Source organism: Micromonospora sp. NPDC085948 (assembly GCF_040686315.1).
In the GTDB taxonomy this organism is placed as follows: Bacteria; Actinomycetota; Actinomycetes; order Mycobacteriales; family Micromonosporaceae; genus Micromonospora.
Genome location: NZ_JBFBJW010000012.1, coordinates 1 through 114217 on the forward strand (window position 1 = coordinate 1; position 114217 = coordinate 114217).

The following is a 114217-nucleotide window of genomic DNA, read 5'->3' on the forward strand; positions in this document are numbered from 1 at the left end:
GGAGAAGCAGCACCTGATGCGCCGCTACGACCCCTCGGTGCGCTACACCGACGTCACCGCCCCGATCTACGCCGAGTGCACCGAGCTGCACGCGTGACCACGCCCGGCCGGACGGCTGCGCGCCCCCCGGCGGTGTTCCCGGAAGACGTTGACCGACACCGATCGCCGCTCCTACTATCTGCACTGTGAATGCATATTCGGGCCGGCTTGCGGGCCGCGTCGCCATCGTCACCGGCGCCAGTCGCGGGATCGGCCTGGCCATCGCCGAACGCCTCGTCGCCGAGGGTGCCCGGGTCGGCGTCACCGCCCGACACCCCGAGGCGCTGGCCGAGGCGGTCACCGTCCTCGGTGGGCCGGAGTACGCCCTGGCGGTGCCGGGCCGCGCCGACGACCCCGCGCATCGAGCCGCTGCCGTGCGTCAGGTCGGCGCGACGTTCGGGCCGGTGGATCTCCTGGTCAACAACACGGGCATCAACCCGGTGCACGGTCCGCTGCTCGGGCTGGACCCGGCCGCCGCCCGCAAGATCCTCGACGTCAACCTGGTGGCCACGCTCGGCTGGGTGCAGGAGGTCTGCGCCGCGGGCATGACCGAGCGCGGCGGGTGCGTCGTCAACGTCTCGTCGATCGCCGGTCTCGCGCCGTCGCCGGGCATCGCCTTCTACGGCGTGAGCAAGGCCGCGCTCAACCACCTCACCGCCAGCCTCGCGGTGGAGCTGGGGCCGGCGGTCCGGGTCAACGCGGTCGCCCCCGGCGTGGTGAAGACCCGCTTCGCCGCCGCGCTCTACCGGGGGCGGGAGGAGGAGGTCGCGGCACACTACCCGCTCGGACGCCTCGGGCTGCCGCCGGACGTGGCGGGCGCGGTCGCCTTCCTGGCCTCCGACGACGCTGCCTGGATCACCGGGCAGACAGTCGTCTGTGACGGTGGCGTCTCGCTGACGGGCCGAGCCGGATGAGCAGGCCAGCGGTCGGCCCGGGGTCGCTGATCACCGCCTGTCTAGACTCGTCGGTGCGTCGGGAGGCGCCGTGGCGGTGAAGGGGCGGGGGCGGATGGACGGGGTCGAGGTCGCGAGCCGGGTCGACGGGCGTACCGCCCGGGCCGAGCGCACCCGCGCGGCCATCGTCGAGGCTCACCTCGCGCTCATCGGCGAGGGGGACCTGCGCCCGACCGGGGAACGCATCGCCGATCGGGCCGGCATCTCGCTGCGGACGCTCTGGACCAACTTCAAGGACATGGAGACGCTCTTCGAGGCCAGCGGCGCGGAGGTGCTCCGGCAGCAGGACGCCGCGCATCGGCCGATCTCTCCCGGGCTGCCGCTCGCGAAGCGGGTCGACGCGTACTGCCGGCAGCGGGCCCGGTTGCTCCAGCTCATCGCGCCGTCGGCGCGGGCCGCCCAGATGCGCGAGCCGGTCTCCGAGCAGCTGCACCGCAACCGCCTCAAGCACATCGAACGGGTCCGCGACGAGGTCGCCGAGCTCTTCGCCGTCGAGCTGGCCGCGGCCGGGCCGGGGCGGGAGCAGTTGCTCAACGCCCTGGTGGCGGCGAGCACGTGGCAGGCCTGGTCGATGCTGCGCTACGGGCTCGGGCTGGGCGTGGACTCGGCCCGCGCCGTGATGGCCCGGACGGTGGGCGCGCTGCTGGCCGAGGTCGCGGCCGACTGATTCCGGCTCGGCCCGATATCGCCTCCTCTTTCCATTCGGTTACCGATGAGTGACACTTCATGCATGGTTACTGCATCGAGAGTGCAACTAACCGTGCTGCGTGGCCGGGACGACGAATGCCGCGCCGTCCGGTGCCTGCTCGACGGCGTGACCAACGGTGGCGGTGCCCTGCTGCTGCACGGTGAACCGGGTTCAGGCCGCACCGCGCTGCTCGGCCACGCCCACTGCCACGCCGAGGGCGTCACCGTCCTCGCCGCGAGCGGACTGGCCGAGGAGGCCGCGCTGCCGTACGCGGGTCTGCAACGACTGCTCGACCCGGTGCTGCACCACGCCGCGGCCCTGCCAACGCCGCAGCGCGACCTGCTCCGGCGGGCACTGGGTGGGGACGGTTGCCCAGCCCATCGCCGGCTGGCCCTCTCGATGGCCGTGCTCGGGATCCTCGCCGACGGGGCACGGGACCGCCCGCTGCTCGTCACCATGGACGACGTGGATCGGGGCGACCCGCTGACCGGGCAGGTGCTGGCCGTCGTGGCCCGCCGGCTGCGGCACCTACCGATCGTCGTCCTGCTCACCGCGGACGTCGGGGTCACGATCGACGGGATACCGGCGCACCGCCTCCGGCCGCTCGACACGCGCAGCAGCGTCGCCGTCCTCACCGACCGGCTACCCGAGCGGCCCGCCGCGTCGGTGGTGACCGCCCTGGCCGCGATCGGCGGCGGCAACCCGCAGGCCCTGGTGGACCTCGCCGAGGTGCTCAGCCCGGCCCAGTGGCGGGGCGAGGAGCCGCTACCCGCCGCGCCGCCGGAGGACGGCGCGCTGGGCCGCGCGTACCGGGCGCGGCTGGACCGGTTGCCGCCGGACACAAGGCGGATGCTGCTGCTCGCCGCGCTCGACCAGGACGGTACGCCGGGCACGCTGATCCGGGCCGCCGGAGCCGCCGGCACCGAGGTCGAGGCCCTCGCCCCGGCGGAGGTCGCCGGCCTGGTCCGCGTCGAGCCGCAGGGCGTCACCTTCCCCCAACCGTTGGTTCGCACGATGATCGTGGCCAGCGCGCCGCTCGCCGAGCGCCGGGCCGCACACCGGCTGTTGGCCCGGGTGCTGAGCGACGACGGGCAGCGGCTGCGCCGGGCGATGCACCTGGCCGCCGCCACGGCAGGCGCCGATCCGGCCCTGGCCGCGGAGTTGGAGGAGGCGGCCTCGGGCGGCGCCGGTGGCTGGGCCGTTGCCGCGGAGGCGCTGCGCTGGGCCGCCGACCTCAGCGACAATCCGACCCAGACGGCCGTCCGGCTGCTGGGCGCCGCCCAGTACGCCTGGGCCGGCGGGCGACCCGAGGTGGCCCGGCTGCTGCTCGACCGCCTGCGTGCGGTCGCCCCGGACCCGACCCTGCGGGGCCGCGCCGACCTGCTGCGCGGCGAGTTGGAGCTGCGGTGCGGCACGGCGTCGGATGCCTCGGCCCGACTGCTGGACGCGGCCGGAGCGGTCGCCGACAGCGACCGGTTCCTGGCGATGTCCGGGCTGGTACGAGCCGGCGAGGCCGTCTGCTTCGCCGGCGACCAGTACCGGTACGCCGAGGTCGGTCGGCGGGCGCTGGCCCTACGGCGGCCGACCGACCCGCCGGCGATGGAGCTGATGGGCAGCCTGGTCACCGGGGTGGCGGCGACCCTGCGGGGCGACCACGAACGGGCCGGCCCGACGCTACGCCGCGCCGTCGTGCTGGGTGCCCGGTTGAACGGGTCGGCGATGACCCCCACCGCGCTCACCTGTGCGGCGGCGGCCGGCCTGGTGGTCGCCGTGGACGGCGCCGCGCACCGGCTCGCCGAGCGCGCGGTCGCGCTGGCCCGCGATCGGGGTGAGTTGTCCATGCTGCCGCGAGCGCTGGAGCTGCGGGCGATCGCCGAGTACTGGCAGGGCCGGCACGAGGCGGCTGCGGAGACCTCCCGCGACGGGCTGCGGGTCGCTCGCGCCACGGGTCAGGTCAACTGCGCCAACGTCCACCTGGGCATGCTCGCGGTGCTCGCCGCGATCCGGTCCGACCGCGACACCAGCCTGCGGCAGATCCGTGAGCTCGGCGAGTCGCCGACGCCGGGCAGCCGTCCACACGCGCTCGCCGGCTGGGCGCTGGCGGTGCTCGACCTCATCGACGGACGGCACGCCGAGGCCGCGGACCGGCTGGCGTCGCTGGCTCGGCTCGGCACCGGTCGAGGCCAGGTCCTGGTGCAGGTGATGGCGACGCCGTACCTGGTGGAGGCGGCGGCGCACCTCGCACACCGACCGGCGGCCGCGGCCGCGCTCACCGTGTTCGACAGATGGGCCAGCAGCACGGCGAGCCCGCTGCGCCGCGCCCTGTCCGCCCGGTGCCACGCGCTGCTCGCCCCCCGGGGCAGCCCCGAGGCGGAACGCAATTTCCAGGCGGCGCTACGGCTGCACCCGACGGAGGCCGGCACGTTCGAGCTGGCCCGCACCGAGCTGCTCTTCGGCCAGGAACTGCGGCGCAGCCGACGCCCACGTGACGCGCGTACGCACCTGCACCAGGCCCGGGAGACGTTCAACCTGCTCGGGGTGGCGTGCTGGGCCGAGCGGGCCACCTCGGAGCTGCGGGCCGCCGGGGAGTCGGTCGGGCCGCCGGACCTGCCGGCGGCGCGGCTGCTGACCGGCCAACAACTGCGGATCGCGGAGCTGGTCGCGGAGGGTGCCACCAACCGCGAGATCGCGGCCCAGATGTTCCTCTCGATCCGCACGGTCGACCATCACCTGCGCAACGTGTTCCACCGCCTCGGCATCCGCTCGCGGACCGAGTTGGCCCGCGCGTTCGCGGGCGAGCGGCACGCCGGGCTGGCCTCCGACCGGTGACCCGGGGTCCGCTCTGGACGGCATAAACTATCACCGCTAGTTTAAAGGCCATGGACCTCACCCTCTCCGCCGAGCAGGCCGCGGTCCGCCAGCTGGCCGCCGAGTTCGCCGACCGTGAGCTGGTGCCGCACGCCGCCGTCTGGGACCGGCGCGAGTCGGTCGACCCCGCCATCGTCGGCATGCTCGGCGACCTGGGCTTCCTGGGGCTGACCATCGACGAGGCCGACGGCGGTTCCGGCGGCGACCACCTCGCGTACTGCCTGGTCCTGGAGGAGCTGGGCCGGGGCGACTCGGCGGTGCGCGGCATCGTCTCGGTCTCCCTCGGCCTGGTTGCGAAGTCGATCGCCGGCCACGGCACGGCCGAGCAGCGGGCCGAGTGGCTGCCCCGGCTCTGCGCCGGCACCGCGCTTGGCTGTTTCGCGCTGACCGAGCCGGACAGCGGCTCGGACGCCGCCGCGCTGCGTACCCGCGCGGTCCGTGCCGGCACCGACTGGCTGCTCACCGGCACGAAGACGTTCATCACCAACGGCACCACCGCCGACGTCGCGCTGGTCTTCGCCCGCACCGGCGGCCCCGGGCACCGTGGCATCAGCGCGTTCCTGGTGCCCACCGACAGTCCGGGGCTGACCCGACGGGAGATCCACGGCAAGCTGGGACTGCGCGGCCAGGCCACCGGGGAGTTGAGCCTCGACGGGGTACGCGTGCCCGCCGCCGCCCGCCTCGGCGGCGAGGGCGCCGGGTTCCGGTTGGCCCTCGCGACCCTCGCCAAGGGCCGGATGTCGGTTGCCGCCGGGTGCGTCGGCATCGCCCAGGGCTGCCTCGACGCGGCGGTCGGCTACGCCGGGCAGCGCACCCAGTTCGGCAAGCCCATCGCGGGGCACCAGCTCGTCCAACAACTGCTCACCGCCATCGCCGTGGACACCGCCGCCGCCCGGCTGCTGGTGTGGCAGGTGGCCGACCTGATCGACCGGGACCAGCCGTTCGCCACCGAGGCGTCGATGGCCAAGCTCTTCGCCAGCGAGGCCGCCGTCCGCGCGGCCAACAACGCGGTCCAGGTCTTCGGCGGGTACGGCTACATCGACGAATACCCGGTCGGCAAGTACCTGCGTGACGCCCGGGTCGCCACCCTCTACGAGGGCACCAGCCAGATCCAGCAACTCCTCATCGGACGCGCGCTCACCGGCGTCAACGCCTTCTAGTCTCCGGGAGACCTGACATGCGAGTCTTCAGCTCGGTCGAGGAACTGGCCACCGCGGTCGGCGAGACCCTCGGACCCGGTCCGTGGGAGCGGATCGAGCAGAGCCGGGTCGACCTCTTCGCCGACGCCACCGACGACCACCAGTGGATCCACCTCGACCCGGTCCGGGCCGCTTCGGGCCCGTTCGGCGGGACCGTCGCCCACGGGTACCTGACGCTGTCGCTGCTGCCGGCGCTGGCCGGCCGGCTCTACCGGGTGGAGGGGGTGGCGATGGGGGTCAACTACGGGCTGAACCGGGTCCGCTTTCCCGCCCCGGTGCGGGTCGGCGCCGCCGTCCGGGCCGCTGTCACGTTCGCCGAGGTGTCGGCGGTGACCGGCGGCGTGCAGGTGGTCGCGACGGTCACCGTGGAGAGCGACAGCGGCGGCAAGCCCGTCTGCGTGGCCGAGACCGTCAGCCGGCTCTACCACGCGACGAGTTGATGATGGTCGACGGCTGCGCCCACCGCCTCAGCCAGGTGCGGAATTCCTCGTCCAGGCCATCGTTGCGGCGGCTCCGCCTTGCGGAGAAGTTCCGGAACTTGTGGACCTCCCGCCTTCGCCGCGCTGGCCCGCCCGTCGGCTCACCACCTCGCGCTCCCGCCAACTAGACGCCCACCAGGACAACCATCTGGTCGGCAGCTGAACGGCGTCCTGCGGGTCTCGTAAAACTTCCGGAAATTGTTGCTCGTCGATCAGCGACGCTGACATACTCCACATCCATCGGAGTCGATGACCACCACCACCCACCGGGGTGCCGCGTCAGTCACCCCAGCCCGGGTTCACCGGAAGGAAAGACATGACCGAGAGGTGCCACGGGGACACCCGCCCACGAGCGCGTACGGCTATCGTCCTCGCCGCCGCGGCTCTGCTCGCCGCGACAGGTGCAGCGTTCCTGCCGAGCACGGCGAGCGCCGGAACCACCCTGGGCGCGTCCGCCGCCGAGAAGGGTCGCTATTTTGGCACGGCGGTGGCCGCGAGCCGGTTGAGCGACAACGCGTACACCACGATCTTGAACCGTGAGTTCAACATGGTCACGGCCGAGAACGAGATGAAGATGAACGCCACCGAGCCGCAGCAGGGTCGGTTCAGCTACGGGGCGGCGGAGCAGATCGTCAACCACGCGCGAAGCCGCGGCATGAGCGTGCGGGGTCACACCCTCGCGTGGCACTCGCAGCAGCCCGGCTGGATGGAGAGCATGAGTGGCAGCGCGCTGCGGCAGGCGATGCTCAACCACGTGACGCAGGTGGCCACGCACTTCCGGGGTCAGGTGGTCGCGTGGGACGTGGTGAACGAGGCGTTCGCCGACGGCAGCTCCGGGGGCCGTCGCGACTCGAACCTGCAGCGCACCGGCAACGACTGGATCGAGGCGGCGTTCCGGGCGGCGGACGCGGCGGATCCGAACGCGAAGCTCTGTTACAACGACTACAACACCGACAACTGGACGCACGCCAAGACCCAGGGCGTCTACAACATGGTGCGCGACTTCAAGGCCCGTGGCGTGCCGATCGACTGCGTCGGCTTCCAGTCGCACTTCAACAACAACTCGCCGTACGTGAGCAACTACCGCACCACGTTGTCGAGCTTCGCGGCGTTGGGCGTGGACGTGCAGATCACCGAGCTGGACATCCAGGGCGCTCCGGCGAACACCTACCGCAGCGTGGTGGAGGACTGCATGGCCGTGCCCCGCTGCAACGGGATCACGGTCTGGGGCATCCGCGACAGCGACTCGTGGCTGGCCTCGCAGACGCCGCTGCTGTTCAACAGCAACGGCTCCAAGAAGGCCGCGTACGACGCCGTCCTCGCCGCGCTGAACAACGGCGCTGCGGTCCCGACGACGGCTCCGCCGACGAGCGCCCCGCCGACCTCCGCGCCGCCGACCTCCACTCCGCCCACCTCCGCGCCGCCGACCTCCGCGCCGCCCACCACGCCTCCGCCCGGTGGCGGTTGCACCGCGACGCTGCAGGACAGCACCCGGTGGGGCGACCGGTTCAACAGTCAGGTGACCGTCAGCGGGGCGAGCAACTGGAGCGTCGTGGTGGCCGTCACCCCGCCACAGAAGGTGTCCGCCACCTGGAACGGCAGCCCCACCTGGGACAGCAGCGGGAACGTCATGACGATGCGGTCGAACGGCAGCGGCAACGTCTTCGGCTTCACCACGATGGCCAACGGCAACTGGACACGTCCACAGGTGCTTTCCTGCACCGCCTCCTGAGCACCACCGCAGGCTGATGGGGCGGCGACGGATTCCGTCGCCGCCCCATTCTCCGAGACCAGATCGGGTCCACGGTTGGCCGACGTCAGCTCAGCGCCGCCGCTTTGCCCAGGAGCACCGAGCGCTCACGCTGGTTGGCGCACAGCCGGGCGGCCAGCTCCAGCTCGGCGCGCGCCTCCGGTCGCCGGCCGAGGCGGGTCAGTAGCTCACCGCGTACGGTCGGGACCAGATGCGAGCCGGGGAGCCGGTTCGCGGCGATCAGCTCGTCCACGATGGCCAGGGCTGGTTCTGGACCCGAGGCCATGGCGACGGCGACGGCCCGGTTGAGCTCGACCATCGGGGAGGGCGCGGCCCGGCCGAGTGCCTCGTAGAGCAGCACGATCCGGTCCCAGTCGGTCTCCTCGACCGAGAGTGCCGACGCGTGGCTGGCGGCGATCGCGGCCTGCAGGCCGTACGGGCCGCGGGCCGATGCCCGGGCCAGTGCGACCAGCCCGCGGCGGATCGCCGTACGGTCCCACAACCGGCGGTCCTGATCGGCGAGCAGCACCGGCGAACCGTCCGGCCCGGTCCGGGCCGGGAAGCGCGCGGCTGTCAGCTCGCACAGCGCGAGAAGGCCGTGCACCTCCGGTTCGTCCGGTTGCAGCGCCGCGAGCATGCGGGTCAGGCGGACCGCCTCGTACGCGACGTCGGGGCGCAACAGGTCGTCACCCGAGGTGGCCGTCGACCCTTCGGTGAAGATCACGTAGAGGACGCTGAGCACCCCACCCAGCCGATCCCGGCGCTCGCCGGCCGGGGGCAGCTCGAACGGCACCCCGGCCGCCGCGATCGTCTTCTTGGCCCGGGTGACGCGGGCCTGCACGGTCGGCACCGACACCAGGAGCGCACGGGCGATCTGCTCGCTGGTCAGGCCGCCGACCACGCGCAGGGTCAGTGCCACCCGGGCCGCCGGGGAGAGCACCGGGTGGCAGCTGACGAACATCAACGCCAGGACGTCGTCGTCGATCCGGTCGGGATCGACGTCCCCGTCGACCGCCGAGTTCACGGCCGGGCCGGCCGCCAGCAGGGCGTACCGGTCCTGGAGGGCGACCCGGCGACGGATCGCGTCGATCGCCCGCCGCCGGGCCGTGGCCATCAGCCAGCCGGCCGGGTTGGTAGGTGACGCGCGCGGCCACGACACCAGCGCCTCAGCCACCGCCTCCTGGGCGGCGTCCTCGGCCAGCCCGAAATCGCCGGTGAACCGGGTCAACGCGGCGACGATCCGGGCCGACTCGACCCGCCACACGGCCTCGACGTCGGCCGTACCCATCAGATCTGGCCGTTGCTCTCGCTGCCGTGCGGGACCTCGTCGGGCTCGGCCACCCGCCGAACCTCGATCTTGGACCCGCGGCCCGCCGGGAACCGTTTGGCCCACTCGACCGCCGGGAACCGCTTGGCCCACTCGACCGCCTCCTGTTGGGTGGCGACATCGAGCAGGAAGTAGCCGCCGAACAGTTCCCTGGTCTCGCCGTACGGCCCGTCGGTGACCACCGGGGCCTCGCCGCTGAAGTCGACCACGACGCCCCGGCCCGGATCGTCCAGCCCTTCGGCCGCGACGAGAACACCGGCCTCCATCATCTCCTCGATGAACCGGCCGGTCGCGGCCATCGCCTCGTCGATGTTGGCCATCATGGCCGCGTTCGTCTCGTCGGTGCCCCGCATGATGAGCATGTACTTCGACATCGCGTTCTCCTCGTCCGGCGGGGCCACCTCCCGGCCCGCGCACCTCCATGTCGAACGAGCGGCGCGCGGATCGACACGGCGCCTCGATGATCTCTTGCCGCGGGCGGTGCCGGGCCGTGCGGCCCGGCACCGCGACAGCATGGTCAGGCGAGGGTGCAGGCGGTGCCGTTGAGGGTGAACGCGGACGGCTTGCCCGCGTTCCCGGTGTGGGTGGCCTGGAACCCGATGTCGACCGAGGTGCCCGGCGCGATCGTCGCGTTGTAGGAGACGTTACGCGCGGTCACCGCCCCGCTCGACGGGGAGTAGCTGGCGTTCCAGCCACCGGTGATGGTCTGCCCGCCCGGCAACGTGAACGTCAACGCCCACCCGTTGACGGGGGCGCTGCTGGTGTTGGCCACCGAGACGGACGCGGTGAGCCCGTTGCCCCAGGCGTTGACCGTGTACGTGACGCGGCACGCGCCGGACGGGGGCGGGGTGGTCGGTGGCGGCGTGGTGGGCGGCGCCGTCGTGGGTGGCGCGGTGGTGGGCGGCGCGGTGGTCGGTGGCGCGGTGGTCGGTGGCGTGTCGCCGCCGATGCTGCCGGGCACCGACCGGAGCGCGTCGTACCAGGCCACGGCCATCTTGCGATAGCCGGTGGCGTTGGGGTGCACCCCGTCGGCCAGGTCGCTGAGCGTCAGGGCGCGGTACATGTCGACCAGGTGGACGCGCTTGCCGGCGGCGGCCCGGGCCTGCACGATCCCCGGGATCGCCGCGTTGTACCCCCGGACCACGTTGTCCGCGCCCGACTTCGGGATGATCGTCGCGACGAACACGTCCGCGTTCGGGGCGGTGTTGATGATCCGGTCGACGAGGGTGGCCAGCCGGCCCGGCGCGCCGGACGTGTCGCCGTACATGTCGTTGGTGCCGATGTGCAGCAGCACGGTCCGGGGGTTCGTGGCCCGTAACCAGTTGACGACGTTCGCGTCGATCTGGGCGATGGTCCACCCGGAGTGGCCCTGGTGGTCGTGGTCGCCGAGGCTGGCGGGACCGTTGAACTGGGAGCCGACGAAGTCGATCCGGTAACCACCGGCCGTGAACCGCTGCCAGAGTTCGATCCGGTATCCACCCGCGACGTTGAACCCGTCGGTGATCGAGTCGCCGAGGGGCATCACGCGGACGCCGCCGTTGGATTCCGCGTTCGCCGGGGCGGTCGCGATCGGTACGGCCGCGGCCACCGCCGCGACGGCGGCCAGGGCCGCCCACCACAGGCGGGCCCGTCCGGGCCTCGACGTCGGCGCGGTGGCGATGGGCGGCGGAGGGACGGGGTGGCCGAGCGTTGGACTGCTCATGGGACTTCCTCTGGTGGTGAGGGTGCGCGACGACAGCGGCCACCGGGAGGACGGTCGCCGCCAGGACGCGGTACGCGGGGGAGCGGGCTGCGGGGAACGACCAGGAACCCGGACTTCTGCACTGGTGGTCGTGGCGCTGATGCTTGTCATCGATGCTCGGGGGTGACGGATCGATGGACGGTGGCGGAGTGTTGCCCTGCACCTCGCCTGACGCACCTTAACGTGGCATCGCCGACACCGGCAAGAGATCGGTGTCCGACTATGATTCGTGGCCCGGGAGCCGTCCGGACGGGCCGGCCGGGTGCAGCATCGAGCCGAGCCACCGCAGCTGACGCCGGACGTGCACAGCCTCGCCGCCCTCGTGACCGTTGAACGGGTAGACGTGCATCTCGCGCGCGGGCGGAACCGGCGGCCGGGCCGCCGCCGCGTACTGGTTGTAGGCGGCGAAGCCGGTGCTCGGCGGGCAGACGGTGTCCCGCAGCCCGATCCCGAAGTGCGCCGGCGCCGTGGCCCGGCGGGCGAAGCTCACCCCGTCGACGTAGGACAGGGTGCGCCACACCGCGTCCTCGGCCTCCCGGTGCACGGCCAGGTAGCGGGCGATCTCGCCGTACGGCGCCGGTTCGCTGAGCTGGACGGCCCGCCGCATGTCGCAGAGGAACGGGGCGGTGGTCAGCACCGCGCCCAGATCGCCGACCAGGCCGGCGACTGCCAGGGCCAGGCCGCCGCCCTGGCTGTTGCCGACCGCGGCGACCCGGGCGCCGTCGACCCCCGGCAGGGCGCGGACCGCCTCGACCGCCCGGACCGCGTCGGTGATCAGACGCCGGTAGTGGTAGTCGCGCGGGTCGAGGATCCCCCAGGTGGCCGGCCAGGGGCCGCCGGGTGCGCCGTGCGGGTCGACGGTGTCCCCGGGAGCGTACTGGCCGGCCTGGCCCCGGTTGTCCATCAGCAGGTGGGCGTACCCGGCCGTGGGCCAGGTCAGTCGCTCGTGGGGCAGACCGCGACCACGGCCGTAGCCGGCGTACTCGACGACGGCGGGCAGTGGCTCGGACACCCCGGCCGGGCGGGTGTACCAGGCCCGGACCGGGTCGCCGCCGAAGCCCGCGAACGTGACGTCCCAGGAGTCCAGCAGCCGCAGGTCGGTGGGCTCTGGACGGACGTCGACGAGCACCGGTCGGGCGGACGCCTCGGTGCGGGTGTCGCGCCAGAAGTGGTCGAAGTCGTCGGGTTCGACGATGTCCGGGGCGTACCGCTGGAGGTCGTCGAGCAGGGCGGCGGCGTGGGGCACGGGTCCTCGCAGGGGCTCGGGTCAGTGCGGGCTGGCGGGGGGTGCGGTGCTCTCCCGGACGATCAACTCGGTCACCAGGTCGATCCGGCTGGTCGCCGGCTCGTTGCCCCTGGTCAGGTCGAGCAGCATCTGGGTGGCGATGCCCGCCATGTCGCGCAACGGCTGGTTGATCGTGGTGAGGGCCGGGTCGGTCCAGGTGGAGACCGGCAGGTTGTCGTACCCGATCACCGACAGGTCCTCGGGCACGCGCAGGCCGCACTGGCGGGCGGCCCGGAGCACCCCCATGGCCTGGGTGTCGGAGCCGGCGAAGATCGCCGTGGGTCGGGACGGCAGGCGGAGCAGTTCCAGCCCGTGGGCGTGCCCGGCTCCCGCGGAGAAGCTGCCGTAGCGGACCAGTTCGCGGTCGACCACGAGCCCGGCCTCCTCGTGGGCCGACTGGAAGCCGGCAGCGCGGGCTCGGCTGCAGAGCACATCGGGCGGCCCGGAGATGATGGCGATCCGCCGGTGTCCCAACTCCAGGAGGTGCCGGGCGGCCAGCAGGCCACCGTTCCAGTTGTTCGAGCCGACGGTGGGTACGGAGGCCGAGGTCGCGCTGTCGGTGTCGACGACGACGAACGGTATGCCCTGACGCCGCAGGTGCTGCTGTTGGGCCTCGGCCAGATGGGACAGGACGAACACCACGCCCAACGGGCGGTCGGCGAGGATCGCGTCCAGCCATCGCGCCGGGGGGCGGTGCGCGCCGTTGAGCTGAGCCACCGACAACCCGATGCCGGCCGCGGCGGTCACCGCCTCGACACCGCGCAGGATCTCCATGGCCCATCCGGTGTCGAACTCGTGGAACACGAGATCGATGCGCCCCCCGCTGGTCGAGGGTCGCCGGGTGCGCCGCTGGTACTGGTGGCGATCGAGGCTCGCCTCCACGCGCGCTCTGGTGCCCGGGGCGACATCGCCCCGTCCGTTGAGGACCTTGGAGACCGTGGCCACCGAAACGCCGACGTCGTGGGCGATTGTCGCGATGGTGGTGGAGGCGGGTGGATCGAGCGGGCGGTGCTCTGTCATCGCAGCCCCAGGCAGCATCCGAAATTTTCGGGAGACCTTAACACAATCGGCCCATCACGCCAGCCGATGCGACAGCGGCCCGGCCCGCTCTTGAACCGCCAAAGTCCAGTTGAGACCCTTGACACTCATCGATGGGGCACTTAGGTTGCCGAAAAGGTTGCGCAGGCTTCCGGAAAGTTTCGGATGGGTCGAACGTCCGCCACGGAACTGGTTCCACCAGGGCTCGGGGATGTGGCCGGAGCTAAGGGGTCATGGCATGAGAAGTCAGTTGCCCGTGCACAGCGACGCCGCGCCGTGGCGCGATCCGCGGCTGTCGCCGACCGAGCGGGCCGAGGCGCTCCTGCCGTTGATGACACTGGAAGAGAAGATCGCGCAACTCGTCGGCGTCTGGGTCGGCGCGGACGCCTCCGGCGAGGGCGTCGCCCCACACCAGTCCGACATGATCAGCGAACTTCCGCCGTGGAACAGCCTCATCGAGTACGGGTTGGGCCAGCTCACCCGGCCGTTCGGCACCGCGCCGGTCGACCCGGTCGTCGGCGCCCGGTCGCTCGCCGCCTCCCAGGCGCAGATCGTCGCCGCCAGCCGGTTCGGTATCCCGGCCCAGGTGCACGAGGAGTGCCTCACCGGGTTCGCGGCCTGGCGGGCCACCGTCTACCCGACCCCGCTGAGCTGGGGCGCGTCCTTCGACCCCGACCTGGTCGAGGCGATGGCCGACCGGATCGGGCGTTCCATGCGCGCCGCGGGCGTGCACCAGGGGCTCGCGCCGGTCCTCGACGTCACCCGCGACTACCGCTGGGGCCGCACCGAGGAGACGATCGGCGAAGACCCCTACCTGGTGGGGACGACAGGTGCCGCGTACGTGCGGGGCCTGGAGGGCGCCGGTGTCGTCGCCACCCTCAAGCACTTCGCCGGCTACTCCGCCTCCCGGGGCGGGCGCAACCACGCGCCGGTGTCGATGGGTCGTCGGGAGCTGACCGACGTGATCCTGCCGCCGTTCGAGATGGCCCTTCGGTTGGGCGGCGCCCGCTCGGTGATGAACTCCTACGCCGAGATCGACGGCCTGCCCGCCGCCGCCGACGAGGAACTGTTGACCCGCCTTCTCCGCGACGAGTGGGGTTTCACCGGCATCGTGGTCGCCGACTACTTCGCCGTCCGCTTCCTGGAGACCCTGCACCGAGTCGCCGCCGACGCCGCCGACGCCGCCCGGCTCGCCCTGCGGGCCGGGATCGACGTCGAGTTGCCCACCGTGGACGCCTTCGGCGCCCCACTGGTCGAGGCGGTACGCCGCGGCGACGTCGACGAAGCGCTGATCGACCGGGCGCTGCGGCGGGTGCTCATCCAGAAGATCGAGATCGGCCTGCTCGACGAGGACTGGCAGGTGCTCCCCGACGACGTGGCGAACCTGCGACTCGACGACGAGGCCAGCCAGGACGTGGCCGTCCGCCTGGCCCGGGAATCCGTCGTGCTGCTGCGCAACAGCGGTGTCCTCCCGCTGGCCGTCGGGAGCCGGGTCGCCCTGATCGGCCCGGTCGCCGACGACCCGATGGCCATGCTGGGCTGCTACTCGTTCCCCAACCACGTGGGCATCCACCACGGTGACCACGGGCTCGGCCTGGAGATCCCCTCGCTGCGCGACGAGCTGGCCCGACGCGTCCCCCTGCTCAGCCACGAGCCGGGCTGCGCCATCACCGGCGAGGACACCTCCGGCATTCCGGCCGCGGTCGCCGCGGCAGCCGCCGCCGACGTGTGCGTGCTCGCCGTCGGCGACCGGGCGGGAATGTTCGGCCGGGGCACCTCCGGCGAGGGCTGCGACGCCGTCGATCTGCGGCTGCCCGGCGTCCAGGGCGACCTCGTCCGGGCCGTCCTGGCCACCGGCACCCCGGTCGTCCTGGTGCTGATGACCGGTCGCCCCTACGCGCTCGGCCCGGAGGTCGACACCGCTGCGGCCGTGGTGCAGGCGTTCTTCCTCGGGCAACTCGGCGGGCAGGCGCTCGCCGAGGTGCTCACCGGCGCGGTGAACCCGTCCGGACGGTTGCCGGTCAGCGTCCCCCGCGACGCCGGTGGCCTGCCGGGCACCTACCTGGCGCCGCCGCTCGGTCGCCGCACCCAGGTCTCCTCGGTCGACCCCACCCCGGCGTACCCGTTCGGCCACGGGTTGAGCTACACCACCTTCGAGTGGACCGACGCCACAGTGGTTGGTGCGGCCGACGAGTCGCCGGACGCGCCGGCGGCCTGGCCGGTGGACGGCGAGGCGCGGGTGCGCGTCACCGTCACCAACACCGGCGACCGGGCCGGCACCGAGGTGGTGCAGCTCTACCTGCACGACCCGGTCGCGCAGACCACCCGCCCGGTGGTCCGGCTGGTCGGCTACACCCGACTGCCGCTGGAGCCCGGCGAGGCGGCGCACGTGACGTTCGGCGTACCCGCCGACCTGGCCTCGTTCTGCGGCCTGTCCGGCCGGCGGATCGTCGAGCCCGGCGACGTGGAGCTGCGCTTCGGCCGGTCGAGCGGCGACGTGGCGGCCACCCTGCCGCTGCGGCTGACCGGCGTCGAGCGCCAGGTCGGCCACCAGCGGGACCTGCTCACGTCGGTGCGGGTGGAGCCCCTCGTGGCCGTCCCGCATCCCGCCTAGGAGGGGCCGAGGATGACATCGACCTTACGGCCACCGCCGCCGGCGCCACCCCGGTCGCCGGCGGAGGCGGCCAGCCCCGCCCCGCGGGCGCCGCGCCGTCGCCGGAGCTGGCGCCAGGCGCTTCGCCGGGACTGGCAGCTCTACTCGTTGGCCATCCTGCCGCTGCTGTTCTTCCTGATCTTCCGGTACCTACCGATGCTCGGGAACATCATCGCGTTCCGTCGGTTCAAGCCGGGCGGCAGCATCTTCGGTGAGTACTGGGTCGGCCTGCGGTACTTCCGGATGTTCCTGAGCGACCCGACGTTCTGGGAGGTCTTCACCAACACGCTGGTGCTCGGGACGCTGACCCTGCTGTTCTGCTTCCCGCTGCCGATCGTGCTGGCGCTGATGCTCAACGAGGTGCGCGCCCGCCGGTTCAAGCGGTTCGTGCAGTCGGTGTCCTACCTGCCGCACTTCCTGTCGATCGTGATCGTGGCGGCGATGGTCATGCAACTGACCTCGGTCGGTGGCGCGGCCAACCAGCTCGTCGGCCTGTTCGGCGGGGAGCCGGTGGCCTTCCTGCAGAAACCGGAGTGGTTCCGCACCATCTACGTCTCGTCCGAGGTCTGGCAGACCGTCGGTTGGGGGACGATCCTCTACCTCGCCGCGCTCACCACGGTCGACGAGGACCTGTACGAGGCGGCCCGGATCGACGGCGCGAGCCGGTGGCGCCAGACCTGGCACGTGACGTTGCCGGGGATCCGGCCGACAATGATGACGCTGCTGATCCTCAACATCGGCAGCTTCCTGGCGGTCGGATTCGAGAAGATCCTGCTGCTCTACAACCCGCTGACGTACCCGACCGCGGACGTGGTCTCCACCTATCTGTTCCGCATGGGCTTCCAGTCCAGCAACTTCAGCTACGCCGCCGCCATCGGTCTCTTCGAGGCGGTGATCGGGCTGGTGCTGGTCCTGACGGCGAACCTCATCTCCCGGCGCACGGTGGGGACGAGCCTGTGGTGATCCTCGGTACGAAGAGCGACGCCCCGAAGACCCGGGGGCCGGTGGACAGCCGGGGCTACCGGATCTTCCGGATCGTCAACACGATCGTCCTGATCGGCGTCGTGGTCGTGACGCTGTTCCCGTTCCTCAACATCGTGGCCCGCTCGCTCAGCGAAGAGGCGTACATCATCACGGGGAAGGTGAGCATCATCCCGCGCGGGTTCGACCTGACCGCGTACAAGCTGTTGATGTCCGATGGGTTGTTCTGGACGAACTACCGCAACACGGTGGTGTACACGGTGGTCGCCACGCTCATCTCGATCGTGCTGACCACCTGTTACGCGTACGTGCTGTCGAAGCCGCAGCTCAAGGGGCGCGGCGTCCTGGTCGGCATCGCGCTGTTCACCATGTTCTTCTCCGGCGGCCTGATTCCCAACTACGTGCTGGTCACCAGCCTGGGAATGAAGAACACCATCTGGGCCGTGGTGGTCCCCAATGCCATCAGCGTGTTCAACCTGCTGGTCATGAAGGCGTTCTTCGAGAGCCTGCCGAGTGAGTTGGAGGAGGCGGCGGCCGTCGACGGGCTGAACACGTACGGCATCCTGCTGCGGATCGTGTTGCCGCTGTCGAAGGCGATCATCGCCACGATGGTGCTCTTCTACGCGGTGTCCTTCTGGAACTCGTGGTTCGCCGCGTTCCTCTACATGGACCAGCAGGACCTGCTGCCGGTCACCGTCTATCTGCGCAACCTCATCGCGGGCGCCACCAGCGCCGAGTCCGCCGCCGCCAACGCCGACAAGGTCCAGGCCGCGGCCACCCTTGAGGCCGTGACGATCGTGCTGACCACCCTGCCGATCCTGGCGGTCTACCCCTTCGTCCAACGGTACTTCGTCCGCGGCGTGATGCTCGGCGCGGTCAAGGGGTGACGCCGACGCCGCACCGTTCCACCTCGAATCCCCACCACCACCGAAAGGACGAGCCATGCTCCACAAGATGTGGCGCCGGGTGGCGATAGCCACCGCGGGTCTGCTCGCGCTCACCCTCAGCACCGCCTGTTCCGAGGACCCCGGCGAGTCGACGGACCTCTCGGAGAACAAGGTCGGGGCGATGGCCACCTACGGCGTCGGCGACCAGTTCAAGGCCACCGAGGCGCTCTCCTTCTCCACCCTCTACAACAACCACACGTTCTACCCGCTCAAGGAGGACTGGGCGTTCTGGTCGGAGCTGACCAAGCGGACCAACGTCAAGATCGAGCCGGTGGCCGTTCCGCTCAGCGACTACGAGCAGAAGCGCAGCCTGCTGATCGGCGCGGGGGACGCCCCGCTGATCATCCCGAAGACGTACCACCCGCAGGAGGACGCGTTCGTGTCGTCCGGGGCGATCCTCCCGGTGAGCGACTACCTGGATCTGATGCCCAACCTCAAGGACAAGATCGCCAAGTGGAACCTCAAGCCGGAGATCGACAACCTGCGACAGGCCGACGGTAAGTTCTACCTGCTGCCCGGCCTGCACGAGAAGCCCACGCAGGACTACACGGTGCTGGTGCGCACCGACATCATGCAGGAGCTCAACCTCCCCGTCCCGAAGACCTGGGACGACCTCTACACGGTGCTCAAGGCGATGAAGGTGAAGTACCCGAACGTCTACCCGTACTCCGACCTCTTCAGCAAGCCCAACCCGACCGGCGCCCTGCTGAACCTCCTCGGCTCGTCCCACGGCACCTACGCGGGCTGGGACTACCAGCACGCCACCTGGAACCCGGCGGAGAAGAAGTTCACCTACACCGGTTCGTCCGAGCAGTACAAGCAGATGGTCACGTTCCTGCACAAGCTCGTCGCCGAGGGTCTGCTCGACCCGGAGAGCTTCACCCAGACCGACGACCAGGCCCGCCAGAAGCTCGCCAACGGCAAGTCCTTCGTGGTCACCGGCAACGCGCAGACGCTTGTCAACAACCACCGCCCCGACCTGGCCAAGACCCTGCCGAACGCGAAGATGGCCAAGATCCCGCTGCCGATCGGCCCGGCCGGCGAGGTCAATCCGTTCCCCCGGCTGGAGAACGGCATCATGATCTCCTCGAAGGCGCGGGAGAGCAAGAACTTCGTGGCCATGATGCAGTTCATCGACTGGTTGTGGTATTCGGACGCGGGTTTGGAATTCGCCCGCTGGGGCGTCGAGGGCACCACCTTCACCAAGGACGCGTCGGGCAAGCGCACGCTCGTCCCTGACGTCAGTTTCCTGGGGCTCAACCCGAAGGCATCCAAGCACCTGCAGAAGGACTTCGGCTTCCAGAACGGCGTCTTCGCCTACGGCGGCGCGCCCGACCTGGTCCGTGGGTTCTTCTCCCCGGAGGAGCTGGAGTTCCAGAAGGTGATGGACGCCCGCAAGCCGAGGGAGGTCCCCCCGCCGCGCCCGTTCACCGACGAGGAACGCGAGCAGGTGTCGCTCTGGGAGACTCCGCTGAAGGACTTCGTCACCCAGAACACGCTCAAGTTCGCCCTCGGCCAACGGCCCCTCAGCGAGTGGGACGCCTACGTGGCCGAGCTGAAGGCCAAGAACTCCGAGCAGTACATCAACGTGGTCAACAAGGCGTACGAGCGGTTCCAGAAGGACAACGGCTGATCAGCGGGGAGTCCGGGCGGGCGGTCACCAGGCCCGATCGGACTCCCCGAACACCACCGGCCCGGGGCGCGTGTGACCCGCTCACCCTCGGGCCGGACGACCAGAGGACGGCAATGCGCAGTTGCGACCGGAGGGAGCAGCCGTGAGCGCCGCGCGTACCTGGCGACAGTTCGGCGACGGGCCGCTGTCCCGGATCACGTCCCGGGTCTACATCCTGCTCGTCGTCGAGCTGCTTTTCCTGCTCACCACCCTGCCCGGCCTGCTCCCGATGCTGCTGCTGGGCCGTGACCCCAGCAACCTGCCGCTGGCCGCCGTCCTGCTGGTGCCGGTCGGCCCGGCACTCTCGGCCGCCCTGTACGCCCTGCGCCACCAACGCAGCGACCTGACCGACCTACGACCCGCCGCCGTGTTCTGGCGCGGCTACCGGGCCAACCTGCCCGGCGTGCTGCGCGTCTGGGTGCCGACGCTGCTGTGGCTGACCGTGCTCGCCGTGAACCTCGCCTACCGGGGTGCGGTCGGGCTCCCCGGCTGGTGGACCGTGCCGCTGGTCCTGCTCGCGGTGGGTGTGACGCTCTGCGCGGCGAACGCCCTGGTGATCACCTCGCTGTTCGACTTCCGCACCCGGGACGTACTCCGACTGGCCGTGCACTTCCTGGTGCGTACCCCCGGTGTCACCGTCGGCAACGCGCTGCTGGTCGCCGCGGCGGCCGCGGTCACCGCGGTCTTCTCCGAGGCCGTGCTGGCGATGCTCGGTTCGGTCGCGGTCCTGGCGCTCCTGCGCGTCAGCGACCCGATGGTCCGGCTGACCCAGAACGAGTTCCTCCGATGAGCCCGCCCGGCACCGTGCCCTTCGGGGGCGACGACACCCGAACGTGGGGAAGCTGGCGTACGGTGTCGTCGTGCTGAGGGAGGATCGATGAACGCCGAAGAATGGGTGGACCTGGAGCAACTGATGTTCGTCGAGGAGCCGCTGGACACGGACGAGCCGCGCGTACACCCGGCCTGGCTGCCACCGGAGGCTTTCCGGACCCTCGGCGCGCGCCGCGTTCTCGTCCACGGGGACGGGTTGCTCGTCGACACCGTGCTCGACGAGGTGTCGCGGGCCTGCGCGCGCTACGGCGGGCGGGTGTGGCACAACCCCTCCTGGGACATCGACGTCGACCTGGTGTTCGCCCTGCGGGGCGCGGGCGAGTTGCCCGGCCCGGCGGTGGAGGCGGCACGTGTTGAGGTCGCCGACGGGACGCTCGGCAAGGAGGGGTTCCTGCTGACCCACGCCGGCCCGGTGACCGTGGTGCTGGCCGACGCGCCCGCCGGCCTGCTGTACGGGCTCTTCCACGTGGTCCGGCTCTGCGCGGCGGCCTTCGACCCGACCCGCCCGCCGGAGCGGCACCGGCCCGCGCTGCGCCGACGGATGCTGAACCACTGGGACAACGTGGCCGTGCACCCGGTGATGGGTCAGGTCGAACGGGGCTACGCGGGCGGCTCGATCTTCTGGCAGGACGGCCGGTCGCGCCGCGACCTGGCGCGCATCCGCGAGTACGGCCGACTCCTGGCCGCCAGCGGCGTCAACGCCATCTCGGTGAACAACGTCAACGTCGCCCGTACCGAGGCGCTGCTGCTGACCGACCGGCTCGGCGACGTGGCCGAGATCGCCGACGTGCTGCGTCCGTACGGCATCCGGGTGCACTTGTCGGTCACCTTCGCCGCGCCGATGGTCCTCGGTGGCCTGTCGACCGCCGACCCGCTGGACGAGAAGGTGCGGGGCTGGTGGGCGGAGACCACCCGCAACGTCTACGACCGCATTCCCGACTTCGGCGGCTACGTGGTGAAGGCCGACTCGGAGGGGCAACCCGGCCCGTTCACCTACGGACGCGACCACGCCGACGGGGCCAACCTGCTGGCGGACGCGCTCGCCCCGCACGGGGGAGTCGTGCACTGGCGGGCGTTCGTCTACAACCACCACCAGGACTGGCGGGACCGGTCGACCGACCGGGCGCGCGCCGCGTACGACCACTTCGCCCCACTCGACGGGCGGTTCCGCACCAACGTGATCCTCCAGGTGAAGTACGGTCCGGTGGACTTCCAGACCCGCGAGCCGATCTCCCCGGTGATCGCCGCGATGCCCGCCACCCGACTGGCGGTGGAGTTGCAGGTCACGCAGGAATACACCGGCCAGCAGCGACACATCTGCCACCTCGGTCCCTGGTGGAGTGAGGTGCTGCGCTTCGCCCTCTGGGGGCCGGGCGGACGCTCGGTGGCCGACGTGGTGGCGGGGGCGGCGGGCGCCGGCGGTGGCCTCGTCGCGGTCGCCAACACCGGCGACGACAGGTTCTGGACCGGGCACCCGTTGGCGCAGGCCAACCTGTACTCGTTCGGGCGGCTCGCCTGGAATCCGGAGCTGGACCCGACGGCGGTCCTCGACGAATGGATGACGCTGACCTTCCCGCCGTCCGCCACCGCCGACCCGGCCCTGGTGCGGCGGACGCTGCACGAGATCATGGACGACTCGTGGCGCACCTACGAGCGGTACACCGCCCCGTTGGGCGTTGGGTTCATGGTCAACCCCGATGGCCACTACGGCCCCGGCGTCGACGGGTACGAGTACTCGCGGTGGGGCACCTACCACTTCGCCGACCGCGACGGCGTCGGCGTGGACCGCAGCCGTGCGTCGGGCACCGGCTTCGCCGGCCAGTACCCGCCGTACTGGGCCGAGGTGTACGAGACTCCGGAGACCTGCCCCGACGAGCTGCTGCTCTTCTTCCACCATGTGCCGTACCGGCACGTCCTGCGGAGCGGATCAACTGTCATCCAGCACATCTACGACACGCACTTCGCCGGTGTCGAGGAGGTGGTGGCGATGCGCCGCAGGTGGCAGACGCTGAACGGGATGATCGACCCCGCCGTGTACGAGCGGGTGGCCGAACGCCTCGACGAGCAGGTGCGGTCCGCCACCGAGTGGCGTGACCAGATCAACACGTACTTCTTCCGCAAGTCCGGGGTGCCGGACGAGCGGGGGCGGCGTATCCACTGAACCGGCCGGGCGCCGGTGGCGCGGTCACCAGGGGTGGACCGTGCCGTCCTCCAGCCGGTTCACCGGCAGGTACGCCGGCGAGTATGGGTGACGGGCCGCCGCCTCCTCGTCGATGTCCACCCCGAGACCGGGCGTCTCGGCCGGGTGCAGGTAGCCGTCGGCGAAGTGGTAGCCGTGCGGGAACACCTCGTCGGTCTGCTCGGTGTGCCGCATGTATTCCTGGAGGCCGAAGTTGGGGATGGAGATGTCGAGCTGCAACGCGGCGGCCATGCAGACGGGGGAGAGGTCGGTGGCGCCGTGTGATCCGCTGCGGACGTGGTGCAACGCCGCGAGGTCGAAGATGCGACGCAGGTGGGTGATCCCACCGGCGTGCACCACGGTGGCCCGGATGTAGTCGATGAGCTGCTCCCGGATGAGCTGGGCCGCGTCGAAGATGCTGTTGAACACCTCCCCGACGGCGATCGGGGTGGTGGTGTGCTGCCGGATCAGGCGGAAGCCCTCCTGGAGGTCGGCGGGGACCGGGTCCTCCATCCAGGTCAGCGCGTAGGGCTCCAGGCTGCGGCCGAGCCGGGCCGCCTCGATCGGGGTGAGCCGGTGGTGCACGTCGTGCAGCAGCCGCAGCGTCGGGCCGAACTCGTCGCGTACCTGGGCGAAGACCTTCGGCACGTGCGCCAGGTAACGGGGGGTCGACCAGGTCGCCTCGCTGGGCAACGCCGCGTCCGCCGGCTCGTAGAAGAACTTGTCGGTGCTGACCCCGTACGTCTTGGGTAGGCCCGGCACCCCGCACTGCACCCGGACCGCCCGGTAGCCGAGGTCGACGTAGCGGGCGACCTCCACCAGCACGTCCTCGACGGTCTCGCCGTTGGCGTGGCCGTACACGGTGACGCCCTCGCGCGACCGTCCACCGAGCAGTTGGTAGACCGGCAGGCCGGCGACCTTGCCCTTGATGTCCCACAGCGCGGTGTCCACGGCGGCGATGGCGCTCATCGTGACCGGGCCGCGCCGCCAGTACGCCCCCTGGTACAGGTACTGCCAGGTGTCCTCGATGCGGGCCGGGTCCCGACCGATCAGCAGGGGCGCCACGTGGTCGCGCAGGTACGAGGCGACGGCCAACTCCCGGCCGTTGAGGGTGGCGTCCCCGACCCCGGTCACCCCCTCGTCGGTGACGATCTTGAGAGTGACGAAGTTGCGGCCCGGACAGGTCAGGATGACCCGGGCATCGACGATCCTCACTGAATCTCCTTCGTGCCCGCAGGCGTCGTCGGCGGACGCGCATCGAGGGGCGAGAGGGATGTGAAAGTCCGGCACGTTTCGAGAACCTCCCGATAATAGCCCGCGAGCCGCCACCGACGGTCGGACCCGCCCGTGCGAAGGGTTGCGCAGGTGAGCCCGGAATCCGTTGCGGCGAAAGGTTTCCGGAAGTCTTGACAATCGAGTGCGGTCGATCAAAGCTGACTTCGTCACGCGAGCCGCGGTCAGGGTCGGGCGAAGGGCAGTCCTCGACTTCAGTCCCCTTCCACGCGCCTATCTCCCGAGGGATCGCGATCGATGACACTCAAGACAAGGCTGCTCGGTGCCGCCATGGCGGCCCTGACGCTGGCCGTCGCCGCGCTGACCGTCGCCACCCCGGCGTCGGCGGCGACGTTGACCCAGGTGACCGGCTTCGGCACCAACCCCACAAACCTGCAGATGCACCTGTACGTCCCGGACCGGGTGGCCACCCGACCGGCGATCCTGCTGGCCCTGCACTACTGCACCGGGTCGGGTCCGGCATTCCACTCCGGCACCCAGTACGCGTCCCTCGCGGACCGCTACGGATTCATCGTGATCTACCCATCGGTGACCCGCAGCAGCAAGTGCTGGGACGTGGCGTCTCCGCAGGCCCTGCGCCGTGGCGGAGGCAGCGACCCGGTCGGGCTCATGTCGATGGTCGACCACGTGCGGCAGCGCTACGCCGCCGACCCGGCGCGGATCTTCGCCACCGGCACCTCGTCCGGAGCGATGATGACGAACGTCATGCTGGGTGACTACCCGGACGTGTTCGCGGCGGGCGCTTCCTTCGCCGGTGTGCCGTTCGGCTGCTTCGCCACCGGGGGCAGCTCCGAGTGGAACAGCGAGTGCGCCAACGGACAGCTCATCAGGACCCCGCAGCAGTGGGGGGACCTGGTCCGCGCGGCGTACCCGGGCTACACCGGTCCGCGACCACGCATGCAGATCTGGCACGGCACCAACGACGAGACGCTGCGCTACCCGAACTTCGGCGAGCAGGTCAAGCAGTGGACGAACGTGCACGGGCTGAGTCAGACCCCGACGTACACCGACTCGCCGCAGTCCGGCCACACCCGCACCCGGTACGGCAGCAGCGGCCCGATGGCACCGGTCGAGGCGATCAGCATGCAGGGTGTCACGCACAACCTGCCGGTCGACGCCGCGCAGGTCATCCGCTTCTTCGGGCTGGATGGCACCGCGCCGCCCACCACACCGCCCCCGACGACACCGCCGCCCACCACACCGCCCCCGACCACGCCACCGCCCACCACGCCACCGCCCACCACGCCGCCCCCGACCACGCCGCCCCCGAACGCGGGTGCCTGTCGGGTCGGCTACGCGGTCAACGCCTGGAACAACGGGCTCACCGCGAGCGTGACCATCACCAACACCGGCACGGCCGCCGTGAACGGGTGGGCACTGGCCTTCACGCTGCCCAGCGGGCAGGCCATCACCGGCGGCTGGAACGCGCAGTACTCGCCGACCAGCGGTGCGGTGACCGCCCGCAACGTCTCCTACAACGCCACCATCGCCCCGAACGCCTCGGTCGAGATCGGCTTCCAGGCCACGCACGGAGGCGGCACCGGCAAACCCTCGTCGTTCACCCTGAACGGCGCCGCCTGCTCGGTGTCCTGACTGTCCCTGCCACCCCACCACCACCACAGAAGGAGCCACACGATGAGAAACACGAGATGGAAGGCGGCATCGAGGGCCGTGGTCGCGCTGACCGGCGCGGGTGCCCTCGCCGTCGGCATGGCGCTGTTCGTGACGGCACCCGCCTCCGCCGGGACCACGCTCGGCGCGTCCGCCGCCGAGAAGGGTCGCTACTTCGGTACGGCGGTGGCGGCGTACAAGCTCTCGGAAAACGCGTACACCACGATCTTGAACCGTGAGTTCAACATGGTGACGCCCGAGAACGAGATGAAGATCGACGCCACCGAGCCGCAGCAGGGTCGGTTCAGTTACGCCTCGTCGGAGCAGATCGTCAACCACGCTCGCAGTCGCGGGATGCAGGTACGCGGTCATACCCTGGCGTGGCACGGCCAGCAGCCGGGGTGGATGCAGAGCATGGAGGGCACCGCGCTGCGCACCGCGATGCTCAACCACATCACGCAGGTGGCGACCCACTTCAAGGGGCAGATCTATTCCTGGGACGTGGTGAACGAGGCGTTCGCCGACGGTAACTCGGGTGGTCGCCGGGACTCGAACCTGCAGCGCACCGGCAACGACTGGATCGAGGCCGCGTTCCGGGCCGCCCGCGCCGCCGATCCGGGCGCGAAGCTCTGCTACAACGACTACAACACCGACAACTGGACCTGGGCCAAGACGCAGGGCGTCTACAACATGGTGCGGGACTTCAAGGCCCGTGGTGTGCCGATCGACTGCGTGGGTTTCCAGTCGCACTTCAACAACGACTCGCCGTACGCCAGCAACTACCGCACGACGCTGTCGAGCTTCGCGGCGCTGGGTGTGGACGTGCAGATCACCGAGCTGGACATCCAGGGGGCGTCGGCGGACACCTACCGCAGGGTCGTCGAGGACTGCCTGGCGGTGGCCCGCTGCAACGGGATCACGGTGTGGGGCATCCGCGACAGTGACTCGTGGCGAGCCTCGCAGACGCCGCTGCTGTTCAACAGCAACGGCTCCAAGAAGCCGGCGTACGACGCCGTCCTCGCCGCGCTGAACAACGGCACCACGCCGCCCACGACGGCCCCGCCCACAAGCGTCCCGCCGACCACGGCCCCGCCGACCACGGCCCCGCCGACCACTCCTCCGCCGGGGCAGGGTGGCTGCACCGCGACGGTGACGGTGAACCAGTGGACCGGCGGCTTCGTGGCGAACGTACGGGTGACAGCCGGCTCGTCGGCTCTCAACGGCTGGACCGTGACGATCACGTTGCCGTCCGGCGCGACGGTCACCAACTCCTGGAGTGCCAACTCCAGCGGTACCACCGGTACGACGAACTGGACGAACGTGTCCTACAACGGCCGGGTCGGCGCCGGGCAGTCCACCGAGTTCGGCTTCCAGGGCACCGGCACCGTAGGCAGCCCCAGCCCCACCTGCGCGGCCAGCTAGACGGATCACCGCCCCCCGGCCCTCACTGATCAAGAGGTTTGCGTCATCCTGCCTGGCGTGTCATGACGCAAACCTCTTGATCATCGGGCGATGTGGCGGGGAGGAAGGCACCGACATCGGTGCGGAGCAGGCCCACCGAGCTTGATCGATGTTTCCGGTCACGCCTGGGCGACGACGAGGAAGATCGGCACGACAACGAGGATCCGGTTCGCGCTGGCGCGCTCGGCCTGCTCGCCGAGCCAGATCTCCTCGTCGGTGATCCGCTTCACCACGTCGAGCGCGGTGTCGTCAGTGAACACGGCGGTGTGCACCTCGACGATCGGGTCGGTGAACCCGGCGTCGAGCAGCAGGTTGCGATACCTACGGGCAACGCGTGGCGACGGCAGCGAGTCCGCCTTCTCGTGGACCAGCCGACGGGTGGTCTCCGAGTCGTCCGAGTCGATGGCGATCAGGTCCCAGTCCTGCCCGAGCAGCACGGCTCGGCCGCCCGGCGCGAGCACCCGCCGGGCCTCGGCCACGGCTCGTGCCGGGTCGTCGAGCACGTGCAACACCTTGTCCGCCCGGTAGTAGGTGACCGATCCGGTCTCCAGCGGCAGCTCGGTGGCGTCGCCGACCTGGAACTCGCCGGCCGGCCAGCGCTTACGGGCCATGGCGATCATCTCGGGATCGAGGTCGACACCGAGCGCGTGGGCTCCGCGCTCGGCCAACTCGGCGACGGCGCGGCCGCTGCCACAGCCAACGTCGACGACGGTTCGGCCGGTGAGGTCGCCGAGTAACTCGTAGGAACGGGCTCGCAGTTCGACGGCCGCGGGCTTGCTCTCGATGGCATCGAGGACAGCTAGAAGACTGGACATGCCCGCCATGCTCGGACTTAATGTCGACGTGAAGTCAAGCATGATGACAATCGGGGACGTGGCCGACCACTTTGGCCTGCCAGCGCACGTACTGCGGCACTGGGAGTCGGTGGGCCTGCTCTGCCCCGCCCGGGTCACCGGCGGTCGTCGCCGCTACACCCGCGACGACCTGTTCCGGGTGGCCTCGATCCTGCGCGCGAAGCAGGCCGGCCTGTCGCTGCCGGACATCCGGGCGTTCCTCGCCGCGGGGGACCCCGCCGTTCGCAAGGGCGTGCTGCGCCGCAACCACGGCGTGCTGCGAGCCAGGATGGCGGCGCTGCAGTCGGCGCTCGATCTGTTGGAGGCCGGGCTGAACTGCTCACATGAGGACGTCACGACCTGCCCGAACTACCGCGGCCAGTTGGCGGAGCTGGTGGAGGTCGGGGGCAGCGGCTAGTCGCCGGAGTATCCCCAGAAGTAGATCTCCTCCGGCTTGCCCTGCTCGTCGTGCAGGACCGCGCAGCGGCCGAACCAGGCCTGCGAGGCCAGCCCTTTGATCGCGTCCAGGTGCTCGCGGGTGAGTCGCTCGGTGCCGGCCTCGCGCAGCGCCTCGGCGGCGCTCACCGGCTCGACCGTACCGAAGTCGGGCTTTTCGCGCTCGGCCAGGACCCGGTAGACGTCGAGGATGGAGTGGGTGCCCATTTCCTGCACCCACTCGTCGTTGAACAGCTCTTCCATCGTGGCGGGGCGATGGGGATAGTCGCTGGCCACGTTGGGGGTCTCACCCCGGGCCCACCAGTAGTCGCCCTCGGCGAAGACGGTGTCCCGCAGGGCGTCCAACGCCGCGTCCAGGTCTGGCTGGTACGCCACAAGGTAGCTCCATCCGGATGCGCCCACCGCTGCCTCTTTCCTCCAGCTCCCAACAGTGCCGGCACGGTAGCGGGCAGCACCGACATCGCGACCACGACGTGCGCGTGGCGTTTGTCGCGCCCAACCCGTACGGCCGCCTTGATCAGGTGTGATGTCAGGGCTGGTCCCGGACATAAGCCCGATAGGGGGTGCTGCGGACGTGGTGGAGGAACAGTTCACCGAGCTGTACAGGCGTCATCACGATCACGTGTGGCGGTATGTGGCTCGCCGGGTCATCGGGTCCGACGTCAGTGACGTGGTCGCCGAGGTGTTCCTGGTGGCGTGGCGTCGCCTGGCCGACGTGCCGCCCGCTTCGGTGCTGCCGTGGCTCTACGGCGTGGCCCGATTGGTGCTGGCCAACGAGGCGAGGGGGCGACAGCGGTGGCGGGAGTTGACGCTGCGGGTCGCGGCGGAGCCGGGCCGGTCGGTGGAGGACGACCACGCCGACGAGGTGATCAGCCAGCGTGACGTCGTGACCGCCTTCGCCCAGGTGTCCGACGCTGACCAGGAGATCCTGCGGCTGGTGGCCTGGGAGCGGCTGACCCCGACCGAGGCGGCGGTGGTGCTCGGGTGCTCGAGAGCGACGTTCGCGATGCGGTTGATGCGTGCCCGCCGTCGGCTTCGGGCGCGGTTGGATGTGACCGCTGACGGGGTGAGCCGACCATCGGCCGAGGCGCCGTCGATGAATGTGGGTGGGTGACATGAAGACCCTCGATGAAGTACGCCAGTTGCTGGGTGGCCTCGATCCGGCGCGCGACGTTCTTCCCGCCGACGAGCAGCGCCAGGCTGCGGACCTCGCTCGTATCCTCGCCACGGATCGTGCGCGGTCCACCGGTCGTCGTGTCCTCCCGCGACGCCGCTTCGTGCTGGCGGCCGGCGCGGCGGTGCTGGTGTTGGCAGCCGGGATCGTCACGCTTGAGGCGGTGCGGGAGCCGCAGCCGGTGTGGGCGGTCACCCCGGCGATGCTGACCTACGGCCCGGCGCCGACCACGGAACGGGCCGACGTTCGGCTGCGCCGCCTGGCCGGGGTGGCGGCCGCACAGCCGACGGCACCGAGGCCGGCGGGAACGGTGGAGCACCTGGAGTCGGCGAACTGGTTCCTCAACTCCTCGACCTCCGGTGGCCGGACGACGTCCGCCGTCGTACCGCAGCAGTGGCGGTCCTGGCGAACCGACGACGACGCCGGCCGGATGGTGAAGAAGGAGCTGCCGCCAGTCTTCCGCGCCGAGGCCGACCGGAAGGAGTGGCAGCGGCGGGGCGGTCGGGTCGACTTGTCCCGAGAGACGACCGACTACGCCGCTGGTGAATTCACGCCGGGCTGGCCGGGTGCGGTGCCGACGGACGTCGCGACGCTACGGACGTGGCTGGACGCCGGCAGCCCACCACCCGAGGCGCCGGTGCAGTATCTGGAGGATGTCGCTCAGTTGGCCGGTGTGCGGCTGCTGAATCCGGCGCAGCGGGCCACGACGCTGCGGCTGCTGGCCGACCTTCCGGGCATCACCGTGACCGGGACCGTCACCGACCGGGCCGGCCGCGCCGGTGAGGCGTTCTCGATCACGTCCAGCGCCCATGGGCTGCCCGCCCAGTACACGGTCATCATCGACCCCGACTCGGGTGTGCTGCTCGGCTACGAGGAGGTGTTGACCACCACGGCGGGCAGGTTGAACGTGACGATCCCCGCGGTGATCACCTACCGGTCGTATCTGGTCGCGGAGTACGTCCCGTTGCCAGGCTGAACGGCTCAGCCGTCGATGCGGGTGATGTTGCGGATCTTGTTGGACGCGTCCAGGGCGGCCACCTTGTACGCCTCGGCCAGTGTCGGATAGTTGAACACCGCGTCGATCAGGTAGTCGATCGTGCCACCGCAGCCCATCACCGCCTGCCCGATGTGGACGATCTCGGTGGCGGCGGTGCCGAACACGTGCACCCCGAGCAGCCGGCCGTCCTCGGGGGAGACGAGCAGCTTGAGCATGCCGTACGAGTCACCGACGATCTGACCTCGGGCCAGCTCCCGGTAACGTGCGATGCCGACCTCGAACGGAGTCGAGGTGTCGGTGAGCTGCGCCTCGGTCTGCCCGACGAAGCTGATCTCCGGGATGGTGTAGATGCCGATCGGTTGCAGGCCGTGCATCTCCCGGATCGGTTCGCCGCAGGCGTGCTGGGCCGCCAGTCGACCCTGCTCCATCGAGGTGGACGCGAGCGCGGGAAAACCGATCACGTCACCGACCGCGTAGATGTTGTCCACCGAGGTGCGGTAGTTGGCATCCACCTTGATCCGGCCGCGTCGGTCCGCCTCCAACCCGGCCGCCTCCAGGGCCAGGTCGTCGGTCTGACCCTGCCGACCGGCCGAGTACATGACCGTGTCCGCGACGATCTTCTTGCCGCTCTTGAGGATGCACAGCGCGGCGGTCTGGTGCTTCTCCACGGCGGCGACCTCCTCGCCGAAGCGGAACGCCACGGACAGGTCGCGCAGATGGTATTTGAGCGACTCGATCACCTCGTCGTCGCAGAAGTCGAGCATCCGTTCGCGGCGCTCCACCACCGTCACCTTGGTGCCGAGCGCGGCAAACATCGACGCGTACTCCATGCCGATCACGCCGGCGCCGACCACGACCATGCTGCGCGGGACGGCCTGCAGGTTGATGACGCCGTCGGAGTCCACGATCGTCCGGTCGTCGAAGTCGACGCTGTCCGGGCGGGCCGGGCGGGTGCCCGCCGCGATGATGATTTTGTCGAAGGTCACCCGCGACTCACGGCCGGAGCCGCCGTCGACCCAGATCGAGTGCGCGTCCGCGAAGCGGCCGGTGCCGGTGATCAGCGCGACCCGGTTGCGGGCCAGTTGATTGAGGATGACGTCGGTCTGCCGGGTGATCACGTGCTGGGTCCGGGCCGCCAGGTCGCTGACCGTGATCTCTTCCTTGACCCGGTAGTTGCTGCCGTAGAGGTCTCGCTGGCTGAGCCCGGTCAGGTAGAGGACGGCCTCGCGCAGCGTCTTGGAGGGGACCGTGCCGGTGTTGATGCACACCCCACCGATCATGTCGCGGCGGTCGACGATGCCGACCCGCCTGCCGAGCTTGGCGGCAGCGATCGCGGCCTTCTGACCGCTGGGTCCGGAGCCCAGCACCAACAGGTCGTAGTCATACACAACCGCTAGCGTCGCAAGATGTCGCGACTGGCGCCAGACCCCGGAGCCGAGCGTTATTCGTCTGCCACCACGCAGAGGCCGCCGTTGAGCGTGATCTCCTGCGGCAGTTGCGTGCCGGAGGCGACGAGCCCCAGCGACACCGTGCCGCCCGGTGGGATCACCGCGTTGCGACCGGTGTTGCCCACCCGCAGATAGCTGTTGTTGGGACGGTCGACGACCTTCGCGCCCCAGATGCCGTGGAGCTGCTGGCTGGCCCAGAACCGCCACGTCATCGTCCACCCGTTGATCGCCGTGGTGCCGGTGTTCTTCACGGCGAGGTGCGCCACGAAGCCGTCCGACCACTGCCGCACGTCGGACCGGACCGAGCAGCTCGGCGGCGGAGGCAGGGTGGTGACGGTGACCGGTGCCGACAGGGGGGACAGGAGTCCGACCTCGTCGCGGGCCTGCACCACGAAGGTGTACGTGGTGTTCGGCGTCAACCCGCCGATCTGGGTGCTGTTGACCGGCGGGTACTGGGACACGTCGCGGACGAAGGTGAGCGCGCCGCCAGCGCCGACCCGGAACACCTGGTACCGCTCGAGCGCGGCGTTCTCCACCGAGTGTGTCCAGCGGAGCCAGACCTGCGTGGCGGCCACGTCGTACGCCACCGGTTGACCCGGCGCGCCCGGCGGTTGGTCGTCCCCGGGTGACATGGTGAACCGCAGGGGCCCGGTCGACGGTGAGCTGTTGCCGGCCGCGTCCAGCGCCCTCACGAAGAAGGTGTAAGTGCGTGACGGCTGCAGGTCGGTGAGCCGAATGCTGTTGGTGTCGGTCGACCAGGTCCTGCCGTTGTCCTCGAACTGCGCGGAGACCGGGTAACTGACCACCCCCACGTTGTCGGTCGAGGCAGCCCAGGTCAGCTCGACCCAGGTGGTGTCGATGGCGGCGATGGTGATCGGGCCGGGGGCGGTGGGGGATTCGGTGTCGGCGGCGGCGTAGGCCGGGGTCGCGCCGGTGGCGACCAGGGCCGCCGTGAGCGCGCAGGCAGCCAGTGCGGCGGCCCTGGACCGGACGCCGCGCCACGCATGATCGCGCAAGATGATCGCCTCGCTTTCGGGTGACCGCAGCGGACCAGTCATCGACTGATGACGATGGTAGGCCAGTGGCGGTCGCGTCGCTGTCCCCGTCAGCCGACGAGGCGGCGTTCCCAGGCCCACGCGGCGATCTCCACCCGGTTGCGGGCCTTGAGCTTCATCTGCACGCTCGCCAGGTGGGTCTTGACCGTGCCGACGGCGATGAACAGCCCGGCGGCGATCTCGGCGTTGGTCAGGCCCCGGGCGACGAGCTTCACGACGTCGAGTTCCCGTGGTGAGAGCCCGGTGTCGCCGCGCGCCGGGGCGGGCGAGCTGAGGTGCTCCAGCAGCCGTACCGTGATGGAGGGGCTGATCAGCGCGTCGCCGGACACGGCCGCGCGGACCGCCTCCACCAGCAACGTCGGGCCGGAGTCCTTGAGCAGGAAACCGCAGGCGCCGTTGGAGAGCGCGGTGTGCACGTACTCGTCGAGGTCGAAGGTCGTCACCACGACCACCCGGATCGGGTCGGCGACGCCCGGCCCGGCGATCAGCCGCAACGCTTCGAGTCCGTCGAGGCGGGGCATCCGGATGTCCAGCAGCACCACGTCCGGGCGCAGCCGTCGGGCCAACTCCACCGCGACCACCCCGTCGGCGGCCTCGCCGACGACCTCCATGTCCGACTGCGCCCCGATGATCATGCCGAAGCCGGTCCGGACCATCGCCTGGTCGTCGGCGATCAGCACCCGGATCATCGTCCCACCGCCGCACGCAGCGGGAACGCCGCGTCGAGCACCCAGCCGCCGGCGACGCCGGGTCCGGCGGTGATCGTGCCGCCGAGGGCGCGTACCCGCTCGGTGAGGCCGACCAGGCCGAAGCCGTGGCCCCGGGCGGGCGCGGTCCGCCCGGCCGCGCCGTCGTCGGCGACCCGGACGAGCAACCAGTCCGGGGTACGACGCACGGCGACGTCCACGGATCGGGCGTCCGGGGCGTGCTGGCGGGTGTTGGTCAGCCCCTCCATCACCACCCGGTACGCCGAGGTCGAGACCTCCACCGGCAGCCCGTCCAGGTCACCGTCGACGTGCAGGCGTGCCGGGGCGCTCGCCGTGCCGTTGAAACCGGCCAGCAGCGGCGGCAACTCGGTCACGCCGGCCAGGGGGGCCAACGGCGCGTCCGGCGGGCTGTCCGGGTTGCGCAGGATCCCCACCATCCGGCGCATCGAGGCCATCGTCTCCGTGCCGGCCCGCTCGATCTGCTCCAACGCCACGATCACCCGACGAGGGTCCTGCTCGGCGACGAACCGGGCACCCTGCGCCTGCACCACGATGCCGGTCACGTGGTGGGCGATGAAGTCGTGCAGGTCACGGGCGAACTCCGCGCGCTGCTCGGCGCGCACCAGCGCGATCGCCCGGTCCCGGCCGGCAGCCATGATCCGCAGGTAGAGCCCCACCCCGGCGGCGCCGGCCGCGGCGAGCACCTGGAGCAGCCCGAAGATCACCAGCAGGTTCTCGGTGCCGGAGCGCAGCGGCAACGCGGCGACCGCCAGCCCGACGGCCACCGCCGCCCACGGGGCGAGCCGGGGCGCGCCCCAACGGGTGACCACGAAGACCACACCGATCAGCCCGGCCGACTCGGCGAGCCCCCAACTGCTGCTGAACAGGTAGATGTCGTTGGAGAAGAGCAGGACGGCCGCGGTCACGGCCAGTGAGACGAAGGCGAGCCCCAGCGCGGCCAGCGGCAGCAGCCGCGAACCCAGCCGGTGCACCGGCAGCCAGAGCGGCACCGTCGCCATCGCCAGCCCCATCCGCACCAGCAGGAGCAGGAGAGCGGCCAGGCTCTCCGGCGCCCCGAACCGGAGGTCGAAGAGGGCGAGCAGCCCCATGGCCAGCAGGCCGGCGGCCTGGGCCAGGCGTACCCACCAGTGTCGAAGATCCGGCGTGCTCATGGTGACCCAGCGTAGCCAGCGGACGGCGCGGGCAGATCGGCCGAAAGACAGACCCGGCGCCGGCGATACCCGGCCACGGGCCGATGTGCCCACCCGCCCACGGCGGCGAGGCTGTCCGGGCCACATCGCAGCCACCGGCTGTCCAGCCACATCGCAGCCACTGGAGGAACAATGACAACCCACGCCCCGCCGGAGACCAGCCACGCCGCGGTCGCCGCGGTCGACCTGGTGAAGGTGTACGGCAGCGGCGACACCGCCGTCCGTGCCCTGGACGGGGTCTCGGTCGGCTTCGGCCGGGCCGAGTTCACCGCCATCATGGGCTCGTCCGGGTCCGGCAAGTCGACGCTCATGCACTGCCTCGCCGGCCTCGACACGGCCACCTCCGGCCGCGTCCTGCTCGGCGGCACGGAGTTGACCGGCCAGTCGGACCGGACGCTGACCCGGGTCCGCCGGGAGCGGATCGGCTTCGTGTTCCAGTCCTTCAACCTGCTGCCGCAGCTCACCGCCGCACAAAACATCACCCTGCCGCTGGACCTCGCCGGCCGTCAGCCCGATGCCGAACTCCTCACGCACCTGGTGCGGATGCTGGGCCTCGGTGACCGGCTCAACCACCGCCCCAGCGAACTCTCCGGCGGCCAGCAGCAGCGGGTCGCGTTGGCCCGCGCCCTGGTGGCCCGACCCGAGGTGGTCTTCGCCGACGAGCCGACCGGCAACCTCGACTCCCGCTCCGGGGCGGAGGTGCTCACCATCCTGCGCGACTCGGTACGCGACCTCGGCCAGACCGTCGTCATGGTCACCCACGACCCGATCGCCGCCGCGTACGCCGACCGGGTGGTGCTGCTCGCCGACGGGCGGGTCGCCGGCGAGATCGACAAGCCGGACCAGGTGTCGGTCACCGACGCGCTGCGTGACCTGGCGGCCCGTCGATGAGGGCGACAGTGCTGCGTACCCAGACGAGCGCCGCGGCCCGGCGGCCCGGCCGGCTGATCCTGACCGGCCTGGCGATCCTGGTCGCCTCCTTCGTCGTCTTCGGCACCGTGCTGGTGCAGCAGATCACCGAGCGGACCGTGCGGGACAACCTCAGTGGCACCCCGGCCGTCACCGACCTGGTGATCGGCAGCGTCGACGTGCCGCCACCCACCGTGACGGACCTGCGGAAGATCCGGGCCGTTCCCGGGGTGGTCGAGGCGGTGCCCCGGGTGGCGACCGGGGTCTCCATCGGCGCGGGGTACCTCAACCTCCAGGCGGATCCGGGGAGCGGCCCGCTGAGCACGGTCCGGGTGATCGAGGGCAGTTATCCGGACCAGCCCGGCGAGATCGCGATCACCCCGCGTACCGCCGAACGGCTCGGGCTCTCGGTCGGCACCACCACCAGCGGTACCGGCGGCGAACTCACCACGCCCGCCCCGCTCACCGTGACCGGTGTGGTGGACGTCGCCGCCGACGCCGGCTACGACGCGTACGCCCCGGAGAGCGCCGTGATCGGCTGGGCGCGCCTGACGGCGGTGGAGCGCGTCGACGTCCGGGTCGGTGCCGGCGCCTCGACGGAGGACGTCCGGCAACGGGTGAGCGCGGCGGTCGCCGGCCAGCCGATCCGCTCCGGCGCCGAGGTGCGCGACGCCGAGGCCAACGCGGCGGCCGAACAGGTCGCGAAACTCTTCGTCCTGGTCGGCATGTTCGTCTCCATCGCGGTCGCCGCGGCGGCGCTGGTGGTCACCTCGACCTTCCGCATCGTCTTCGCCCAGCGGATGCGGCAGCTCGCGCTGCTGCGGGCCGTCGGCGCGAGTCGGGGCACCCTGGTCGGCGCGTTGACCGCCGAGGGCGCCCTGACCGGGTTGGTCGCCGGGGTCGTCGGGGTCGCCGGCGCCCTCACCCTCGGGTACGCGTTGCCGGCGATCCTGCGCGCCACCGGCCACTCGGTCTCCTCGCCGGGCCTGCCCCTGGCGGCGGCGGTCGCGGTGGTGATCGGCGCGGTCGTGATCACCGTGCTGGCCGTGCTGGCACCGGCGCTCTCGGCCGCCCGGGTCTCCCCGTTGGAGGCGCTGCGGACGGCGAGCACCACCGGCGGCCGGCGCGGCATCGGTGTGCTGCGTCTGGTCCTCGGGCTGCTCCTGACCGTCGGCGCGGTCCTGGCGGCGGTCGCCACGATCAGCCAGTTGCCGAAGCCGGAGCAGTCGGACTACGACCCGTCGATGCCACTGCTCCTGCTCGTCGCGTCCGGCGCGCTGGCGTTCTTCGCGCTGGTGGCCCTCGGCCCGCTGCTGGTGCGCCCGGTGCTGGCCGTGGTGGGTTGGCCGCTGCGCCAGCTCGGGCCGCTCGGGCGGATGTCGGTCGGCGGGATCGGCGGGGCGCCGCGCCGAGCCGCCGCGGTCTCCGTCGTGGTCGCGCTGGGCGTGACCCTGATCTCCGGGGTGGTCATCGGCGGCGCGTCGTTGCAGATCCTCGCCGACCGCGAGATGGCGCTGTCGGCGCCGACCGACTTCGAGGTCACCGGCAACGGTGGGACGTTGCCGCCGGACGTGGTGCGCCGGGCCGAGGCGGCGCGCGGCGCGCTGGCCCGGGTGGTGCCGTACCGGATGGTCGGTGACGCCACGCTGCTGCGCGGCGCCGACAAGCTCGGCGACGTCGACCCCGGTTACCCGACCAGCGACCTGGACGTGGCGGCGTTGCCGAGCACCGGCGCGCTGGACGTCGCCCAGGGCACCCTGGCCGATCGGGGTCCCGGCCGGATCGTGCTGAACAGCTGGGTCGCCCGGGACGCGGGTCTGCGGGCCGGCGACACCGTCACGCTCGCCGTCGCCACGGGTCGGGTCGAGGTGCGGGTGGTCGCGGTCCTGCCCGGCGACGGCCCGCTGCACGCGGGCATCCTCGCCGATCCGGCCGACCTGGACCGGATCGGTGTGCCGGCCGCGTACACCGGTCTGCTGGCCGACGCGGCCGGTGCCGGCGAGGACGGCCGCACCACCGGCGTGCGGGCGCTGCGGCAGGCGATCGGGGGCAGCGAAGGGGTGGGCCTCGCGGTGCTCGCCGACGAACGGGACCGCAACGACGCGTTGCTGCGCACCCTGGTCTGGATCGCGGTGGGCCTGGTCGGCCTGACCGTGCTGATCGCCGTCGTCGGCGTGGGCTCCACGACCGCGCTGTCGGTGGTGGAGCGGATCCGCGAGTCCGGGCTGCTCCGCGCGATCGGCCTGTCCCGGACCGGCCTGCGCACGATGCTGACCGTCGAGTCCGGCCTGTACGGGGTGATCGGCGCGACAATCGGCCTGCTGCTCGGCGTCCCGTACGCCTGGTTGACGGTCCAGACCCTCGGGATCGAGGCACCGCTCACCGCGCCGCTGCTACCGCTGGCCGGGCTGTTCGTGGTGCTCGTCGCGCTGACCGCGCTGGCCGGGGTGCTGCCGGCCCGCCGGGCGTCGCGGGTCAGCCCGGTGGTGGCGCTGGGGGCCGACAACTGAGCACCCCGTGGGCCGGCACCGGAACGTGGTGCCGGCCCACGGCGGCCCGCTCAGTTGGGGTTGTTGGCGTGGGTCAGCGTCTCCCAGGCGACGAAGAGGTTGTTGGTTCCGGCCGGACGTTGTTGCAGCGTGAGCGTCTGGGTGTTGGTCATGACGTTGCCCAGCCGGGTGCTCATCGCGTTGAAGCCGACCTCGGTGATCGGTCCCAGGCCTCGGGTGAGGCTGCCGCCGCAGAGCCAGGACGGAGGCGCCTCGCCGAGCTGGTAGCGGGAGTGGAAACCGAGCGCCTGGCGCAACCGCTCACCGACCTGTGGGTACAGGTCCCGTCCCTGGATCCGGGAGGTCTCCGCGACGTGCGAGATGGCGGAGATCCCGTAGCCGGTGTGGACGAAGTCGCGGCACGTCTCCTGCGCGAGGCCGGCGACGAAGGTGGACTGGCCCTGCCAGTAGCCGATGATCTCCGAGCTGGTGTCCAGGCCGCTGCCGGGTGTGGTGTACGGCAGTGCGCCGTCGCTGGGCAGGTAGACGAAGGCCCGGGTGCGGTTGAGGAAGCGGCTGACCGCCGCGTCGTAGGCGCTCCGATCGTCCAGGAAGACCGAGATGCCGACCGCCGCCTCCATCATGGTCAGTTCCCAGTTGCCGTTGCTGTTCGAGCCGTTGCGCACCACCGGCAGGTAGACGTTGCGCAGCATCGTGGCGAAGCGGTTGGCGTTGGGCCAGCTCGTGTACGTGTATTTGATGATCTCGGCGGCCCGGGGCCAGACCGAGGCCGCCCAGCCGGTTTGCAGCGGGGCATTGCTGCCGGTGTGCGCGGTGATCGTGGCCGACCACGCGTCCATGATCTGGATCGACTTCTGCGCGTACCGGGCGTCGCCGGTGACGTACCAGGCGAGCGCGTCGGTGTACGCGGCGATCGCGTCCTCCCGCTCCTCGGTGCAGCCGTTGTTGGGGTTGGAGTAGGAGCCGCACTCGACCACCGAGCGGGGTGCCGGGGTGCGCGACAGCGAGGCGTACCGGCTGCCCATCATCTGGCTGTAGGCCGACGCCCACGGCTGCGCGCCGGCCTGCACCCGACCGCGGACGAAGTCGAGCTGACCCCGGCTGACCAGCACGCCGGGGTGCGTGAAACCACCGGACGGGGGTGGTGTGGTGCCACCGCCGGTGGGCAGCGTCCAGGTCTGGTTGGCGGTGCCGGTGCAACTCCAGATCTGGAGCGGCGTGCCGTCGGCGGCGCTCTGGCCGGTCGCGTCGAGGCACTTGCCGGAGATGGGATTGACCACCTGCCCGGCGGTGGACGACCACTGCTGCGCCCCGGTGCCGTTGCAGTCGTAGATCTGCACCCGGGCGCCGTTGGCGGTGCTGGCGGCGGCGATGTCGAGGCACTTGCCCAGCGCCCGGATCGTGCCGTCGTCGCCGACCGTCCACTGTTGCGCCGTCGAGCCGGTGCAGGTGTAGAGCTGGACCGCCGTGTTGTTCGCTGGGTTCGCGGCGGCCACGTCGACGCACTTGCCGCCGTACCCGGTGATGGCGCCCGTCGCGGCCGCCATCGCGGGTGCGGCGCCGACCGTCAGGCCGGTCGGTACGGCGAGCAGGGCCGCGGCGAGCGCGGAGGTCAGTCTGATGCGGGGGCGGCGGGGCAGGCGCCCGGCCAATCGTCGCGCCATGTGGGGGTCCTTCCGGGGCGGCGAAACAACTGTAAAGTGTGTTAATCATTACAGTCGCACACACGGATATCAATGTCTTCGTCGCCCCACACGCCCTAAGGGTGCATGGACGCACCCTTGAGCACCTTGTCCACCACGGTGCGTGGAGCGTGCAGCGCCACGCCGACCAGGTCGAGCTTGTCCCGGCCGACGGCCTGCACGGCGGCCCGGTTGTCCCGGTCGTTGCCGGTGGCGAACAACTCCGACGTGAAGACCGCCATCCGCAACCCACGGGCCAGGGCGCGCGAGTGCGCGCCGACAAGCGTGGCCCGGTCACCGGCGAAGACCAGCACCGGCTGGCCGAACATCGGCAGGTACGCGGTCCCGTCCGCGTCGCGGTACTCCTCGCCCAGCAGCTCCGGCACGGCGTTCGCGATGCCACTGACCAGAAAGGCCGTGACGTTGAGCCGCTGCCAGCTCGCCAGGTCGTTGCGCAGCAGTACGGCGATCTTGGTGGGGAATCGGATGGGTTCGCTCATGGCGTCGAGCCTGCCCGCCGCGACACCTACCGGTCTTGTACGTTCTTAGCGTGACCACCCGCCCGCCGGGCTCGCACGTCAGCGCGTGGCGACCTGCGGTAGCCGGGGTCGCCGAGGTCTTCCACGCCCATTTCGTGGACCACGCCTACCCGCGGCACATCCACGACGTGTGGACGCTGCTGATCGTCGACGACGGCGCGGTCCGCTTCGACCTCGACCGACACCGGCACGGCGCGCTGCCTACCTCGGTCACCCTGCTGCCGCCGTACGTGCCGCACGACGGCCGCTCCGCCACCGCGAACGGCTTCCGCAAGCGGGTCCTGTACCTCGACACCTCGGCGCTCGGGGCCGAGCTGGTCGGCCGGGCGGTCGACGAGCCGGACCTGGCCGACCCGCGGCTGCGCGACCGGATCGACCACCTGCACCGGGTGCTCGCCGCACCCGGTGACGAATTCGAGGCCGAGAGTCGGCTCGCGCTCATCCTGGACCGGCTGCGCGGGCAGCTCCACAAGCGCACCCCGGTCAGCCTCACACCGCCCGCGGGTGGCCTCGCGGCCCGACTGCGGGAGCTGCTGGACTCCCGGACCGTCGAGGGCGTCACGCTGGGGGAGGCCGCCGAGCTGCTGCACGCCCACCCGACCCACCTGGTCCGCACGTTCACCCACGTGCACGGGGTGCCACCCCACTCGTACCTGACCGGTCGCCGGGTCGAGCTGGCGCGCCGCCTGCTCCTCGCCGGGCAGCGGCCCGCCGCGGTCGCCGTCGCGGCCGGCTTCTTCGACCAGGCGCACCTGACCCGCCACTTCCGGCGGCACCTGGGCGTCAGCCCGGCGCGCTACACCCGGCGACGGACCCGGCGCTCCGGCGAGGGCTGACCGCGATCAGACGAGTTGTCCGCCGATGACGGTGAGCAGCCGCAGTCTCTCGTCGCTGGCCGACCCGGGCACGGCGGTGAAGACCAGCAACGTCTGGGACGCGTCGGGGTCCACCAGGGTCTGACAGTGCAGCTCCAAGGCCCCGACCTCCGGGTGCAGGAAGCGCTTCGGCGGGCAGTAGCCGGCCGGCACCGGGTGCTCCCGCCAGAGCTGGGCGAACTCCGGGCTCCGGGTCAGCAGATCCTCGACGAGGGTGGCGGCCCGCGACCCCCGGCCGTCCCGGGTGTACGAGGCGTGCAGGCTCGCCACGAGCAGGCGGCTCTGCGTGTGGTGGTCCTCCGCCGGGTGCAGCCGCCGTGCCGCCGGGTCGGTGAACCAGCGGTGGTGCGCGCTGCGGGCCAGCCCGGTGTGCCGGGTCTCGTCGCCGAGCAGGGCGATGGCCGGCGCGGTCTGCGCCAGGGTCTCGCCGAGATGGTTCACCACCTGGGCCGGTGTGTCGTGCATCCGGTCGAGGATCCGCATCATTCCCGGGTTGACGTGGTCGGCCCGTACCGTCCGGTGGGGGACGGCGTGGCCGGCGAGTTGGAACAGGTGATCCCGTTCGGCCCGGGAGAGCCGCAGGCCACGGGCCAGGGCGGCGAGCATCTGCTCCGACGGGTGTGGCCCCCGCTGCTGCTCCAACCGGCTGTAGTAGTCGGTGGACATACCGCTCAACGTGGCGACTTCCTCGCGCCGTAGCCCACTGGTGCGCCGACGTGTGCCCCGGGGCAACCCGACGTCCTCGGGCTGAAGGGCCTCGCGGCGGGTGCGCAGGAAGCTGGCGAGCGGGGCGCGGTCCACGGTGTCTCATCCTCCACCCGGTCGGAGTGCTCGGTGCCGGCGGTGCCGGCACATCGGGTGCAACAGGCGCGCAGGGGTGCGATGTTCCGCGAGCGGACGGCCCGGACCACCAGCACGTTCCGGGCCGCCCGGCGGTCGACGGCCAACGCCACGACCCGCAGAGATGCGCTGCCCGGCGCGGGTGGAGGTCGCCTCGCCGACGGTCGCGCCGGGCCCAGGCGTCCGTTCGCCGGCCGGGCCTGTCGCCTGACAGGCCGGTCGCAGATGGATCATGACGACCGAAAGTGTCGTACACCTGTTCTAGGCTCTGTTCATGGTCGAGGAGTTGACGCAGGCAGAGGACGCCTTCGCGGCCTGCTCCGATGCGGCCACCTGGGCACTGCCCGAGGCCGAGCTGATCGCCGCGCTCGACACCGCGCACCGCGTCGAGCAGCGTCTCGCCGCGGTGAAGCTGGCCCTGATTCGCGAGCTCGACGGCCGAGGCGCCGCCGCCACGCAGGGTGCTTCCTCGACCGTGGTCTGGCTCCGCGACCGGTTGCGCCTCACCATCCCGGCCGCCCGTCGCCTCGTCGACCTCGCCGCCGCGCTGGACACCGGCGATCCTGGGGTACGCCACGCACTGGCCGATGGCCAGATCACTGTGGACCAGGCCCGGGTCATCGCCGACGCGGTCGACACCGTGCAGGCCACCGCCGGTCCCGAGGCAGCTGACAAAGCCCTCGGAGTGCTCGTCGAGTGGGCCGGGCAATTCGACCCCACCCTCTTACGCAGACTCAGCACCCGCATCCTCGACCACGTCGCACCCGACATCGCCGACGCCGCCGCCGAAGCGGCTCTGGACGCCGAGGCCCGCCACGCCACCCGCGACCGCCACCTCACGCTCTCCACCCTCACCGACGGTCGCCTGCGACTCACCGGCATCCTCGACACCGAGACCGCCGGGCTGCTCCGCGCCGCCATCGACCCACTCGGCGCACCCTCGGGCCCCGATGACAAGCGTTCTCCCGGGCAACGCCGGCACGACGCCATCGGCAACGTGTGCCGCCTCGCCCTGCGGACCGGCGAGTTGCCCGAGCACGGCGGGGATTCCGCCCAGATCGTCGTCACCACCAGCTACGACGGTTTGACCCGGCAACTGGGCAGCGGCACCCTCGACACCGGCCTGCACCTCACCCCCGAGGCCGTACGCCGACTCGCCTGCGACGCCGCCATCCTCCCCGCCGTCCTCAGCGGAGCCGGCCAACCACTCGACCTCGGGCGGCAACGCCGCCTCATCACCGGCCCCCTCCGGCGAGCACTGGTGCTGCGTGACCGCGGCTGCGCCTTCCCGGGCTGCGACCGCCCACCGCGCTGGTGCGACGCCCACCATATCCACCACTGGGCCGACGGCGGCACCACCAGCCTCACCAACGCCGTCCTGCTCTGCGGCCACCACCACCGGCACCTGCACCACAGCGACTGGACCGTGCGATTGGCAGGCGACGGCCACCCCGAATTCGTCCCACCCGCCTGGCTTGACCCCGCTCAACTCCCTCGGCGCAACCACTACCACCGACGAACGTGAGCACCAGCAGCAGACAACGAGCACGTCGTCCGGCAGGCCGACCGAGCGGCCAGCACAGCACGCTCGCAGTCCACGCGGCCACCGAGGTGAAGAGCGGCGCGCGACGAGGATCCGGCACGGCCCACCGGCCACCGGGGCGGTGCGGGGCGCGCGGCCAGGGTCCGGCACGCCCCGCGCCCGCTCAGCTACTGCGGTCGGTGGATTGATTGATCACCAGGGCACCACACCGGCGTCCTCGAAGAACCCGCCGGTAGGCCCGTTGTCGGGCAGGGTCGCGAGTCGGATCGCGATCGCCGCACCCTGTTGCGGGGTACGGACGCCGCGGAAGCCGTTGAGGTCGGTCGCGACGAAGCCAGGGCAGGCGGCGTTGATCAGGATCTTCGTGCCGCGCAGTTCCTTGGCGTACTGGACGGTGACGGCGTTGAGAAACGTCTTCGACGGCGCGTACGCGACGGCGAGCGGGCCTGTCGCCAACTCGTCGGTGGAGCCGCTCTGCCGGGTGAGGGAGCCGACGCCGCTGGACATGTTCACGATCCGCGGTGACGCCGAGCGACGCAGCAGGGGCAGCATGGCGTTGGTGACGCGGATGACGCCGATCACGTTGGTCTCCACCGCCGTCCGTACGGCCGCGAGGTTGACCGTGGTCGGCTCCTGCGGCACACCGCCGGTGACGCCGGCGTTGTTGACGAGTACGTCGAGACCGCCGGCACGTTTCTCGACCAGCCGGACGGCGGCGGCGACGCTCGCGTCGTCGGTCACGTCCAGTGGCACACCGAACGCGTCGACGCCGGCGAGGCGCAACTTCTCCACCGCGGCTTCTCGGCGCGTGTCGTCCCGCGCACCGACCCCGACGCTCCATCCGAGGGCGCCCAGGCCGGCCGCGATCTCGTACCCGATTCCCTTGTTCGCGCCGGTGACCAGCGCGATCGTCGTTTGGCTCATGCATCCGATCGTGTCCGCGCCCCAGCGGGCCGCCAACACCGCTTGGGTGGGCGTCGATACCTCCCGGGTATCCATCGAGGCCACGCCATAGGCGCCCGAGTGGGACGGGCCGTGCCGTCGGTACCGTTGGGGTATGGAGACGCGTGAGCTGCGGTATTTCGTCGCGGTCGCCGAGGAGTTGCACTTCGGGCGCGCTGCGCGGAGGCTCGGGATCGCGCAGCCGCCACTGTCGCGGGCGATCGCGCAGTTGGAACGGCGGCTCGGGGTGGCGCTGCTGGAACGCACCAGCCGCACCGTCGCGCTGACCGAGGCCGGCTCGGTGCTACTGGTCGAGGGCCGGGCGGCCCTCGACGCGGTCGAGGCCGCCGAGCGCCGTACCCGCCGCGCAGCCCTCGTCGGGGCCGGCCATCCCGGCCTGGTCCTCGTCACGAAGGCTGGAGCGTCCGGCGAGTTGCTGTCGAAGCTGCTTGACGCGTACGCCTCCGAGCCTGGCGCGGTCTCCGTCGACGTGCTGCTGTCCGGGATCGGCGAGCAGGAGCGACTGTTGCGCGACGGGCGGGCGGATGTGGCGCTGCTGCACCGGCCGTTCGACTCGACGGTCGGACTGGACACCGAGGAGTTGAGCACCGAGGGGCAGGTTGTGGTCCTGCCGGCCGGGCACCCCCTCACCGCCCAGGCCCAGGTGCGGATGGCCGACGTCACCGCGCTACCAGACCTGCCGCCGCCCCGCCGCCCCGGCCCCGACGGCACGTACCCGGACGGACCCGGTCCGCAGGTGCGGGACAGCGCGCAGCTGTACCAGCTGATCGCGCTCGGCCGAGCGTCGGCGGTCCTGCCCGAGTCGTGCCGGGCCGACCTGCGCCGCGATCTCGTTGCCGTGCCGGTGCTGGACGCGCCAACCGTGACGACGGTGATCGCGTGGCCGCCGCACAGCCGATCCCTGGCCCTCGCCGGGCTGATCCGGACCGCGATCCGCCTCTAGCTCGCGGTGCTACTCACTGCCCCAGCTCGCGGTGCTACTCGCTGATCGACACCCCGACGTCCGGCCCAAATGGGACGGCCGATCGGATTGCGCCCCCAGGTGGTCACGAAACCCGGCGGCGAACCGTCACAACTGACGGTTAGTCTGCCAGCGCGCGTCGTCGCCCCGGTACGTCGCGCCACGCGCCGACGCAGGCACGCACGTCGCCACCACCCACCATTCGGCGCTCAATCGACTACAGGAGAGTTAGTGACACAGCAATCCGTCGCGACATCGGACAAACTCGACGGCGCGGTGCTCAAGGTGGCAGGCGTCGTCGTCCTCGGCGCGATCATGTCGATCCTCGACGTGACAGTGGTCAGTGTGGCGCTGCCCAAATTCCAGGACGAGTTCGACGCGTCGTACGCACGCGTCGCGTGGACGATGACCGCCTACACCCTCGCGCTCGCCACCGTGATCCCGCTCAGCGGCTGGGCGGCCGACCGGTTCGGCACCAAGCGCCTCTACATGGTGGCGCTGGCCCTGTTCACCATCGGGTCGGGGCTCTGCGCCACGGCCGACACGATCGGCGAGCTGATCGGCTACCGCGTGCTCCAGGGCCTCGGCGGCGGCATGCTCATGCCGCTGGGCATGACCATCATGACCCGCGCGGCGGGACCGCACCGGATCGGCCGACTGATGGCCGTCCTGGGCATCCCGATGCTGCTCGGGCCGATCGGCGGCCCGATCCTCGGCGGCTGGCTGATCGACACCGCCAGTTGGCACTGGATCTTCCTGATCAACCTGCCGATCGGCGTCGTCGGCCTGATCTACGCGCAGATGGCGCTGCCGAAGGACGCCCCCGAGCCGTCCGAGTCGTTCGACTTCGTCGGCATGCTCATGCTCTCGCCGGGCCTGGCGCTCTTCCTCTACGGCGTGTCGTCGCTGCCGGAGGCGGGCACCTTCACCGCGACCAAGGTCTGGGCGCCGATGCTCGTCGGCGGCGCGCTGGTGGTGGCGTTCGTGCTCTACTCGTTCAAGCCCCGGCACCCGTTGCTCGACCTGCGGCTGTTCCGCAACCGCAGCCTGACCATCGCCTCGGTGACGCTGTTCGTGTTCATCATCGCGTTCATGGGCGCCGGCCTGCTGTTCCCGAGCTACTTCCTCCAGGTGCGTGGCGAGACGACGCTGACCGCCGGGCTGTTGATGGCCCCGCAGGGCATCGGCGCGTTGCTCACCATGCCGATCGCCGGCATCCTGGCCGACCGGGTACCGATCGGGCGGACCGTCCCGTTCGCGCTGGCGCTCATCGTCGTCGGGTTCTTCGGCTTCACCCAGGTTGACCCGCAGACCTCGTACCTGCTGCTTGAGGGCTCGCTGTTCGTGATGGGACTGGGCATGGGCGGCACGATGATGCCGATCATGACGTCGGCGTTGCGGACGCTGTCGGCAAACGACGTGGCGCGCGGCTCGACGCTTGTCAACATCCTCCAGCAGATCGGCGGCTCGGTCGGTGCCGCCGTCATGTCGGTGATCCTCACCAACGAGCTGAACGGATCCCGGCCGATCCCCGGCCTGGTGGACGAGAGCGGCAAGCCGATCACCGAGGCCGGGCTGGCCATCGCCTCCCAGCAGCGGCCGGAGCTGCTCCAGCAGATGCCGGTGGACCCGTCGATCATCGAGCGCGGGCTCGACTTCGCCGCCAAGTCGTTCGCCACCACGTTCTGGGTCGGGTTCGCGCTTGTCGTGCTCACGCTCATCCCGGCGGCGTTCCTGCCGCGCCGACGCCAGCCGGCGCAGCTCGACGACCCGCAGGGCGAGCAGGTCAGGACGCCCGTCGTCATCCACTGATGCGACGCGCCCGCCGCGCTCAGCGCCTCCTCCGGAGGTGAGCGCGGCGGGCGCGGCAGTGGCTCAGCGCAACGGGCCGTCGCCGGGTCCGTCCGGGTCCTCGACCACGTGGATCGCGGCCTCCTCGGCGCTTGCCCCGCCCGCGTCGATGCCGGCGTCCCACGCCACCGACTCGGCCTCGTCGTCCTCCCGGACGCCCTCGTCGTAGGCGACGAGGCGGCCCGCGCGGGCCTCGCTCTCGTACCCCCGGCGGGTCAGCTCGTCCTCGTCGTCGCCGCCCTCGGCGTAGGGGTCGACATCCGGCACCTCCTGGGCGAGGTGCTGCGCCACGGACTCGCCCGCCCGCTCCTCGGCCGGCGTGGTGCCGAACCGGTTGGCGGCGGTCCAGTGGTCCTCGGCGACGATGCCGGTGTCGAGGGGGTCGCCGACCCGGTCGTCGTCGAGGGTGTCGGAGGCGTCCAGGACTCCGTCGTCCTCAGCCACGTTCCACTCGTCGACGGAATCCATCCGCTCGGTCTGGCTCACGGCGGTCTCCTCTTCGTCACGGTGCACCAAAGTGCCCAGCCTATGACCGTGCAACGCCGGCGAGCGCCGAGGCCTGCCCGCTGTGACGAACCGACCTCGGCCGCACCGGTTCAGCGCGTGAGCAGCTCGACCACGGCCGCGGTGAACTCCGCCGGCTGCTCGATGTGGGCGAAGTGCCCGCTCTGCTCCAGCAGCACCAGCCGCGAGTCCTTGAGGCCCGCGTGCAGTTCCTCGGCGCGGCGCGGGGGGCAGATGAAGTCGTACGCGCCGACGATCACCACGACGGGCACGGCGATCTCCGCCAGGTTCTCCCGCACGTCGAAGGGCGTCGGGTCCTGTGCGCTCGCCGGGGCCAACGAGATCCGGACGGCGGCCTGGAACGGGGCGAACTCGTCCTGTCGGCCCCAGAAGTCCGCGAAATAGACCGGAAGGGCGGCGCGCAGGGCCGTCGCCAACGACTCGTCGTCGGTGGCGGCGCCGATCTGTCCGAAGGCCGCCGGGACCGCCGCCGCCTCCGGCCGGTCCGGGTGCCGCTGCGGGTACGCGGCCAGCCCAGTCATCGCCTCGGCCCAGAACTCGGCGCCGGTGACGGGTGAGGTGTCGTACAGGGCGAGACCGGCGACCCGGTCCGGGTGGGCGAGCGCGTACCGCTGGACGACGAAACCGCCGTGCGAGTGCCCGAGGAGGTACACCCGGGGTGCGCCGAGGTGCTGGACGACGGCGTCGAGGAACCGGACATACGTGTCGAGACGGTAGTCGGCGGGGTCGTCGAGGCGCCCCGAGGCGCCGGTGCCGACCGGCTCGACGTACACCATCGTGAAGTGTTCTTCCAGGCTCGGCGTCCGCAGGTACGCCCACTCGATGCCGGGGCCGCCGGAGTGCGCCACGCACACCGGGCCGGTGCCGGCGACGTGGTAGACCTGCCGGACGCCGTCGACGAGGAAGGTGTGGGCGCCCGGTGCGAGGGCGCTGACGTCGTGGCTGGTGGAACCCATGAACTATCTCCCGATTCGAGACCCGCCCGGGCGTGTGCCGGCACGGCGACTGGTGCATGACACGGACCAGATGCGTGGGTCGACGGGAAAGTTCGCTCGGTCGGAGACGTTTTTTCAGCGCAGCGCGGGCACGGGGTGGAAGAGGGTGAGGCGGCGTACCCGCCCCTCGCGCAGCACCTGCAGCCACAGCGCCGCGGGCGGACAGTGCTCCGGGTCGTCCGGTGGGCTGATCAGGTCGGTCTCCCAGATCAGCACGTCGCCGCTGGCCACGACATTGCGCAGCCGCTGGCGTACCCCGGCGGTCAGGTCGCGGTTCATGCCGTTGACCGCCAGGTCACGGCCACCGCGCGGGCCACCCGGGACGAGCATCTCGGCGTGCGGCCACCAGTTCTCGCGCACGACCCGGTCGAAGTCGCCGGCCATCGCCGTGGCGATCATGTCGCGACCCTCCCGCCACCGGGACTCGCTCGCCGCGGCGACGTCGGTGTGCGCGGCGTCCGCCGCCGTGCGCAGGCCGCCGGTGAGCGCACGGCGGGCGTGGCTGAGCCGGCTGCGGACGGTGCCGACCGGGATTCCGCACACGGCCGCGATCTGCTCGTACGAGGACGCGTCGCTGAAGTAGCGCAGGAGCGTGACCAGCCGGTCCGGCTCGGACAGGCGCCCGATGGCGTGCCACACCCAGTCGCGCATCGCGCCCCGGTCCAGTGCCTCCTCCGGGGTGGGTGTGTCGGCCGGGCCGGCGAACCACTCCGGCTCGGCGACCGGGACGGCTCTGGGGCCGCGAAGCATCGTCCGACTGTTGTTGCGGACGATGGCGCGCAGCCACGGGCCGACGGCGGCCGGGTCGCGGACGTCGCCGATCCGCCGCAGCGCCACCAGCATCGCGTCCTGCACCGCGTCCTCGGCGTCCGGCCCGTAGCCGAGGACGCTGAGCGCCACGGCCCGCATCTCGGCCTCGTGACGGGCCAGCAGCGCACCGAGCGCCGCCGCGTCGCCCGCCTGCGCGAGCACCACCAGCTCCGTGTCACCCTGTGTCACGCCTACGTCCTCCAGTGCGTCCCATTCGTGGCGGTCTGGGCGGTCTGCTCGGTGCCTGTCGCCCCTCCCAGCCTACGACGCGTGAGGGCGTCAATCTCTGGGCCGGAACCCGGACGGTCGTCCGACGGCGACGGTGGCTGCCGAAAAGTGACGTACGTCGGTCGTAGCGTGGGAGGCATGACTGGACGCGCTCTCGAAGCCCCGCCCTCGTCTGCGGCCGACGTCCGCGTGGGCCTGCGGTGACCGAGCTGAGCTGGGCGCAGGTGTCCGCCCGGCGACTGGCGCGGCACGGGCTCTCGGCACCGGCGGCGTCCGCGCCGGACGCCGACCCGGACGTGGACCGCGTCGCCGACGTGGTGTCCACGATGTGCGGTGCGCACGCCCAGGTCGCCTCGGCCGCCGAACTGTCCGTCGGGCTCCGCGTCCCGGGCGCCACTCGTGCGCTGGTGCGCCAGGCGGTGTGGGGCGACCGGACCCTGGTCAAGACCCGTGGTCCGCGCGGGACGGTGCACCTGCTCGCCGCCGCGGACCTGCCGATGTGGACCGGCGCGCTGAGCGCGATGCCCGCCCCGCCGTGGGAGCAGAACCGTGGGCTGTTGACTGCCGAGCAGACCGAGCAGGTCCTCGCGGCCATCGCCGACGCGTTGGCCGAGGCCGAGCTGACAAGTGCCGAGCTGACCGAGGAGGTCGTTGCCCGCACCGGCTCGTGGGCGGGCGAGCGGGTCATGGAGGCCTTCCAGGACAAGTGGCCCCGGTGGATGGCCGCGATGTCGGCCGCCACCCGGGGCGGAGTGATGTGCCACGGCCCGACCCGGGGACGCGCCACGACCTACACCAGTCCGGCCCGCTGGCTGCCCGGGTTCACGCCGATGCCCGGCCCGGCGGCGCTGGCCGACCTCGTCCGGCGCTATCTGCACGCGTACGGGCCGGCCACTCCCGCCCAGTTCGCCCAGTGGCTGTCGGCGACCGAGCGGTGGGCGACCGGGGTGTTCCGGTCGCTGGACCTGGCCGAGGTCACCGTCGCCGGCACGCGGGCGTGGGTGGCCGCCGGCGACACCGACTTTCCGGACGAACCGCCGTCCGGGTTGCGGTTGCTGCCCTACTTCGACGCGTACGCGGTCGGCTGCCACCCCCGTGAGCGGCTCTTTCCCGGGGCCGCCGCCGAGCGGGCGCTGGCCGGAGGACAGGCCGGCAACTTTCCGGTGCTGCTCGTGGACGGGACGGTCGCCGGGGTGTGGCACCAGCGCCGCTCCGGGCGCACGATCCGCATCACCGTCGAGCCGTTGCGGGCGCTCGGCGCCGCTCGCCGCCGGGCATTGGAGGAGGAGGTCGAGCGGATCGGCCACATTCTGGAAGGCAATCCGTCGTTGACAATCGGAACTGTGGACGTCGGCCCGCACGCCTGAGTCAGGATGAGGGCGTGAACATCGAGCCGGTCGACCACGCGCCCCGGCAGGCGTTCCCCTGGGCGGTCCTGCGGCAGCGCTGGGAGGACCTCACCTTCCTGCACTGGGCCGTCGCCCCGGAGATCGTCGCGCCGTTGCTGCCGGCCGGCACCCGCCCGGACACGATGGACGGCGTGAGCTTCGTCGGCCTGATCGGCTTCCGGATGGTCGGGCTGGGCTTCGGCCGCGGTCCGGGTGTGCCGTATTTCGGCACCTTCGCCGAGACCAACGTCCGGCTCTACTCGGTCGACGACACCGGCCGGCGAGCCGTGGTGTTCCGCTCGCTGGACGCGTCCCGCCTGCTGCCGGTGCTGGTGGCGCGGGCGACTCTGCGGCTGCCGTACCTCTGGTCGTCGATGCGGTTGGACCACGACGGCGACCGCCGCAGCTACCGGTGCCGGCGACGTTGGCCCGGGCCGGCGGGTACGACGAGCGCGATGGTGGTGCGGGTGGGGGAGCGGATCGCCGACCCGACCCCGCTCGAGCACTTCGTCACCGCGCGCTGGGGCCTGCACACGCGGGCTCACGGGGGCACCCTGCACCTGCCGAACTGGCATCCGCGCTGGCCGCTGCACCGGGCCGAGCTGCTGCACCTGGACGACGAGTTGGTCGCCGCCGCCGGGCTGCCGGCACCGGTCGGGCCGCCGGTCAGCGTGCTCTACTCGCCCGGCGTCCGGGTCAGGTTCGGCCCGCCGGTGGCACTGCGGCGGCCCGGCTGAGCGGTGCCGGGCCGCCGCAGCCTCAGTAGCGGCCGCCCTCGGGTGCGGGCAACGCGTCCAGGTCGGCCAGGTCCTCGGCGCTGAGCCGCACGTCGCCGGCGGCGCAGTTGTCCACCAGGTACCTCGGGGTCTTGGTGCCCGGGATCGGGATGACCTGGGCGCCCTGGGCGACCACCCAGGCGAGGGCGACCTGCGCGGGGCTGACCCCGGCCCGGTCGGCGATCTCCCGGACCCGGGCGACGATGGCGAGGTTGGCGCGCAGCGCGTCCTGTTGGAAACGGGGCAGGCCGCGGCGGAAGTCGTCGGCGGGCAGATCGTCGAACGAGGTGAACCGGCCGGCCAGGAAACCGCGACCGAGCGGGGAGAACGGCAGGAAGGCGATGCCCTGCTCGACGCAGTACGGCAGTACCTCGGCCAGCGGGTCGCGCGTCCACAGCGACAACTCGGACTGCACCGACGCCACCGGGTGCACCGCCTGGGCCCGCACGATCTGGGCCACCGTCACCTCGGACAGTCCGATCTGCCGTGCCTTGCCCGCCGCGACGGTCTCCGCCATCGCACCCCAGGACTCCTCGATGGGCACCTCCGGGTCGACGCGGTGCAACTGGTAGAGGTCGACGTGGTCGGTGCCGAGCCGGCGCAGGCTGTCGTCGATCGCCGCGCGGATGTGCTCCGGGCGGCCGTTGTTGCCGATCTTCGCGAGGTTGCCGGGGCCACCGGTGGGAGAGGTGACCACCAGACCGGCCTTCGTCGCGAGGACGGCCCGCTCGCGGTGACCGCCGGCCAGCGCCCGCCCGACCAGCTCCTCGTTGGTGTACGGCCCGTACACGTCGGAGGTGTCGATGAGCGTGGCACCCAGGTCGAGTGCCTGGTGGATGACCGCGACCGAGGTGTCGTCGTCGCGCGGGCCGGTGACGTCGTAGGCGTGGGTCATGCCCATGCAGCCGAGGCCGATGACGCCGACCTCGGGACCTGCGCTGCCCAGCGTGGTGGTTCGCATGCGCCCCACGCTACGACCCGGCGCGGGCAGCCCGCACACGGTGTGGCGGACCAGTAGGGTCGGTCCATTGACCGTTGCCTCTGACCTGCGATTGGAGCTGCCACGTGGGGAGCAAGCTGGTGGTGGGGACGTTCCTGTCCCTGGACGGCGTGATGCAGGGCCCCGGTGGACCCGGCGAGGACGACTCGTTCGGGTTCCCGCACGGCGGGTGGCTGCCGCCGCATGTGGACGAGGGTTTCGGCGAGATCATGGGCGGGGTGTTCGACCGCGCGGACGGGTTGCTGCTGGGCCGCAGGTCCTATGACACCCTCTCCGGACACTGGCCCAACGTCCCCGACGAGGACGGTGGAGCAAAGATCAACAGCATGCCGAAGTACGTGGCGACGCGCAGCCCGATGACCGCCGACTGGCGCAACACCGAGGTCCTGGTGGGTGAGGCCGCCGAGACCGTCGCCGCGCTCAAGCAGCGCACCGACGGTGAGTTGCTGGTGCAGGGCAGCAGCGACCTGCTGCGTACGCTCCAGGCCGTCGGGCTGGTCGACGAGTACCGCCTGCTGATCTTCCCGGTCGTCCTGGGCCAGGGAAAGCGGCTCTTCGCCGAGGGGACCGCCCCGGCGGGGCTGCGACTGACCGGGTCGCGCACCACCAAGGCCGGCGTCGTCTACGCCGCGTACGAGGTGGCGGGCGAGCCGTCGTACGGCAGCGTTCTGTAGCGAGGCGCGGGTAGGGCGGACGGTTTGCCAGAACACCGTAAGCAGACGGTAAGGCGGCCGGCGCAGGGTGAACCCCATCGGCCACCGCGGGCGGCCGTTCACCCACCGCAGCTTCCGAAGGGACACTCCCGTGTCGATGTCGAAAGGTCGCCTCCTTCCCGTACTCACCGCCCTGCTCCTGCTGGCGTCGGCCACCCCGGCGAACGCCGCGAGCACCGGCCGCGACAACCCGGTCACCTGGTCGGCGGCCTGGTCGGTCGCCCACCACCAGCCCGTAGCGGGCAACGACTGGTTCGGCGCGAACTGGTCCGTGCCCGGCTTCGCCGACGAGTCGGTTCGGCAGGTGGTCCGGGTCAGCGCGGCCGGATCCCTGATCCGGATCCGCGTGTCCAACCGGTACGGCAGCCAACCGCTGCGGCTGACCGGCGCCACCGTGGGCCGGCCGGACGCCGGGGCGGCGGTGCGGCCCGGCACCCTGCTCCCGGTCGCCTTCGACCGGCGGCGCTCGACCACCGTGGCCGTCGGTGCCGAGGCCACCTCCGACCCGGTGCTCCTGCCGGTACGGGCGTTGGAGACGCTGACCGTGACGCTGTACTTCGCCGGCGCCACCGGCCCGGCGACCTACCACCAGGACGGGCTCACCAGCACGTACCGCGCGGCGGGCGATCACCGCTTCGACCACCGTGGCGCCGCGTTCTCCGGCGAGACCAGCCAGTCGTGGTACCACCTGGCGGGGGTCGACGTCGCCGGGTCGCCGCGTACCCGGGGGACGGTGGTGACGTTCGGTGACTCGCTGACCGACGGCTACGGTTCCACCCCGGGTGCCGACAACCGCTACCCGGACCAGTTGGCCGAGCACCTGGTCGCCGCCGCCCGCCCGCTGGCCGTGGCCAACGCCGGCATCGGCGGTAACAAGCTGCTCGCCGACTCGACGTGCTTCGGCGAGCGGGGCGTCGACCGGTTCCGCCGCGACGCCCTCGGACAGCCGGGTGTGCGCTCGGTGGTCGTCCTGATCGGCATCAACGACATCGGTGGCGGCGGCTATCCCGACTTCGGCTGTGGCGCCTCGCCCGTGGTGACCGCCGCGCAGCTCATCGACGGTCACCGGGCGCTGATCCGGACCGCACACGCCCAGCGGATCACCATCATCGGCGTCACGATGCCGCCCATCAGGAACGCGACCGGCTACGACACCCCGGCCAACGAGGCGGTCCGCGACGAGGTGAACCGGTGGATCCGCACCGGCGGCGCGTACGACGCCGTCGTCGACCTCGACCGGGTCCTCGCCGATCCGGCCGACCGGGACGCCCTACGGCCCGCGTACGACCACGGCGATCACCTGCACCTCAACGACGCCGGGGCGACCGTCGCCGCTGCCGCCGTCGCCGCCCGGATTCGCTGAGCACCAGCTCTCGGCCATTCGGCGGGCCTCGGTCGGCGCGAGGTCGAAAATAGTCAGGTGGACGTGTCGAGAGCGTCGGCTTCGGCTTCGACCACGGGGTGAGGGCCGGACACACCCGGTCCCACCCGAAGGCCGACACGGCACGGACCTAGGAGTGGATCGATGACGAAGGTGACGACCGGGGCGACGATGTCGCTGGACGGCTACATCGCGACCGCGTCCCACGGTGGCTTCGAGTACCTCTTTCAGTGGTACGACAACGGCGACGTCGAGACGCCGACGGCCAACCCCGCGATGACGTTCCGGACGTCCGCGGCGAGCGCCCGGCACCTGCGGGAGCTCACCGAGCGGACCGGCGTGCTGGTCGTCGGCCGGCGGCTGTTCGACATGACCAAGGGGTGGGGTGGCCGGCACCCGATGGACGTGCCCGTCGTGGTCGTCACGCACAGCGTGCCGGCGGGGTGGGAGCCGGAGAGCGAGTCCTTCGTGTTCGTCACCGACGGCATCGCCAGCGCCATCGAGCGGGCGAAGGCGCTGGCCGGTGACAAGGAGGTGGGCGTCAACGGTGGCACCATCGCGGCCCAGGTCGTCGAGGCCGGCCTGCTCGACGAGGTGCACGTCGATCTCGTGCCGGTGGTGCTCGGCAGCGGCATCCCCCTGTTCGCCGACCTGAAGATCGCGCCCCTGCAACTCGACGGCCCCCTGCGCGTCGTCGAGGGCAACGGCGTCACCCACCTGGCCTACGGGGTACGCCCGACGGCCTGAGCGCCGCGGGGACCGGCCCGCTCGGGTCGGTCCCCGCTCGACCGGACGTCGGGTCCGCTGCTCTGCGCGCCACCGCGGCTCTGGCGTGCTCGGGACCCGGGGCGGTATGCTCCGCCGCGATGATCACTTCCTCTCGTTTCAGATGGGGGGTCCGATCCGCGAACGGTGAGTGCTGATGCACTCCCGGGCCGCGGATGCGGATTCTCGACTGTCCTTCTGGCGGCGCGTGCGTGAGTTCGCCGTGCCGCCGTCCATGATCGAGCGAGCGGGTGCTCGCCGCCTGGTCGGTGACTGGGGCGGGGCGTGTGCCGCCGCGCGTGTCGATGCCGACATCAGCCTGCGGGCGGTCGCCCACCGCCACGGTCGCGAGCTGGCGGCACGGCTTCGGGCCGACCTCCGTCACCTGGCCCCTGACCTGCTGCGCTGGCACCTCCCGAGGGTCGCCCCCGATGGTCTGCTGCGTCCGGGTCTGACCATCTCGCTGATCCGGTACGACCCGGAGCAGCCCACCGGTGGCACGGTGCACCTGGTGGCCCGTACTCCACCGGCCTGGGCGGATGCCGGGCAGCGGATCAGCCTCGGCTTGTGGGACGGGTCGGGCCGACATCCCCACCCCGACCAGCGGTTCCGTCTCGACCTGCACCGCCACCTGTTCGACGCGCGCCGGACCACGGAGTTGCGCAGCCGATCGGGCGCGGGCCGGGCCTCGCTCCCACCCGAGGGCGTCCCCGACGAACTGGTGACGACGCGCGACGCGCACCGGTACGCGACCGACCGGTGGCCAGCCGAGGCGGCGCTTCTGCTCGCGGCCGAGGGACGGACCAGCGGTGCCGTCGCGGTGCGGCTCGGCACCGGACGCCGGCTGGTCCTGCACGTCGACCCACGAGCTGGTGTCGTGGCGGGCGCGGATGGCGATCGGTCCGCCGTGGCAAAGGTCGGCCCGCGGGCGGGCGGGACCGGTCCGCCGGTGCTGCCCGACGCGGCGACCTGGGTGCTGCCCGACCTGGCGCTGCTGCGCGCCGGGCTGATCGAGCCGGCCGAACTGCATCCCCTGGTCGCGGCGACGCTGGTGCCCGAACGTCTGGTGTCCACCGGCCCGGTGGCGTCGGATCGGGCCTCAGCACCGCGCCTGGTGCCGTGCCGAGGCGCCCTGCATCGCATCGGCCTGGTGGACGGGGTGCTCGCCGCGCTGGACCACGACCCGGCCGAGATCCGCCGGGAGGAGCTGCTGGCCGCGCTCACCGGGACCCCGCTGCCCTGCCTGCGGGCCATCGACGAGGCGCACCGACAACCGGAGTGCCTTCCCGACGTGCGGGCGCGGCTCGACCACGGCGACACCGCCGGCGCGCTGGCCACCGTCGAGGCCCTGCTCGGCCCCGAGGCGCTGCTGCGCGACGGCGCCCTGCGCGACGAACTGGAGTCCGCCGCGCAGCGGCGGCTCAACCACGGCCTGTTCCGGGCCGGCCTGATCGAGGCCGGGCGCGGCCCCACCGCCGACAAACCCCGCCGCTCGGGCGCGCGCCAGCGGCGCACGCGCCAGGCGACATTCGGCTGACCCAGCACCCCCTCTTCCCGTACGACTCCCACCGCACCCGACACCAACCCCAAGGTGATGACCATGCTTGCGTCCAGTCCCCAACTCGATGTCGCCGACGACCTGATCGCTCTGCTCGGCGCGACCACCACCGAACCCCGTACCGACATCCAGCTGTCGGCCCTGACGCTGACCGTGGCGGCCGATCTGCCCGTCCTGCTCTGGGGAGCGCCCGGCATCGGCAAGACGGCGGCCCTGACCCACCTGGCCGCGACCCTGGACCTGCCCCTGACGACAGTCGTCGCCAGCGTCCACGAGCCGTCCGACTTCTCGGGTCTGCCGATCGTCGGCGACGACCCGGCGAACCAGGGCGTCCCGATGGCCCCGCCGGACTGGGCGGTGCGCCTGGTCCGGGCGGGTCGGGGCCTGCTGTTCCTCGACGAGTTGTCCACCGCGCCGCCCGCCGTCCAGGCCGCCCTGCTGCGCCTCGTCCTGGAACGCCGTGTCGGCGCCCTGCGGCTGCCACCCGGCGTACGGATCGTCGCCGCCGCCAACCCACGGTCGTCGGCCGCCGAGGGATGGGAGCTGAGTCCGCCGTTGGCCAACCGCTTCGTCCACCTTCAGTGGACCCACGACCACGAGATCGTCGTACGCGGACTCGGTGGCACCTGGCCGCGTGCGGCGCTGCCCCGGCTCGACCCGGACCTGCTGCCGGAGGCCGTCACCTTCGCCCGCCGGGCGGTGTGCGGTCTGCTGTCCGTCCGTCCGGATCTCGTGCACCGGCTGCCCACCACCGACGCCGCCCGTGGCGGGCCGTGGCCGTCCCCGCGGAGCTGGGAGATGGCGCTGCGCCTGACCGCCTTCGCGACGGCGGCGGGCGTCTCCCGGGAGGTGCTGTCGCTCCTGGTCCGGGGCACGGTCGGCGACGGTCCCGGGCTGGAACTGCTGGCCAGCATGGATCGGATGGACCTGCCCGACCCGGAGGACCTGCTGGCTGACCCGGCCGCCGCGGTGCTGCCCGAACGGGGCGATCTGCGGCAGGCCGTGTTGGACGCCGTGGTGGCCGCGGTCCGCAACCGCCCGGAGCGGTCCCGGTGGGACGCGGCGTGGGTGCTGTTGGCGCGGGCCGTGGACACGGGCGCGCCGGACCTGGTGGTGGTCCCCGCGACCACGCTGGCCAGCCTGCGCCGCGAGGACTGGGACGTGCCCCCCACGATCGAGCGCCTCGCCGGGGCGGTGTCGCTGTCCCGACGAGCCGATCAGGTGGCGACCCGGATCGCGGCCGCCGCCGGGGCGCGACGATGAACGCGGGCGTCCCGACGACGCTCGACGTCGACAAGCTGTATGCCGCCCGCCTGTACGCCGCCCGGGTGCGTCCCTACCTGGCGACCGCGCTGTTCGCCCTGTGCCCGGTGGCGTCGCGGCAGGTGCCGACGATGGCGGTGGACCGGCACTGGCGCTGCTACGTCTCGCCGACGTTCGTGGACCGCACCCCGTTGGAGCAGCTCGCCGGGGTGTGGGTGCACGAGGTGTCGCATCTGCTGCGCGACCACCACGGCCGCGGTGACCGGGTCGCCCGGGACCGGGGGCTGAACGGCCCGGGGGAGCGGCTGCGCATGAACATCGCCGCGGACTGCGAGATCAACGACGACGTCTTTGGTGACGGGCTGACGATGCCCGAGGGCGCCGTCGAGCCGGCGTCGCTGGGTCTCCGGCCGGGGGAGCTGATGGAGGACTACCTGCGCCAGTTCGGGCTGGGTCCCCGTACGCAGGGTCTGGTCTGGTTGGACTGTGGCAGTGGCGCGGACGGGCTGGAGCGGGAGTGGGACCTGGGACCGGACGGCGCGCAGGGCCTCAGCGAGCAGGAGCGCGACGCGGTCCGGTTCCGGGTGGCGGAGGGCATCACCGGCCACCCGGGATCCGTGCCCCAGGGGTGGCGACGGTGGGCGGAGCAGGCGTTCCACCCACCGCAGCCGTGGCGTGACCTGTTGGGGGCGGCGGTCCGCTCGGCGGCGGTGGCGGCCGGGACCGGTACGGATCACAGCTATGGCCGGCCGTCCCGGCGGTCCCAGGGCGTGCCGGGCGTGATTCTGCCCAGCCTGCGCCGTCGACCTCCGACGGTCTGCGTCATCGTCGACACGTCCGGGTCGGTCAGCGACGCGGAGCTGGGTAGCGCGCTGCTCGAGGTGGCGGCGATATCCCGGGCCGTGGGCGGTCGACGCGACCTGGTGAGCGTGTTGCCGTGCGACGCGGCGGCCCGGGCGGTGCACGCCCTGTGTCGGGCGGAGGAGATCCCGCTGATCGGCGGTGGGGGCACGGATCTGCGGGCCGGGTTCACCCGTGCGCAGCGGGTCCGGCCGGACGTCATCGTGGCGCTCACCGACGGGCAGACGCCCTGGCCGCGCGCCCGCCCGGTGGCGCGCACGGTGGTGGGCCTCTTCCCCCGGGGCCGGGAGTCGTGGACCGAGGACGCGGATTGCGTGCCGCTCAGGCCACCGGAGTGGGCACGGGTGGTGACCATCGGGCCGCACTGAGTCGACGAGCCGCCGCCACCCCGGCCGGCGAGAAAATCAGCGGCCGACCTTGAACTACATAGCGGATGATCGATATTGTCTGCCGCAGGCGCCGCCCCGCCCCAGGCCATCACCGTCGATCGACCGAAGCGGGTTCACCATGCGCGCACTGAGACTTGTCACGACTCTGGCCGTCGCCGGCCTGCTCGCCGGTGCGGTGGCGACAGTCGCCACACCGGCCAGCGCGGCGACCGCCGTGTTCTCCGTGACCAACAACTGGGGCAACGGCTACCAGGGGCAGGTCGCCGTCACCAACAACACCTCCGCCCAGATCACCAGTTGGCGCGTCGAGTTCGACCTGCCAGCCGGATCGAGCGTCACCCAGTCGTGGAACGCTCAGCAGACGACCTCCGGCAGCCACTACACCTTCACCAACGTGTCCTGGAACGGCACGCTCGCCGCCGGGGCCTCGACGTCGTTCGGCTTTCTCGTCAACGGCTCCGGCACTCCGCTCAACTGCACGGTGAACGGTGCGTCCTGCACCGGCGGCACCCCGCCGACGACCGCGCCACCGACCACGTTGCCCCCGACGACCACCCCGCCCACGACTGCGCCACCGACCACCCCGCCGCCGAGCACCGGCACCCCGGTCGAGCGGCACGGGCAGCTCCGGGTCTGCGGCACGACGATGTGCGACAGGTCCGGCGCGCGGGTGCAGTTGCGCGGCATCAGCAGCATGTGGCTCAACTGGGAGACCGCCCCGTACGCCGAGAACCTCTCCGCGCTGAGGTGGATGCGGGACAACTGGAACCTCCAGGTGATCCGCGCGGCCATGGGCGTGGAGCCGGCCGGCGCGTACCTGAGTGACCCGACCAGGGCGCGGGCGCAGGTGGAGACCATCATCAACAACGCGGTCACCGCCGGGGTGTACGTGATCGTCGACTGGCACGCGCACGAGGCGCAGAACAACCAGTCCCAGGCGGTGGCGTTCTTCGGCGACCTGGCCCGCCGCTACGGCCACCTGCCCAACGTCATCTGGGAGCCGTACAACGAGCCGTTGCAGGTGAGCTGGACCAGCGTCATCAAGCCGTACCACCAGGCGGTGGTCTCCGCGATCCGCGCCGCCGACCCGGACAACATCGTCGTGCTCGGCACGCCGACCTGGTCGCAGGACGTGGACGTGGCGGCGGCCAGCCCGGTGAGCGGCACCAACCTGATGTACACCCTGCACTTCTACTCGTGCACGCACGGCGCGTCGCTGCGGGCCAAGGGTGACGCGGCGATCCGGGCCGGCCTCGCGCTCTTCGTCACCGAGTGGGGCGCCAGCAACGCCGACGGCGGCCTCGACGGCCGCTCCTGCCTGCCCGAGGCGCAGTCCTGGATCGACTGGATGAGGGCGAACGGCATCTCCTGGACGGCGTGGAAGCTCGACGTCGGCACCGACACGACGAACCTGCTCAGCCCCGGCGCGCCGGTTACCGGCGGGTGGAGCAACTACCTGCACGGCCACGCGCCGTTCGTGGTGGCGAACATGAGGTAATCCAGCCGGCACGCTTGATCAACTCCGAATCGCCGATGTCGGGGTGTCCGCTGCGGCACGACACCCCGACATTGCCAATCCCGTGTCGAGCACGCATGGACGACGCGACCCCGGGCGGCCCGTCACGGGCGGTCGTGCAGGAACCACGCGTCGCTGCCGGCCACGGCCAGAGCCAACTGCCACTGCTGGTACTGCAGGCTGCCGCCGACGGCCAGGAGCTGTCCGGCCAGGTCCCACGCCTGTCGGCCCGGCCTCGGTGGACGGTCGACGACGAACTGCAGCATCGTCCCCCACGCTGCCACGAGCCCGGCACCCCACCGCTGCTCCCACTCGCGCATCGCCGCCGCCCAGGCCAGACGGTGCTCGTCGCTCCCCGCCCCGTGGTAGCCGACCCAGGCCGGCGCCAGCCGCTGCGACGCGGTGGGTAGCAGCACCAGCTGCACCCGATCCCAGGTGTGCCAGCTCCCCACTCCCGCGAGATTCTCGTGGTAACGAGCGGCACGCGCGGCGAGGGACGGGTCGGCCAGCAGGGCGTCGTAGGTCCACCGGTCCAGCGCCGCCGCGGTGATCGCGTCCCCGAGCTGATCGAGAGCCGTGGCCACGAACTCGTCACCCGGTGCTGCCCGCACGCTGTACTCGACGCGCCACCTGTCCAACGGCTCGTCGTCGACGTACCGCCGATAGACCGACCACGGATCAACCGTGCGCGACGCCCGGTCCAGCTCGTCGATCTCGGCGGCGTCGGGCTCGTGGTCCAGGCCGCCGGGCAGGGTGAAAACCGGCCAGCGCCCGGTGACCGGTAGCACCGAGTGGGCAGCCCGCCAGGCCTCCCGCAATCGCGTCGGGTCGACGTCGCCGACGAGGACGGTGCCTCCCAGGCCCTCCTCGACCGGATGGCCCGCCAGCGCCGTGCCCCGTAACGCCGTCGCGATCAGCCGAGGGGTGTTCATCAGCTCGGTCACGGCAGCGACAGTAGCGCCGCGGACCGACAACCTGGTGAGACGCGGCCCCGGTGAGAACGGTCCGCCACCTTAACGCACCGGAAACACGCCCGGTACCAAACCTGGGAACGCTCGTCGGACAGCCACGACCACCGATACGCGAACCGGGGTGACCATGGCCGACAACATCACGAACGCGCCGACGTTCGACGGGCCGACCAGCCGGTCCGGCAACGGCCGGGCACTGCCCACGCCGCGCGCCAACACGGCCGCGACCCTCGACGACGGCGACCCGGCGGATCTCGCCACGCTCGGTGTGGAGGAGGAGTTCCACGTCGTCGACCTGCACACCCGGGAACTGGTGCCCCGGGCGGGGGAGTTGCTCGACCGGCTGCCGGCCGACTCGTTCACCGCGGAGTTGCACCGCAGCGTGGTGGAGACCAACACCGCGGTCTGCCGCACCCTGGACGAGATCCGCGCCGAGCTGACCCGACTGCGCCAACTGGCCGTGCAGGTCGCCGACCGGGCCGGGCTGGGCATCGTGGCGGCCGGCACGGTGCCGTTGCGTGCCGACGGCGACCCGAGCGTCACCCCGACCTCCCGGTACCGGCGGATGCTCGACGAGTACCAGTTGCTCGCGCGGGAGCAGCTGATCTGCGGCGCGCAGGTGCACGTCGGGGTGACCGACCGGGACCTGGCCGTCGCGGTCACCCGGCGGGTCCAGCCGTGGCTGCCGGTGCTGCTCGCCCTGTCGACCAGCTCGCCGTACTGGATGGGTCAGGACAGCGGCTACGCCAGCATGCGGTCGCTGGTCTGGCAGCGCTGGCCCACGGCGGGTGACCCGGGCGAGGTGACCAGCGCGGCGGATCACGAGGCGCTGGTCGCCGAGCTGATCTCCTCCGAGACGATCACCGACCCCGCCATGATCTACTTCGATGTCCGGCCGTCGGCGCACGTCCCCACCGTGGAGCTGCGCATCACCGACGCCAACGCCGACGTGGAGACCATCGTCCTGCTCACCGGCCTGTTCCGGGCGTTGGTCCGGCGCGAGGTCGCCGCCCTGCGCGCCGGGGTCGAGCGCACCGCCGTGCGGCCCCCGGTGCTGCGTGCCGCGGTGTGGCGGGCGGCCCGCTCCGGCCTGGAGGGTGACCTGCTCGACCTGCCCCGCTCGGCCCGGCCGGTGCCGGCCGCCGAGGCGGTCCGCCGGCTGGTGACCGACCTGCGCCCGCAACTGGAGGCGACCGGTGACTGGGAGCAGATCCGGGAGCTGACCCGCTACGCCCTGGAGCGCGGCAGCTCCGCCGCGCGGCAGCGACGGGCGTACGAGCGTCGCGGCCGGCTGGCCGACGTGGTGGACCTGCTCCTGGACGAGACCCGGGGCCGGGTCCGCGAGACGCTGCCGGGTGCGCCCACACCACCGGCGCTGCCCACGTACGCCGACGCCGGTGACGAGGTCTTCGGAGCGGCCGGGCCGGAGCCGGCGTACGCCCCGATCCTGGCGGCCCTGCGCCACCTCGGTGCCGGCGCCCTCCGCCAGCGTGAGCACGACCGGGACGAGGAGCAGCGCGCGCGGGGCGTGACGTTCAGCGTGGCCGGTGAGGCGAGCACCCGGCTCTTCCCGGTCGACCTGGTGCCCCGCGTGGTGCCGGCCGCCGACTGGCGGACCCTGCGTACCGGCCTGGTGCAGCGTGCCCACGCCCTGGACGCGTTCCTCCGGGACGTCTACGGCGACCGGGCCGTGGTGGCCGACGGCGTGGTGCCGGCGTGGGTGGTGGAGTCCTCACCCGGGCTGCGCCCGACCGGCGCGCTGATGGGCCGGCGGCGCACCCGCGCCCAGGTGTCCGGGACCGACCTCGTCCGGGACCCGGACGGCGGCTGGTACGTCCTGGAGGACAACCTGCGGGTGCCCTCCGGGATCGGCTACGCGGTGCAGAACCGCCGGCTGACCCAGGCGGTGCTCCCGGAGCTGCCGGTGCCCGACGACCTGCTGCCCGCCGACGAGACGCCCGCGATGCTGTACCGGGCGCTGATCGCCGGCGCGCCCGCCGCGGCCGACGATCCCGCCGTGGTGGTGCTCAGCAGCGGCCCGGGTGACCCCGCGTGGTTCGAGCACCGGCTGCTCGCCGACGAGATGGCCGTGCCGCTGACCGAGACCAGCGACCTGCTGGTGGAGGAGGGCCGGGTCTGGCTGGTCCGCTCCGGCACCCGCAGCCGGGTCGACGTTATCTACCTGCGGATGGACGAGGAGGCGCTGCTGCACGCGCCCGGCGCCGACGGGGTGCCGCTGGGCTGGCCGTTGCTCGCCGCGGTGCACGCCGGGCGGCTCACGCTCGCCAACGCGCTGGGCAACGGCGTCGGCGACGACAAGGCGCTGTACGCGTACGTGCCCCGACTGATCGAGTACTACCTGGGCGAGAAGCCCCTGCTGGGGGATGTGCCGACGTACCTGTGTGGGCTGCCCGAGCAGCGGGCCGAGGTGCTGGACCGGCTCGACCAGTTGGTGCTCAAGCCGGTCGACGGGTACGGCGGCGACCGCGTGGTGATCGGCCCGCGGGCCGAGGCGGAGGAGCTGGACGCCGTCCGGGAACAGATCCTCGCGGCCCCGCACCGGTGGATCGCCCAGGAGATGGTCTCGCTCACCACCCACCCGGTCTTCGACGGCACGGCTCTCGCTCCCCGCCACGTCGACCTGCGGGCCTTCGTGTTCCTCGGCGAGCAGGCCGAGGTCGCGCCGGTGGCGCTGACCAGGGTCGCGCCCGCCGGCAGCATGATCGTCAACTCGTCGCGAGGCGGTGGGTCGAAGGACACCTGGCTGCTCGGTGGAGACGAGCAGAATTCGGTGTAACGCACGGTTGACCAACCCGTCATCGGTTCGCAATCCGGTCCGCCAAACCTGGACCGGTCAGCGGCCCGAGCGGATCCGAGCCGATGAGAGGTGAGTGCCATGTGCGGTATCGGAGGCGAGTTACGCCTCGACGGGACGCCACCGGACGTTGCCGCCGTCGAGCGGATGCTCCCCGTCCTGGCCCCCCGAGGCCCGGACGGTGCGGGTGTGTGGCAGCACGGTCCGGCGGCTCTGGTGCACCGCCGGTTGCGCATCATCGACCTCTCCGACGCCGGCGCCCAGCCGATGGTCGATCCCGAGCTGGGCCTGGCCCTGGTCTTCAACGGTTGCATCTACAACTACCGGGAGCTGCGCGACGAACTGATCGGCCTCGGCTACTCCTTCCGGTCGACCTCCGACACCGAGGTGATCCTCAAGGCGTACCACCGGTGGGGGACGGCCTGCGTCGAACGGTTCTACGGGATGTTCGCGTTCGCCCTGGTCGAGCTGGCCACGCACACCCTGGTGCTGGCCCGCGACCGGCTCGGCATCAAGCCGCTCTACCTGTCCGAGGGGCCGGGACGGGTCCGCTTCGCCTCGACCCTGCCGGCGTTGCTCGCCGCCGGTGACGTGGACACCGACCTGGACCCGGTGGCGCTGCACCACTACATGACCTTCCACTCGGTGGTGCCCCCACCGCGCACGATCCTCGCCGGGGTCCGCAAGCTCCCACCGGCCACCGTGCGGGTGATCACCGCGGACGGCCGGAGCACCGACACGCTCTACTGGCAGCCGCAGTTCAGCCGGTCCGCGGCCGACCCGATGTCCGCCGACGAGTGGCAGGAACGACTCATGGCGGCGTTGCGCACCGCCGTACGCCGACGGATGGTCGCCGACGTGCCGGTCGGGGTGCTGCTCTCCGGCGGGCTCGACTCCAGCCTGATCGTCGCGCTGCTGGCCGAGCAGGGCCAGACCGGGTTGGCCACCTTCAGCATCGGGTTCGAGGCGGCGGCGGGGGAGAGCGGCGACGAGTTCCACTACTCCGACCTGGTGGCCCGCCACTTCGACACCGACCACCAGCAGATCCGCATCGGTGCCAGCCGGTTCGTCCCCGCCGTGCACGACGCCATCGCGGCGATGAGCGAGCCGATGGTCAGTCACGACTGCGTCGCGTTCCACCTGCTCTCCGAGGAGGTCTCGCAGCGCATCACGGTGGTGCAGTCCGGGCAGGGCGCCGACGAGATCCTGGCCGGCTACGACTGGTACCCGCCGATGGCGAACGTGGCCCGCGCGGACGCCGTCGAGGCGTACGCCCGGGTGTTCTTCGACCGTCGGCACGACGCGCTCGGCGGGCACCTGGCACCCGAGTGGATGCTCGACCACGACGCGAGCCTGGAGTTCGTCGCCGCCCACTTCGGCGCGCCCGGCGCGGAAACCGCGCTGGACGCGGCGCTGCGCCAGGACAGCCTGGTGATGCTCGTCGACGATCCGGTCAAACGGGTCGACAACATGACGATGGCCTGGGGGTTGGAGGCGCGCGTGCCGTTCCTCGACCACGAGGTGGTCGAGCTGGCCGCGGCCTGCCCACCCGCGCTGAAGCTGGCCCAGGGTGGCAAGGGCGTGCTCAAGGCGGCGAGCCGGGGCATCGTCCCGGACGAGGTGATCGACCGGCCGAAGGGCTACTTCCCGGTCCCCGCCATCCGGCACCTCTCCGGGCCACTGCTCGACGACGTGCGGGACGCGCTGACCGCCCAGCCGGCGCGCGAGCGGGGGCTGTTCCGCAAGGACTACCTGGAGGAGTTGCTGGACGCGCCGAACGCCCGGCGGACCACGCTGGGTTCCAACGCGCTCTGGCAGCTCGGGCTGCTGGAGCTCTGGTTGCAGCGGATCGGGGTTTAGATGATCGTTCGGACCGAGGTGCCGCGTATCGTCCGGCGGACCCGACCGACCAGCCCTGCGCCGGCGGTGCCGGTGCCGGTGCCGGTGAGCGAGGACTACCGTCCGGCGCCGTCGCCCGACGGCCGCCGGGTGGCGTACCTCTCCGACCAGGGCGGCAGCCCACGCGTCTGGGTCCGCGACGTCGACACCGCCGAGGCCGTCGCGCTGCCCACCGGTGACGAGCCGGTGCTGGCGCTGAGCTGGTCCCCGGACGGGCGGTGGCTGGCCTGTGTCGTCGCCCCCGGTGGCGCGCCCCGCACCGAGCTGTGGGTGCTGCGCCCGGACGGTTCGCGACGCCGGCAGGTCGCCGGGTTCGGCAGGTGCAGCGCCGCGCTGGCCGGCTGGCTGCCCGACGGCGCGGTCCTGATGGTCACCGAGACCGACGAGCGGGGCCGGGCCGTCCTGGTCGACGCGGGCACCGGGCACCGGCGGGTGCTCGCCGAGGGTGATCTGCTCACCCTCCTGGACGTGACCCCGGACGCCGGCGCCGCGCTGCTGCGCCGTGGCCCTCGCAACGCCCGGTGGTTGGAGCTGCTCGACGTGGCGACAGGCGAACAGCTGCGGTTGTTCCCGGACACCGGCCAGGGCAGCACCGACCAGGGCTGGTTCGGCCCGGACGGCACGAGCGTGCTGGCCCGTACCGACGCGTTCTCGGAGCTGGCCGCGCTGCTGCGGGTCGACCTGACCCGACCGGAGCGGACGCCGACCCGGCTGGCCGGGCGACCGGACGCCGAGTTGGAGCATGCCGCTCCCAGCACGGACGGGCGCCGTGTCGCGCTGCTGTGGAACACCTACGGCGGGCGCAGCGAGCTGAGCCTGCTCGACCTCACCGACGGCGTGCAGCGGGCCGCCGGCGCCCCCGGGGAGGTGCTCGACGACGCCGTGTTCGCCGCCGGCGGCGACCTGCTCTGCCTGACCGCGCAGGGGCCGGTGCAGCCCCGGGAGGTCTGGCTCGTCGACCCGTCGTCCGGCGCGCTGCGTCCGTTGCGGCCGAGCACCCCGCCCACCGGCACGAGCGGCGGCGGGGTCGCGCCACAACTTGTCGACCTGCGCGCCCAGGACGGGTTGCCCCTCTCCGGCTGGCTCTACCGCCCCACCGGGCCGGGTCCCTGGCCGACCGCGATCAGCCTGCACGGCGGCCCGGAGGCGCAGGAGCGCCGCGGCTACAACCCGCTGTTCCAGGCCCTCGTGGCGCAGGGTGTCGCCGTGTTCGCGCCGAACGTCCGCGGGTCGTCCGGGTTCGGCCGCTCCTTCGTCGCCGCCGACAACCTCGCCGGCCGCTACGGTGCGATCGCCGATGTGGCGGCCTGTGCCGAGTTCCTCGTCGACGCCGGTGTCGCCCGGCCCGGTCATCTCGGCTGTCTGGGCCGTTCCTACGGCGGTTACCTGGTCCTCGCGGTGCTGGTGAACTTCCCCGGGCTGTTCGCCGCCGGGGTCGCCGAGTGCGGCATCTCCGACTTCCACACCTTCTACGCCGGCACCGAACCGTGGATCGCCGCCGCCGCCGTCAGCAAGTACGGCGACCCGCGGCGGGACGCGGAGCTGCTGCGGGACCTGTCGCCGCTGACCCACATCGACCGGCTGGACGTGCCGGTGCTGCTCATCCACGGCGCGAACGACACGAACGTGCCGGCCGGCGAGTCGGCGCAGGTGGCGCGGGCCCTCGCCGCCCGGGACGTGCCGCACCGGCACCTGGTGCTCGCCGGCGAGGGGCACGACTTCCTGGCGCGGGCCAACCAGGAGGCGGCCCGGACGGCCACCACCGCGTGGCTGACCCGGCACCTCGCCGCGACCGTGGCCACCGTGGGCTGAGGCGTTATCCTGCGCCGGTGGAGGTCACGACGCAGGGCGAGCGGTTGGCCGCGGACCTGGGTCGCTGGTTGGCCGAGCTGACCTTCGTCGACCTGGACGTGGACGCGGTCACCGCCCGGGTGATCGACTCGGTGGTGCGGTGGGCCGAGGCGCAGGGCTGGCGGGCCTACCGGCGGGCGCCGAGCGTGCTGCCGTTGCCACCGCCGATGGAGCAGCGACACTCGGTCCTCGACGTGGCGTGTGCCCGCCCGGACGGCCCGCCGGTCGTGGTGGAGGTCGACCACACCGACCGCGCCCGTACGGTGCAGAAGCTGCACGCCGAGGCGGACGCCGGTCGCATCCCGATCTGGGTGCGGTGGGGGGTCGGACGGTTCACCGCGCCGCCACCGCCGGTGCGGATGGTGACCCTCGAGGTGACCCGTCGGGCCGGTCCCGCCGGGCGCGGACGGCTGCACAGCCGCGGCGGGGACCGCCCCGCGCCGGCGCACTCGACCGGCGGTGGCACGGTGGCCGCGCAGGCGCTGCCCATCCCACTGACCGACCCGGACGCGGACGCCGGTAAGGGCGTCGGAAGCGAATCGTAAGCGCGGATCGGCAGAGTTCTGGGTGTCACCGGAGAACACGACACAAACCCAGGAGAATCCCGATGCGCAAGCTCATCAACTCGACCTACATCACCCTCGACGGCGTCATCGACAACCCCATGTGGACCATGCCGTACTTCGACGAGGAGGCCGCCAGCCTCGCCGGGGCGCAGACCACCGAGGCCGACGCGATGCTGATGGGCCGGGCCACCTACGACGGCTTCTCCGCCGCGTGGCCGAACATGGACGAGAGCGACCCGACCACGGGCGCCGCGTTCTTCAACAACGTCAAGAAGTACGTCGCCTCGACCACCCTGACCGACCCCACCTGGAACAACACGGAGGTGCTCCAGGGCGACCTGGTCGAGGCGGTCACCGCGCTCAAGGCCCAGGAGGGCAAGAACATCATCCAGTACGGCTTCGGCTCGGTCACCGCCCAACTGATCAGGGCGGGTCTGGTGGACGAGGTCCGGTTCTGGATCCACCCGGTGCTGGAGGGCGGTCCCAGCCTCACCGCGCCGCTGACCGACGTGAAGGCGTCGTTCGACCTGGTCGACACCCGGGTGCACAAGAGCGGCGTGATCGTCGCCTCGTACGCGCCGAAGACTCCGGCCTGAGCCGAGATCAGAGCTGAGCCCGGGCCTCGCTCGGGCTCAGCTTCGCGCCCTCGGCGAGCAGCGCGTCGAACCGTTCCGGCCCGAGTTCGGCCCGCAGCCGAGCGGTCGTCCGGTCGGTGTCGTCGCGTTCGGCCGGCGCGGCGGGGGACTGCGCGGCGAGTCGGGCGGCGGCCGCGGCGCCCAGCAGCCGGGCGGCGACCTCGGGGGAGCGCGCCGCCGCCGCCATCCCCTCCAGGGGGCCGACCGCGTCGCGCATCGTCGCCATCGCCTCGGCGGCCTCGAACGCCTCGATGTGCAGGGCCAGCGCCGCGTCCGGGTCGCCGCCCTGCTCGACCGCGTAGCCCAGCTCGACCAGGACCATGGGCAGGTAGAGCGCCGGTTGCGTCTCGCTCCGGCCCAGGTCGACGAGTCGGGTGAGGTGGGTGACGGCCAGGTCGAGCTTGCCGTCGCGGCGGGCGGCCATTCCGAGGCTCATCTCCGCGAAGATCACCGCACCGGGCGAGCCCTGGTCCACCGCCAGCTCGTACGCGCGTTCGGCCAGCTCCCGACCCTGGGCGTAGTCGCGGGTCTGCACGGCGAGCCAGGCCAACCAGGACAGCTCCGCGCAGACCTGCGGCCAGAGCGCCAACTCCTCCGCCCAGCGCAGCCCCTCCCGGTGCAGCGCGACGGCGCGTTCGTGCTCGCCGCGCATGTCGGCGAGCCCACCCACCCACTCGGTCGCCCGGAGTCGACCCCACCGGTCGCCGAGGTCCGCGAACAGTGCCGCGCTGCGGGTCGCGGTGCGTTCCAGGGTGGCCTGGTCACCGTTGGCGTGCGCGAGGTGGGCCCGGGAGGTGAGCACCGCCGCCTCGGTCCACCTGTCGACGGGGGCGGTGGGCAGCAGCTCCGACGCCAGGGCCAGGTCGCCGTGCTCGATCACCGCGTTGGCCGCGAACCAGGCGGCGTGTCCACCCGGGTCGACGGCCACCGCGGCGCGTACGTCGTCGGGTGCGATCACCTCGCCCTGCGACAGGGCGAAGCCGACCCGCCAGGGGGCCGCGCGGGTCTCCTGTCCCGGGTCACCGGGCGCGGTCAGGGCCTGCCGTGCCTCGGTGAGCCGGCCGCGCAGATACCAGTACCAGCTCAGGGCGATGGCCAACCGCAGCCCGCCACCGTGAACAAGTGCCGCGCGCAGGTTCGCCGTCTCCGCGTCCAGCAGCGCCAGCCACCGTTGCTGGTCGGCGCCGCGCAGCTCGGGGTCGGCGCGTTCGGCCAGCTCGGTGAAGTAGGCGGCGTGCCGCGCGCGTACCTCCTCGGCGTCGGTCAGCCGGTCCAGACCGAACGCGGCCACCGATTCGAGCAGCCGGTAGCGCGGCTCCGCGCCGGAGTCGTCGAGCACCACCAGTGACCGGTCCACCAGCCGCGCGAGGGTGTCCAGGTCGGTGCGGCAGACGTGCTCGGCGGCCGGCGGGGTGCAGCCGTCGCGGAACACCGCCAATCGGGCCAGCACCTCCCGGTCGGGCGCGTCGAGGAGGTCCCAGCTCCAGCCGATCACCGCGGTCAGTGTCCGCTGCCGGGTCGGCACGTCCCGTTGGGCGGTGCTGAGCAACCGGAAACGGTCGTCGAGCCGGTCCACCACACCCCGCACACCGAGGGCGCGGACCCGGGTCGCGGCCAACTCCAGGGCCAGCGGCAGCCCGTCGAGGCGGCGACATAGCTGCGCCACCGCCGGCGCGGTCTGCTCGTCGAGCCGGAAGCCGCGCTGCTGCGCGGCGGCGCGGGCGGCGAACAACCGGGCCGCCGCCGAGCGCCGGACCGCGTCGAGGTCACCGTCGACCGGCACGGGCAGCGGGGGTACGTCCCAGAGCAGCTCGCCGGTCAACCCGAGTGGCTCCCTGCTGGTGGCCAGCACGCTCACCCCGGGCGCGTCCCGCAGCAGTCGGGCCACCAGCTCGGCGGCTGGCTCGACCACGTGCTCGCAGTTGTCCAGGACGAGGAGCAGGTGCCGGTGTCGCAGAGCCGTGACCAGCCGGTCAGTGGCCGACAGGCTCGTGCCGGCGGCCTCGTGGGCGCCCAGCACCGCGAGCACCTGCTCGGCGACGCGCGGGTCGCCGGCCGACAGCGGGGCCAGCTCCACCAGCTGGACGCCGTCCGGGAAGGACTGGGTCCGGGCCGTCTCGGTGGCCAGGCGCGTCTTGCCGACCCCGCCCGGCCCGACGAGTGTGACCAGCCGTTGCCGGGGCAGCAGCGTCCGCAGCTCGGCCAGCGCCTCGGCCCTGCCGACCAGTTCGTCGAGCTGGGCCGGCAGGCTGTTGCGGATGAGCGCGGCCTTCGGAGGTGCGCTCAGGCCGGCGTCCTGTTCGAGGATCCTGCGGTGCAGGGCGACCAGCTCCGGCCCCGGGTCGAGGCCCAACTCCTCGGCGAGCCGCTCGCGCAGGTCGGCGTAGCTGTCCAACGCCTCGGACTGGCGGCCGGCCGCGTACAGCGCTCGTAGCTGCACGGCCCGCAGGCCCTCGCGCAGCGGATGCCGGGCGACCAGCTCGGCGAGGTCGGCCGCGACCAGGTCGTGCTCACCCCGGGCCAGGCGGGCCTCGGCCAGCCGTTCGTGCACGGCGAGGCGCTGCTCGGCGAGGCGGCCCGCCTCGGCGCGGACGAACTCGGCGTCGGCCACATCGGCGTACGCCTCGCCGCGCCACAGCCCGAGCGCCTCGGCCAACCGGTCGGCGTCGCTGCTGCGGGCCAACTCGGCGAAGCGGTCGGCGTCGACGGTGGCGGTGCGCAGCAGGTAGCCGGGCGGTCGGGACTCGACCACCTCGCGAGCGCCCGGCTCGGCGTCGTTGAGCGCCTTGCGCAACTGGGACACCCGCACCTGGAGAGCGCCGAGCGGGTTGGCGGGGGCGTCCGCGCCCCACAGGTCGTCGACGAGGCGGTCCGCCGACACGACCTGATTGCGGTTGGTCAGCAGGTCGGCCAACAACGCGCGCACCTTCGCGCCGGGCACCACCACCGGCTCGCCGTCGTCGGTGGCCACGGCGAGCGGCCCGAGCACCCCGAACTGCACGGCGGTCATCCTAGCGTCGGTAAGGCTGCCGGAAGTGAACCGTAAGCGCGTCGGCGCATTGTGTGGCCATGGACATCTATTCCGAAACACACGGCAACGGAACCGCTCGCCCCCTGGTGCTGATCCACGGCGCGCTCTCCGGCATCGGCACCTCGTTCGGCACGATCCTGCCGCTCCTGGCGAAGACCCGACAGGTGATCGCCGTCGAGTTGCAGGCCCACGGCCGCACTCCGGACGCGGACCGCCCGCTGACCGTCGAGCACTTCGCCGCCGACGTCGTGGAACTGCTCGACCGGCTGGGCGTCGCGCGGGCCGACGTGTTCGGCTGGAGCATGGGCGCCGCCGTCGCGCTGCGCCTCGGCACCGATCACCCCGACCGGGTCGGGCGGTTGGTGCTCGCCTCGGTGAGCTTCGACGACGACGGCCTGCACCCCGGGCTCCTGGACGGGATCCAGGACCTGCAACCCGAGCACCTACACGGCTCGGAGTTCCACGAGGAGTACCTGCGGACCGCGCCGGACCCGGCGGGGTGGGCCAACCTGGTCACCAAGATGAAGGTGCTGGACGCGAACCTGCCGCAGTGGACGCCCGAGCAGATCCGCGCGCTGGCCGCCCCGACCATGATCGTCCTGGCCGACTCGGACATCGTCCAGCCGGAGCACGCGGTGCTGATGTTCCGACTGCTCGGCGGCGCGGTGCCCGGCGACCTGACCGGTCTGCCGGCGTGCCGGCTGGCCGTCCTGCCCGGCACCACGCACACCTCGATCCCGCAACGCGCCGACTGGCTGGCCCCGATGATCGACGAGTTCCTGACCGAGGAGTAGAACGGCCCCCACGAAGCGTCGATCATGGACTTGTGGTGCCCACCTTGTCGGCCCGATGCCCTTTTGTGCACCACCACAACTCCATGATCGACCGGGTGGGGCGGGGCGGGGCGGGGTGGGGTGGGGTGGGGGTTATGGGGCTTGTTCGGATTTGCGGCGGATTGCGGCAAGCAGTCGGCGGACGGCGATCACGTGGCCGCCCGAGGTCAACAGGATCTGCCGGTAGAGGCCGCCGGTCAGGCCGGGGAAGACGGCGCGCGTCTCGGCTCGTAGCCGGGATCGGCCCGGCCCGGCTGGGTCGAGGCGGAAGATCAGCGCGTAGGTCGAGAACCGGTGACTGCCGCGCAGTGCCAGCTCCTGACCGGGGATCGCGGTGGCCACCCGGAACCCGGGGAACGTCGAGCCGGCGGCGAGCGGTCGTGGCCCGGACGAGACGGGGTCGGCAGCCCTCACGAGCCGGGCGTACCCGGTCATCCCCAGCCGCGCGAAGGACCTCTCCACGATGTCGGTCAGGTGGGGCCAGATCCGGTCGGTGTCCGCCGCGATGAGAGTGGAGTGTTCGTCCAGGTGGGGCAACGAGTCGATGGCCATCAACGCCTCCTCGCGTCGGCTCCATTCTCACCCGTCCCTGCCGAAGTTCGCCGCCCGCGGTCATGGCGTGTGATCGATCCAACGGGTAGAAACATGTCTACGCGTCAGAGAGCGCTCTCACGCCCCAGCTGTGCCGGTAGTACGCCTCCGGCCAGCGGAGAGGACGAACCACATGACATCCCCGTCCCGACGTACCCTCCTGCTTGCCCTTCTGGTGACCACCGCGGTCGTGACGACGAGCACGGCCGCCACCGCGGGACGCCCCACGCACGGCGCACCCGACTTCGGCCCGAACGTGACGATCTTCGACCCGTCCATGCCGGTCGACGAGATCCAGCAGACCCTGGACGCGGCGCACGCCCGGCAGGTCGACAACGAGATGGGCACCGCGCGGCACGCCTACCTGTTCAAGCCGGGCACGTACGGCACGGCCGAGCAGCCCCTACAGGCCAAGGTCGGCTACTACACCGAGGTGTCCGGCCTGGGCGCCTCGCCCACCGACGTCACCGTCAACGGCAAACTCGAGGTCTACAACCGCTGCCTGGCCGACGGCGGCACCGGCAACTGCCTCGCCCTGGTCAACTTCTGGCGCACCCTGTCCAACCTGTCGCTCACCATCAACGCCGCCGGTCAGGACGACTGCCGCTCGACCGCGAACTTCTGGGCGGTGTCCCAGGCGGTGTCGATGCGCCGGCTGAACATCGGCGGCGGCGGTCTGTCGCTGATGGACTACTGCACCGCCGGCCCGCAGTACGCCAGTGGCGGGTTCATCGCCGACTCGCGGCTGCCGGCCACCACGAACGGCTCCCAACAGCAGTGGCTGACCCGCAACAGCGAGGTCGGCGGCTGGTCCAACGCGGTGTGGAACCAGGTCTTCGCGGGCGTCGAGGGCGCGCCGGACGACGCCACGTTCCCCGACCCGCCGTACACGACCCTGGAGACCACCCCGCTCAGTCGGGAGAAGCCGTACCTCTTCGTCGACGCCAAGGGTCGCTACCAGGTGCGGGTGCCCGCCGCGCAGCGGGACAGCCGGGGAGTCTCCTGGGCCGACGGCATGACGCCGGGGCGGACCCTCGACATCGGCGACTTCTTCATCGCCAAGCCGACCGACCCGGTACGCGTCATCAACGCCCAACTCGCGCGCGGGAAGCACCTGCTGCTCACACCCGGCACGTACGACATCGCGCGCAGCATCGAGGTCCGGCGGCCCGGCACCGTGGTGCTCGGCATCGGCCACGCCACCCTCACGGCGGTGAACGGCGCCATCCCGCTGGACGTCGCCGGCGTTCCCGGAGTGATCGTCGCGGGTGTCACGATCGACGCCGGTCTGGTCGAGTCGCCGGTCCTGTTGCGGGTGGGCCGCCAGCACGGTCACGACGCCAGCAGCCCGACCAACCCGACCACGCTGTCCGACGTGTACTTCCGGGTCGGCGGTCCGCACATCGGGCGGACGAACACCGCGCTGGAGGTCAACAGCGACCACGTGCTCATCGACCACACCTGGGTGTGGCGTGGTGACCACGGCGTGGAGGGCTTCACCGAGGGCGTCAACGGGGACACCGACCGCTGGCGCACCAACACCGGTCGCTACGGCGCCGTCATCAACGGCGACCACGTGACCGCGACCGGCCTGTTCGTCGAGCACTTCCAGCGCTACAACACCGTCTGGAACGGCGAGCACGGCACCACGATCCTCTACCAGAACGAGCTGCCGTACGACCCGCCGACGCAGGCCGACTGGATGAACGGCGCGGTCGAGGGCTGGGCCGGGTACAAGGTCGGTGACCGGGTGCGGCACCACACCCTGTACGGCGGCGGGGTGTACGTCTTCAACCAGAACAACCCGTCGATCCACACCGAGAACGGCTTCGAGGTCCCGAACCAGCCGGGTGTGCGGCTGCACCACATCATGACCGTCAACCTCAGTGCCGGCACGATCGACCACGTGGTCAACGGCGTCGGTGCGGCGGCCGACATGACAAAGGTCGGAGCGCCGGTCTACCTCGCGCAGTACCCGACCCCGTAGGGATCTCGGGCGCACCGACGGGGCCGGAGCCGGCGAGGCTCCGGCCCCGATGGGCTGATCCGCTACGGCCTGGCTCGCCGGTCCGAGCGGTCGACTAGCTCAACTCGTAGTCCGGCAGCGGCAGGGCTCTGGGCTGTAGGCGGCGCTCCACCGCGGCCATGGCTGCGAGCAGCGGCAGTTGGGCCATCGTGTTTCGAGCCCAGATGCCCGGGCGGCTCTTCGGCGCGATCATACCGATGAAGAGGCTCGACTGACTTCGCTCGACCATCTTCCGATGGCCCTGCTCGTAGCGCCGAAACGCGATCCGATGATCCCCGCCGGCGGACGACAACTCGCCCGCGAGTCGGTAGGCGCCGATGAGCGACAGCGTCGCCCCGGCGCCCGCCGCCGGTGACGCACAGTGCGCGGCGTCTCCAACAAGCGCCACCCGCCCGGACGACCACGACCCCATCCGCACCTGGCTCAGCGCGTCGAAGTAGAAGTCAGGATCGGCGAGTGCGCCCGCGAGGAGTTCCGGTACGACCCATGGCAGACCCGCGAACGCCTCGCTCAGCAGCCGCTTCTGCTGCTCGACGTCCCGGTGGTCGTACGTCAGCGGCCTGCTGCGGAACAGGAAGTTCACCTTCGCCCCGGCGTGGGTGCCTGAGCGGTAGATCCCGGCCACCCTGCCCGGCTGGTTGTAGAGCGTCACCCACCGCTGCTCACCCAGGCCCGGGTCCGCGTTGGCGGACGCGAAGTAGTGGCCCAGGTGGGTAAGGAACTCCGGCTCCGGGCCGAAGGCCAGATGTCGCACCGTCGAGTGCGTGCCGTCGGCGCCGACGACCAGGTCGAACCGCCTCATCCGACCGTGCTCGAAGGTGACGGTCACACCATCGTCGTCCTGCTCCATGGTGCGGATCGAATCACCGAAGATGTACTCGACGTCGTCCTTGGTCGTCTCGTACAGGATGGCCGCCAGGTCGCCGCGCATGATCTCGACCTCGGTGCCGGCGACTCCGCCCCGGATCGCTTGCATGTCGATGCGGGCCACGCTTCGGTTGGCCGCGTTCACAAAGGACATACCGAGGACGTCCGCCGCCACCGCACGGGTCTGCGACATGATCCCCATCCGCTCGGCGACGTCGACGGCCTGCCCACGTAGGTCGACGCCGTTGCCGCCCTCGCGCAGGCGAGGTGCCCGCTCGACCACCGTGGGCGCAAAGCCGTGCCGGGCCAGCCAGAACGCCACGGTCGGCCCCGCGATGCTGGCACCGGAGATCAGGATCCGCCGGTTCATCGACTCCTCCTTCGTGGCACAGCGAGGAGCACGCCAGTGGCAGGTACGCCGCTTGCGTGGTCCGGTGGGGGTTTCGTAGGCTAACTGAAATGCATGTTCCACATGACGATATGGAATGGTCGTTTCAGATGTCAACCCCGGCCGCGAGCGGTGCCACCCGACGCAGAGCGGACGCCGTCCGCAATCGCCAACGCGTGTTGGACGCGACGAAGACGCTCCTCGCCGAGGGAGGTGCCACTCCCACGGTCGACGCGATCTCGCGGAGAGCGGGTGTGGGGGCGGCTACTGTCGTTCGCACCTTCGGCAGCAAGGAGGCGCTCATCGACGCCGCCGTGGCCGAGTTGCTCGTACCGCTCGTCCAGCGAGGCCGTGACGCGCTGCTCGAGCCGGATGCCGAACAAGCTCTTCGCGGCTTCCTCGTCGAGGTGATCGCGTTTCAGTCCACGTACTGGATCATGGGCGAACGACTCGGGGAGATGGACTTGCCGGCGACGACCGCGCAACGGGCCGCCCTGAACGCCGCCGGGCTCGACCTGATCACCAGGGCCCGCGACGACGGTGCGATCCGTACCGATATCGAGGCCTCCGTCGTCACCGTGCTGATCGGTGAGGTGACCTACGCGGTCGCGAGGTCGCAGTCGGCATCGCCAGCCCTCTCCGAGAGCTATGTGTCGGTCATCATGGACGGGCTTCGCCCGCAGCAGGTCAGGCCCTGAGTCATCCTCCGGGCGGACAATCACGCCAAGAGTCTTGAATTCCTACTGGGATGGTAGGAAAATAGGCGGATGCCGGCTGGTCCGTTCCTCACCTCGCGTCGGGCCGTCGACCTGATGCGGGTCGCCTCCGAGCTCTGTCCGGGCCGCTGACCGCCGACGAGCGCCGGCGCCACCCGCACCCCTCATCCGGCCCCGGCCGCAACTCACCCGCCACCCCGTGGCCCAACCGACCCCGGCGGTCTGCGCGTGGTCGCCCAGGGCACCCGCTTCCTGTCCCGCCCCCCACCGAACCCGCCACCACGGGATCGGTTCACCCCCATGGAGGTACGCCATGACATCCGATCAATCACCATCCACCGGGCCGACGGCGGGCGAGTCCCGGCTCGCGTTCAACGAGGACTGGGTGGCGACCGTCCTCGGCCTGGCGCTGCTCGCCCTGGTCCTGATCGGCGCCATCCCCGCCGGGCTGGTGCCCTGATGACCACCGACGCGACCCGGGCGGGCGACGCGACCCGGGCGGGCGACGCGACCCGGGAGGGCGACGCGACGGGCGCCGTCGACGCCGTCGGGCCGGCCCCGGCCAGCGGCCCACCCACCACCGTGGACCCGGCCGGCCCCACCCACACGGCGCGCGACGGTCGGTTCTGGGCGTGGACGGCACTCGGCCTGGTGATCGTGCTCGGCCTCGCCGCGCTCACCCGCTACCTGGAGCAGAACGTTCCCGGGTGGGCCGAGGGCACCGCCGTCGGGGACATCGGGGCGGCGATCGAGTACCCGGTCTACGCCATCCTGCTGGGCCTGCTGGGCAACGTCGCCGTCACGCTGCTCGGGTGGCGGGACCGGATAGTGGCCGCGTTCCGGACCGAGTTCTTCATCAAGACCGGCCTCGTGCTGCTCGGGGCCTCGATCAACCTGGCCGTCATCGCCAGTGCCGCCGGCCCGGCGATCGCCCAGGCGATCCTGTTGATCAGCGGGGTCTTCTTCTTCACCTGGTGGCTGGCCGGCAAGTTCGGCCTCGAGGACAAGCTGCGCGCCTTGCTCGCGTCGGCGGTGTCGATCTGCGGGGTCAGCGCGGCGATCGCCGCGGCCGGCGCGGTCCGGGCGCGCCGGGAACAGTTGGCCTACACGGCGAGCCTGGTCATCATCTTCGCGCTGCCGTCGATCTTCATCCTGCCCTGGCTGGCCGACGTGTTCGGGCTGTCCGACGCGGTGGCCGGCGCCTGGATCGGCGGCAACATCGACACCACCGCCGCGGTCACCGCCGCCGGAGCGATCGCCGGTGAGGAGGCCCTCCAGATCGCCAGCATCGTCAAGGTCACCCAGAACGCGCTGATGGGTGTGGTCGCGGTCGCGCTCACCGCGTACTTCACCCTGCGGGTGGAGCGGCGGCCCGGCGCGGAACGGCCCGGCCTGCGCGAGCTGTGGACCCGGTTTCCGAAGTTCGTCCTGGGCTTCATCGCCGCCTCGGTCATCGCCACCTGGTATCTCGACGGGGCCGGCGCGGACGGCAAGGCCACCATCGCCATCGTCAACGACCTGCGCGTCTGGTTCCTGATCCTGGCCTTCGTCAGCATCGGCCTGGAGGTCCGGGTCGCGTCGCTGCGGGAGGCCGGGTGGCGGCCGGTGGCGGTGTTCGCCAGTGCCACCGTGTTCAACCTCGCGTTGGCGCTCGGCCTGGCGTCCCTGCTGTTCCGCAACTTCTCGGCCTGAACGGGGTGAGCGCCCCGCCCCCGGCCCGTTCGGGGGCGGGGCGCTCACTACTTCCGCTCCGCACGCGAATAATTTCATCGATCAGTCGAACTCTTGCGATACGGCAACCACTCCTGCCACGATGGCCGTCAATGCCTTCCGTCCCGAAGGAGTGGTCCCCATGGCGGTCTCCCGCCGCAGGTTCGTCACGTCGGTGCTGGGCGGTTCCGCCCTCGCCGCCGCCTCCACCACCGAGCTGCTCACCACCCTGGCCAGCCCCGCCTCCGCCGCCAGTCCCCCCGGGGACGTGGTCGGCAAGGTGACGGTCGGCTACCAGGGCTGGTTCAGTGCCCCTGGCGACTCCGCGCCGATCGGCGGCTGGTGGCACTGGAGCCGCGACCGGTTCCAGCCGCCCTCGCCCGCGAACACCACGATCGTGTCCTGGCCGGACATGCGCGAGTACACGCGCAGCTACCCCACCGCGTACCCCAACCTCGGCAGCGGATCGCCGGCGACCCTCTTCTCCTCCTACGACCAGCAGACGGTGGACACCCACTTCCGGTGGATGCAGGAGTACGGCTGCGACACCGCAGCCCTGCAACGCTTCAACCCGACGGGCGACGAGGGGCCGACCCGCGACGCGATGACGCTGAAGGTCCGCTCGGCGGCCGAGCGCCACAACCGCAAGTTCTACATCATGTACGACGTCACCGACTGGCTGACCATGCAGGCGGACATCAAGGCCGACTGGACGACGAAGATGTCCACGCACACCGCGTCCAGCGCGTACGCCCGGCAGAACGGCAAGCCGGTCGTCTGCATCTGGGGCTTCGGCTTCAGCGAATCGAGTCGCCCCTTCACCCCCGGCCCCTGCCTGGAGGTCATCAACTGGTTCAAGGCGCAGGGCTGTTACGTCATCGGTGGTGTGCCCACCTGGTGGCGGCTGGGCCGAGAGGACTCCCGCCCCGGTTTCCTCGACGTCTACCACGCGTTCAACGCGATCTCGCCCTGGATGGTCTACCGGACCGACACCCTGGAAGGGCTCGACTCGTACTACAACAACGTCAACATCGGTGACATGGCCGACTGTGCGGCCCGTGGCATCGACTACCTGCCCTGCGTGATGCCCGGTGACCTCGCCGGTGGCCACCGGCGACACGGCGACTTCTACTGGCGGCACATCTACAACATGGTCCGGCTCGGTTCCCAGGGCCTCTACGTGTCCATGTTCGACGAGTACAACGAGGGCAACCAGATCGCCAAGACCTCCGAGACCCAGGCCACCACCCCGGCCGGCGCGAACATCCGCGCCCTGGACGAGGACGGCGTGGCCTGCTCCTCCGACTACTACCTGCGGATCACCGCCGACGGCGGCCGGATGCTCAAGGGCCAACTCGCGCTCACCGCGGTCCGCCCCACCCCACCGACGACCGGCACCCCACCCCCGACCGGCGGGAACCTGGCCGCCGGCCGGTCCACCTCCGCGAGCAGCCAGGGCGGCGGCTTCCCGTCGGGCAACGCGGTGGACGCCAACGCCGGCAGCTACTGGGAGAGCGGCGGCGGCGCCTTCCCGCACTGGTGGCAGGTCGACCTCGGCGCCAGCCACCAGGTCAACAAACTCGTGGTACGACTGCCCGCCGGCTGGGGCTCGCGTACCCAGACCATCACCGTGCAGGGCAGCGTCGACGGCGGATCGTTCACCACCATCGCCGGGGCCTCCGCGTTCGCCTTCGACCCGGCCACCGGCAACACCGTCACCCGCACGCTGACGACCACCACGACCCGCTACGTCCGCCTCAGCATCAGCGGCAACACCGGCTGGCCGGCCGCCCAACTCGCCCAGGTCGAGGTGTACGCCTCAGGCGGCACCACCGACAACCCGCCGAGCACGCCGAGCGGCCTCACCGTGACCGGCAAGACGTCGAGCAGCGTGTCCCTGGCGTGGACGGCCTCCACCGACGACACCGGGGTGACCGGTTACCAGGTGCGTCAGGGTGGCAACGTGGTCGCCACCGTCACGGGCACCACGGCTACCGTGAGCGGGCTGAGCGCGTCCACCGCGTACACCTTCACGGTCACCGCGCGCGACGCGGCCGGCAACACCTCGGCGGCCTCGAACTCGGTCACGGTCACCACGGACGCTGCGGCCAACGCGGACCTCGCCCGGGGGCGGTCCACCTCGGAGAGCAGTCACGTCCAGAGCTACGGGTCGGGGAACGTGGTCGACGGTGACGCGAACAGCTACTGGGAGAGCGCGAACAACGCGTTCCCGCAGTGGGTGCAGGTCGACCTGGGTTCCGCGCGTACGGTCGGGCGGGTGGTGCTGAAGCTGCCGCCGTCGTCGGCCTGGGGCAGCCGGACGCAGACCATCGCGGTGCAGGGCAGCGCGGACGGGGGCAGTTTCGGCACGCTGTCGGGTGCGGCGGGGCGCACGTTCGACCCGGCCAGCGGCAACCAGGTGACGATCACCTTCGGTGCCGCGCAGACCCGCTACGTCCGGGTCACCGTCACCGGGAACACCGGGTGGCCGGCCGGCCAGCTGTCGGGCCTGGAGGTGTACGCGAGCTGACCGGTTGTGGGGGCGGTCGCCGGACGCCGACCGGCGGCCGCCACCCACCCGGCGAGTGGGCGCAAGCCTTACCTCGCTTACGCGCTCTTCATCGGTCCATTGCCGGTGGTTATGGTGCTGCTTGTGCTGGCCCAGCGTGCTGCTCTGTGGCATTGAGCTCAATCGGAACTGTAATTACTGCGCCAAATTTAATGACCAAGAGGTGAATTGCTCCAACGGCTCATTCGTCGAAGTCGCTAAATTCGTCCGAATCGTAGAATTCAGATAGGTAGTCAGGTTCGGCAAACGAATCTTCGGGCGCAAAATCGTCCAGTCCCTCGGGCGCCTCCGATCTTCTATCGAGTGCTTCAAATCTTCTTTGTATTAGAGCGTTCAAGCGCGCCGTCTGTGTCGCAAGTGTCCTACGCGCGCCGGCGGAAACCCTTCGCTCCGTTACGCTGCTAGCAAGCAGAGAGATAGTGCGCGCTTGCCGGGCAATTCGCACGTCGGGGTGACTTCGGTCAGGGAAAATATCGTCGGGCACGATAATTCTTACGACAGGAGCGGGAAGCTCCTGGGGCGGCCCGGGGTGAAAATCTCCTTCGTTCAAGATCGCGCCGAAAGTGCTCTCTCTGAGCAGTTTTTGGTAAACAGTGAAACCGTATGGATCCAGCGCTGCTTTTCGTTCCTTGTATGGCAGATCGCCAATCTCAGGCAATGACCACATGGAGACGGTGTGCACCTCGAACGGATCCAATACGTGTCTCGCCACCGCATCCGAGCGCTGCCCCGTAAGGTGTCGGCCGATCCTTATTCCGAATCCTTCGGCAGTTTGGCCGACGTAAATCGGCTCTCCGTCGAAGTCGTAGAAGGCGTATACCCCTGCTCTTGCTTGCCCAAGGGTCTGACCCGGACGCTGCGGGTCATCTGCTTTCAGCGCGAGTGCTATGGCGTGCCGGATAGCTTGCACTTCCCGCGGGAGCGATGTCGTTGAGATGTCGATCCTTGGACCGTAGGGCATGCCGGCCTCCGAGCTCAGGGGGGTCGCGTCAGCCTACGCTGATCTTGTCCTTTCCGTTAGGCGCAACACCGTAGGCGGTTTCGCGTGTGGAGCGTCCCGCTCCTAGGGGCGGGATCTTGAAAGCTGCGGCCCGGCTTGGAAAGATCTAGGCATGGGCGACACCGTGGGAAGCGCTGCGATTGACGACGACGAGTGGCAGCAGGCGACTGACCTCGCCGCGTCGTTGGGCCCGAAGGTGTGCGAGTGGATCTTGGAGCTGACTAGTGACGCGGGTCTCCACCTGCACTCGATCGAGAAGAGGGTTAAGAGTCGTCCGCATGCGGAACAGAAGATCGTCAACAAGGTCAGGGGGGATTACTCCCTCAAGGACATGACGGACATTCTGGGCGTTCGTATCATTACCTTCTTTCCTGACGAGATCGATGTCGTTGCTTCGTTGATCGAACAGGAGTTCGACGTTGATCGGGGCAACTCGGTAGACAAGCGCGCCTTACTGGACCCTGATAGGTTCGGCTACTTGTCGCTGCATTACGTCGTTAGAGTGCAACGCGAGCAATGCTCGCTCCGAGATTTCAAGAAATACCAGAACTTCAGATTCGAGATCCAGATTCGAACTATCCTGCAACACGCGTGGGCCGAGATTGAACATGACCTCGGTTACAAGTCTAAGGAGGAGCTGCCATCGGGGTTTCAACGGCGCTTTTCGCGTCTCGCCGGACTCCTCGAACTCGCCGACACCGAATTCCAGCAAATCCGAGGCGATCTCCAAAACTACCAAGCCGAAGTGGGCAACGCAGTGCGGGATGAGCCAGGTGATGTCCCCGTGAACCGCGATTCCATTTCCGCATTCATCTCGGAGTCCGACCTCATCCGTAGACTCGACGCCAAATTGGCCAAGGAGATATACGGTGATACGAGGATTGCGGGGAAACCGAGCCGAAAATACGCCTCCAGGCTGGCTGTTCTCCTGCAAGAGTTCGGGTTTGAGAGTGTTGGACAAATTGAAAACTCTCTGCGTGGCCGAGAAGCCCTGTTCGTCGCTTTCCTGGCTCAGTACAAGGCGCTTCAGCAGCGGGAAACCGTTCCGGTCGGCGGCTGCCTTCTCTTCTACCTCATGTTGGAGGCGGCACTACGTCCTGAGGAGGAGGGTCGGAGGCTTCTGAGTCAGATCACCTCGACGTTGTCGTATGAGAAGGCCCGGGCCAGGGCGGCAGCCGCAAAGGTAGAAGCGGAGGCTGGTTGAGTCTTCATCGCTTAGCGGGTGCAGGGCGAGGTCAGTCTTTTCTGCGCTTATTCTATTGCCCCCGAAGATTCGAAGACCAGGCGATAGGCAAACACCGAGTAGAGCGCTGAGATTTCGAGTAATGCGCAAGCGAGGGGCTAAATCGCAGCCATCGATCCTGAGGCGCAGATTCAGCTCGGAACCTTGATCGACCCTCGCAATCTGCGATCGAGGTGTTGTTTTGTGTGTTGCTCGATGCGCGGAGGCAGTCAGACGACCGAACCGCCAGCAAGGTAAACGGGCGCGCAGCTGTGGCGGGCGCGCATCGCCGGTTGGATCCGTGTCGCGACGTTGTTGGGAAGCCGCTGCTCGGCCTCTTGAAGTCGGAAAAAGGCGATGTCCTCCAACTCCTGTGCCGGCAAGTTGAGGTCATCAAGGTTGGCGATCGACCCGCAATCGAACGTGAAGCTGATGATCGCGCGTGGCCGTTGCCCGGCGGGCGGTGCCCAGTCGACGACGAGAAGGCTGCCCACTACCACCGAGATCCCCAACTCCTCTCGGATCTCACGGGCGCAGGCATCATGTGGGTATTCGCCGTCGTCGACATAGCCGCCGGGGAAGGCCCAGTGGTCGCGGTACGTGGGCTTGACGAGCAGCACGTTGCCGTCGGGGTCGGTGATGAAGGCCGCAGCGGCGGCGTAGAAGGAAGCCAGGTTGGCGTACCAGGTGGCGGGCTCCGTCCAGGTCACCTCCGTGACGCTAGCGGACGGGTTCAGACGGAGCTTCGCGCTATGCGATTGTTGGCATGGTCGCGAGGGTGTGGAGGACTTCGTTGACCTGGGGCGATGCCCGCTGCGGGCTGAGCGTTGCGGTGATTTCGCGGACGCGCTGTTGAACACGGGCCGACTGGATGCCAGTGGCGTGCTGTGCCAACTCCCGAGCCCAGTCGCAGGCGGCGTCGGTGTCTCCAGCGCGAGCATGAGTCATGGCGACAAGCGCGGTGTGCAGGGCACGTGTCCGGGTGTTATCGCTGGCGAGGGTCAGAGCATCGGGAGCGTGGCCAAGGGCCAGCGCGTATAGATGTAGGTCACCCAGGCACCTCAATGCGGCTCCGGCGAGGTGGGCAGGACTGAAGTAGGTGACCCAGCGTGGGCCAAGGTCTGCCCCTGTCCGGTCAAGAGCACGCTCAGCTCTGGCGAGCGCGAGTTGGCAGACACGTCGCTCGCCTAACTGGCCGTATGCGGTGGCAGCGGTCCCGTGCAGCCGAGCGAGCACGGCGGCTGGCGCACGCCCTGCCCCGTCGATGGCCGCTTCGGCGAGGCGGGCCGCGTCACGGGAGTGGCCCAAGTGTACGGCCTGGGTGGCGAGGTTCGCAAGTAGGTGAGCGCCGTACAGGCGGTCATCGGCGGCCTTTGCGAGCCGCAAAGCGACGGTGACGTGTTGTTGGGCGCAGACATGGTCGCCCGCGTCGTACGACATGAATGCGAGTTGACCGCAGAGCGTTGCGGCTGCGCGCATGAGGTCACGTCCCACGGCTTCGGTGTAGGTGCCGTGCATCATCAGAGTGACCTGACGTACGAGGAAGTCGGCCATGAGCGTCCGGGTGCGCGGCGAGCCGCTCCCGTGACGTCGGTCGAGATCGGCGAAGTGATCGGCCAGCGCGTAGAGCGATTGAACGTCGGTGGCGGTGACCTGCTGTCGGCCGTTCCGACTGACCGTCTGGTCGCGGAGGTCATACCGCCAACCGAGCGCTGCCTGTAACGCCTTGCCGCTGTCGAACGTTTCGTTGGTTTGCTGGTTGAGGTGCTTGGCCAGCGCCGTCCAGATCTGCTCGGCGGCGTCGATCGCGCCGTCGACGGATGCAGGGTAGGCACATGTTCCGACGCCCTCGGACGCACCGAAGCCCAACTCCGTGGTGGCGACCGAGCGACCGAGCTTGCGGGCAAATGTTTCCGCCATCGCGGCTTGGACGTGCTCGCCGGGCCGGCGACCCCGCAACCACCAGTAGACGCTTGCCGCGTCGTACCGCCAGGCACCCTGGTCGCGACCGGCGTGATTGAGCTGGCGAGCGAATGCGGCGTGGGCGTTGCCGTAGCCGGCGGCAAGCAGCAGCCCTTCGAGCGCCGCGTTCGTCACCGGTCTCGCCACGGTTCCACCTCCAGGCATCAGTCAACTTCATCCGGTGACGAGCCTATGGGTTGATGCGGTCCTATGGGGACCGGCGCAACCCGGCGCAACCCACGCCCTGAACAGCGCAATGGCACGCATTGCTTGCCATCTGGTCCGCTCTCCGGCGGTGGGCTTCGCTGATCAGCGGAGGTCATCAGCGACGGAGGTGGGCATGCGGGGCGACGAGGCGGCGAGCAAGAGCGAGCAGGCTGAGGCGGCCGAGCGGGAAGCCGCCAAGCAGCGCCTCCTCGCGCAGGCCGAGGCAGACCGTGTACCGGTGGAAGACACGACCCGTGCGGTCCCGGATCGGCGGTGGCGGCGTGACCAGCGATGACCTGCCGATCGGCCGCCGGGTCGCGCGCTGGCGGGTACGGCGCTCGATGACGCAGCAGCAGCTCGCGGATCGTATATGTCGGTCGAAGAGTTGGGTCGACAAGGTCGAGCGGGGTGTGCGCGCCCTGGACCGGTACTCGGTGATCCAGGAGTTGGCCGAGGTGCTGCGGGTCAACCCCGAGGTGCTGCTCAGCCAGCGGCCGCAGCGCACACCGATCGGCACTGTCGAGGGGGTGGACGACATCCGGGCCGCTCTTGCGCGCTACGACACCTCGCAGGCGTCAGAGCGGACGACGGAAGAGGCGAATAGGCAGGTCGGATACGCCTGGTTGACCTATCAGCACGCGGACTACGCCCAGTTGGTGCGGACGTTGCCGGGCCTGCTCGACGCCGTCCAGGGCTCGCGGTCGCCGGAGTTGCTGGTGCAGGCGTACCGGATCACCTCGTCGTTGCTGGTCAAGCTCGGTGCGGCCGACCTCGGCTGGCTGGCCGCCGATCGAGCAAGGGCCGCCGCCGGTGACGATCCGCTGTTGTCGGCGGCAGCGGTCGTGTCGATCGCCCAGGCGCTCCGGGCGCAAAACCGAGACCACCTGGCGTTGGCCGCGCTGCTCCCCGCCGCCAACCGCGCCCTTCCACCCTCAACCCACTCCGGTGATCAAGAGGTTAGCGGGACTTTTGTAGATCAAACTGCCCGCAAACCTCTTGATCACCGGGGTCGGGCCGATCGTCGGGAGTGGGCGGCGGGTGGGACGCTGCTGGTGCAGGCCGCTCTGGCCGCTGCCGGGTGTGGTGAGCACCGCCGTGCGGGCGAGTTGATCGACCGGGCCGCGGGCATCGCCACAATCCTTCGGGGGTACGACGATCCGCACCGCACCAGCTTTGGGCCGGTTGCCGTCGAGTTGGCCCGGGTGCTGGTGGCGGCGCAACGAGGTGACGCCGCCGAGGCAGTGCGTCGGCACTCGACAGTGGTGCGGCGGGAGGGGTGGCGGCGTTTGCCGTCCGAGTATCGGGGCGCGTACCTGCTCGACGTCGCGCGGGCGTACCTCCGGGTGGGTGACCTGCGCGGGGCCGCACGCGCCCTCGTCGACGCGGACCACGTCGCGCCGGCCGAGGTCCGGTGCCGGCCGTTGGCGCGTACCGTGATCGCCGATCTTGCCCGCGTGCGGCCGGCGCCGGCTGGCGTGACGCGACTGGCGGCGGCTGTCGGTCTTACCCGCTGACCGCCGTACCGGCAGCGGGGCGGTATGGCTACCACGGCCAGTGCTTGGCCAGGTTGGTCGGGTCGTCGCCCGGCGACACCACGAACGCGCAGGAGCCGCTGTCGTCGAGCAACAGCAACGGGCCGGCCTGCGACGCCAGCGCCACCGACGCGGCCAAGACGGCGAGGCCCGACGGCTTGCGGAATCCGATGTGGGTCACAGCTTGGTTCAACGCCGCAGGCTCGCCGCGGGTGGCACCATCGACGCCGCCCAGCGTGACCTCTCCCAGGTCCAGGCCACCCATCGACGCGCACCTGGCGGGGTTCGGGCAGCCGGGGAGGTCGGCGGTCACTTCATGCCCCGTGACCTGGAACCACGGCGTGCCGTGACAGCCAGCCTCCCGAAACGCCGACAGGACCTGTTCCACTGTCGGCAGCTGACGGACTGGTGGTGGCTCCTCGGGCAGACCAAAGGAAGACTCAGCGCCGGCCGCCCACTCGAGTCCACCATTCTCGGCTGCCTGATGCAGGGGCGTCACCACCAGGAACCAACCCACAGCACGCATTGTGCCATCCCGACGTCCGGACCAGGACGTGAGGCGAGCCGTCTGGGGCGTCTGCCTCGTTGGCGGGCACCCCGGTAACGAGGTGGACGGGCTGGTGGGGCAACGGGCAGCATCGCGTGGTGCACATAGCGACGGATGGGGAAGCCGTCGACATCATCACCGCTGCCGACCACTGGCAGTCCTCCTGGTATCCGCCGTCGAACCTTCCCGCTGGCACTCCACACGGATCGGCCGGGATCTGCGTGGTCGCTGGCCAGGTGATCCTGGTCAGCGATGACGGCAGGCACTGGCAGTTCCCGGGCGGACGCCCGGAGGTCGGCGAGGACTGGTCCGTCACCCTGGCCCGTGAGGTGAGGGAGGAGGCGTGCGCGACGGTGCACGACTCTCGATTGCTGGGCTTCAGCCGTGGGGTGTGCAGGAGAGGGCCGGAGCAGGGTCTCGTGCTCGTGCGGGCACTGTGGCGCGCCGAGGTCCGCCTGGACGCCTGGACACCCGAGCACGAGATGGTCGAGCGTCGTCTCGTCCCTCCCGAAGGCGTGTGGGACGCGTTGACTATTCCGACCGGCTGGGAGCCGATTTTCCGCCGTATCTTGGTCGAGGCAGATATCCCAGTTGGTCAATCGCCGAGAGGCGGACCGGTAAACCCCTGACTGCGCCCGAGTTGGCTGGCGACAGCATCTCCGCTGGTCCTGGTAGGGTTGGCGTGGGAACCAATGTTTAGGAGCTTTCGGCTCCGAAGGGATCGAGTCTTCGATCCTCCAGCGAGTCTCAAACTCGCCTCGCAGGATTTCCGCCAGGCGCACATTCGTGCCACGGCCCCTGCGAAGCCTCTTCGTAGTGGGCCTGCCTGGCCCTACGAGCCGAAGGGCTTCCCATGACCGCCACCGTCAGCTACGCCGACGAGGCCGCGATCCGCGCTCACTACCAGCACATGCTCGACAGTTGGGGCGATTCATCCGCCTACGCCGAATGCTTTACCCCCGACGCCGACTACATCATCGCGAACGGGATGATCGAGCACGGCTGGCAGGAGATCGTCGACGGCCACGACATCATCTTCTCGGCGTGGGCACGCAACAGCCGTTTGGTCGGTCGGATCGAGAGCATCCGCTTCATCACCAACGAGGTGGCGTTGCTGATCGCGCACGGGCACATCGAATACCTGGACAACCGTTCCAGCGACGGCAACAAGCGCACCGTGTACTCGCTGGTGGCCCAGCGATTCGAGGGCCGCTGGCTGTTCGCCGCGTACCAGAACACACCGCTGGCCGGTCACTGACCGCCCCGCCCCACTGCCCCGGTGATCATGGAGTTGGCGGGCCTTGTGTAGATCAAATCGTCCGTCAACCTCATGATCGACGGGGCGGGGCGGGGCGGGGCGGGGCTCGGCTGGGCGACGGTGGCGGTCTTAACCGTTGACCGAGGCGCGCTGGCGGAAGTCCTCCGCGGGGTTGATGGTGCGCACCGGATCGGGCACCGGACCGCGTCGCCGCCACTCGCGCGGGTAGCCCAGCGAGACCTCCTCGAACCGCACCCCGTCATAAAACGTGGTGCGGGGGATGTGCAGGTGCCCGTAGACCATTGTGGCCGCACCGAAGCGCAGGTGCCAGTCGCGGGTGCGCACGGTGCCGCACCACTGGGCGAACTCCGGGTACCACAGGATGTCGGTCGGCTCGCGCACCAGCGGGTAGTGGTTGACGAGCACGGTCGGCAGGGTCGGGTCGAGTGCGGCCAACCGGCGTTCGGTCTCGGTGATCCGGGCGTCGCACCACGCCTCCCGGCTCGGGTACGGGTCGGGGTGCAGCAGCGCCTCGTCCCTGCACACCACCCCGGCCCGGTACGCCAGGCCCAGTGACTCCTGCTTGGTGTTCGCCCCGGGCACCCGGAACGTGTAGTCGTAGAGCACGAAGAGGGGGGCGATCGTGGCCGGGCCGCCCACGCCGTCCCAGACCGGGTACGGATCCTCCGGGGTGACGACGCCCAGCCCACGGCACATGCGGACCAGTGCCTCGTAGCGCGCCACGCCGCGCAGCTGCACCGGGTCTTTGGGTGGCGTCCACAACTCGTGGTTGCCCGGCGCCCAGACGACAGTCGCGAACCTGGTGCTCAGCAGCGCCAGTGCCCACTCGATGTCGGCGTACCGTTCGGCCACGTCGCCGGCGACGAGCAACCAGTCGCCGGCGTGGTCCGGGTGTAGCTCCTGGACGAACGAGCGGTTCTCCGGGTGGGCGATGTGCAGGTCGCTGACGGCCCGCAGCCGCGGAGATGGGCTCACCCCTTCGAGGCTAGGCGTCGCGGCCCGATCGGAACAGGCCCTGTCCGGCGTTCCTGGGCGAGTCCCGTCGCCGGCATATCCGCCGACTCGGCGGGAAAGCCGCGACGTCCGACAGCCCGAGACCGGAGCAGGAGACAAACATGCCTTTCATCACCGTGGGTACGGAAAACTCCGCGCCCATCGACCTGTACTACGAGGATCACGGTTCCGGTAAGCCGGTCGTGCTGATCGCGGGTTTCCCGTTCAACGGGGCAACCTTCGAGAAGGCGACAAACGCGCTACTCAACGCCGGATACCGGACGATCACCTACGATCGGCGCGGCTACGGCAACTCGGCCCAGCCGACCTTCGGCTACGACTACAACACGTTCGCGGCCGACCTGGACGTGTTGATGACCGAGTTGGACCTGAAGGACGCGACCCTGGTCGGTCACTCGATGGGCACCGGCGAGGTCGTCCGCTACCTGGCCAACTACGGCTCCCAGCGAGTGAGTCGCGGTGTGCTGCTCAGCCCGCTGCAACCGATGCTGGCCAAGGCGAAGGACAACCCGGAGGGTGTCGACACGAGCCTCTTCCAGGGATTCCAGCAGGCCATCATCAAGGACCGCTACGCCTACCTGACCCAGTTCTGCGACGCGTTCTTCAACTACAGCGAGAACAAGGGCAAGCTGGTCAGCGAGGACGCGTACCGGGGGCACTGGCAGATCGGCGCGATGGCCTCGGCCAGGGCCACCCATGACAGCGTGACCGCCTGGCAGGAGGACTTCCGTCAGGACCTGCCGAAGATCGACGTGCCGATCTTGATCATGCAGGGTGACAAGGACAACGTGCTGCCCTACCCGGTGACCGGTCAGCGGCTCGGGCCGATGATGCCGACCGCCAACCTGATCACGATGAAGGGCGCGCCGCACGGCATTCCGTGGACCCACGCCGACGAGGTCAACAAGGCGATCATGGACTTCATGAAGCAGCCGGCCAAGGCTCGCGCCTGACCCGTACCGGTAGCCGATCGGACGCCAGCGCCGTGAGGCGCCGCGGCACCCGGCCCACGGTTCGCACCGGGGCCGGGTGCCGCCGTCGGTCAGGGCCGGTACGCCACCACCGCGCCGTTGGCGCCGGGGGCGTCGAACGGCACGGTACGCACGTCGACGAAACCGGCGTCGGAGAGCCAGGCCGTGTACTCCGCGCCCGAGTAGTTCCGGCCGCCCTCGGTTTCGACAAGCATGTTCATGCCCATCAGCGCCGCCTCCGGCGGACCGGTGCGCTCGTCGTTGAGTAGCAACTCACACACGACGATCGCCCCACCGGGCGGCAGCGCCGCGTGGCAGCGGGCCAGCAGCGCCCGGTTGGTGGGCTCGTCCCAGTCGTGCAGGATCATGCTGAGCAGGATGACGTCGTGCCCGCCCGGCAGCGCCGGGTCGACGAGGAAGTCCCCGGCGACCGCGTCGATCCGCCCGGTCAGACCGGCCTCCGCGATCCGCTCCCGCGCCCGTACGCAGACGTGCGGCAGGTCCAGCACCGTGGCCCGCAGGTCGGGCAGGCGGCGGCAGAACTCGATCGGGAACGCCCCCGCCCCGCCGCCCACGTCGAGCAACCGGCGGTGCGCGGAGAAGTCGTACGCGTCGGCCAACGCGCTGGCGGTGAAACTGGACGTGGAGAACATCGCGTCCCAGAACTGCGCCAACATCGCCGGGTCCTCGGTGTCGAACATCGACTGCTGGGACTCCGGGTCCCAGGTCAACGGCCGATCCGTGCGCAGGGCCTCGCCGATGCGGTGCCAGGGCAGGTAGGTGCGCAGGTCCGAGTAGCGCACCTGCGCGCCGAAGTAGTACGGGCGGCCTTCGACCAGGAACTGCTCGGCCAACTCGGTGTTGCGGTAGCCGTCGCCGGCCTTCTCCAACAGGCCGAGCGAGGCGGTCGCGGCCAGGAACAGGTCCGCGGGCCGATCGGGCAGCCCGAACTCGGCGGCGACCTCGTCGACAGTCATCGTCCGACCGCCGGCCAACCTGGTGAACAGGCCGAGTTCGACGCCGACCGCGAGGGTCTTGAACCCCCAGACACCGGCCACCAGACGCATGAGGGGAGTGGGAGTGGTCACGGAAACATCAGATCATAGGTTGTCGAAGTCCACGATGGTCGATTTCACGCCCGGATGAGGGTCACCAGTCCGGCCGCGACCAGCACGCCGGCCCAGAGCCGATCCACGTTGAACCACGCCCGACGCAGCACCCCGACCCCCAGCACCTGGTAGACCAGCACCGCCACGACCAGGGCCGTGCCGAGCATGGCCACGGTGTGCACCCCCGCCGCCGCGAGCCCGGACAGCGCGCCCACCGGCGCGGCCGCCAGGTGCCCGGAATGACCCCCGGACACCGGCGCGGCCACCAGCAGCGGCAACAGCATCAGGCCCGCGCCGTGCGCCGACGACATGAGGAACGACCAGCCGGCGAGCTGGGCGGAGGACAACCGCATCCCCGCCCAGCGGAAGTGCCGTTCGGAGAGCAGCCGCCACAACCCGAACCCGACGAGCAGCACACCACCGACCACCGCCACGGCGGTGCTCGCCGTCACCGACCGGGTCGCGCTGACCATCGCCGCGACGATGGCCACCGAGGCGAGATGCCCCGCCGCGATCGGCGGCAACGACCGCAGCAGGGCCGCCCGGCTGCGTTCCTGCAGGCCCCGGGCCACCGCGAACAGCCAACCCATCGCCGGGTTCAGACCGTGGAACGCGCCGAGCGCGACGAGCGTCACCCAGGTGCCGACGGTCACGGGAAGCAGTACGAGTCGGAGGACGCGTCCCCGCCCTGCAACCGGGTCTGGTGCACCCGCAGCCCGCGGAACTCCTCCCCGTGCGGGAAGAACCGCTCGTCGGGGGTGAGCCCGCCGGCCTCGGTGTCGACGTCGAGCTTCGCCAACCAGGCACCCACCCCGTCGGGGTAGAACTGGTCGTCCCACGCGCCGTAGAGGGAGTTGCTGACGTAGACCCGCCGGCCGTCCCGGCTCACCTCGACCATCTGCGGCCCACCCGCGAGGGCCTCGTCCGGCGCGGACGGGTGTGCGGTGCGACGCACGATCCCACCGAGGTGCACCGAGCCGGTGTGCACGGGGTGCAGCGGGTCGCTGACGTCGTACTGGCGCAGCTCTCCGGTGCCCCAGCAGGAGACGTAGAGGAACCGGTCGTCGACCGACAGGTCGATGTCGGTCACCAGCGGCGGCACCGCGCCGAACGGCTTGAGCAGGTCGGGCAGATCCGCCGCGTCGGCCGGCTCGGCCGGGATGTCGATCACCTTGGTGACCGCCCAGGCGTCCCCGTCCCGGTGCCACAGCCAGACCGAGGCGGACAGGTCCTCCACACTGATCACCACGCCGACGAACCCGTACGACTTCGTCGGGTCGTGCGCCGGGCGCAGCTCCAACGGCATCTGGTACTGGTCGCCCAGGTCGACGCGCTGCACGTGTCGGCGCTTCGCGAGATCCCAGAAGTGGATCGCGTGGCCGTAGCGTCGGCCCAGCAGCAACTCACCGATGATGCCGTCCTCGATCATCGACGGGGTGCCCCACTCGCTGGTGACCAGCACGTCCTGGGTGAGGTGCCACCACACGTCGTACGCCAGGAACTGTGGACCCCGGTCGGACTCCCACGCTCCGCGTACCTCGAACGTGGTGTGGTCGAGGATGGCGATGCCACCCGGCCCCTCCGCGCCGTCCGCGCCGCCGAGGGCGGAGAGGTAGATGCCGTCCGGGCCACAGTGCACGGTGTGCGGGCGCGAGTAGCCGGCCTTCTTGGCCAACTCCTCCGCCTCGATCACCTTGACCACCTGCGGCTGCCGCGGGTCGGGCTGCGTGTCGAGCACGTGGATGCGCGACGACCGCAGGCCGGGCACGATCAGGTAGCGCCGCTCCACGTGCGGGTGCGGGGCGGTCGGGCAGAGCGCGCTGCTGCACGCGTTCCACCCGAAGTGGTGCAGCTCGTCGCCGAGGTGCGGCAGGTCCGTCCAGCCGACCACGGTGCCGTAGGCGGGGGAGTCGGGATCGGTGTCCAGCACCACGATGGCGTCCGGACGGCTGGCCGTCCGGTCGAAGGCCGCCACGTAGGCGAGCTTCTCCGCCGGCGCGGTCGCCGCCTCCGAAGGGGAGGGGTAGAAGGTGGGATCGGGGGTCCAGCGGGTCATCGGATCTCCGCTCGTCAGGTGGTGGGAACGCCGAGTCGGTCGAGCAGGTGCCGGCGCAGCACGCCGAAGGCAGGATCGTCCGGCGTACGGGTGGGGGCCAGTTCGACGGGCAGGTCCGCGGCGATGCGGCCCTCGTCGAGGAGCAGGATCCGGTCGGCGAGCAACAGGGCTTCCTCCACGTCGTGGGTGACCAGCAGGGCGGCGAAGCCGTGCTCGGCGCGCAGCCGACGCAGCAGGACCTGCATCCGCAGTCGGGTCAGCGCGTCCAGGGCGCCGAACGGCTCGTCGAGTAGCAGCAGGTCCGGTTCGCGGACCAGGGCCCGCGCGACGGCCACCCGTTGCGCCTGCCCACCGGACAGCTCGGCCGGCCAGGCGCGATCCCGTTCGGCGAGCCCGACCTCGGCCAGCGCGCGCTGGATCCGACCGGTGGTGTCCGCGCCGGACAGCCCGAGCCCGACGTTGGGCGCCACCCGTTTCCAGGGCAGCAACCGGTGCTCCTGGAAGACCACGGCGGCGGCGCCGTGCACGACGATGTCGCCGGTGGCCTCGCCGTCGAGCCCGGCGAGAATCCGCAGGAGGGTGCTCTTGCCGGAGCCACTGCCCCCCAGTAGGGCCACCACCTCGCCCCGCGCGATGGTCAGGTCGACTCCGGCCAACACGACAGTCGGCCCGAACGCCCGGTGCACCGCGTGCGCGGTCAACACCGGCGTCGTACCGGTCAGGTGGCCCGCAGTCCGCGACGCCATGTCAACATCCTCCTCTCCAGCACCCGCAACGCAAGGTCGGATATCAGCCCGAGCAGGGCGTAGACGAGCAGGCCGAGCACCACCACGTCGGTCTGGCTGAACTCCCTCGCCTCCATCATCAGAAAGCCGATTCCCGTCTGGGCGTTGACCTGTTCACCGACGACCAGGCTGAGCCAGGCCGCCCCGATCGCCAGGCGCAGGCCGAGGAAGAGCGACGGCAGCGCCCCGGGCAGCACCACGTGCCGCAGCCGGGCGGCCTGCCCCAGCCCACAGGTACGGGCGGCCTCCACCAGCCGTTCGTCGATGTCGCGGATGCCGGCGTAGGTGTTGAAGTAGATGGGGAAGAACGCCCCCAGGGCCACCAGGCTGATCTTGAGTGACTCACCGATGCCGACCCAGATGATCAGCAGCGGGACCAGGCCCAGGTGCGGCAGCATCCGGGCCATCTGCACAGGTGGGTCGACCAGGTCGTCGCCGAGGCGCAGCAGCCCCGCCACCGTGCCCAGGACCAGCGCCAGGACGCCGCCGATCAGCAGCCCCGCCCCGGCGCGGGTGAGCGAGTCCAGCAGGTGCACGAGAAGCGTCCCGTCCCGGGTCAGCCGCCAGCCGGTGGCCAGGACGTCACTGGGCGCGGGCAGCTTCTCCGGTGCCAGCAACCCGGTCCGGGCGGCCAACTCCCAGCCCAGGACCAGGACCACCGGGCTGATCAGCCGCCGGTAGCGCCGAGTCGATCTCGGGCGCCGAGGCGTGACGGGCGCGGCGGTCACGACCTCGGCGGGAGGCTCGGCGAGCGTCGTCCGGCTCACTGGAAGACCGCGCTGAACCGGTCGTCGACCCGGGATCGCAGGTCGACCGGCCCCGGAATGAGCTCCAGGGCGATGAAGCTGTCGGTGATCGCCTGGAGCTCGTCGCCGATGGCCGGGGTCACCGGGGCGAGGGGCCGGGCGCTGCGGGCCAGGGCGCGGGTGGTGACGTCCTGCGGGATCTTCAGCTCCGGCGCGAGGGTGCTGGCCCGCTCGTCGGGGTGGGCGATGCCCCAGTCGGTCACCTCGCGGTAGCGCTGGAGGAACGCCCGGACGTCGTCCGACCGCTTCGAGACTGCGTCCGGGGCGGCCAGGACGTACTCGCGGTTGCTGGCCAGACCTGTCGCGTCCGCGAGCACCTGGACCCCCGGTTGCTCGGCCAGCGCGAAGTACGGGTCCCAGATCACCCAGGCGTCGACCTGGCCGCCGTCGAACGCGGGCCGCCCCTCGGCGGGCTTGAGGTACTTGACCTGGATGTCCTTCAAGGTCATGTTGTTCGCCTTGAGGAGCTGGACCAGCAGCCAGTGCACGTTTGACCCCTTGTTCAGGGCCACCGTCTTGCCCTTCAGGTCGGCGAAGGTTCGATACCCGCGATCGGCCTTGACCAGCACGGCCTCGCCCTGCGGGATCGGCGCCGAGGTCCCGATGATGGAGAACGGGATCTTCCCGGCGGCGGCGAAGACGGGTGGCGCCTCGCCGACCTGTCCGATGTCGATGGACCCGGCCTTGAGGGCCTCGGTGAGCGCCGGACCACTCTCGAACAGCGACCACTCCACGTCCGGCGCGGCGCCGCGCGCCTTGACCAGGCTGAGGCCGCCGAAGCGCTGGTACCCGATCCGGAGCTTGCCCCCGCCTTCCCCGGCGTCGGCGGAGCCGCCGCAGGCGCTCAGGGCGGCCGTGGCGAGCAGGGCCACGGTCGTCAGCGCGGCGGTGACCAGGCGACGGTGGTGCGGGGGACGGCGGACCGAGGGGGTACGCATGGCGGCTCCTTGGGGTGGGCAGGTGTGCCGGGCCGCGTCGACCGGCGTGAGTGCGTGGGCGGTAGCCTACTAACCCGATAGGTTTTATGGGTAGGCTGTCGGCGCGATCGTCCCACCCCTCAGGAGGTGCCCGCCGCAGCGCGTGCGCCGTCCGTCCCCGTTGGAGGAAAGAGCCGCCATGACCCTCACCTTCCACTGGTTCCTGCCCACCAACGGCGACAGCCGGGACATCGTCGGTGGCGGACACGGCGTACCGACCGGCGCCGCCGGAGGATCCCGACCGGCCAGCGTGGCGTACCTGGGACAGATCGCCCGCACCGCCGAGCAACTCGGCTTCGTCGGCGCGCTCACACCGACCGGCGCCTGGTGTGAGGACGCCTGGTTGAGCACGGCGATGCTCACCGAGGTGACCGAGCGGCTCAAGTTCCTGGTCGCCTTCCGCCCCGGCCTGACCTCACCCACCCTCGCCGCCCAGATGGCCTCGACCTTCCAACGGTTGTCCCGGGGCCGGCTGCTGCTCAACGTGGTCACCGGCGGCGAGTCGCAGGAACAGCGGGCCTACGGTGACTTCCTGGACAAGGACTCCCGGTACGCGCGGGCCGACGAGTTCCTGCACGTCGTGCGCGCGCTGTGGCGCGGCGAGACGGTCGACCACGCCGGCACCCACGTACGCGTCGAGCAGGCGCGGCTGCACCGCCTGCCCGACCCGGTCCCGCCGGTCTACTTCGGTGGCTCGTCCGCAGCCGCGCTGCCGGTGGCGGTGCGGCACAGCGACGTCTACCTGACCTGGGGTGAACCCCCGGCGCTGGTCGCCGACAAACTGGCGCGGGTCCGGGCGCTGGCCGCCGACGCCGGGCGCGAGGTGCGCTTCGGCATCCGGCTGCACGTCATCGCCCGGGACACCGCCGAGCAGGCCTGGGCGCAGGCCCACCGGCTGCTCGACGGCATCGCCGAGGCCGACATCCGGGCTGTGCAGGACGGGCTGCGCCGCAGCGAGTCCGAGGGGCAGCGCCGGATGCTCGACCTGCACGGCGGCTCCCGCGACGGCCTGGAGGTCGCGCCCAACCTGTGGGCCGGGGTCGGGCTGGTCCGTGGCGGAGCCGGCACCGCGCTCGTGGGCAGCCACACCGAGATCGCCGACCGGATCGCCGAATACCACGCCCTCGGCATCGACGAGTTCATCCTCTCCGGCTATCCGCACCTGGAGGAGGCGTACTGGTTCGGTGAGGGCGTCCTGCCGATCCTGCGCGACCGCGGCCTGTGGCGACACCCCGACGGCCAGCCGGGGCCGGCGGACCACGTCGACGTTCCCTTCGCCGGGTCGGCGACGCCGCAGCCCGCCGGGGTCCGCTGACCGCCCGACCCGCGCCACAGCCGCTCACAGTGGCTGTTCGCCAACCCCGCACTGTCCCGTCGATCATGGAGTTGTGGTGGGTGACAAAGTGCCCGTATCATACGAAACCAGGCATCATAATTCCATGATCGACGGGGGCGGGCCGCCGCTCCTCCGCGATCTTGCGCTTTCTATCGCGACATATGAGGGCGTTCTCCTCATACCGGCGACCGAAACTGCAAGATCGGCGCTGGCTTACAGGTCCACCGCGTAGACCCGGACCTGGCGGCCGGTGTCCGGCTGCACGGTCTCGCGCTCCAGCGACATGCCCAGCTTGACCATCACCCGCGCGGACGCCTCGTTGCCGACGACGTGGATGCTGACCAGCCGCCGCAGGTCGAGCTCGGCACGAGTATGGGTGACAACGGCCTGGGCCGCCTCGGTGGCCAGGCCCCGACCCCAGTACGCGCGGCCGAGCCGCCAGCCGATCTCCACGGCCGGCATGATCTCGGGCAGGAAGGTCGGCACCGCCAGTCCGGTGAAACCGGCCAGCTCGCCGGTCTCTCTGATCTCCACCGCGTACAGGCCGAAGCCGTGCTCGTCCCAGTGCCGCTGATAGGTGGCTAGACGCTCCGCGGTCGCGGCCCGGTCCAGGGTGCGGCCGTCATGGATGTAGCGCATCACCTCGGGCTGCGCGTTGACGGCGGCGAACCCGTCCAGATCATCGCTTCAAGCGGCGCAACAGCAGCCGCGGGGTCAGGAGGGACGTGGCACCGGGGGAGCTTGTCAGGTCAGGCACGTCCCCTTCGTAGCATTTCCCCTGGACTGTTGCCTTGGTCGGTGGCGATCCTCTACGGTCTGCTCAGCGGTGGGCGGTGCGGTCCGCATCCGACCGGACACCGCCGGTTGCCCGTCGTTCGGGCCGGGATGGTGGAGTCCCGGGTCGACCCGTCGGCGGCGGCTCGGCGGTCGTGTGACTCCAGCTCGTAATCCCGGGTGTGTTGCTGCCCGGCGTGGCTCACTGCGGAGCCGACGGCGAGCGGGGCACGCTTACCCCACCGGGAGAGCCCCGTGTTCCTCAGTCCGCACGAGCAGGACCGCCTGCTCGTCCACGTCGCGGCCGATGTCGCCCGTCGCCGCCGCGAGCGCGGCCTGCGCCTCAACTATCCCGAAGCCGTCGCGCTGATCACCGCGTTCCTGCTCGAAGGCGCCCGCGACGGCCGGTCGGTGGTCGACCTCATGTCGGCCGGCCGGACGGTGCTCGGCCGCGACGACGTCCAGGACGGCATCCCCGAGTTGCTGAGGGAGGTGCAGGTGGAGGCGACGTTCCCGGATGGCACCAAGCTGGTGACGGTGCACCACCCGATCCCGTGATCCCGGGGGAGATCCTGCCGGCCGCCGGCCCGGTCGAGATCAACGCGGGTCGCCCGGTGACCACGCTGCTCGTGGTGAACACCGCCGACCGACCGGTGCAGGTCGGTTCGCACTACCACTTCGCCGAGTGCAACCCGGCGCTGGCGTTCGACCGGGCCGCCGCCTGGGGGCAACGGCTCGGGGTGCCGGCGGGGACCTCGATCCGCTTCGAGCCGGGCATCAGCCGCAGCGTCGACCTGGTCCCGTTCGGGGGAGCGCGCGTCGTGCCAGGGCTGCGCGGGGAGTGCGCCGGCCCGCTGGACCCGCCGGCCGACGGGTCCCCGGAGTGAGCGCCGTGCGGCGGGACCGCTACATCGACCTGTACGGACCCACGACCGGTGACCGGATCCGGCTGGCCGACACCAACCTGTTGATCGAGGTGGAGACCGACCACTGCGTGGGCGGCGACGAGGCGGTCTTCGGCGGTGGGAAGGTGATCCGCGAGTCGATGGGGCAGTCCCGCGCGACCCGCGCCGAAGGGGCGCTGGACACCGTCATCACCGGTGCCGTGGTGCTCGACCACTGGGGAGTGGTCAAGGCCGACGTGGGGCTGCGCGACGGGCGGATCGTGGCACTCGGCCGGGCCGGCAACCCGGACACCATGCCCGGCGTCCACCCCGACCTGGTCATCGGCCCGGCGACCGAGGTGATCGCCGGCAACGGGCGGATCCTCACCGCCGGCGCGGTGGACACCCACGTGCACTTCATCTGCCCGCAGATCGTCACCGAGGCGTTGGCCAGTGGCATCACCACGATGGTCGGCGGCGGCACCGGACCGGCCGAGGGCACCCGGGCGACCACTGTCACGCCGAACGCCTGGCACCTGGCCCGGATGCACGAGGCCCTGGACACTCTGCCGGTCAACGTGTTGCTGCTCGGCAAGGGCAACACCGTCTCGACCGAGGCGCTCTGGGAGCAGTTGCGGGCCGGCGCGGGCGGTTTCAAGCTGCACGAGGACTGGGGTACCACTCCGGCGGCGATCGACGCCTGCCTGCGGGTGGCGGACGCCTCCGGGGTCCAGGTGTCGATCCACACCGACACGCTCAACGAGGCCGGTTTCGTCGCCGACACCCTGCGGGCGATCGGCGGCCGGGCCATCCACTCGTACCACACCGAGGGCGCCGGCGGCGGGCACGCACCGGACATCATCACCGTGGCGAGTGAGCCGAACGTGTTGCCGTCGTCGACGAACCCCACCCGTCCGTACACGGCGAACACCCTCGCCGAGCACCTGGACATGTTGATGGTCTGCCACCATCTCAACCCGTCCGTGCCGGAGGACCTGGCCTTCGCCGAGAGCCGGATCCGCCCGTCCACGATGGCCGCCGAGGACCTGCTGCACGATCTCGGCGCGATCTCCATCATCGGCTCCGACGCGCAGGCGATGGGCCGGGTCGGCGAGGTGATCATGAGAACCTGGCAGAGCGCCCACGTGATGAAGGACCGGGTTGGCGCGCTGCCGGGCGACGGGGCCGCCGACAATCACCGGGCCCGACGGTACGTCGCGAAGTACACCATCTGCGCGGCCATGGCCAACGGGTTGGAGGACGAGGTCGGCTCGGTCGAGCCGGGCAAGCTCGCCGACCTGGTGCTCTGGGACCCGGCGTTCTTCGGCGTACGACCGCACCTGGTCATCAAGGGCGGCATGATCGCGTACGCCCAGATGGGTGACGCCAACGCGTCCATCCCGACGCCGCAGCCGATGTTGCCGCGGCCGATGTTCGGGGCGTACGGGGCGGCGGCGGCCGCGACCAGCGTGGCCTTCGTGGCGCCGGCGGCCCTGGACGCCGGGCTCCGCCTGGACGTACGACGCCGGGTGGTGCCGGTGCGTGACGTGCGGTCGCGGGGCAAGGCCGACCTGCCGGAGAACAACGCGATGCCCCGCATCGAGGTGGACCCGGACACCTTCACGGTCCGCATCGACGGGCAGGTGGTGGAGCCGGACCCGGTGACCCGGCTGCCGATGGCCCAGCGGTACTTCCTGTTCTGATGGCGACACCGAGCCTGCTGTTGCTGGTGGCCGACGGACGCTTTCCGGCCGGGGCGCACGCGCACTCCGGCGGCCTGGAGGCGGCCGTCGCCGCCGGGCGGGTCACCGACCTGGCCACGTTGGAGGCGTTCCTGGCCGGACGGTTGGCCACCGCCGGCCTGGTCGGCGCGGCCTTCGCGGCGGCCGCACACCGGGCGGCGAAGCCCGGGGGCACCGACGTGGTCGAGGCCGCGGGTCCCGTCGACGTGGCCGACGCCGACGGGTCCGCGGCGGGCGGGTCGGCAGCCGCCGGGTCCGCCGCGCGGTCGCGCATGCTGGCCCAGCTCGACGTGGAGCTGGACGCCCGTACCGCGTCGCCGACATTGCGGACGATCTCCCGTCGGCAGGGTCGAGCGCTGCTGCGCGCCGGCCGGGCCATCTGGCCGGACGCGCCGTTCGGTGACCTACCCGCGACGTCCTGCGGCATACACCAGCCGCTGGTCCTGGGGCTGCTCTGCGCGGCGGCCGGGCTGTCCCGCGTCGACACCGCCACGATCGCCGCGTACGGGACGCTGACCGGAGCGGCCAGCGCCGGCGTACGCCTGCTCGGCCTCGACCCGTACCAGGTGCAGGCCCTGCTGGTCGGCCTGGCCGACGCCTGCGACCGCACGGCCGCCGACGCGGCGCGGGCCGCCGACGACCCACCGGAGCGGCTGCCCGCCGCGGCCGCTCCACTCGCCGACATCCATGCCGAAATCCATGCCACCTGGGAGGTGCGTCTCTTTGCGTCCTGACACCGTTGTGCCGAACGCTGTCCCCGCCACCGACTCGACCACGCAGCCGGTCACTGCACCCCACGACGAGACCGTCCCGCACACCCACCCGGAGCCGGGGGTGGACCCGCATCCGCCGCTGGCACCTGCGGATCGTGCCCTGCGGGTCGGCATCGGCGGCCCGGTCGGGTCCGGCAAGACGGCACTGGTGGCCGCGCTCTGCCGTGCCTTCGCGGGCGAGTTGCGGCTCGGCGTGGTGACCAACGACATCTACACGACCGAGGACGCCGACTTCCTCCGGCGGGCCGGAGTGCTCGACCCGGCGCGGATCCGCGCGGTGGAGACCGGGTGCTGCCCGCACACCGCGATCCGCGACGACATCGGCGCCAACCTGGACGCCATCGACGAACTGGCCGAAGCGGTCGGCCCGTTGGACCTGGTCCTGGTGGAGAGCGGCGGGGACAACCTGACCGCGACCTTCAGCCGAGGTCTGGTCGATCGGCAGATCTTCGTGGTCGACGTGGCGGGAGGGGACAAGGTGCCGCGCAAGGGCGGGCCGGGCGTCACCGCCGCCGACCTCCTCGTGATCAACAAAACCGACCTGGCGCCGATGGTGGGGGCCGACCTCGCCGTCATGGATCGCGACGCGCGGGCCCGGCGTGGCGACCTCCCGACCGTCTTCCTGTCCATCGTCGGTGACACCACGGCGAGTACGGTCGCCGCCTGGATCCGGCACGAGTTGGCCCACCATGCCCCCGCGCACCCACGTGCCGTACCGGCCGTCGCGGTCTGATGCGGGCGTCCGCCCGACTGGTCGCTCGGGCCGACGGCCGGGGTGGGACCGTCCTGGTCGAGGTGCACGGCGAGACGCCGCTGCTGCTGCGCCAGACCCCGGCCGACCGTGGTGTCGCCACCGTGCACCTCGTCGGCGGGGCAGCCGGGCCGCTCGCCGGCGACGATCTGCGCCTGGACATCGAGGTGGGGCCGGGCGCGGCGGTCCGGGTGCACACCGTCGCCGCGTCGATCGCCCTGCCGGGCCGGCCGGGTGCCGTGTCCCGGATGGCGGTGCGGGCGGTGGTGCACGCCGGAGCCACGCTGCACTGGCTGCCCGAACAGCTGGTCGCGGCGGCCGGCTGTGCGCATCTCGCCGAATCCCGGATCGACCTGGCCGCCGGCGCGAGCCTGCGCTGGCGTGACGAGCTGATCTGCGGCCGGTACGGCGAGGCGCCCGGCGGGGCCGTCGTGCACACCCAGGTCGACTACGGGGGCCGGCCGCTGTTGCGGCAGTCCCTCGCCGTGGGACCACAGGCATCCGGCTGGGCCGGGCCGGCGGTGCTCGACGGCGCGCCGGCCACCGGCTCACTGCTGGTGGTCGACCCGTCGCGACCCGCCGAGCCGGCGCACGTCCGGCCCGACGCGACCGTCGCCCGACTGCCACTGGCCGGCGGTCCGGCAACACTGTGGACCGCCACCGCCCCGGACGCACACACCCTGCGCGCCCACCTCACCGGCTAGCCGGACCGGGTGTCGGGTGCGAGGGTGGCGGGAAGGCCCCACCCGCGCCCGGCGGCAGCCAGACATCCCCAAGAGCGTGATGCCTGTGAGTCATCATGATGACGCACAGGCATCACGCTCTCCATGGTTCGGCCGTCGCGGTGCTGCCGATCGGCGGGTGTGCGGTCTCGTCCGTGCAAGCGGTCGGCCGTCGCCTGGTCCCGGATCATGGGCAGTACGGCAGGTGGGACTGGTGCGGCGAGAAGGCGGGTCAGCGGCGGGGGCGGCCCACGTCGGCGTGCTCGCGACGACGGGCCGGGTCGAGGCGGCCGACCAGGTCGTCGAGCTGGTGGATCAGTGGGGCCTCCGGCGAGACGCCCAGTTCCGCGAGGCTGGCCCGGATGCGCTGGTCGAGGCGGTCGTGCTCGCGGCGGCCCCGAGCGGTCAGGTACGCCCGGATCCGCCGACGGTCCAGCGGATCGATCCGGCGGAACACGAGGTTGCGGTCGACGAGCTGGTCGACGAGCTTGGTGAGGGTGCCCGGCGGCAGTGACGCCTCGGCCGACACCTCGCTCATCGGATGACCCTGGCCGTCGGCGAGCAGACAGAGCACCCGCCACGCCTCGATGGTCAGGGCGTCGTCGGCCAGGACAGCGCCCAGCCGGCGGGAGAGCAGCCGTTCGGCGCGGGTGAGCGAGCGCAGCAGGTCGGCTGGCGCCCCGGGCACGTCTGACATGAAACTCCCTGGTCCGGTGGCCCTGTCATCGTAGCGAGTCGTCCCGGTCCGTGGTGAGCGCTGGTCTTCCGCCCAGGGCCGGGCAATCATGTGCTCATGTCCGCGCCGGCACCGCCGTGGCTGACCGTCGACCGTGCCGTGGTCAGCATCGCGCTGGTCTACCCGATGCGCGGGCCGGCCGGCATGTTCGGCCCCACCTGCGAGCTCTGCGCGCAACTCGCGGTCGAGGAGATCAACAGCTGCGGCGGGGTGCTGGGTCGGGAGGTGCGGCTGGTGCCGGTCGACGGTGGCGCACCGCCGGCCGAGGTGGCCGCCGAGGTCGAGGCGTTGGTGTCGGTGGGGGCTGTGCAGGGGGTGACGGGGTGGCACATCTCCTCGGTGCGCCAGGCGTTGGCGCCCCGCGTCGCGCACCGGGTGCCCTACGTCTACACCGCACTCTACGAGGGCGGTGAACGTACCGAAGGGGTCTTCCTGACCAGCGAGACGCCGGATGCCCAACTGTGGCCCGCGATGCGGCTGCTCGCGGGTGAGCAGGGCGTGCGTCGCTGGTTCGTGGTCGGCAACGACTACGTGTGGCCGCGCCGCACGGCGCGGGCGGCCCAGCGGTACGCGCTGCGCGGCGGTGGACAGGTGGTGGGTCGGCACTTCCTGCCGTTGGACGCCCACGACTTCACCGAGGTGTTGCGCCGCATCGAGCACAGTGACGCGGACGCGGTGTTGATGCTGCTGGTCGGTGCGGACGCGGTGCGTTTCAACCGGGCGTTCGCCCGGTCCGGCCTGGATCAGCGCTGTCTGCGGCTGAGCACGCTGATGGACGAGAACATGCTGCTGGCCAGTGGTGCCGGCGCGACGCGGCGGCTGTACAGCACGGCGGGTTTCTTCGCCGGGCTGGTGACCCAGGAGAACCTCGACTTCCACGGTGAGTTCGCCCGCCGGTTCGGGGTGGAGGCGCCGCCGCTGGGCAGCCTGGGGGAATCCTGCTACGAGGGCGTCATGCTGCTGGCCGCGCTGATCGGTCAGGCCCGCACCCTGGACGTGCGGGCCATCGAGACGGCCGCCGACACGGTGGCCTACCACGGGCCACGTGGGCGGTTGCGGCTGCGCCAACGGCACGTGCGTCAGCGCATCTACCTGGCCGAGGCCGACGGGCTCGACTTCACCGTGCTCGCCCAGCTCTGAGACCAGGCGTTGCCGGCCGGCCCGGCCGGACCCTTGACAGCGCCACCCGATCCCGCCCTAAAATACTTCCTGCGTGAAGTATCTGGCCGGTGGGCCGGATGTCACCGCCGTGTCCCCACCGTCGACAGAATTGCCCGTCGACCATTGTGGCGGCACCTATTCCGCATCTTTCCGAACGGCCGGCACCGTTTCCTCCCCAACGGTGCCGGCCGTTCTTTGCGTGTGCCGGTCGTCCGCTCGGAAACAGTCAATTAAGGACTGGGAAACACCCGCGCAATCATGCCGGTCGACGCTTTCGGTGCCCATATCCGAGCCGGTGCCCGAAGCGGCGTCCACCCGTCGACCCCGGCATCGCCCACCTCAGCTCCATCGGACCGCACCGACCGTCCTTACGCCACTTGAGCGCACCGCAGGGAGAATAGATGTCATTATTCCGGGGCCGCCGCATCCTGGCGGGTGCCATGACCCTGGTCGCCGCGGCCGCGTTGACCGCGTGCGGCAGCAAGACCTCCGACGAGGGCGGCGCGACCGGCGTCACCGCCGATGTCTCCGGCGACACCGTCAAGGTCGGCCTGCTCAACTCGCTCTCCGGGACCATGGCGATCAGCGAGGTCACCGTCCGCGACTCCATCATGCTCGCCGTCGATGAGATCAACGCGGCCGGAGGCGTCCTCGGCAAGAAGATCCAGCCGGTCGGCGAGGACGGCGCCTCGGACTGGCCCACCTTCGCCGAGAAGGCGGAGAAGCTCATCTCCGAGGACCGGGTCGCGGCCGTCTTCGGCTGCTGGACGTCGGCCAGCCGCAAGGCGGTCAAGCCGGTGTTCGAGAAGAACAAGGCGCTGCTGTTCTATCCCGTGCAGTACGAGGGTCTGGAACAGTCGCCCTACATCTTCTACACCGGTGCGACGACAAACCAGCAGATTGTTCCCGGGCTCGACTACCTCAAGGCGCAGGGCGCGAAATCGGTCTATCTGGTCGGCAGCGACTACGTCTTTCCCCGCACCGCCAACAAAATCATCAAGGCGTACGCGGCCGCCAATGGGATGACCGTGTCCGGCGAGGACTACGCGCCGCTCGGATCCACCGAGTTCGGCACGATCGTGAACAAGGTCAAGTCGGCCGGAGCCGACGCCGTGTTCAACACCCTCAACGGTGACAGCAACGTGGCCTTCTTCAAGGAGTACAAGTCGGCCGGTCTGACCGCCGCCGCGATGCCTGTGGTGTCGGTGTCGATCGCCGAGGAGGAGGTCAAGGGGATCGGCACCCAGTACCTGGAGGGCCAGCTGACCGCCTGGAACTACTACCAGACCACGCCCGGGGCGGCGAACTCGAAGTTCGTGGCCGCGTACAAGGCCAAGTACGGCGCGGACAAGCCGACGAGCGACCCGATGGAGGCCGCCTACGTGGCGGTGCACCTGTGGAAGGCGATGGTCGAGAAGGCCGGCGCCTTCGACGTGGAGAAGGTCCGCGCCGCCTCCGGGGGGATCACCCTCGACGCGCCGGAGGGCATGGTCACGGTCGACGGCCCGACCCAGCACATCGCCAAGACCGCCCGGATCGGCAAGATCGGCGCGGACGGCCTGATCAGCGAGGTGTGGAACTCCGGCAAGCCGGTGCAGCCGGACCCGTACCTCAAGACCTACCCCTGGGCGAGCGGCCTGAGCTGACGATGCCGGCCCGGGCAGACCGCGTTGCCGCGCGGTCCGCCCGGGCCTCCCGACCAGCAGTACGGAGTACCCACCGTGACAGTCCTCTTCGGACAACTCTTCACCGGCATCAGCATCGGCGCGGTGCTGCTGCTCATCGCTCTCGGCCTCGCGCTGACCTTCGGCCAGATGAACGTGATCAACATGGCGCACGGTGAGTTCATCATGGCCGGCGCGTACACCACCTACGTCCTGCAACAGAGCATCACCGGGGCCGGCCTGTCACTGGTGGTCGCACTGCCGGTGGCGTTCGTGGTCGCCGGCACGATGGGCGTCCTGCTGGAGATGCTGCTCATCCGCCGGCTCTACGCCCGACCGTTGGACACCCTGCTGGTCACCTGGGGTGTGTCGCTGATGCTGCAACAGTTGGCGCGCGACGTGTTCGGCAGCCCGAACGTGCAGACCCGCGCCCCCGAACTGCTCACCGGCAACGTGGCGCTGCCCGGAGGGCTGACCATCGCCAACAACCGGTTGTTCATCCTGGCCCTGGCGTTGGCCGCCGTCGCGGCGCTCACCCTGGCGTTACGGCTCACCCCGCTGGGACGCCGCATTCGCGCCGTGGTGCAGAACCGCGACCTCGCCGCGGTGTCCGGCATCCCGACCGCCCGGGTCGACCGGACGACCTTCTTCGTCGGCTCCGGCCTGGCCGGGCTGGCCGGGGTGGCGCTGACCCTGCTCGGCCCGATCGGCCCGACCATGGGCACCAACCTGATCATCGACGCCTTCCTGGTCGTCGTGGTCGGCGGGATCGGCCAGCTCAAGGGCAGCGTGATCGTCGCCTTCGCCCTCGGCGTGCTCCAGGCCACCGGGGAGTACCTCACCACCCTCAGCGTCGCCAAGGTGATCGTGTTCGTGGCGATCGTCGCGTTCCTTCAGTGGCGGCCACAGGGCCTGTTCACCCTGCGGACCAGGAGCCTCGCATGACCGCCGTCACCCCCGCGCCCCCCAGCGCCGCCACCGGTCCGGAGGCCACCCGCCCCGCACCTCCGGCCCGGACCGGTGGTCGCACGCGGCTACGGACCGCCGCCGGCTTCGCGTTCGGCGCGGCACTGCTGTTCGCCGTGGCGCCGCTGCTGCTGTCGGACTTCCGGCTGGCCCTGCTCGCCAAGTATCTCTGCGTCGCCATGGTGGCCGTCGGCATCGGGATCGCCTGGGGCCGGGGCGGGATGCTCACCCTCGGCCAGGGCGTCTTCTTCGGCCTCGGCGGCTACGCGATGGCCATGCACCTCAAGCTCGCCGACGCGGGTCCCGGTGGGATGCCCGACTTCATGCAACTGTACGGGCAGCTCGACGAACTGCCGCTGTGGTGGCGGCCGTTCGCCAGCCCGTGGTTCGCGCTGCCCGCGACGGTGCTGCTGCCGATGGCCGTCGCCTTCGGGCTCGGCTCGCTTGTCTTCCGCCGCCGAGTCCGGGGCGCGTACTTCGCCATCCTCAGCCAGGCGCTCGCGGCCGCCATGGTGATCCTGCTGATCGGACAGCAGGGCACCACAGGTGGCACCAACGGGTTGACCGACATCAAGGGTTTCTTCGGCTACAACCTCGACGACCCGGTCAACCAGCGAATGGTCTATTTCATCATCGCCGGCACGCTGCTGGCGTTGCTCGCGCTGGCCCGTCAACTCATCCAGAGTCGCTACGGTGAGCTGCTGGTGGCGGTCCGCGACGGTGAGGAGCGGGTCCGGTTCCTCGGCTACGACCCGGCGTCGGTCAAGCTCGTCGCGTACGTCGTGGCGGCCGGGATGGCGGGGCTGGCCGGGGCGCTGTTCGTGCCGGCGGTGGGCATCATCTCGCCCGCGCTGATCGGCATCGTCCCGTCGATCGAGTTCGTCATCGGCGTCGCGGTGGGCGGCCGGGCCACTCTGCTCGGCCCGGTGCTCGGCGCGGTGGCGGTGGCCTGGGCGCGTACCGCCCTGTCGGAGCGGTTCCCCGGCACCTGGACGTACCTGCAGGGGTTGCTCTTCGTGGTGGTGGTGGCGTTCCTTCCCGGTGGCCTGGCGTCGCTGTGGGCGCTGGCCCGCCGCCGGGAGGAGGGCGGCGGCGTGGCAGCGCGTCGGCGTGGGTGGTTACCGACGGGTCGACGACGCGCCGAGCGGGCGGAGGTGCCGGCGGCATGAGCGACGAGCGGCTGGACGGGTTGTCCGTCCGTGACGTGCGGGTCAGCTTCGACGGGTTCACCGCCGTCGACGGTGTCTCGTTGGAGGTGCCCGCCGGTGACATCCGGTTCCTGATCGGGCCGAACGGCGCCGGCAAGACCACCCTGGTCGACGCGATCACCGGCCTGGTCCGGGCCACCGGTTCGGTCCGCTTCGGCGAGCACGAGCTGCTGGGCCGTCCGGTGCACCGGATCAGCCGGTTGGGCATCGGGCGCACGTTCCAGACGTCGACGGTCTTCGAGGAGCTGTCGGTGTTGCAGAACCTCGACATCGCGGCGGGCGCCCGTCGTAGTTGGGCGACCCTGGCCCGTCGTCGGCGCGCCATTCCCGACGAGGTGGCCGCGGCGCTGGAGACCATCGGTCTGACCGGGCGGGCCGGGCACCTCGCCGGGACGCTCGCGCACGGCCAGAAGCAGTGGCTGGAGATCGGCATGCTGCTGGTGCAGGACGTCCGGTTGCTGCTGCTCGACGAGCCGGTCGCCGGGATGAGCCACGAGGAACGCGACGCCACCGGCGCCCTGCTGGAGGCGGTGAGCCGGGACCGCACGGTGGTGGTGATCGAGCACGACATGGACTTCCTGCGTCGGTTCGCGCGCACCGTCACGGTGTTGCACGCCGGTCGGGTGCTCAGCGAGGGCACGGTGGCGCAGGTCCAGGCGGACCCGCGCGTGCAGGAGGTCTACCTTGGCCACCCGGTCGACGCCGGGTCGGCCCCCACGATCCGGGAGGCATGATGCTGACGCTGCGCGGGGTGCACGCCGGGTACGGGCGCTCTCAGGTGCTGCACGGGGTCGACCTCGCCGTCCCGCCCGACGGGGTGGCCGCCGTGCTCGGGCACAACGGCGCCGGCAAGAGCACCCTGTTGCGGGTCGCGGCCGGACTGCTGCGCCCGAGTGCCGGCACCGTCGAGCTGGACGGCGAGGACGTCACCCGTCTCGGGCCGCACGAGCGGGTGGCGCGGGGCATGGCGTACGTCCCGCAGGGCCAGCAGAGCTTCCCGCACCTGACCGCCGCCGAGAATCTGCGGCTCGTCGCCGACGGGCGGCGCGACGGTGCGGTGGCCACCGCGGAGGTGCTGGACCTGTTTCCGGCGTTGCGGCCGTTGCTGCGGCGGCGGGCCGGGTTGCTCTCCGGCGGTCAGCGGCAGCAACTGGCCATCGCCCGGGCACTGATCACCCGGCCGAGGTTGCTGATGCTCGACGAGCCGACCGAGGGTATCCAGCCGTCGGTGGTCGCCGAGATCCAGGAACGGATCGTCGAGCTGACCCGGCAGTCCGGGTTCAGCGTGCTGCTCGTCGAGCAGCACCTGGGCTTCGCGTTGCGGGTGGCGAACCGCTACCACGTGCTGGAGTCCGGCCGGGTCACCTCACACGGCGACGGGGGTGTCACGGCGGAACGGGAGGTCCGGGCAGCCCTGGCCGTGTGAGCCGGCGGCGGGGTCTGCCGACCTGACCCGGGAAGTCCTCCCCGGTTCGTAGAATCCCTGCCATGCCGGAGATCGTCGAGTTGCTGGCCTCGCCCGTGCACCGCTTCCTGGGCCGGCCCGCCGACGGCCCCGCGCCGGCCCCACCCGGTGAGCTGGTCGACGCCGTCCGGATCCGGGCACACCTCGGCATCGTCGGCGACCGGTACTTCGGCCAGCAGGCGCACCGCGACGCCAGCGTCACGGTCATCGCTCAGGAGTCACTGCCGGTCGGCATCGGCCTGGCGGAGGTGCGGCGCAACATCCTCACCACCGGCATCGCGGTGGACGAGCTGATCGGCAGGGTGCTGGTGCTGGACTCCGGCGACGGCCCGGTGAGCCTGCGGGTCAACCGGGCGGCCCGGCCCTGCGCCTGGATGGACGTCACCGTCGGCCCCGGGACGTGGAAGGCGCTCCGCACCACCGGCGGCATCCGCTGCACGCCACTCAACGACGGGACCCTGCGCATCGGGCCGATCGACGCCACGGTGAGCTGAGCAAACGCGATTCGGTGAGGTGGCTCCGGCATCCGCCGGCGCGTGGTAGAACCAACACGCGCACCGGGGTTCGCGGAGCTGAGGGCAGCTCGGAGGAGGACCTGATCCGAACAGAGGTGGTGGATTGATCCACGAGCTGCGGCAGCTCATCGAGGAGCTGCGGGTGGATCTGGCCGACCAGCCGGCGAGCGTGGCGTTCGCCGAGTTCGGCGAGGGCGCTGCCATCGATGCCGTTCCGGCGGGTCTGCCGGACGACCTGCGGGACCTGCTGCTGGTCGCCGACGGGCTGCGCGCCGGTCGGGTCGAGCTGGCGTCCGCGTCGACCCTCGCGGGGATCCAGTACCACCTCGACTACGCGCCGGACTTCTCGTCCATCCCGGAGGACCGGGCGGGCTGGCTGGTGGTCGGCACCCGCAGCGACGAGCCGATCTTCCTGGACCGCGGCACGGGCGCCGTCTGGTATTTCCCGCCGAACGGCACCGAGTGGTTCATGTCCGACACGTTCGAGGAGCTCGCCCCCGACCTCGGCTCCTTCGTGGACTACTACCTGCTCGGCCCGGGTTATGCCGAGTTGACCCCCGGCGACGACAGGTGGTTCGCGTTCCTCGACGAGCAGGGCCTGCTCGACACCGACGACGAGACCTGACGGGTCAGACCGGGCTGACGTGCGCGGCGAGGACCCGCCAGCCGTGCGGGTCGTCGTGGACCCAGGTCCGGGTGTAGCGCAGGCGCGCCGCGAACGCCGCCCCCTCGTACACCCCGGCCACCCGGCCCAGGAAGAACGTCACCCCGGTCTTTCCGACGACGAGCAGGTCCAACTCCTCCTCGACCAACTCCTCCACCACCGAGCGACGGTCCCGGTGGGCGGCCAGGTCATCCTGCTTGGTGT

The 114217-nt window shown here is 71.2% G+C and carries 103 protein-coding genes (1 of these 103 cut by a window edge); 65 read left to right on the forward strand and 38 right to left on the reverse strand.

Annotation, left to right across the window (positions count from 1 at the left end; genetic code table 11):
- Positions 1-185 precede the first annotated feature (185 nt).
- From AB0O48_RS25585 to AB0O48_RS25610, 6 genes are all read left to right on the forward strand, one after another.
- A complete protein-coding gene (locus AB0O48_RS25585; RefSeq protein ID WP_365068783.1) occupies positions 186-953 on the forward strand; it encodes an SDR family oxidoreductase in 768 nt (255 codons plus the stop codon).
- A gap of 94 nt (positions 954-1047) precedes the next feature.
- Complete coding sequence (locus AB0O48_RS25590) at positions 1048-1659, forward strand: TetR/AcrR family transcriptional regulator (protein ID WP_357250294.1); 612 nt, start codon at positions 1048-1050, stop codon at positions 1657-1659.
- Between the two features lie 63 nt (positions 1660-1722).
- Positions 1723-4509, forward strand: coding sequence for an AAA family ATPase (locus AB0O48_RS25595; protein WP_365068785.1), 2787 nt, complete (start codon positions 1723-1725; stop codon positions 4507-4509).
- Positions 4510-4559: 50 nt separating this feature from the next.
- Entirely contained in the window at positions 4560-5708 is a 1149-nt protein-coding gene (locus AB0O48_RS25600) for an acyl-CoA dehydrogenase family protein (RefSeq protein ID WP_365068787.1), read from the forward strand.
- Between the two features lie 17 nt (positions 5709-5725).
- A complete protein-coding gene (locus tag AB0O48_RS25605) occupies positions 5726-6187 on the forward strand; it encodes a MaoC family dehydratase (RefSeq protein ID WP_365068789.1) in 462 nt (153 codons plus the stop codon).
- A gap of 355 nt (positions 6188-6542) precedes the next feature.
- Positions 6543-7958, forward strand: a complete 1416-nt coding sequence (locus AB0O48_RS25610; protein WP_365068791.1) for an endo-1,4-beta-xylanase — start codon at positions 6543-6545, stop codon at positions 7956-7958.
- An 85-nt stretch (positions 7959-8043) separates the two neighbouring features.
- Here the strand turns inward: AB0O48_RS25610 and AB0O48_RS25615 are convergent, their stop codons facing one another.
- From AB0O48_RS25615 to AB0O48_RS25635, 5 genes are all read right to left on the reverse strand, one after another.
- Positions 8044-9264: a sigma-70 family RNA polymerase sigma factor gene (locus AB0O48_RS25615; RefSeq protein WP_365068793.1), complete on the reverse strand. Its 1221-nt coding sequence runs from the start codon at positions 9262-9264 to the stop codon at positions 8044-8046.
- Positions 9264-9677, reverse strand: coding sequence for a YciI family protein (locus AB0O48_RS25620; RefSeq protein ID WP_357570969.1), 414 nt, complete (start codon positions 9675-9677; stop codon positions 9264-9266). Before AB0O48_RS25620 ends, AB0O48_RS25615 begins: the two co-directional genes overlap by 1 nt.
- A 143-nt stretch (positions 9678-9820) precedes the next feature.
- The gene (locus tag AB0O48_RS25625) at positions 9821-11005 is read right to left on the reverse strand and encodes a cellulose binding domain-containing protein (protein ID WP_365068795.1); all 1185 of its coding nucleotides are present in this window, start codon (positions 11003-11005) and stop codon (positions 9821-9823) included.
- A 259-nt stretch (positions 11006-11264) separates the two neighbouring features.
- A complete protein-coding gene (locus tag AB0O48_RS25630) occupies positions 11265-12290 on the reverse strand; it encodes an acetylxylan esterase (protein ID WP_365068797.1) in 1026 nt (341 codons plus the stop codon).
- Positions 12291-12311: 21 nt separating this feature from the next.
- Positions 12312-13349 (reverse strand): LacI family DNA-binding transcriptional regulator, encoded by a 1038-nt coding sequence (locus AB0O48_RS25635; RefSeq protein ID WP_357253431.1) that lies wholly within the window; start codon positions 13347-13349, stop codon positions 12312-12314.
- A 256-nt stretch (positions 13350-13605) separates the two neighbouring features.
- Between AB0O48_RS25635 and AB0O48_RS25640 the strand changes: the two genes are divergently transcribed.
- From AB0O48_RS25640 to AB0O48_RS25665, 6 genes are all read left to right on the forward strand, one after another.
- Positions 13606-15981 carry a glycoside hydrolase family 3 N-terminal domain-containing protein gene (locus tag AB0O48_RS25640; RefSeq protein WP_365068799.1) on the forward strand — a complete coding sequence of 792 codons (2376 nt, stop codon included), beginning with the start codon at positions 13606-13608 and terminating at the stop codon, positions 15979-15981.
- A gap of 12 nt (positions 15982-15993) precedes the next feature.
- Complete coding sequence (locus AB0O48_RS25645) at positions 15994-16983, forward strand: ABC transporter permease subunit (RefSeq protein ID WP_357253428.1); 990 nt, start codon at positions 15994-15996, stop codon at positions 16981-16983.
- Complete coding sequence (locus tag AB0O48_RS25650; RefSeq protein WP_357253426.1) at positions 16980-17888, forward strand: carbohydrate ABC transporter permease; 909 nt, start codon at positions 16980-16982, stop codon at positions 17886-17888. Before AB0O48_RS25645 ends, AB0O48_RS25650 begins: the two co-directional genes overlap by 4 nt.
- A 55-nt stretch (positions 17889-17943) precedes the next feature.
- Positions 17944-19581, forward strand: coding sequence for an extracellular solute-binding protein (locus tag AB0O48_RS25655; protein WP_365068802.1), 1638 nt, complete (start codon positions 17944-17946; stop codon positions 19579-19581).
- A 142-nt stretch (positions 19582-19723) separates the two neighbouring features.
- Positions 19724-20410, forward strand: a complete 687-nt coding sequence (locus tag AB0O48_RS25660; protein WP_357253422.1) for a DUF624 domain-containing protein — start codon at positions 19724-19726, stop codon at positions 20408-20410.
- Positions 20411-20497: 87 nt separating this feature from the next.
- Positions 20498-22612, forward strand: a complete 2115-nt coding sequence (locus tag AB0O48_RS25665) for an alpha-glucuronidase (RefSeq protein ID WP_365068805.1) — start codon at positions 20498-20500, stop codon at positions 22610-22612.
- 24 nt (positions 22613-22636) lie between these two features.
- Here the strand turns inward: AB0O48_RS25665 and manD are convergent, their stop codons facing one another.
- On the reverse strand, positions 22637-23845 hold the full coding sequence (gene manD / locus AB0O48_RS25670; protein WP_357253418.1) for a D-mannonate dehydratase ManD: 1209 nt from the start codon (positions 23843-23845) through the stop codon (positions 22637-22639).
- A 315-nt stretch (positions 23846-24160) separates the two neighbouring features.
- Here manD and AB0O48_RS25675 point away from each other — a divergent pair, with 315 nt between their 5' ends.
- Together AB0O48_RS25675 and AB0O48_RS25680 are read left to right on the forward strand one after the other, a co-directional pair.
- Entirely contained in the window at positions 24161-25516 is a 1356-nt protein-coding gene (locus AB0O48_RS25675) for a PHB depolymerase family esterase (protein WP_357253416.1), read from the forward strand.
- 117 nt (positions 25517-25633) lie between these two features.
- Positions 25634-26956, forward strand: coding sequence for an endo-1,4-beta-xylanase (locus AB0O48_RS25680; RefSeq protein WP_365068973.1), 1323 nt, complete (start codon positions 25634-25636; stop codon positions 26954-26956).
- Positions 26957-27114: 158 nt separating this feature from the next.
- On the opposite strand, the gene AB0O48_RS25685 is transcribed toward AB0O48_RS25680, so the two are convergent.
- Positions 27115-27810: a methyltransferase domain-containing protein gene (locus AB0O48_RS25685; RefSeq protein WP_357253414.1), complete on the reverse strand. Its 696-nt coding sequence runs from the start codon at positions 27808-27810 to the stop codon at positions 27115-27117.
- Here AB0O48_RS25685 and AB0O48_RS25690 point away from each other — a divergent pair.
- Positions 27809-28246 (forward strand): MerR family transcriptional regulator, encoded by a 438-nt coding sequence (locus tag AB0O48_RS25690; protein WP_365068808.1) that lies wholly within the window; start codon positions 27809-27811, stop codon positions 28244-28246. The two genes, AB0O48_RS25685 and AB0O48_RS25690, sit on opposite strands and share 2 nt — an antisense overlap.
- Here the strand turns inward: AB0O48_RS25690 and AB0O48_RS25695 are convergent.
- Complete coding sequence (locus tag AB0O48_RS25695; RefSeq protein ID WP_357253410.1) at positions 28243-28659, reverse strand: hypothetical protein; 417 nt, start codon at positions 28657-28659, stop codon at positions 28243-28245. The two genes, AB0O48_RS25690 and AB0O48_RS25695, sit on opposite strands and share 4 nt — an antisense overlap.
- Positions 28660-28858: 199 nt before the next feature.
- Between AB0O48_RS25695 and AB0O48_RS25700 the strand changes: the two genes are divergently transcribed.
- Positions 28859-29398 (forward strand): sigma-70 family RNA polymerase sigma factor, encoded by a 540-nt coding sequence (locus AB0O48_RS25700; protein ID WP_357253408.1) that lies wholly within the window; start codon positions 28859-28861, stop codon positions 29396-29398.
- Between the two features lies 1 nt (position 29399).
- Positions 29400-30434, forward strand: a complete 1035-nt coding sequence (locus AB0O48_RS25705) for a CU044_5270 family protein (RefSeq protein WP_357253407.1) — start codon at positions 29400-29402, stop codon at positions 30432-30434.
- 5 nt (positions 30435-30439) lie between these two features.
- Here the strand turns inward: AB0O48_RS25705 and sthA are convergent, their stop codons facing one another.
- From sthA to AB0O48_RS25725, 4 genes are all read right to left on the reverse strand, one after another.
- Positions 30440-31843 (reverse strand): Si-specific NAD(P)(+) transhydrogenase, encoded by a 1404-nt coding sequence (gene sthA, locus AB0O48_RS25710; protein ID WP_357253405.1) that lies wholly within the window; start codon positions 31841-31843, stop codon positions 30440-30442.
- 53 nt (positions 31844-31896) lie between these two features.
- Positions 31897-32919 carry a fibronectin type III domain-containing protein gene (locus AB0O48_RS25715; protein WP_365068811.1) on the reverse strand — a complete coding sequence of 341 codons (1023 nt, stop codon included), beginning with the start codon at positions 32917-32919 and terminating at the stop codon, positions 31897-31899.
- 89 nt (positions 32920-33008) lie between these two features.
- A complete protein-coding gene (locus AB0O48_RS25720; RefSeq protein ID WP_355029714.1) occupies positions 33009-33647 on the reverse strand; it encodes a response regulator transcription factor in 639 nt (212 codons plus the stop codon).
- Positions 33644-34837 carry a histidine kinase gene (locus AB0O48_RS25725; protein WP_365068814.1) on the reverse strand — a complete coding sequence of 398 codons (1194 nt, stop codon included), beginning with the start codon at positions 34835-34837 and terminating at the stop codon, positions 33644-33646. Before AB0O48_RS25725 ends, AB0O48_RS25720 begins: the two co-directional genes overlap by 4 nt.
- Before the next feature lie 171 nt (positions 34838-35008).
- On the opposite strand from AB0O48_RS25725, the gene AB0O48_RS25730 reads away from it, so the two are divergent.
- Together AB0O48_RS25730 and AB0O48_RS25735 are read left to right on the forward strand one after the other, a co-directional pair.
- On the forward strand, positions 35009-35767 hold the full coding sequence (locus AB0O48_RS25730; protein WP_357253398.1) for an ABC transporter ATP-binding protein: 759 nt from the start codon (positions 35009-35011) through the stop codon (positions 35765-35767).
- The gene (locus AB0O48_RS25735) at positions 35764-38295 is read left to right on the forward strand and encodes an ABC transporter permease (RefSeq protein ID WP_365068817.1); all 2532 of its coding nucleotides are present in this window, start codon (positions 35764-35766) and stop codon (positions 38293-38295) included. Before AB0O48_RS25730 ends, AB0O48_RS25735 begins: the two co-directional genes overlap by 4 nt.
- Before the next feature lie 50 nt (positions 38296-38345).
- Here the strand turns inward: AB0O48_RS25735 and AB0O48_RS25740 are convergent, their stop codons facing one another.
- Together AB0O48_RS25740 and AB0O48_RS25745 are read right to left on the reverse strand one after the other, a co-directional pair.
- Positions 38346-39959: a ricin-type beta-trefoil lectin domain protein gene (locus tag AB0O48_RS25740; RefSeq protein ID WP_365068819.1), complete on the reverse strand. Its 1614-nt coding sequence runs from the start codon at positions 39957-39959 to the stop codon at positions 38346-38348.
- Positions 39960-40054: 95 nt separating this feature from the next.
- Positions 40055-40477, reverse strand: a complete 423-nt coding sequence (locus AB0O48_RS25745; protein WP_357253392.1) for a DUF2000 domain-containing protein — start codon at positions 40475-40477, stop codon at positions 40055-40057.
- A 50-nt stretch (positions 40478-40527) separates the two neighbouring features.
- Between AB0O48_RS25745 and AB0O48_RS25750 the strand changes: the two genes are divergently transcribed.
- Positions 40528-41352, forward strand: a complete 825-nt coding sequence (locus AB0O48_RS25750) for an AraC family transcriptional regulator (protein ID WP_357572888.1) — start codon at positions 40528-40530, stop codon at positions 41350-41352.
- A gap of 6 nt (positions 41353-41358) precedes the next feature.
- Here the strand turns inward: AB0O48_RS25750 and AB0O48_RS25755 are convergent, their stop codons facing one another.
- The gene (locus AB0O48_RS25755) at positions 41359-42192 is read right to left on the reverse strand and encodes a helix-turn-helix transcriptional regulator (RefSeq protein ID WP_365068822.1); all 834 of its coding nucleotides are present in this window, start codon (positions 42190-42192) and stop codon (positions 41359-41361) included.
- Between the two features lie 313 nt (positions 42193-42505).
- Between AB0O48_RS25755 and AB0O48_RS25760 the strand changes: the two genes are divergently transcribed.
- Positions 42506-43756 (forward strand): DUF222 domain-containing protein, encoded by a 1251-nt coding sequence (locus AB0O48_RS25760; RefSeq protein WP_357253386.1) that lies wholly within the window; start codon positions 42506-42508, stop codon positions 43754-43756.
- A gap of 210 nt (positions 43757-43966) precedes the next feature.
- On the opposite strand, the gene AB0O48_RS25765 is transcribed toward AB0O48_RS25760, so the two are convergent.
- On the reverse strand, positions 43967-44698 hold the full coding sequence (locus AB0O48_RS25765; RefSeq protein WP_357253384.1) for an SDR family oxidoreductase: 732 nt from the start codon (positions 44696-44698) through the stop codon (positions 43967-43969).
- Positions 44699-44831: 133 nt separating this feature from the next.
- Between AB0O48_RS25765 and AB0O48_RS25770 the strand changes: the two genes are divergently transcribed.
- Both AB0O48_RS25770 and AB0O48_RS25775 read left to right on the forward strand, forming a co-directional pair.
- A complete protein-coding gene (locus AB0O48_RS25770; RefSeq protein ID WP_357253382.1) occupies positions 44832-45680 on the forward strand; it encodes a LysR family transcriptional regulator in 849 nt (282 codons plus the stop codon).
- 249 nt (positions 45681-45929) lie between these two features.
- A complete protein-coding gene (locus AB0O48_RS25775) occupies positions 45930-47510 on the forward strand; it encodes a DHA2 family efflux MFS transporter permease subunit (protein WP_357572890.1) in 1581 nt (526 codons plus the stop codon).
- 63 nt (positions 47511-47573) lie between these two features.
- Here AB0O48_RS25775 and AB0O48_RS25780 read toward each other — a convergent pair whose 3' ends face one another.
- The 3 genes from AB0O48_RS25780 to AB0O48_RS25790 all read right to left on the reverse strand — a co-directional run bounded on the left by AB0O48_RS25780 (position 47574) and on the right by AB0O48_RS25790 (position 50068).
- Positions 47574-48035 (reverse strand): DUF5709 domain-containing protein, encoded by a 462-nt coding sequence (locus AB0O48_RS25780; protein ID WP_357253378.1) that lies wholly within the window; start codon positions 48033-48035, stop codon positions 47574-47576.
- A gap of 110 nt (positions 48036-48145) precedes the next feature.
- Entirely contained in the window at positions 48146-49030 is an 885-nt protein-coding gene (locus AB0O48_RS25785; RefSeq protein WP_357572891.1) for an alpha/beta hydrolase, read from the reverse strand.
- Positions 49031-49144: 114 nt separating this feature from the next.
- Positions 49145-50068, reverse strand: coding sequence for a sigma-70 family RNA polymerase sigma factor (locus AB0O48_RS25790; protein WP_357572892.1), 924 nt, complete (start codon positions 50066-50068; stop codon positions 49145-49147).
- Between the two features lie 239 nt (positions 50069-50307).
- Between AB0O48_RS25790 and AB0O48_RS25795 the strand changes: the two genes are divergently transcribed.
- Complete coding sequence (locus AB0O48_RS25795; RefSeq protein WP_357572893.1) at positions 50308-51474, forward strand: winged helix DNA-binding domain-containing protein; 1167 nt, start codon at positions 50308-50310, stop codon at positions 51472-51474.
- Between the two features lie 14 nt (positions 51475-51488).
- A complete protein-coding gene (locus tag AB0O48_RS25800; RefSeq protein ID WP_365068826.1) occupies positions 51489-52232 on the forward strand; it encodes a DUF2071 domain-containing protein in 744 nt (247 codons plus the stop codon).
- 22 nt (positions 52233-52254) lie between these two features.
- Here AB0O48_RS25800 and AB0O48_RS25805 read toward each other — a convergent pair whose 3' ends face one another.
- A complete protein-coding gene (locus tag AB0O48_RS25805; protein WP_357253368.1) occupies positions 52255-53232 on the reverse strand; it encodes an aldo/keto reductase in 978 nt (325 codons plus the stop codon).
- A 104-nt stretch (positions 53233-53336) separates the two neighbouring features.
- Between AB0O48_RS25805 and AB0O48_RS25810 the strand changes: the two genes are divergently transcribed.
- From AB0O48_RS25810 to AB0O48_RS25840, 7 genes are all read left to right on the forward strand, one after another.
- Complete coding sequence (locus AB0O48_RS25810; RefSeq protein ID WP_357253366.1) at positions 53337-53945, forward strand: dihydrofolate reductase family protein; 609 nt, start codon at positions 53337-53339, stop codon at positions 53943-53945.
- 136 nt (positions 53946-54081) lie between these two features.
- Entirely contained in the window at positions 54082-55347 is a 1266-nt protein-coding gene (locus AB0O48_RS25815) for a GDSL-type esterase/lipase family protein (RefSeq protein WP_365068829.1), read from the forward strand.
- 162 nt (positions 55348-55509) lie between these two features.
- The gene (locus tag AB0O48_RS25820; protein WP_357253362.1) at positions 55510-56112 is read left to right on the forward strand and encodes a dihydrofolate reductase family protein; all 603 of its coding nucleotides are present in this window, start codon (positions 55510-55512) and stop codon (positions 56110-56112) included.
- A 175-nt stretch (positions 56113-56287) separates the two neighbouring features.
- Positions 56288-57667, forward strand: coding sequence for a hypothetical protein (locus AB0O48_RS25825; RefSeq protein ID WP_365068831.1), 1380 nt, complete (start codon positions 56288-56290; stop codon positions 57665-57667).
- 57 nt (positions 57668-57724) lie between these two features.
- Positions 57725-58951, forward strand: a complete 1227-nt coding sequence (locus AB0O48_RS25830; RefSeq protein WP_357253358.1) for a MoxR family ATPase — start codon at positions 57725-57727, stop codon at positions 58949-58951.
- Positions 58948-60180: a VWA-like domain-containing protein gene (locus AB0O48_RS25835; RefSeq protein WP_357253356.1), complete on the forward strand. Its 1233-nt coding sequence runs from the start codon at positions 58948-58950 to the stop codon at positions 60178-60180. The genes AB0O48_RS25830 and AB0O48_RS25835 overlap by 4 nt, the downstream gene beginning before the upstream one ends.
- 139 nt (positions 60181-60319) lie before the next feature.
- Entirely contained in the window at positions 60320-61699 is a 1380-nt protein-coding gene (locus AB0O48_RS25840) for a cellulase family glycosylhydrolase (RefSeq protein WP_357253354.1), read from the forward strand.
- Positions 61700-61821: 122 nt separating this feature from the next.
- Here the strand turns inward: AB0O48_RS25840 and AB0O48_RS25845 are convergent, their stop codons facing one another.
- Positions 61822-62661 carry a DUF4253 domain-containing protein gene (locus AB0O48_RS25845; protein WP_357253352.1) on the reverse strand — a complete coding sequence of 280 codons (840 nt, stop codon included), beginning with the start codon at positions 62659-62661 and terminating at the stop codon, positions 61822-61824.
- Between the two features lie 154 nt (positions 62662-62815).
- Here AB0O48_RS25845 and AB0O48_RS25850 point away from each other — a divergent pair, with 154 nt between their 5' ends.
- The 5 genes from AB0O48_RS25850 (at position 62816) to AB0O48_RS25870 (ending at position 70415) form a co-directional block, all read left to right on the forward strand.
- Complete coding sequence (locus tag AB0O48_RS25850; protein ID WP_357253350.1) at positions 62816-65485, forward strand: carboxylate--amine ligase/circularly permuted type 2 ATP-grasp protein; 2670 nt, start codon at positions 62816-62818, stop codon at positions 65483-65485.
- Between the two features lie 99 nt (positions 65486-65584).
- Positions 65585-67363, forward strand: coding sequence for an N-acetylglutaminylglutamine amidotransferase (locus tag AB0O48_RS25855; RefSeq protein WP_357253348.1), 1779 nt, complete (start codon positions 65585-65587; stop codon positions 67361-67363).
- Entirely contained in the window at positions 67364-69214 is a 1851-nt protein-coding gene (locus AB0O48_RS25860; protein WP_365068835.1) for a S9 family peptidase, read from the forward strand.
- A 17-nt stretch (positions 69215-69231) separates the two neighbouring features.
- The gene (locus AB0O48_RS25865; protein ID WP_365068837.1) at positions 69232-69798 is read left to right on the forward strand and encodes a hypothetical protein; all 567 of its coding nucleotides are present in this window, start codon (positions 69232-69234) and stop codon (positions 69796-69798) included.
- A gap of 62 nt (positions 69799-69860) precedes the next feature.
- Positions 69861-70415 (forward strand): dihydrofolate reductase family protein, encoded by a 555-nt coding sequence (locus AB0O48_RS25870; protein ID WP_357253343.1) that lies wholly within the window; start codon positions 69861-69863, stop codon positions 70413-70415.
- A 7-nt stretch (positions 70416-70422) separates the two neighbouring features.
- Here the strand turns inward: AB0O48_RS25870 and AB0O48_RS25875 are convergent, their stop codons facing one another.
- The gene (locus AB0O48_RS25875; protein WP_357572898.1) at positions 70423-73464 is read right to left on the reverse strand and encodes a BTAD domain-containing putative transcriptional regulator; all 3042 of its coding nucleotides are present in this window, start codon (positions 73462-73464) and stop codon (positions 70423-70425) included.
- A gap of 59 nt (positions 73465-73523) precedes the next feature.
- On the opposite strand from AB0O48_RS25875, the gene AB0O48_RS25880 reads away from it, so the two are divergent.
- Positions 73524-74279 carry an alpha/beta fold hydrolase gene (locus tag AB0O48_RS25880; RefSeq protein ID WP_357572899.1) on the forward strand — a complete coding sequence of 252 codons (756 nt, stop codon included), beginning with the start codon at positions 73524-73526 and terminating at the stop codon, positions 74277-74279.
- Positions 74280-74411: 132 nt separating this feature from the next.
- Here the strand turns inward: AB0O48_RS25880 and AB0O48_RS25885 are convergent, their stop codons facing one another.
- Complete coding sequence (locus tag AB0O48_RS25885) at positions 74412-74870, reverse strand: hypothetical protein (RefSeq protein WP_357572900.1); 459 nt, start codon at positions 74868-74870, stop codon at positions 74412-74414.
- Between the two features lie 172 nt (positions 74871-75042).
- Between AB0O48_RS25885 and AB0O48_RS25890 the strand changes: the two genes are divergently transcribed.
- Positions 75043-76896: an adenylyl cyclase gene (locus AB0O48_RS25890; RefSeq protein ID WP_365068840.1), complete on the forward strand. Its 1854-nt coding sequence runs from the start codon at positions 75043-75045 to the stop codon at positions 76894-76896.
- A gap of 94 nt (positions 76897-76990) precedes the next feature.
- Here the strand turns inward: AB0O48_RS25890 and AB0O48_RS25895 are convergent, their stop codons facing one another.
- Positions 76991-78172 carry an FAD-dependent monooxygenase gene (locus AB0O48_RS25895; RefSeq protein ID WP_365068842.1) on the reverse strand — a complete coding sequence of 394 codons (1182 nt, stop codon included), beginning with the start codon at positions 78170-78172 and terminating at the stop codon, positions 76991-76993.
- A 197-nt stretch (positions 78173-78369) separates the two neighbouring features.
- Between AB0O48_RS25895 and AB0O48_RS25900 the strand changes: the two genes are divergently transcribed.
- From AB0O48_RS25900 to AB0O48_RS25920, 5 genes are all read left to right on the forward strand, one after another.
- Positions 78370-78888: a helix-turn-helix domain-containing protein gene (locus AB0O48_RS25900; RefSeq protein ID WP_357253332.1), complete on the forward strand. Its 519-nt coding sequence runs from the start codon at positions 78370-78372 to the stop codon at positions 78886-78888.
- 69 nt (positions 78889-78957) lie between these two features.
- Positions 78958-79038: a putative leader peptide gene (locus AB0O48_RS25905; protein ID WP_357253448.1), complete on the forward strand. Its 81-nt coding sequence runs from the start codon at positions 78958-78960 to the stop codon at positions 79036-79038.
- Between the two features lie 181 nt (positions 79039-79219).
- Entirely contained in the window at positions 79220-79366 is a 147-nt protein-coding gene (locus AB0O48_RS25910) for a hypothetical protein (protein WP_357572904.1), read from the forward strand.
- Positions 79366-80598, forward strand: a complete 1233-nt coding sequence (locus AB0O48_RS25915) for a putative sulfate exporter family transporter (protein ID WP_357572905.1) — start codon at positions 79366-79368, stop codon at positions 80596-80598. Before AB0O48_RS25910 ends, AB0O48_RS25915 begins: the two co-directional genes overlap by 1 nt.
- 160 nt (positions 80599-80758) lie before the next feature.
- Positions 80759-83146 (forward strand): discoidin domain-containing protein, encoded by a 2388-nt coding sequence (locus AB0O48_RS25920; RefSeq protein WP_365068845.1) that lies wholly within the window; start codon positions 80759-80761, stop codon positions 83144-83146.
- Positions 83147-83366: 220 nt separating this feature from the next.
- Here AB0O48_RS25920 and AB0O48_RS25925 read toward each other — a convergent pair whose 3' ends face one another.
- Positions 83367-84146 (reverse strand): GIY-YIG nuclease family protein, encoded by a 780-nt coding sequence (locus tag AB0O48_RS25925; RefSeq protein WP_365068847.1) that lies wholly within the window; start codon positions 84144-84146, stop codon positions 83367-83369.
- A gap of 151 nt (positions 84147-84297) precedes the next feature.
- Between AB0O48_RS25925 and AB0O48_RS25930 the strand changes: the two genes are divergently transcribed.
- Positions 84298-85389 carry a hypothetical protein gene (locus AB0O48_RS25930; protein WP_365068849.1) on the forward strand — a complete coding sequence of 364 codons (1092 nt, stop codon included), beginning with the start codon at positions 84298-84300 and terminating at the stop codon, positions 85387-85389.
- Between the two features lie 248 nt (positions 85390-85637).
- Here AB0O48_RS25930 and AB0O48_RS25935 read toward each other — a convergent pair whose 3' ends face one another.
- Together AB0O48_RS25935 and AB0O48_RS25940 are read right to left on the reverse strand one after the other, a co-directional pair.
- Positions 85638-86117, reverse strand: a complete 480-nt coding sequence (locus AB0O48_RS25935; protein WP_365068851.1) for an NUDIX hydrolase — start codon at positions 86115-86117, stop codon at positions 85638-85640.
- A gap of 40 nt (positions 86118-86157) precedes the next feature.
- Complete coding sequence (locus AB0O48_RS25940; RefSeq protein ID WP_365068853.1) at positions 86158-87516, reverse strand: hypothetical protein; 1359 nt, start codon at positions 87514-87516, stop codon at positions 86158-86160.
- A 193-nt stretch (positions 87517-87709) separates the two neighbouring features.
- Here AB0O48_RS25940 and AB0O48_RS25945 point away from each other — a divergent pair, with 193 nt between their 5' ends.
- The gene (locus AB0O48_RS25945; protein WP_365068855.1) at positions 87710-87871 is read left to right on the forward strand and encodes a hypothetical protein; all 162 of its coding nucleotides are present in this window, start codon (positions 87710-87712) and stop codon (positions 87869-87871) included.
- The gene (locus AB0O48_RS25950) at positions 87858-89090 is read left to right on the forward strand and encodes a helix-turn-helix transcriptional regulator (RefSeq protein ID WP_365068857.1); all 1233 of its coding nucleotides are present in this window, start codon (positions 87858-87860) and stop codon (positions 89088-89090) included. Before AB0O48_RS25945 ends, AB0O48_RS25950 begins: the two co-directional genes overlap by 14 nt.
- A gap of 28 nt (positions 89091-89118) precedes the next feature.
- Here the strand turns inward: AB0O48_RS25950 and AB0O48_RS25955 are convergent, their stop codons facing one another.
- On the reverse strand, positions 89119-89625 hold the full coding sequence (locus AB0O48_RS25955; protein WP_365068859.1) for a hypothetical protein: 507 nt from the start codon (positions 89623-89625) through the stop codon (positions 89119-89121).
- Positions 89626-89753: 128 nt separating this feature from the next.
- Between AB0O48_RS25955 and AB0O48_RS25960 the strand changes: the two genes are divergently transcribed.
- Together AB0O48_RS25960 and AB0O48_RS25965 are read left to right on the forward strand one after the other, a co-directional pair.
- The gene (locus AB0O48_RS25960) at positions 89754-90284 is read left to right on the forward strand and encodes an NUDIX domain-containing protein (protein WP_365068861.1); all 531 of its coding nucleotides are present in this window, start codon (positions 89754-89756) and stop codon (positions 90282-90284) included.
- Between the two features lie 224 nt (positions 90285-90508).
- Complete coding sequence (locus AB0O48_RS25965) at positions 90509-90913, forward strand: SgcJ/EcaC family oxidoreductase (RefSeq protein WP_365068862.1); 405 nt, start codon at positions 90509-90511, stop codon at positions 90911-90913.
- A 129-nt stretch (positions 90914-91042) separates the two neighbouring features.
- On the opposite strand, the gene AB0O48_RS25970 is transcribed toward AB0O48_RS25965, so the two are convergent.
- Positions 91043-91909: a metallophosphoesterase gene (locus tag AB0O48_RS25970; protein ID WP_365068864.1), complete on the reverse strand. Its 867-nt coding sequence runs from the start codon at positions 91907-91909 to the stop codon at positions 91043-91045.
- A gap of 140 nt (positions 91910-92049) precedes the next feature.
- Between AB0O48_RS25970 and AB0O48_RS25975 the strand changes: the two genes are divergently transcribed.
- The gene (locus tag AB0O48_RS25975) at positions 92050-92901 is read left to right on the forward strand and encodes an alpha/beta hydrolase (RefSeq protein WP_357253309.1); all 852 of its coding nucleotides are present in this window, start codon (positions 92050-92052) and stop codon (positions 92899-92901) included.
- Between the two features lie 89 nt (positions 92902-92990).
- Here the strand turns inward: AB0O48_RS25975 and AB0O48_RS25980 are convergent, their stop codons facing one another.
- The 6 genes from AB0O48_RS25980 to AB0O48_RS26005 are packed head-to-tail and all read right to left on the reverse strand — an operon-like array spanning position 92991 to position 98613.
- Positions 92991-94007, reverse strand: coding sequence for a methyltransferase (locus AB0O48_RS25980; RefSeq protein WP_365068866.1), 1017 nt, complete (start codon positions 94005-94007; stop codon positions 92991-92993).
- 44 nt (positions 94008-94051) lie between these two features.
- Positions 94052-94681: a hypothetical protein gene (locus AB0O48_RS25985; RefSeq protein WP_365068868.1), complete on the reverse strand. Its 630-nt coding sequence runs from the start codon at positions 94679-94681 to the stop codon at positions 94052-94054.
- Positions 94678-96084: a selenium-binding family protein gene (locus AB0O48_RS25990; RefSeq protein WP_365068870.1), complete on the reverse strand. Its 1407-nt coding sequence runs from the start codon at positions 96082-96084 to the stop codon at positions 94678-94680. The genes AB0O48_RS25985 and AB0O48_RS25990 overlap by 4 nt, the downstream gene beginning before the upstream one ends.
- A 14-nt stretch (positions 96085-96098) precedes the next feature.
- Entirely contained in the window at positions 96099-96830 is a 732-nt protein-coding gene (locus AB0O48_RS25995) for an ABC transporter ATP-binding protein (protein ID WP_365068872.1), read from the reverse strand.
- On the reverse strand, positions 96803-97636 hold the full coding sequence (locus tag AB0O48_RS26000) for an ABC transporter permease subunit (RefSeq protein WP_357372412.1): 834 nt from the start codon (positions 97634-97636) through the stop codon (positions 96803-96805). The genes AB0O48_RS25995 and AB0O48_RS26000 overlap by 28 nt, the downstream gene beginning before the upstream one ends.
- A complete protein-coding gene (locus tag AB0O48_RS26005; RefSeq protein WP_365068874.1) occupies positions 97633-98613 on the reverse strand; it encodes an aliphatic sulfonate ABC transporter substrate-binding protein in 981 nt (326 codons plus the stop codon). The genes AB0O48_RS26000 and AB0O48_RS26005 overlap by 4 nt, the downstream gene beginning before the upstream one ends.
- Positions 98614-98791: 178 nt before the next feature.
- Here AB0O48_RS26005 and AB0O48_RS26010 point away from each other — a divergent pair, with 178 nt between their 5' ends.
- On the forward strand, positions 98792-99967 hold the full coding sequence (locus AB0O48_RS26010) for an LLM class flavin-dependent oxidoreductase (RefSeq protein WP_365068877.1): 1176 nt from the start codon (positions 98792-98794) through the stop codon (positions 99965-99967).
- Between the two features lie 234 nt (positions 99968-100201).
- On the opposite strand, the gene AB0O48_RS26015 is transcribed toward AB0O48_RS26010, so the two are convergent.
- A complete protein-coding gene (locus AB0O48_RS26015) occupies positions 100202-100627 on the reverse strand; it encodes a GNAT family N-acetyltransferase (protein ID WP_365068879.1) in 426 nt (141 codons plus the stop codon).
- Positions 100628-101017: 390 nt separating this feature from the next.
- On the opposite strand from AB0O48_RS26015, the gene AB0O48_RS26020 reads away from it, so the two are divergent.
- From AB0O48_RS26020 to AB0O48_RS26045, 6 genes are read left to right on the forward strand one after another with little or no spacing between them, the layout of a single operon-like run.
- The gene (locus tag AB0O48_RS26020; protein ID WP_355389727.1) at positions 101018-101320 is read left to right on the forward strand and encodes an urease subunit gamma; all 303 of its coding nucleotides are present in this window, start codon (positions 101018-101020) and stop codon (positions 101318-101320) included.
- Positions 101317-101649, forward strand: coding sequence for an urease subunit beta (locus AB0O48_RS26025; RefSeq protein ID WP_365068882.1), 333 nt, complete (start codon positions 101317-101319; stop codon positions 101647-101649). The genes AB0O48_RS26020 and AB0O48_RS26025 overlap by 4 nt, the downstream gene beginning before the upstream one ends.
- Entirely contained in the window at positions 101646-103349 is a 1704-nt protein-coding gene (locus tag AB0O48_RS26030) for an urease subunit alpha (protein ID WP_357253286.1), read from the forward strand. The genes AB0O48_RS26025 and AB0O48_RS26030 overlap by 4 nt, the downstream gene beginning before the upstream one ends.
- The gene (locus tag AB0O48_RS26035; protein WP_365068884.1) at positions 103349-104122 is read left to right on the forward strand and encodes an urease accessory UreF family protein; all 774 of its coding nucleotides are present in this window, start codon (positions 103349-103351) and stop codon (positions 104120-104122) included. Before AB0O48_RS26030 ends, AB0O48_RS26035 begins: the two co-directional genes overlap by 1 nt.
- Positions 104112-104894: an urease accessory protein UreG gene (gene ureG, locus AB0O48_RS26040; RefSeq protein WP_365068886.1), complete on the forward strand. Its 783-nt coding sequence runs from the start codon at positions 104112-104114 to the stop codon at positions 104892-104894. Before AB0O48_RS26035 ends, ureG begins: the two co-directional genes overlap by 11 nt.
- A complete protein-coding gene (locus AB0O48_RS26045) occupies positions 104894-105616 on the forward strand; it encodes an urease accessory protein UreD (RefSeq protein ID WP_365068888.1) in 723 nt (240 codons plus the stop codon). Before ureG ends, AB0O48_RS26045 begins: the two co-directional genes overlap by 1 nt.
- Positions 105617-105866: 250 nt before the next feature.
- On the opposite strand, the gene AB0O48_RS26050 is transcribed toward AB0O48_RS26045, so the two are convergent.
- Positions 105867-106331: a MarR family transcriptional regulator gene (locus AB0O48_RS26050; RefSeq protein WP_357253279.1), complete on the reverse strand. Its 465-nt coding sequence runs from the start codon at positions 106329-106331 to the stop codon at positions 105867-105869.
- Positions 106332-106427: 96 nt separating this feature from the next.
- Here AB0O48_RS26050 and AB0O48_RS26055 point away from each other — a divergent pair, with 96 nt between their 5' ends.
- From AB0O48_RS26055 to AB0O48_RS26090, 8 genes are all read left to right on the forward strand, one after another.
- Positions 106428-107510 carry a substrate-binding domain-containing protein gene (locus AB0O48_RS26055; protein ID WP_357372389.1) on the forward strand — a complete coding sequence of 361 codons (1083 nt, stop codon included), beginning with the start codon at positions 106428-106430 and terminating at the stop codon, positions 107508-107510.
- Between the two features lie 422 nt (positions 107511-107932).
- Entirely contained in the window at positions 107933-109177 is a 1245-nt protein-coding gene (gene urtA / locus AB0O48_RS26060) for an urea ABC transporter substrate-binding protein (protein WP_357253275.1), read from the forward strand.
- A 75-nt stretch (positions 109178-109252) separates the two neighbouring features.
- Complete coding sequence (urtB, locus tag AB0O48_RS26065) at positions 109253-110140, forward strand: urea ABC transporter permease subunit UrtB (protein WP_357253273.1); 888 nt, start codon at positions 109253-109255, stop codon at positions 110138-110140.
- A complete protein-coding gene (gene urtC, locus AB0O48_RS26070) occupies positions 110137-111330 on the forward strand; it encodes an urea ABC transporter permease subunit UrtC (RefSeq protein WP_357253271.1) in 1194 nt (397 codons plus the stop codon). The genes urtB and urtC overlap by 4 nt, the downstream gene beginning before the upstream one ends.
- A complete protein-coding gene (urtD, locus tag AB0O48_RS26075; protein ID WP_357253269.1) occupies positions 111327-112103 on the forward strand; it encodes an urea ABC transporter ATP-binding protein UrtD in 777 nt (258 codons plus the stop codon). The genes urtC and urtD overlap by 4 nt, the downstream gene beginning before the upstream one ends.
- The gene (gene urtE, locus AB0O48_RS26080; RefSeq protein WP_357253267.1) at positions 112100-112795 is read left to right on the forward strand and encodes an urea ABC transporter ATP-binding subunit UrtE; all 696 of its coding nucleotides are present in this window, start codon (positions 112100-112102) and stop codon (positions 112793-112795) included. Before urtD ends, urtE begins: the two co-directional genes overlap by 4 nt.
- A 62-nt stretch (positions 112796-112857) precedes the next feature.
- Complete coding sequence (locus AB0O48_RS26085; RefSeq protein ID WP_357253266.1) at positions 112858-113328, forward strand: molybdenum cofactor biosysynthesis protein; 471 nt, start codon at positions 112858-112860, stop codon at positions 113326-113328.
- 124 nt (positions 113329-113452) lie between these two features.
- Positions 113453-113974 (forward strand): SUKH-4 family immunity protein, encoded by a 522-nt coding sequence (locus AB0O48_RS26090; protein WP_357253264.1) that lies wholly within the window; start codon positions 113453-113455, stop codon positions 113972-113974.
- A 4-nt stretch (positions 113975-113978) separates the two neighbouring features.
- On the opposite strand, the gene AB0O48_RS26095 is transcribed toward AB0O48_RS26090, so the two are convergent.
- Positions 113979-114217, reverse strand: partial view of a nuclear transport factor 2 family protein gene (locus AB0O48_RS26095; RefSeq protein ID WP_357253262.1) — the 3' portion only. The gene runs 139 nt beyond the window's last position; 239 of the gene's 378 nt are visible here — the last part of the coding sequence; its start codon lies beyond the right edge, outside the window — the gene reads right to left on this strand; the stop codon is at positions 113979-113981.

What these genes read in the sequence shown, in the direction of transcription:
- AB0O48_RS25590 (WP_357250294.1), top strand. Translation starts at nt 1,048, where the DNA reads ATGGACGGGGTCGAGGTCGCGAGCCGGGTCGACGGGCGTACCGCCCGG.
- AB0O48_RS25595 (WP_365068785.1), top strand. Translation starts at nt 1,723, where the DNA reads ATGGTTACTGCATCGAGAGTGCAACTAACCGTGCTGCGTGGCCGGGAC.
- AB0O48_RS25600 (WP_365068787.1), top strand. Translation starts at nt 4,560, where the DNA reads ATGGACCTCACCCTCTCCGCCGAGCAGGCCGCGGTCCGCCAGCTGGCC.
- AB0O48_RS25605 (WP_365068789.1), top strand. Translation starts at nt 5,726, where the DNA reads ATGCGAGTCTTCAGCTCGGTCGAGGAACTGGCCACCGCGGTCGGCGAG.
- AB0O48_RS25610 (WP_365068791.1), top strand. Translation starts at nt 6,543, where the DNA reads ATGACCGAGAGGTGCCACGGGGACACCCGCCCACGAGCGCGTACGGCT.
- AB0O48_RS25615 (WP_365068793.1), bottom strand. Translation starts at nt 9,264, where the DNA reads ATGGGTACGGCCGACGTCGAGGCCGTGTGGCGGGTCGAGTCGGCCCGG.
- AB0O48_RS25620 (WP_357570969.1), bottom strand. Translation starts at nt 9,677, where the DNA reads ATGTCGAAGTACATGCTCATCATGCGGGGCACCGACGAGACGAACGCG.
- AB0O48_RS25625 (WP_365068795.1), bottom strand. Translation starts at nt 11,005, where the DNA reads ATGAGCAGTCCAACGCTCGGCCACCCCGTCCCTCCGCCGCCCATCGCC.
- AB0O48_RS25635 (WP_357253431.1), bottom strand. Translation starts at nt 13,349, where the DNA reads ATGACAGAGCACCGCCCGCTCGATCCACCCGCCTCCACCACCATCGCG.
- AB0O48_RS25640 (WP_365068799.1), top strand. Translation starts at nt 13,606, where the DNA reads ATGAGAAGTCAGTTGCCCGTGCACAGCGACGCCGCGCCGTGGCGCGAT.
- AB0O48_RS25645 (WP_357253428.1), top strand. Translation starts at nt 15,994, where the DNA reads ATGACATCGACCTTACGGCCACCGCCGCCGGCGCCACCCCGGTCGCCG.
- AB0O48_RS25655 (WP_365068802.1), top strand. Translation starts at nt 17,944, where the DNA reads ATGCTCCACAAGATGTGGCGCCGGGTGGCGATAGCCACCGCGGGTCTG.
- AB0O48_RS25665 (WP_365068805.1), top strand. Translation starts at nt 20,498, where the DNA reads ATGAACGCCGAAGAATGGGTGGACCTGGAGCAACTGATGTTCGTCGAG.
- AB0O48_RS25675 (WP_357253416.1), top strand. Translation starts at nt 24,161, where the DNA reads ATGACACTCAAGACAAGGCTGCTCGGTGCCGCCATGGCGGCCCTGACG.
- AB0O48_RS25680 (WP_365068973.1), top strand. Translation starts at nt 25,634, where the DNA reads ATGGCGCTGTTCGTGACGGCACCCGCCTCCGCCGGGACCACGCTCGGC.
- AB0O48_RS25690 (WP_365068808.1), top strand. Translation starts at nt 27,809, where the DNA reads ATGCCCGCCATGCTCGGACTTAATGTCGACGTGAAGTCAAGCATGATG.
- AB0O48_RS25685 (WP_357253414.1), bottom strand. Translation starts at nt 27,810, where the DNA reads ATGTCCAGTCTTCTAGCTGTCCTCGATGCCATCGAGAGCAAGCCCGCG.
- AB0O48_RS25705 (WP_357253407.1), top strand. Translation starts at nt 29,400, where the DNA reads ATGAAGACCCTCGATGAAGTACGCCAGTTGCTGGGTGGCCTCGATCCG.
- AB0O48_RS25720 (WP_355029714.1), bottom strand. Translation starts at nt 33,647, where the DNA reads ATGATCCGGGTGCTGATCGCCGACGACCAGGCGATGGTCCGGACCGGC.
- AB0O48_RS25725 (WP_365068814.1), bottom strand. Translation starts at nt 34,837, where the DNA reads ATGAGCACGCCGGATCTTCGACACTGGTGGGTACGCCTGGCCCAGGCC.
- AB0O48_RS25730 (WP_357253398.1), top strand. Translation starts at nt 35,009, where the DNA reads ATGACAACCCACGCCCCGCCGGAGACCAGCCACGCCGCGGTCGCCGCG.
- AB0O48_RS25735 (WP_365068817.1), top strand. Translation starts at nt 35,764, where the DNA reads ATGAGGGCGACAGTGCTGCGTACCCAGACGAGCGCCGCGGCCCGGCGG.
- AB0O48_RS25740 (WP_365068819.1), bottom strand. Translation starts at nt 39,959, where the DNA reads ATGGCGCGACGATTGGCCGGGCGCCTGCCCCGCCGCCCCCGCATCAGA.
- AB0O48_RS25745 (WP_357253392.1), bottom strand. Translation starts at nt 40,477, where the DNA reads ATGAGCGAACCCATCCGATTCCCCACCAAGATCGCCGTACTGCTGCGC.
- AB0O48_RS25760 (WP_357253386.1), top strand. Translation starts at nt 42,506, where the DNA reads ATGGTCGAGGAGTTGACGCAGGCAGAGGACGCCTTCGCGGCCTGCTCC.
- AB0O48_RS25765 (WP_357253384.1), bottom strand. Translation starts at nt 44,698, where the DNA reads ATGAGCCAAACGACGATCGCGCTGGTCACCGGCGCGAACAAGGGAATC.
- AB0O48_RS25770 (WP_357253382.1), top strand. Translation starts at nt 44,832, where the DNA reads ATGGAGACGCGTGAGCTGCGGTATTTCGTCGCGGTCGCCGAGGAGTTG.
- AB0O48_RS25785 (WP_357572891.1), bottom strand. Translation starts at nt 49,030, where the DNA reads ATGGGTTCCACCAGCCACGACGTCAGCGCCCTCGCACCGGGCGCCCAC.
- AB0O48_RS25805 (WP_357253368.1), bottom strand. Translation starts at nt 53,232, where the DNA reads ATGCGAACCACCACGCTGGGCAGCGCAGGTCCCGAGGTCGGCGTCATC.
- AB0O48_RS25815 (WP_365068829.1), top strand. Translation starts at nt 54,082, where the DNA reads ATGTCGAAAGGTCGCCTCCTTCCCGTACTCACCGCCCTGCTCCTGCTG.
- AB0O48_RS25820 (WP_357253362.1), top strand. Translation starts at nt 55,510, where the DNA reads ATGACGAAGGTGACGACCGGGGCGACGATGTCGCTGGACGGCTACATC.
- AB0O48_RS25825 (WP_365068831.1), top strand. Translation starts at nt 56,288, where the DNA reads ATGCACTCCCGGGCCGCGGATGCGGATTCTCGACTGTCCTTCTGGCGG.
- AB0O48_RS25830 (WP_357253358.1), top strand. Translation starts at nt 57,725, where the DNA reads ATGACCATGCTTGCGTCCAGTCCCCAACTCGATGTCGCCGACGACCTG.
- AB0O48_RS25835 (WP_357253356.1), top strand. Translation starts at nt 58,948, where the DNA reads ATGAACGCGGGCGTCCCGACGACGCTCGACGTCGACAAGCTGTATGCC.
- AB0O48_RS25840 (WP_357253354.1), top strand. Translation starts at nt 60,320, where the DNA reads ATGCGCGCACTGAGACTTGTCACGACTCTGGCCGTCGCCGGCCTGCTC.
- AB0O48_RS25850 (WP_357253350.1), top strand. Translation starts at nt 62,816, where the DNA reads ATGGCCGACAACATCACGAACGCGCCGACGTTCGACGGGCCGACCAGC.
- AB0O48_RS25855 (WP_357253348.1), top strand. Translation starts at nt 65,585, where the DNA reads ATGTGCGGTATCGGAGGCGAGTTACGCCTCGACGGGACGCCACCGGAC.
- AB0O48_RS25860 (WP_365068835.1), top strand. Translation starts at nt 67,364, where the DNA reads ATGATCGTTCGGACCGAGGTGCCGCGTATCGTCCGGCGGACCCGACCG.
- AB0O48_RS25870 (WP_357253343.1), top strand. Translation starts at nt 69,861, where the DNA reads ATGCGCAAGCTCATCAACTCGACCTACATCACCCTCGACGGCGTCATC.
- AB0O48_RS25875 (WP_357572898.1), bottom strand. Translation starts at nt 73,464, where the DNA reads ATGACCGCCGTGCAGTTCGGGGTGCTCGGGCCGCTCGCCGTGGCCACC.
- AB0O48_RS25880 (WP_357572899.1), top strand. Translation starts at nt 73,524, where the DNA reads ATGGACATCTATTCCGAAACACACGGCAACGGAACCGCTCGCCCCCTG.
- AB0O48_RS25885 (WP_357572900.1), bottom strand. Translation starts at nt 74,870, where the DNA reads ATGGCCATCGACTCGTTGCCCCACCTGGACGAACACTCCACTCTCATC.
- AB0O48_RS25890 (WP_365068840.1), top strand. Translation starts at nt 75,043, where the DNA reads ATGACATCCCCGTCCCGACGTACCCTCCTGCTTGCCCTTCTGGTGACC.
- AB0O48_RS25895 (WP_365068842.1), bottom strand. Translation starts at nt 78,172, where the DNA reads ATGAACCGGCGGATCCTGATCTCCGGTGCCAGCATCGCGGGGCCGACC.
- AB0O48_RS25905 (WP_357253448.1), top strand. Translation starts at nt 78,958, where the DNA reads ATGCCGGCTGGTCCGTTCCTCACCTCGCGTCGGGCCGTCGACCTGATG.
- AB0O48_RS25910 (WP_357572904.1), top strand. Translation starts at nt 79,220, where the DNA reads ATGACATCCGATCAATCACCATCCACCGGGCCGACGGCGGGCGAGTCC.
- AB0O48_RS25915 (WP_357572905.1), top strand. Translation starts at nt 79,366, where the DNA reads ATGACCACCGACGCGACCCGGGCGGGCGACGCGACCCGGGCGGGCGAC.
- AB0O48_RS25920 (WP_365068845.1), top strand. Translation starts at nt 80,759, where the DNA reads ATGGCGGTCTCCCGCCGCAGGTTCGTCACGTCGGTGCTGGGCGGTTCC.
- AB0O48_RS25925 (WP_365068847.1), bottom strand. Translation starts at nt 84,146, where the DNA reads ATGCCCTACGGTCCAAGGATCGACATCTCAACGACATCGCTCCCGCGG.
- AB0O48_RS25930 (WP_365068849.1), top strand. Translation starts at nt 84,298, where the DNA reads ATGGGCGACACCGTGGGAAGCGCTGCGATTGACGACGACGAGTGGCAG.
- AB0O48_RS25945 (WP_365068855.1), top strand. Translation starts at nt 87,710, where the DNA reads ATGCGGGGCGACGAGGCGGCGAGCAAGAGCGAGCAGGCTGAGGCGGCC.
- AB0O48_RS25965 (WP_365068862.1), top strand. Translation starts at nt 90,509, where the DNA reads ATGACCGCCACCGTCAGCTACGCCGACGAGGCCGCGATCCGCGCTCAC.
- AB0O48_RS25975 (WP_357253309.1), top strand. Translation starts at nt 92,050, where the DNA reads ATGCCTTTCATCACCGTGGGTACGGAAAACTCCGCGCCCATCGACCTG.
- AB0O48_RS25990 (WP_365068870.1), bottom strand. Translation starts at nt 96,084, where the DNA reads ATGACCCGCTGGACCCCCGATCCCACCTTCTACCCCTCCCCTTCGGAG.
- AB0O48_RS25995 (WP_365068872.1), bottom strand. Translation starts at nt 96,830, where the DNA reads ATGGCGTCGCGGACTGCGGGCCACCTGACCGGTACGACGCCGGTGTTG.
- AB0O48_RS26005 (WP_365068874.1), bottom strand. Translation starts at nt 98,613, where the DNA reads ATGCGTACCCCCTCGGTCCGCCGTCCCCCGCACCACCGTCGCCTGGTC.
- AB0O48_RS26010 (WP_365068877.1), top strand. Translation starts at nt 98,792, where the DNA reads ATGACCCTCACCTTCCACTGGTTCCTGCCCACCAACGGCGACAGCCGG.
- AB0O48_RS26015 (WP_365068879.1), bottom strand. Translation starts at nt 100,627, where the DNA reads ATGCGCTACATCCATGACGGCCGCACCCTGGACCGGGCCGCGACCGCG.
- AB0O48_RS26035 (WP_365068884.1), top strand. Translation starts at nt 103,349, where the DNA reads ATGGCGACACCGAGCCTGCTGTTGCTGGTGGCCGACGGACGCTTTCCG.
- AB0O48_RS26045 (WP_365068888.1), top strand. Translation starts at nt 104,894, where the DNA reads ATGCGGGCGTCCGCCCGACTGGTCGCTCGGGCCGACGGCCGGGGTGGG.
- AB0O48_RS26050 (WP_357253279.1), bottom strand. Translation starts at nt 106,331, where the DNA reads ATGTCAGACGTGCCCGGGGCGCCAGCCGACCTGCTGCGCTCGCTCACC.
- AB0O48_RS26055 (WP_357372389.1), top strand. Translation starts at nt 106,428, where the DNA reads ATGTCCGCGCCGGCACCGCCGTGGCTGACCGTCGACCGTGCCGTGGTC.
- urtA (WP_357253275.1), top strand. Translation starts at nt 107,933, where the DNA reads ATGTCATTATTCCGGGGCCGCCGCATCCTGGCGGGTGCCATGACCCTG.
- urtC (WP_357253271.1), top strand. Translation starts at nt 110,137, where the DNA reads ATGACCGCCGTCACCCCCGCGCCCCCCAGCGCCGCCACCGGTCCGGAG.
- urtD (WP_357253269.1), top strand. Translation starts at nt 111,327, where the DNA reads ATGAGCGACGAGCGGCTGGACGGGTTGTCCGTCCGTGACGTGCGGGTC.
- urtE (WP_357253267.1), top strand. Translation starts at nt 112,100, where the DNA reads ATGATGCTGACGCTGCGCGGGGTGCACGCCGGGTACGGGCGCTCTCAG.
- AB0O48_RS26085 (WP_357253266.1), top strand. Translation starts at nt 112,858, where the DNA reads ATGCCGGAGATCGTCGAGTTGCTGGCCTCGCCCGTGCACCGCTTCCTG.